General features: G+C 67.3%; 103 protein-coding genes, 3 tRNA genes, 3 pseudogenes and 1 riboswitch (1 of these 110 running past the window's edge). Of the genes and pseudogenes, 55 read left to right on the top strand and 54 right to left on the bottom strand.

Going from position 1 to position 114575, the window contains the following annotated elements:
- Positions 1-446, top strand: the 3' portion of a protein-coding gene (locus H623_RS19125) for a bifunctional 4-hydroxy-2-oxoglutarate aldolase/2-dehydro-3-deoxy-phosphogluconate aldolase (RefSeq protein ID WP_022900814.1). It extends 223 nt beyond the left edge of the window; 446 of the gene's 669 nt are visible here — the last part of the coding sequence; its start codon lies off the left edge, out of view; its stop codon occupies positions 444-446.
- Positions 447-519: 73 nt separating this feature from the next.
- A complete protein-coding gene (locus tag H623_RS19120) occupies positions 520-2133 on the top strand; it encodes a beta-N-acetylhexosaminidase (protein WP_022900813.1) in 1614 nt (537 codons plus the stop codon).
- 61 nt (positions 2134-2194) lie between these two features.
- Here the strand turns inward: H623_RS19120 and H623_RS0110055 are convergent, their stop codons facing one another.
- From H623_RS0110055 to H623_RS0110045, 3 genes are all read right to left on the bottom strand, one after another.
- Positions 2195-3022 carry an SDR family oxidoreductase gene (locus H623_RS0110055; RefSeq protein WP_022900812.1) on the bottom strand — a complete coding sequence of 276 codons (828 nt, stop codon included), beginning with the start codon at positions 3020-3022 and terminating at the stop codon, positions 2195-2197.
- A gap of 144 nt (positions 3023-3166) precedes the next feature.
- Positions 3167-3937, bottom strand: coding sequence for an enoyl-CoA hydratase/isomerase family protein (locus H623_RS0110050; RefSeq protein WP_026940196.1), 771 nt, complete (start codon positions 3935-3937; stop codon positions 3167-3169).
- A gap of 334 nt (positions 3938-4271) precedes the next feature.
- Positions 4272-5384: an ROK family transcriptional regulator gene (locus H623_RS0110045; RefSeq protein ID WP_022900810.1), complete on the bottom strand. Its 1113-nt coding sequence runs from the start codon at positions 5382-5384 to the stop codon at positions 4272-4274.
- A 167-nt stretch (positions 5385-5551) separates the two neighbouring features.
- On the opposite strand from H623_RS0110045, the gene nagZ reads away from it, so the two are divergent.
- The 3 genes from nagZ to nagB are packed head-to-tail and all read left to right on the top strand — an operon-like array spanning position 5552 to position 9030.
- Positions 5552-7222, top strand: a complete 1671-nt coding sequence (nagZ, locus tag H623_RS0110040) for a beta-N-acetylhexosaminidase (RefSeq protein ID WP_022900809.1) — start codon at positions 5552-5554, stop codon at positions 7220-7222.
- Positions 7219-8208: an ROK family protein gene (locus tag H623_RS19115; RefSeq protein ID WP_022900808.1), complete on the top strand. Its 990-nt coding sequence runs from the start codon at positions 7219-7221 to the stop codon at positions 8206-8208. Before nagZ ends, H623_RS19115 begins: the two co-directional genes overlap by 4 nt.
- A gap of 36 nt (positions 8209-8244) precedes the next feature.
- Positions 8245-9030 (top strand): glucosamine-6-phosphate deaminase, encoded by a 786-nt coding sequence (gene nagB, locus H623_RS0110030; protein ID WP_022900807.1) that lies wholly within the window; start codon positions 8245-8247, stop codon positions 9028-9030.
- Positions 9031-9225: 195 nt separating this feature from the next.
- Here nagB and H623_RS0110020 read toward each other — a convergent pair whose 3' ends face one another.
- From H623_RS0110020 to purU, 5 genes are all read right to left on the bottom strand, one after another.
- Complete coding sequence (locus tag H623_RS0110020; protein ID WP_022900806.1) at positions 9226-9822, bottom strand: hypothetical protein; 597 nt, start codon at positions 9820-9822, stop codon at positions 9226-9228.
- A gap of 63 nt (positions 9823-9885) precedes the next feature.
- Positions 9886-10749, bottom strand: coding sequence for a DUF3592 domain-containing protein (locus H623_RS0110015; protein ID WP_022900805.1), 864 nt, complete (start codon positions 10747-10749; stop codon positions 9886-9888).
- A 56-nt stretch (positions 10750-10805) separates the two neighbouring features.
- Positions 10806-11960, bottom strand: a complete 1155-nt coding sequence (nagA, locus tag H623_RS0110010; protein ID WP_022900804.1) for an N-acetylglucosamine-6-phosphate deacetylase — start codon at positions 11958-11960, stop codon at positions 10806-10808.
- Positions 11957-12319, bottom strand: coding sequence for a YrdB family protein (locus tag H623_RS0110005; RefSeq protein ID WP_022900803.1), 363 nt, complete (start codon positions 12317-12319; stop codon positions 11957-11959). The genes nagA and H623_RS0110005 overlap by 4 nt, the downstream gene beginning before the upstream one ends.
- A 193-nt stretch (positions 12320-12512) precedes the next feature.
- Positions 12513-13409, bottom strand: a complete 897-nt coding sequence (gene purU, locus H623_RS0110000; RefSeq protein WP_051143188.1) for a formyltetrahydrofolate deformylase — start codon at positions 13407-13409, stop codon at positions 12513-12515.
- A 128-nt stretch (positions 13410-13537) separates the two neighbouring features.
- Here purU and H623_RS19110 point away from each other — a divergent pair, with 128 nt between their 5' ends.
- A complete protein-coding gene (locus H623_RS19110; RefSeq protein ID WP_157560937.1) occupies positions 13538-14905 on the top strand; it encodes an MFS transporter in 1368 nt (455 codons plus the stop codon).
- A 69-nt stretch (positions 14906-14974) separates the two neighbouring features.
- Here H623_RS19110 and H623_RS21045 read toward each other — a convergent pair whose 3' ends face one another.
- The 6 genes from H623_RS21045 to H623_RS0109965 form a co-directional block, all read right to left on the bottom strand.
- The gene (locus H623_RS21045) at positions 14975-16930 is read right to left on the bottom strand and encodes a sigma-70 family RNA polymerase sigma factor (RefSeq protein WP_022900801.1); all 1956 of its coding nucleotides are present in this window, start codon (positions 16928-16930) and stop codon (positions 14975-14977) included.
- A gap of 411 nt (positions 16931-17341) precedes the next feature.
- Entirely contained in the window at positions 17342-18610 is a 1269-nt protein-coding gene (locus H623_RS19100; protein WP_022900800.1) for a low temperature requirement protein A, read from the bottom strand.
- Between the two features lie 74 nt (positions 18611-18684).
- Positions 18685-19470: a DeoR/GlpR family DNA-binding transcription regulator gene (locus H623_RS0109980; RefSeq protein ID WP_022900799.1), complete on the bottom strand. Its 786-nt coding sequence runs from the start codon at positions 19468-19470 to the stop codon at positions 18685-18687.
- On the bottom strand, positions 19467-20321 hold the full coding sequence (locus H623_RS0109975; RefSeq protein WP_022900798.1) for a class II fructose-bisphosphate aldolase: 855 nt from the start codon (positions 20319-20321) through the stop codon (positions 19467-19469). The genes H623_RS0109980 and H623_RS0109975 overlap by 4 nt, the downstream gene beginning before the upstream one ends.
- A complete protein-coding gene (locus H623_RS19095) occupies positions 20312-21403 on the bottom strand; it encodes an ROK family protein (protein WP_084485929.1) in 1092 nt (363 codons plus the stop codon). Before H623_RS19095 ends, H623_RS0109975 begins: the two co-directional genes overlap by 10 nt.
- 38 nt (positions 21404-21441) lie before the next feature.
- A complete protein-coding gene (locus tag H623_RS0109965) occupies positions 21442-22374 on the bottom strand; it encodes an SIS domain-containing protein (protein WP_022900796.1) in 933 nt (310 codons plus the stop codon).
- A gap of 297 nt (positions 22375-22671) precedes the next feature.
- Between H623_RS0109965 and H623_RS0109960 the strand changes: the two genes are divergently transcribed.
- The 4 genes from H623_RS0109960 to H623_RS0109945 all read left to right on the top strand — a co-directional run bounded on the left by H623_RS0109960 (position 22672) and on the right by H623_RS0109945 (position 28301).
- Entirely contained in the window at positions 22672-24201 is a 1530-nt protein-coding gene (locus H623_RS0109960; RefSeq protein ID WP_022900795.1) for a SulP family inorganic anion transporter, read from the top strand.
- A 143-nt stretch (positions 24202-24344) separates the two neighbouring features.
- A riboswitch (ZMP/ZTP riboswitch) is annotated at positions 24345-24497 on the top strand.
- Positions 24498-24543: 46 nt separating this feature from the next.
- Complete coding sequence (gene glyA, locus H623_RS0109955) at positions 24544-25890, top strand: serine hydroxymethyltransferase (RefSeq protein ID WP_022900794.1); 1347 nt, start codon at positions 24544-24546, stop codon at positions 25888-25890.
- 125 nt (positions 25891-26015) lie between these two features.
- Positions 26016-27710, top strand: a complete 1695-nt coding sequence (locus tag H623_RS21040) for an HNH endonuclease signature motif containing protein (RefSeq protein WP_022900793.1) — start codon at positions 26016-26018, stop codon at positions 27708-27710.
- Between the two features lie 33 nt (positions 27711-27743).
- On the top strand, positions 27744-28301 hold the full coding sequence (locus tag H623_RS0109945) for a YbaK/EbsC family protein (protein ID WP_245558973.1): 558 nt from the start codon (positions 27744-27746) through the stop codon (positions 28299-28301).
- 144 nt (positions 28302-28445) lie between these two features.
- Here H623_RS0109945 and H623_RS19085 read toward each other — a convergent pair whose 3' ends face one another.
- The 4 genes from H623_RS19085 to galT all read right to left on the bottom strand — a co-directional run bounded on the left by H623_RS19085 (position 28446) and on the right by galT (position 32698).
- On the bottom strand, positions 28446-29513 hold the full coding sequence (locus H623_RS19085) for an NAD(P)-dependent alcohol dehydrogenase (RefSeq protein ID WP_022900791.1): 1068 nt from the start codon (positions 29511-29513) through the stop codon (positions 28446-28448).
- A 108-nt stretch (positions 29514-29621) separates the two neighbouring features.
- Positions 29622-30161, bottom strand: coding sequence for a gamma carbonic anhydrase family protein (locus H623_RS0109935; protein WP_022900790.1), 540 nt, complete (start codon positions 30159-30161; stop codon positions 29622-29624).
- A 39-nt stretch (positions 30162-30200) separates the two neighbouring features.
- Complete coding sequence (galK, locus tag H623_RS0109930) at positions 30201-31361, bottom strand: galactokinase (protein WP_022900789.1); 1161 nt, start codon at positions 31359-31361, stop codon at positions 30201-30203.
- A 110-nt stretch (positions 31362-31471) separates the two neighbouring features.
- A complete protein-coding gene (gene galT / locus H623_RS0109925; RefSeq protein WP_022900788.1) occupies positions 31472-32698 on the bottom strand; it encodes a galactose-1-phosphate uridylyltransferase in 1227 nt (408 codons plus the stop codon).
- A gap of 58 nt (positions 32699-32756) precedes the next feature.
- Here galT and H623_RS0109920 point away from each other — a divergent pair, with 58 nt between their 5' ends.
- From H623_RS0109920 to H623_RS0109905, 4 genes are all read left to right on the top strand, one after another.
- Positions 32757-33587 (top strand): DeoR/GlpR family DNA-binding transcription regulator, encoded by an 831-nt coding sequence (locus H623_RS0109920; protein ID WP_022900787.1) that lies wholly within the window; start codon positions 32757-32759, stop codon positions 33585-33587.
- A 107-nt stretch (positions 33588-33694) separates the two neighbouring features.
- The gene (locus H623_RS19080) at positions 33695-34534 is read left to right on the top strand and encodes a CE1 family esterase (protein WP_022900786.1); all 840 of its coding nucleotides are present in this window, start codon (positions 33695-33697) and stop codon (positions 34532-34534) included.
- A gap of 93 nt (positions 34535-34627) precedes the next feature.
- Positions 34628-35575 carry an aldose 1-epimerase family protein gene (locus H623_RS0109910; protein ID WP_022900785.1) on the top strand — a complete coding sequence of 316 codons (948 nt, stop codon included), beginning with the start codon at positions 34628-34630 and terminating at the stop codon, positions 35573-35575.
- 7 nt (positions 35576-35582) lie between these two features.
- Positions 35583-36581, top strand: coding sequence for a zinc-binding alcohol dehydrogenase family protein (locus tag H623_RS0109905; RefSeq protein WP_022900784.1), 999 nt, complete (start codon positions 35583-35585; stop codon positions 36579-36581).
- A 22-nt stretch (positions 36582-36603) separates the two neighbouring features.
- Here the strand turns inward: H623_RS0109905 and H623_RS19075 are convergent, their stop codons facing one another.
- From H623_RS19075 to H623_RS0109890, 3 genes are all read right to left on the bottom strand, one after another.
- Positions 36604-38061, bottom strand: coding sequence for a GH1 family beta-glucosidase (locus tag H623_RS19075; RefSeq protein WP_022900783.1), 1458 nt, complete (start codon positions 38059-38061; stop codon positions 36604-36606).
- 246 nt (positions 38062-38307) lie between these two features.
- Positions 38308-39039 carry a CE1759 family FMN reductase gene (locus H623_RS19070; RefSeq protein ID WP_022900782.1) on the bottom strand — a complete coding sequence of 244 codons (732 nt, stop codon included), beginning with the start codon at positions 39037-39039 and terminating at the stop codon, positions 38308-38310.
- A gap of 1 nt (position 39040) precedes the next feature.
- Positions 39041-40234, bottom strand: coding sequence for an LLM class flavin-dependent oxidoreductase (locus H623_RS0109890; protein WP_022900781.1), 1194 nt, complete (start codon positions 40232-40234; stop codon positions 39041-39043).
- A 150-nt stretch (positions 40235-40384) separates the two neighbouring features.
- Between H623_RS0109890 and H623_RS21035 the strand changes: the two genes are divergently transcribed.
- The 3 genes from H623_RS21035 (at position 40385) to H623_RS0109875 (ending at position 41621) form a co-directional block, all read left to right on the top strand.
- On the top strand, positions 40385-40666 hold the full coding sequence (locus tag H623_RS21035) for a hypothetical protein (protein ID WP_022900780.1): 282 nt from the start codon (positions 40385-40387) through the stop codon (positions 40664-40666).
- A gap of 122 nt (positions 40667-40788) precedes the next feature.
- Positions 40789-40860 (top strand) — tRNA-Lys (locus H623_RS0109880).
- 122 nt (positions 40861-40982) lie between these two features.
- Positions 40983-41621 carry a hypothetical protein gene (locus tag H623_RS0109875; RefSeq protein ID WP_022900779.1) on the top strand — a complete coding sequence of 213 codons (639 nt, stop codon included), beginning with the start codon at positions 40983-40985 and terminating at the stop codon, positions 41619-41621.
- Positions 41622-41690: 69 nt separating this feature from the next.
- Here the strand turns inward: H623_RS0109875 and H623_RS0109870 are convergent, their stop codons facing one another.
- The 9 genes from H623_RS0109870 to H623_RS0109830 form a co-directional block, all read right to left on the bottom strand.
- Positions 41691-43619 (bottom strand): acyltransferase family protein, encoded by a 1929-nt coding sequence (locus tag H623_RS0109870; protein ID WP_022900778.1) that lies wholly within the window; start codon positions 43617-43619, stop codon positions 41691-41693.
- Positions 43620-43796: 177 nt separating this feature from the next.
- Positions 43797-44576, bottom strand: coding sequence for a phosphate ABC transporter ATP-binding protein PstB (gene pstB / locus H623_RS0109865; protein ID WP_022900777.1), 780 nt, complete (start codon positions 44574-44576; stop codon positions 43797-43799).
- A gap of 18 nt (positions 44577-44594) precedes the next feature.
- A complete protein-coding gene (gene pstA / locus H623_RS0109860; protein WP_022900776.1) occupies positions 44595-45707 on the bottom strand; it encodes a phosphate ABC transporter permease PstA in 1113 nt (370 codons plus the stop codon).
- Positions 45704-46654, bottom strand: coding sequence for a phosphate ABC transporter permease subunit PstC (pstC, locus tag H623_RS19065; RefSeq protein ID WP_022900775.1), 951 nt, complete (start codon positions 46652-46654; stop codon positions 45704-45706). Before pstC ends, pstA begins: the two co-directional genes overlap by 4 nt.
- Before the next feature lie 77 nt (positions 46655-46731).
- Positions 46732-47859, bottom strand: a complete 1128-nt coding sequence (locus tag H623_RS0109850; protein ID WP_022900774.1) for a phosphate ABC transporter substrate-binding protein PstS — start codon at positions 47857-47859, stop codon at positions 46732-46734.
- A 204-nt stretch (positions 47860-48063) separates the two neighbouring features.
- Positions 48064-49008, bottom strand: coding sequence for an NUDIX hydrolase (locus H623_RS0109845; protein ID WP_022900773.1), 945 nt, complete (start codon positions 49006-49008; stop codon positions 48064-48066).
- Positions 49005-51185 (bottom strand): RNA degradosome polyphosphate kinase, encoded by a 2181-nt coding sequence (locus tag H623_RS0109840; protein WP_022900772.1) that lies wholly within the window; start codon positions 51183-51185, stop codon positions 49005-49007. The genes H623_RS0109845 and H623_RS0109840 overlap by 4 nt, the downstream gene beginning before the upstream one ends.
- A 34-nt stretch (positions 51186-51219) precedes the next feature.
- Entirely contained in the window at positions 51220-52239 is a 1020-nt protein-coding gene (locus tag H623_RS0109835; protein ID WP_026940186.1) for a GNAT family N-acetyltransferase, read from the bottom strand.
- Positions 52240-52248: 9 nt separating this feature from the next.
- Positions 52249-52923 (bottom strand): winged helix-turn-helix transcriptional regulator, encoded by a 675-nt coding sequence (locus H623_RS0109830; protein ID WP_022900770.1) that lies wholly within the window; start codon positions 52921-52923, stop codon positions 52249-52251.
- A 127-nt stretch (positions 52924-53050) separates the two neighbouring features.
- Between H623_RS0109830 and H623_RS0109825 the strand changes: the two genes are divergently transcribed.
- The 4 genes and pseudogenes from H623_RS0109825 to H623_RS0109805 all read left to right on the top strand — a co-directional run bounded on the left by H623_RS0109825 (position 53051) and on the right by H623_RS0109805 (position 56150).
- A complete protein-coding gene (locus H623_RS0109825; RefSeq protein ID WP_169514912.1) occupies positions 53051-53377 on the top strand; it encodes a hypothetical protein in 327 nt (108 codons plus the stop codon).
- Positions 53378-53513: 136 nt separating this feature from the next.
- Positions 53514-54107 (top strand): annotated as a pseudogene (locus tag H623_RS19060) (nitrobindin family protein); the annotation flags it as partial.
- Positions 54108-54175: 68 nt separating this feature from the next.
- A complete protein-coding gene (gene ygfZ / locus H623_RS0109810; RefSeq protein WP_026940185.1) occupies positions 54176-55345 on the top strand; it encodes a CAF17-like 4Fe-4S cluster assembly/insertion protein YgfZ in 1170 nt (389 codons plus the stop codon).
- Between the two features lie 52 nt (positions 55346-55397).
- Entirely contained in the window at positions 55398-56150 is a 753-nt protein-coding gene (locus H623_RS0109805) for a phosphoglyceromutase (RefSeq protein WP_022900765.1), read from the top strand.
- 94 nt (positions 56151-56244) lie between these two features.
- Here H623_RS0109805 and H623_RS0109800 read toward each other — a convergent pair whose 3' ends face one another.
- Positions 56245-57429, bottom strand: coding sequence for an acyl-CoA dehydrogenase family protein (locus H623_RS0109800; protein WP_022900764.1), 1185 nt, complete (start codon positions 57427-57429; stop codon positions 56245-56247).
- A gap of 77 nt (positions 57430-57506) precedes the next feature.
- Complete coding sequence (gene phoU, locus H623_RS0109795) at positions 57507-58157, bottom strand: phosphate signaling complex protein PhoU (protein WP_022900763.1); 651 nt, start codon at positions 58155-58157, stop codon at positions 57507-57509.
- Positions 58158-58307: 150 nt separating this feature from the next.
- On the opposite strand from phoU, the gene H623_RS19055 reads away from it, so the two are divergent.
- Entirely contained in the window at positions 58308-59522 is a 1215-nt protein-coding gene (locus tag H623_RS19055) for a sensor histidine kinase (RefSeq protein ID WP_022900762.1), read from the top strand.
- The gene (locus H623_RS0109785) at positions 59519-60202 is read left to right on the top strand and encodes a response regulator transcription factor (protein ID WP_022900761.1); all 684 of its coding nucleotides are present in this window, start codon (positions 59519-59521) and stop codon (positions 60200-60202) included. The genes H623_RS19055 and H623_RS0109785 overlap by 4 nt, the downstream gene beginning before the upstream one ends.
- Positions 60203-60229: 27 nt before the next feature.
- Here the strand turns inward: H623_RS0109785 and H623_RS19050 are convergent, their stop codons facing one another.
- Positions 60230-60694 (bottom strand): hypothetical protein, encoded by a 465-nt coding sequence (locus H623_RS19050; protein WP_022900760.1) that lies wholly within the window; start codon positions 60692-60694, stop codon positions 60230-60232.
- 162 nt (positions 60695-60856) lie between these two features.
- On the opposite strand from H623_RS19050, the gene H623_RS0109775 reads away from it, so the two are divergent.
- Genes H623_RS0109775 through H623_RS0109755 form a run of 5 tightly spaced genes read left to right on the top strand, consistent with a single transcriptional unit; the run spans position 60857 to position 65863 of the window.
- Positions 60857-61339 carry a CarD family transcriptional regulator gene (locus H623_RS0109775; protein WP_022900759.1) on the top strand — a complete coding sequence of 161 codons (483 nt, stop codon included), beginning with the start codon at positions 60857-60859 and terminating at the stop codon, positions 61337-61339.
- 35 nt (positions 61340-61374) lie between these two features.
- On the top strand, positions 61375-62535 hold the full coding sequence (ispD, locus tag H623_RS0109770; RefSeq protein WP_022900758.1) for a 2-C-methyl-D-erythritol 4-phosphate cytidylyltransferase: 1161 nt from the start codon (positions 61375-61377) through the stop codon (positions 62533-62535).
- Positions 62536-62549: 14 nt separating this feature from the next.
- Positions 62550-63986 carry a cysteine--tRNA ligase gene (gene cysS, locus H623_RS0109765; protein WP_022900757.1) on the top strand — a complete coding sequence of 479 codons (1437 nt, stop codon included), beginning with the start codon at positions 62550-62552 and terminating at the stop codon, positions 63984-63986.
- Positions 63976-64974 (top strand): 23S rRNA (guanosine(2251)-2'-O)-methyltransferase RlmB, encoded by a 999-nt coding sequence (gene rlmB / locus H623_RS0109760; RefSeq protein WP_022900756.1) that lies wholly within the window; start codon positions 63976-63978, stop codon positions 64972-64974. Before cysS ends, rlmB begins: the two co-directional genes overlap by 11 nt.
- A gap of 19 nt (positions 64975-64993) precedes the next feature.
- On the top strand, positions 64994-65863 hold the full coding sequence (locus H623_RS0109755) for a hypothetical protein (RefSeq protein WP_022900755.1): 870 nt from the start codon (positions 64994-64996) through the stop codon (positions 65861-65863).
- Between the two features lie 19 nt (positions 65864-65882).
- On the opposite strand, the gene H623_RS0109750 is transcribed toward H623_RS0109755, so the two are convergent.
- Together H623_RS0109750 and H623_RS0109745 are read right to left on the bottom strand one after the other, a co-directional pair.
- Positions 65883-67175, bottom strand: a complete 1293-nt coding sequence (locus tag H623_RS0109750; RefSeq protein ID WP_022900754.1) for a DUF4032 domain-containing protein — start codon at positions 67173-67175, stop codon at positions 65883-65885.
- A gap of 104 nt (positions 67176-67279) precedes the next feature.
- Positions 67280-68374, bottom strand: a complete 1095-nt coding sequence (locus H623_RS0109745; protein ID WP_022900753.1) for an ABC transporter ATP-binding protein — start codon at positions 68372-68374, stop codon at positions 67280-67282.
- A gap of 300 nt (positions 68375-68674) precedes the next feature.
- On the opposite strand from H623_RS0109745, the gene H623_RS19045 reads away from it, so the two are divergent.
- Positions 68675-69622 carry a DsbA family protein gene (locus H623_RS19045; protein ID WP_022900752.1) on the top strand — a complete coding sequence of 316 codons (948 nt, stop codon included), beginning with the start codon at positions 68675-68677 and terminating at the stop codon, positions 69620-69622.
- Positions 69623-69688: 66 nt separating this feature from the next.
- A tRNA-Thr gene (locus H623_RS0109730) sits at positions 69689-69761 on the top strand.
- Positions 69762-69912: 151 nt separating this feature from the next.
- On the opposite strand, the gene H623_RS19040 is transcribed toward H623_RS0109730, so the two are convergent.
- On the bottom strand, positions 69913-70458 hold the full coding sequence (locus H623_RS19040; protein ID WP_022900751.1) for a nitroreductase family protein: 546 nt from the start codon (positions 70456-70458) through the stop codon (positions 69913-69915).
- Positions 70459-70875, bottom strand: a complete 417-nt coding sequence (gene msrB, locus H623_RS0109720) for a peptide-methionine (R)-S-oxide reductase MsrB (RefSeq protein ID WP_022900750.1) — start codon at positions 70873-70875, stop codon at positions 70459-70461.
- 203 nt (positions 70876-71078) lie between these two features.
- On the opposite strand from msrB, the gene H623_RS19035 reads away from it, so the two are divergent.
- From H623_RS19035 to groL, 4 genes are all read left to right on the top strand, one after another.
- Positions 71079-71333, top strand: coding sequence for a DUF3263 domain-containing protein (locus H623_RS19035; protein WP_022900749.1), 255 nt, complete (start codon positions 71079-71081; stop codon positions 71331-71333).
- Positions 71334-71396: 63 nt separating this feature from the next.
- The gene (locus tag H623_RS0109710; protein WP_022900748.1) at positions 71397-71957 is read left to right on the top strand and encodes a LytR C-terminal domain-containing protein; all 561 of its coding nucleotides are present in this window, start codon (positions 71397-71399) and stop codon (positions 71955-71957) included.
- A gap of 157 nt (positions 71958-72114) precedes the next feature.
- Positions 72115-72318, top strand: coding sequence for a cold-shock protein (locus H623_RS0109705; RefSeq protein ID WP_022900747.1), 204 nt, complete (start codon positions 72115-72117; stop codon positions 72316-72318).
- Positions 72319-72558: 240 nt separating this feature from the next.
- On the top strand, positions 72559-74181 hold the full coding sequence (groL, locus tag H623_RS0109700) for a chaperonin GroEL (protein ID WP_022900746.1): 1623 nt from the start codon (positions 72559-72561) through the stop codon (positions 74179-74181).
- 79 nt (positions 74182-74260) lie between these two features.
- On the opposite strand, the gene H623_RS0109695 is transcribed toward groL, so the two are convergent.
- The 4 genes from H623_RS0109695 to H623_RS0109680 form a co-directional block, all read right to left on the bottom strand.
- Positions 74261-74551, bottom strand: coding sequence for a WXG100 family type VII secretion target (locus tag H623_RS0109695; protein ID WP_022900745.1), 291 nt, complete (start codon positions 74549-74551; stop codon positions 74261-74263).
- Between the two features lie 199 nt (positions 74552-74750).
- Positions 74751-76223 carry an ATP-binding protein gene (locus tag H623_RS0109690; RefSeq protein WP_022900744.1) on the bottom strand — a complete coding sequence of 491 codons (1473 nt, stop codon included), beginning with the start codon at positions 76221-76223 and terminating at the stop codon, positions 74751-74753.
- A 167-nt stretch (positions 76224-76390) separates the two neighbouring features.
- Entirely contained in the window at positions 76391-78265 is a 1875-nt protein-coding gene (locus H623_RS22200) for a HAMP domain-containing sensor histidine kinase (protein ID WP_022900743.1), read from the bottom strand.
- A 38-nt stretch (positions 78266-78303) separates the two neighbouring features.
- Positions 78304-78996: a response regulator transcription factor gene (locus tag H623_RS0109680; protein WP_022900742.1), complete on the bottom strand. Its 693-nt coding sequence runs from the start codon at positions 78994-78996 to the stop codon at positions 78304-78306.
- A gap of 247 nt (positions 78997-79243) precedes the next feature.
- Here H623_RS0109680 and H623_RS0109675 point away from each other — a divergent pair, with 247 nt between their 5' ends.
- From H623_RS0109675 to H623_RS0109665, 3 genes are read left to right on the top strand one after another with little or no spacing between them, the layout of a single operon-like run.
- On the top strand, positions 79244-80479 hold the full coding sequence (locus tag H623_RS0109675; protein ID WP_022900741.1) for an NAD(P)/FAD-dependent oxidoreductase: 1236 nt from the start codon (positions 79244-79246) through the stop codon (positions 80477-80479).
- Positions 80476-81381 (top strand): dihydropteroate synthase, encoded by a 906-nt coding sequence (folP, locus tag H623_RS0109670; protein ID WP_022900740.1) that lies wholly within the window; start codon positions 80476-80478, stop codon positions 81379-81381. Before H623_RS0109675 ends, folP begins: the two co-directional genes overlap by 4 nt.
- Positions 81371-82165, top strand: a complete 795-nt coding sequence (locus H623_RS0109665; RefSeq protein WP_033371780.1) for a dihydrofolate reductase family protein — start codon at positions 81371-81373, stop codon at positions 82163-82165. Before folP ends, H623_RS0109665 begins: the two co-directional genes overlap by 11 nt.
- A gap of 20 nt (positions 82166-82185) precedes the next feature.
- Here H623_RS0109665 and H623_RS0109660 read toward each other — a convergent pair whose 3' ends face one another.
- Genes H623_RS0109660 through H623_RS19025 form a run of 3 tightly spaced genes read right to left on the bottom strand, consistent with a single transcriptional unit; the run spans position 82186 to position 85999 of the window.
- A complete protein-coding gene (locus H623_RS0109660) occupies positions 82186-83826 on the bottom strand; it encodes a DNA repair helicase XPB (RefSeq protein WP_022900738.1) in 1641 nt (546 codons plus the stop codon).
- A gap of 31 nt (positions 83827-83857) precedes the next feature.
- Complete coding sequence (locus tag H623_RS0109655; RefSeq protein WP_022900737.1) at positions 83858-85696, bottom strand: helicase-associated domain-containing protein; 1839 nt, start codon at positions 85694-85696, stop codon at positions 83858-83860.
- 36 nt (positions 85697-85732) lie between these two features.
- The gene (locus H623_RS19025; RefSeq protein ID WP_033371778.1) at positions 85733-85999 is read right to left on the bottom strand and encodes a hypothetical protein; all 267 of its coding nucleotides are present in this window, start codon (positions 85997-85999) and stop codon (positions 85733-85735) included.
- Positions 86000-86064: 65 nt separating this feature from the next.
- Between H623_RS19025 and H623_RS0109645 the strand changes: the two genes are divergently transcribed.
- Together H623_RS0109645 and H623_RS19020 are read left to right on the top strand one after the other, a co-directional pair.
- Entirely contained in the window at positions 86065-86445 is a 381-nt protein-coding gene (locus H623_RS0109645) for a cold-shock protein (RefSeq protein WP_022900735.1), read from the top strand.
- Positions 86438-86953 (top strand): DUF3027 domain-containing protein, encoded by a 516-nt coding sequence (locus H623_RS19020; RefSeq protein ID WP_022900734.1) that lies wholly within the window; start codon positions 86438-86440, stop codon positions 86951-86953. The genes H623_RS0109645 and H623_RS19020 overlap by 8 nt, the downstream gene beginning before the upstream one ends.
- Position 86954: 1 nt before the next feature.
- Here the strand turns inward: H623_RS19020 and H623_RS0109635 are convergent, their stop codons facing one another.
- Together H623_RS0109635 and serC are read right to left on the bottom strand one after the other, a co-directional pair.
- A complete protein-coding gene (locus H623_RS0109635) occupies positions 86955-87227 on the bottom strand; it encodes a DUF2530 domain-containing protein (protein WP_022900733.1) in 273 nt (90 codons plus the stop codon).
- Between the two features lie 17 nt (positions 87228-87244).
- Positions 87245-88354 (bottom strand): phosphoserine transaminase, encoded by a 1110-nt coding sequence (gene serC / locus H623_RS0109630; protein ID WP_022900732.1) that lies wholly within the window; start codon positions 88352-88354, stop codon positions 87245-87247.
- Positions 88355-88501: 147 nt separating this feature from the next.
- On the opposite strand from serC, the gene H623_RS0109625 reads away from it, so the two are divergent.
- The 3 genes from H623_RS0109625 to H623_RS0109615 all read left to right on the top strand — a co-directional run bounded on the left by H623_RS0109625 (position 88502) and on the right by H623_RS0109615 (position 91164).
- The gene (locus H623_RS0109625) at positions 88502-89194 is read left to right on the top strand and encodes an iron-dependent transcriptional repressor DtxR (protein WP_022900731.1); all 693 of its coding nucleotides are present in this window, start codon (positions 88502-88504) and stop codon (positions 89192-89194) included.
- Positions 89195-89571: 377 nt separating this feature from the next.
- Positions 89572-90339, top strand: a complete 768-nt coding sequence (locus H623_RS19015; protein ID WP_051143185.1) for a C40 family peptidase — start codon at positions 89572-89574, stop codon at positions 90337-90339.
- A gap of 327 nt (positions 90340-90666) precedes the next feature.
- A complete protein-coding gene (locus H623_RS0109615; RefSeq protein ID WP_022900729.1) occupies positions 90667-91164 on the top strand; it encodes an HNH endonuclease in 498 nt (165 codons plus the stop codon).
- Positions 91165-91167: 3 nt separating this feature from the next.
- On the opposite strand, the gene H623_RS19010 is transcribed toward H623_RS0109615, so the two are convergent.
- A complete protein-coding gene (locus tag H623_RS19010; protein ID WP_022900728.1) occupies positions 91168-91755 on the bottom strand; it encodes a PepSY domain-containing protein in 588 nt (195 codons plus the stop codon).
- 125 nt (positions 91756-91880) lie between these two features.
- On the opposite strand from H623_RS19010, the gene H623_RS0109605 reads away from it, so the two are divergent.
- Positions 91881-91955, top strand: a tRNA-Arg gene (locus tag H623_RS0109605).
- 76 nt (positions 91956-92031) lie between these two features.
- Here the strand turns inward: H623_RS0109605 and H623_RS0109600 are convergent.
- Positions 92032-92685 carry a tyrosine-type recombinase/integrase gene (locus H623_RS0109600; RefSeq protein ID WP_022900727.1) on the bottom strand — a complete coding sequence of 218 codons (654 nt, stop codon included), beginning with the start codon at positions 92683-92685 and terminating at the stop codon, positions 92032-92034.
- Between the two features lie 301 nt (positions 92686-92986).
- On the bottom strand, positions 92987-95338 hold the full coding sequence (locus H623_RS0109595) for a hypothetical protein (protein ID WP_157560936.1): 2352 nt from the start codon (positions 95336-95338) through the stop codon (positions 92987-92989).
- A 401-nt stretch (positions 95339-95739) separates the two neighbouring features.
- Between H623_RS0109595 and H623_RS0109590 the strand changes: the two genes are divergently transcribed.
- The gene (locus H623_RS0109590) at positions 95740-96798 is read left to right on the top strand and encodes a LacI family DNA-binding transcriptional regulator (protein WP_022900725.1); all 1059 of its coding nucleotides are present in this window, start codon (positions 95740-95742) and stop codon (positions 96796-96798) included.
- 245 nt (positions 96799-97043) lie between these two features.
- Here H623_RS0109590 and H623_RS0109585 read toward each other — a convergent pair whose 3' ends face one another.
- Positions 97044-98063, bottom strand: coding sequence for a LacI family DNA-binding transcriptional regulator (locus H623_RS0109585; RefSeq protein WP_022900724.1), 1020 nt, complete (start codon positions 98061-98063; stop codon positions 97044-97046).
- 198 nt (positions 98064-98261) lie between these two features.
- On the opposite strand from H623_RS0109585, the gene H623_RS0109580 reads away from it, so the two are divergent.
- From H623_RS0109580 to H623_RS0109570, 3 genes are all read left to right on the top strand, one after another.
- Positions 98262-98747 carry a hypothetical protein gene (locus tag H623_RS0109580; protein ID WP_022900723.1) on the top strand — a complete coding sequence of 162 codons (486 nt, stop codon included), beginning with the start codon at positions 98262-98264 and terminating at the stop codon, positions 98745-98747.
- Between the two features lie 46 nt (positions 98748-98793).
- The gene (locus tag H623_RS0109575) at positions 98794-101085 is read left to right on the top strand and encodes a hypothetical protein (protein WP_022900722.1); all 2292 of its coding nucleotides are present in this window, start codon (positions 98794-98796) and stop codon (positions 101083-101085) included.
- 365 nt (positions 101086-101450) lie between these two features.
- Entirely contained in the window at positions 101451-103607 is a 2157-nt protein-coding gene (locus H623_RS0109570) for a hypothetical protein (RefSeq protein ID WP_157560935.1), read from the top strand.
- A gap of 154 nt (positions 103608-103761) precedes the next feature.
- Here the strand turns inward: H623_RS0109570 and H623_RS19005 are convergent.
- Together H623_RS19005 and H623_RS0109560 are read right to left on the bottom strand one after the other, a co-directional pair.
- Positions 103762-103983 (bottom strand): annotated as a pseudogene (locus H623_RS19005) (transposase); the annotation flags it as partial.
- Positions 103984-104119: 136 nt separating this feature from the next.
- Positions 104120-104893, bottom strand: coding sequence for a substrate-binding domain-containing protein (locus H623_RS0109560; RefSeq protein ID WP_245558972.1), 774 nt, complete (start codon positions 104891-104893; stop codon positions 104120-104122).
- Between the two features lie 186 nt (positions 104894-105079).
- Here H623_RS0109560 and H623_RS0109555 point away from each other — a divergent pair, with 186 nt between their 5' ends.
- The 7 genes and pseudogenes from H623_RS0109555 to H623_RS21740 all read left to right on the top strand — a co-directional run bounded on the left by H623_RS0109555 (position 105080) and on the right by H623_RS21740 (position 112637).
- Positions 105080-106549 (top strand): ABC transporter substrate-binding protein, encoded by a 1470-nt coding sequence (locus H623_RS0109555; protein WP_157560934.1) that lies wholly within the window; start codon positions 105080-105082, stop codon positions 106547-106549.
- A gap of 665 nt (positions 106550-107214) precedes the next feature.
- Positions 107215-108840 carry a glycoside hydrolase family 43 protein gene (locus tag H623_RS19000; RefSeq protein ID WP_022900717.1) on the top strand — a complete coding sequence of 542 codons (1626 nt, stop codon included), beginning with the start codon at positions 107215-107217 and terminating at the stop codon, positions 108838-108840.
- Positions 108841-109066: 226 nt separating this feature from the next.
- Entirely contained in the window at positions 109067-110101 is a 1035-nt protein-coding gene (locus H623_RS0109540; RefSeq protein WP_022900715.1) for a Gfo/Idh/MocA family protein, read from the top strand.
- A 686-nt stretch (positions 110102-110787) separates the two neighbouring features.
- Complete coding sequence (locus H623_RS21745; protein WP_157560933.1) at positions 110788-111000, top strand: hypothetical protein; 213 nt, start codon at positions 110788-110790, stop codon at positions 110998-111000.
- Between the two features lie 80 nt (positions 111001-111080).
- Positions 111081-112032, top strand: a pseudogene (locus H623_RS20740) (IS481 family transposase); the annotation flags it as partial.
- 157 nt (positions 112033-112189) lie between these two features.
- The gene (locus H623_RS22270; RefSeq protein ID WP_022900712.1) at positions 112190-112315 is read left to right on the top strand and encodes a hypothetical protein; all 126 of its coding nucleotides are present in this window, start codon (positions 112190-112192) and stop codon (positions 112313-112315) included.
- A 142-nt stretch (positions 112316-112457) separates the two neighbouring features.
- Positions 112458-112637 (top strand): hypothetical protein, encoded by a 180-nt coding sequence (locus H623_RS21740; protein WP_157560932.1) that lies wholly within the window; start codon positions 112458-112460, stop codon positions 112635-112637.
- Between the two features lie 9 nt (positions 112638-112646).
- Here H623_RS21740 and H623_RS21735 read toward each other — a convergent pair whose 3' ends face one another.
- Both H623_RS21735 and H623_RS0109515 read right to left on the bottom strand, forming a co-directional pair.
- Positions 112647-113150, bottom strand: a complete 504-nt coding sequence (locus tag H623_RS21735; RefSeq protein WP_157560931.1) for a hypothetical protein — start codon at positions 113148-113150, stop codon at positions 112647-112649.
- A complete protein-coding gene (locus tag H623_RS0109515) occupies positions 113147-114163 on the bottom strand; it encodes an amidase domain-containing protein (RefSeq protein ID WP_022900710.1) in 1017 nt (338 codons plus the stop codon). Before H623_RS0109515 ends, H623_RS21735 begins: the two co-directional genes overlap by 4 nt.
- Positions 114164-114303: 140 nt before the next feature.
- Here H623_RS0109515 and H623_RS0109510 point away from each other — a divergent pair.
- Positions 114304-114575, top strand: a 272-nt coding sequence (locus tag H623_RS0109510; protein WP_026939923.1) for a transposase, incomplete at its 3' end; no start/stop codon positions are given.

Genomic DNA, 114575 nt, shown 5'->3' with positions numbered 1-114575 from the left:
CGCGAAGCGCGCTGGACGCCGGAGCGCAGTTCCTGGCCACGCCGGGACTGAGTCCGCAGGTCGCGGAGATCGCGCAGCAGGCATCCGTTCCGCTCATGATGGGCGCCTTCACGCCGAGTGAGATCATGCAGGCGCTCGCGCTGGGAGTGTGGGCCGTCAAGGTCTTCCCGGCTCAGACGGCGGGGCCGGAGCACTTCGAGCACCTGCTGGGGCCGATGCCGATGGCCCGGCTGATCGCCTCGGGCGGCATCGTCGCTGGAAACGCGCAGTCGTTTCTGGATGCCGGCGCTTACGCGGTCACGGCCGGATCGTCGGTCGTTCCCGCCGGAGCGCTCGCCGACGCCGATTGGGAACAGCTGCGTGCACGGGCGACCGAGTTCTCCTCCGCGTTGGGACGGCGCGTGGGCCGAGGCGACCCGGGCGCTGAGGAGTCCCACGCACACTGAGAATTCTCGAGAACACTGACGAATCTCATGCCCGGCTCGCGGCGATCGCCCAGAAACTGAGAAGCTTGGAGTCATGCTTCTTCCCCGACCGAGTCTCCTCACCCTCGGTGAGGGCGAGTTCGAACTCACCCGCATCACTCGCATCGCCGCTCCCGCCGAGCTCTCCGGCGCGGCCTCCTGGCTGCAGAGTGCGCTGCGCCCGGCGACCGGGTTCCCGCTCGACATCGCGCCGGACGGCGCGATCCGCCTGGAGTGGGACCCGCAGCTGAAGCCCGAGGGCTACACGCTCGAGGTGGATCTCGACGGGGTGCGCGTCGCAGGAGGCGGCCCCGCCGGCGTGTTCTACGGGTGCCAGGCGCTGGTCCAGCTGCTGCCTCCGCAGATCTACCGCAGAGGCCGTGTGCTCGACGTGCCATGGATCGTGCCCGTGGTGAGCATCCAGGATGCGCCGCGGTTCGCCTGGCGCGGAGTCATGCTCGACGTCGCGCGGCACTTCATGCCGAAGCACGACGTCATGCGCTTCATCGACCTGATGGCGATGCACCGGCTGAACACACTGCACCTGCATCTCACGGATGACCAGGGCTGGCGCATGCAGATCAACCGCTACCCGAAGCTCACCGAGGTCGGATCGTGGCGGCGCGAGAGCCAGCTGGGTGCGGCATCGTATTCCCGCGGTGACTCGCGGCCGCACGGCGGTTTCTACACGCAGGACGACCTGCGCGAGATCGTCTCGTACGCGATGGATCGCGCCATCAACGTCGTGCCCGAGATCGAGTCGCCCGGGCATACCCAGGCGGCGATCGCCTCGTATCCCGAGCTCGGTCTCGCGCGCGACGAGGGCGAGTCGCTCGGTGTGTGGACACGCTGGGGTGTCGACGACAACGTCATCAACCTCGAGGAATCCACTGTCGAGTTCTTCACCAACGTGCTGGACGAGGTGATGGAGGTTTTCCCGTCTCCGTTCATCGGTGTGGGCGGCGACGAGTGCCCGAAGAACGGCTGGCTGCTCGACGAGCGCACTCAGCAGCGCAAGGCCGAGCTGGGGCTGAACAGCGAGGACGAGCTGCAGGCCTGGTTCATCCGCCGTCTCGATGACCATCTCGCGCGGCGCGGGCGCCGGCTGTACGGCTGGGACGAGATTCTCGAGGGCGGTCTCGCCGGCACGGTGAGCGAGGGGGCGACGGTGGCGTCCTGGCGCGGAATGGAGGGCGCGGTCGCTGCCGCACGCGCCGGACACGACGTCGTGTCGTGTCCCGAGGGCCAGGTTTATCTCGACTACCGCCAATCGGACCGCTCCGATGAGCCGATCCCCGTCGGCACGGTGCTCACCATCGCCGACGTGTACCGCTTCGAGCCGGTTCCGGCGGAGCTCGAGCCCGAGGAGGCGGCGCACGTGCTGGGCGGCCAGGGCAACATCTGGACCGAGCACATGGACTCGCCGCGCACCGTCGACTACTTCGCGTTCCCCCGGCTGTGCGCGCTCGCCGAGGCGCTCTGGCTCGACGGAGAACGCGACTATGACGAGTTCGCCGACCGGCTCGACCAGCACCTGGTGCGACTGGATGCCTGGGGCGTCGAATACCGCCGCTCCAGCGGTCCGCGTCCCTGGCAGGAACGGCCGGGCGTGACGGGGCGTCCCGTCACGCCCCAGCAGCGCTCGTCGTTCTTCGATGCGCTGAACTGACGCGGCGCCCAGTCCGCCCCCGCACCTCGCCGAGCCGTCGTGTCTTCAGGAGCCCGCGCCGCTACAGGAAGATGTCGGGGAACAGGTCGGCCTCGTCCACGCCAGGGGAGTACTTCGCGAGGTCGGTGACGCCCGCGTCGGCGAGAACGTCCTCGACGATGAGGGAGCGCCCGGTCAGCTCGCGTGACGGTGCTATGAGGACCTGGTAGGCGGCATCCGCGTAGATCTCCGGCGTGCGGCTCTTGGCCAGCAGCGCCTCGCCGCCGAGGATGTTGCCCACCGCCGCCGTCTTGATCGTGGTGCGCGGCCAGAGCGTGTTCGCGGCGATGCCGTCACGCGCGAACTCCGCGGCGAGCCCGAGCGTGACCATGCTCATGCCGTACTTCGCCAGCGTGTAGCCGGTGTGGGCGCCGAGCCATCTCGGATCCAGGTTGATCGGCGGGCTGAGCGAGAGGATGTGCGGGTTGACGCCTTCGCGCAGGTGCGGCACGGCGGCGCGCGAGAGCATGAAGGTGCCGCGCACGTTGACGTCCTGCATGAGGTCGTAGCGCTTCGGCTCGAGGTCGAGCGTGCGCGAGAGGTTGATCACGCTGGCGTTGTTCACGACGATGTCGATCCCGCCGAACTCCTCGAGCGTGGATGCCACGGCCCGCGCGATGTCGTCGTCGTTGCGCACGTCGCCCACGACCGGGAGTGCGTGGCCGCCGGCGGCTCGGATCGCCTCGGCCGCGGTGTGGATCGTGCCGGGCAACCGCGGGTCGGGGGTGTCTGTCTTCGCGAGCAGTGCCACGTTCGCGCCGTCGCGTGCGGCCCGCACCGCGATGGCGAGTCCGATGCCGCGGCTCCCGCCAGACATCAGGATGGTGCGGCCCTTCAGCGTGTTCGTCATCGTGTTCTCCTCAGTTCAGGCGGCTCTTCGCGGTGAGACATGCCGTGACGGCCGAGACATGCCTCACCGAGGGCTGTCTCGTGCGGAATGGCATGTTTCACGGGTGTGGGTGGGTGCGGGTGCGGTGCGGGCACGGGAGGCGGGTCACGCGTGACGGGCGCGGGACGCGGCGAATGCCGCGACCCGGGTGCGTGCCTCGGGGGTCTCGAACGCGGCGCCGATGGTGCGTGCCTCGTCGTCGAGGCGTTCTGCGAACGTCGCGGCGCCGCTGCGCAGCAGACGCTTCGCCTGGCCGTACGCGCCTGTCGCGCCGTCGAGCCAGTGCCGGGCGACCGCCTCGGCGCGGTCGCCGAGCGCGTCGTCGGGCACCACCTCGGCGACGAGCCCCCACTCGAGCGCCTCGGCGGCGGTGAGCACCCGGTCGGTGAGTGTCAGTTGCAGTGCACGTCGTTGTCCGACGGCGGCCGGCAGCAGGGTGCTCACGCCGCAGTCCAGCGTGAGGCCGATGTCTGCGTACTTGGAGACGAAGAACGCCGCCTCACCGGCGACCACGTAGTCGGCGACGAGCATGAAGCCGACGCCGCCGCCGGCGGTCGCGCCCTGCACGGCGGCGATCATGGGCTTGGGAGTCTCGACGAAGAGTCGGTGGCCCTCGTGGATGACGTCGGCCAGCTCCGTCACGATCGCGCCGGTGCCGCCCAGCGCCGCCATCGCCGCCACGTCGCCGCCGGCGCAGAACGCACCGCCCGCCGCGTCGAAGAGCACTGCGCGCACGTCGTCGCGCTCGGCGACCTCGCGGGCCACGTCCCGCCAGCGGTGCGCGGCGTCGCCGTCGATCGCGTTCAGCCGTTCCGGCCGGTTCAGGGTGATGTGTGCGAGGCCGTCGGAGACCTCGAAGAGGATGCTGTCGCTCACGGCATGCAACCTACCCCGCGTCGTGCCGGCGGTCACGCGCGATGGATGCCGAGCACACTCCATGCCGGGGATGTCGGGGGTGCCGTTGTAGGCATCCGCACCGTCGCTCTCCGAACGCGCCCGTGGAGCGGACGGAACGTCGAAGGGCCGGGCGACTGTGAGGATCGCCGCCCTGGGGACGACGCGGGGACGAACGAGCCGCCGTGCAGTGGGCCAGGCGCCCACGACGTACCGCCGTGCGGAGGATCGGCGCGACACGCCGGCCAGCCGCCTGCTACGACGGCGTGTCGCGTCGATTCCCCGCACGGCGGCGGTCACGACGAGGGCGGGCTCGTCACGACACTCCCAGCTCGGCGGAGAGCACGAACACGGCGCTGCCGCGCAGCACCAGGTCGTGGTCATCGCCGGCCGCCGACATGGTGAGCCCCTCGCCGGTGCCGGCGAGCGTCAGCGAGCGCACTGTGGCGGCTGCCGAATCCAAGAACGGGCCCTCGACGAGGTCGGCGGGACCGCAGAGCACGACGGCTTCGAGCCCGAGGGCGGCGACAACGGGGGCGACGGCGTAACCGAGCGCGCGGCCCGCGTCGGCCAGCACGCTCGCGCGCCGCTGTGCGCCCGCTCGGCGAAGGCGCTCGCGGAGGTGCGGGACGGCGACGACCTGCTCGAGGCATCCGCGACGCCCGCAGACGCACGGCTCGCCGTCGGGATCGACGACCAGGTGCCCGATCTCGCCGGCGGTGAAGGCGCCGCCGGTGACGAGCGCGTTCCCGATGATGAGACCGGCGCCAGCGCCGTGCTCGATCTCGATGACCATGAAATCGGGGCCCGCGTCGTGGTAGGAGTGCAGGGCGAGCGCCGCCGCGTTCGCGTCGTTGCCGACGTGCACCGGCAGATCGAACTCGGCGCCGAACGTCTGCGGCAGATCGATGCCCGCCCAGTCGAGGTTCGGGGCGGAGATCACGATGCCCTCCCCGTCGACGACCCCGGGGGTTCCGATCCCGATGCCGAGCACGCGCACCGTCGACCGCTTCACGAGATCCCGCGCGAGGCCGAGCGCCGTGCTCAGGGCGTCGTCGCCGGTGGCGCCGTGCACGGGCGCATCGAGGCGGTGCACCACGGTGCCGTCGATGGCGACGAGGGCACCGACGAAGCGTTCGTCGCCCGACAGATCCAGGCTCACGACGTGGTACGCGTTCACGTTCAGCCCGATCAGCTGCGCAGGCTTGCCGACGTGGGCGCCCTCGCGCGGTCCGAGCTCGTCGATGAGTCCTTCCGACGAGAGCTCGTTCACCAGGTCGGAGACCGTGACGCGGGTGAGGCCGGACTCGCGGGCGAGGTCGGCGCGGCTCATGGCGCCGTCGTGCAGGAGCGTCTGGAGCAACAGGGCGCGGTTGTGCCGACGGTTGTGCTCGGGGAGCGCCTTGGATGTCACGCGCAGCAGCGTCACGTTACGTTCCCTTCCCCTCGCCGGCCGTCGACGGCACTCGTACGACAGTTTGTTAGTGGTCCTGACTCAAGGCTTGCAAGTGAACCCGACCGAAGGCCCGATTGTCAAGGATGCGACGCCGTATTTCGGCTTGCATTCACCGCGTTCGTAAGCTTGACTAACAAACCATGACCGCTTTCGACGCGCGCCGCCGCGCCATCGCCGCCACGCTTCTGCCGGGCTTCGTCGGCACCGAGCTCCCCGGTCATCTGCGCGCTCGCCTGGCCGACGGCCTCGGAGGCGTCTGCGTTTTCGGGCCGAACATCGCTTCGGCCGAGCAATTGCGCCGACTGAACGACGACATCCTCGCGACGGCACCGCTCGCGATCATCGCCATCGACGAGGAGGGCGGCGACGTGACGCGGCTGAACTACGCCGACGGCTCGCCGTATCCGGGCAATGCTGTGCTCGGCCGCCTCGACGACGAACGGCTCACGCGGGAGATCGGCCGTGACGTCGGCGCGGCGTTGCGCCGCGTCTCGTGCACGCTCGACTTCGCACCCGATGCCGATGTGAACTCGAACCCCGACAATCCGGTGATCGGCGTGCGCAGCTTCGGGGCCGATGCTGCGCTCGTGGCGAGGCATTCTGCGGCCTGGACCGCCGGCATCCAGTCGGCAGGAGTCGCCGCCTGCGCGAAGCACTTTCCGGGCCACGGCGACACCGCGCTCGACTCGCACCTGGCACTGCCCGTGATCGACAGGTCGCTTGCCGAGTTGCGCGAGCGCGAGCTCGTGCCCTTCCGCGCTGCGATCGCCGCGGGGACGCTGAGCATCATGACGTCGCACATCGTGCTGCCACAGGTGGATGCGCACAATCCCGCGACGTTCTCCTCCCGCATCCTGCAGGGGCTGCTTCGCGAGGAGCTCGGCTTCGACGGTGTCATCGTCTCCGACGCCCTGGACATGAAGGGCGCGAGCGGCGCGACGGGCATCCCGGAGGCGGCGGTGCGCGCCCTGGCCGCCGGCTGCGACCTGCTCTGCATCGGCACCGAGACGACGGACGAGCTGATCGGCGAGATCATCGCCGCCGTCGAGCAGGCGATCGATGCCGGCCGCCTGTCGGAGGAACGTGTGCGGGATGCCGCGGGCCGGGTGAGGGCGCTCGCTCGCCGTCTCGTCGACCTCCGCACGAGCATCCCGGAGCCCGGTGCCGCAGGCGCGGAACCCACACCTGTGGAAACCGCGTTCGCCGAGCCCACGCCTTCCGAAGCGGCGTCCGCCGAGCCCGCGCCAGCCGAACGCGGGACGCAACCGGATGCCGTCATCCCGCTCGAGCGCGTCCGGAGCGCCTTCGACGTGAACCGTGCGGCGCTCGAGGCGTTCACGGCCGCGCAGTCCGCTGCCGATCGCGGGGCCGGTGCCGCCCGCTTCGCCATCGTGCGGATCGTCACCGAGGCGAACGTCGCCGTCGGCGTCGCGCCGTGGGGGCCGTTCGCGCAGGCCGCGGCGCACCCGGAGTCGGCCGAATCGCGGGCGTGGGCGAGACATCCGCAGTTCGTGGTATCGGAAAACGAGGCGCAAGGCGGACGACTCGCAGCACGCATCGATGCGCTCGTGACTGCTCTGCCCGCCGAAGCTCCGGTCGTCGTGATCGGCAAGGCGATGCACCGGTATCCGTTCGCGCGCGAGACCGTGGACACGCTGCGCCGCCGCGGCGTCGCGCTTGCCGTCGACATGGGCTGGCCGTCGGATGATCGGGCCTACGCGGACGTGGCGACCTTCGGCGCCTCCCGTGCGGTCGGCCGCGCGCTGATGGGGTTGCTGGAACCACGGTCGGAGCCGGAGCGGAAGCAATGAGGATCGGGCTCGATATCGGCGGCACCAAGATCGACGCCGTGCTGCTGCGCGATGACCTCACGATCGCCTCGCGCGTGCGCGTGCCCACCGGGAAGGGGCCGCGCGCAGTCGTGGCGTCGGCCGAGCGTGCCGTGCACGACGTGGTGGCGAGCACCGGCGGGAGCGTGGCCTCCGTCGTGGCATCGATCGGTGCAGGCATTCCGGGCATGGTGGACGCCGAGCGCGGCCGCGTGCGGCACGCGGTCAACCTGGACGTGACCGACCTGGCGCTCGCCGACGAGCTGAGTGCGCGCGTCGGAGTTCCGGTGCACGTCGAGAACGACGTCAAGGCCGCCTCGCTCGGCGCCTACCACCTGCTCTCGCTCACCGGCAGTGCCGCGCTGCTCAACCTCGGGACGGGCGTGGCCGCCGGCATCGTGCTGGACGGCCGGCTGTGGCGCGGTCCCGGTGGCGGCGCGGGCGAGGTGGGGCACATCCCGATCGAGCCGGGCGGCGCGATCTGCGGCTGCGGGCAGCGCGGGTGCATCGAGACGCTGGCGTCCGGCTCCGCGGTGGCGAGGCTCTGGCCGTCGCACGCGGAGCACCCGGCCGTCGAGCTGTTCGACGCGGCGGATGCCGGCGACGAGCGGGCGCGTACGGTGCGTCGCACGGTCGCGCAGGCCGTGGCATCCGGGATTCGAGTGTTGGCGTTGACCGTCGACGTCGAGACCGTCGTGCTCGCCGGCGGGCTGAGCCACCTCGGTGACCGGCTGCGGAGATCTGTGACGGAGGTGCTGGAGGACTGGGGAGACGAGTCGGCGTTCCTGGCGTCGCTGTCGCTGCCGTCACGGGTGCGGATGCTCCCGCCCGAGCTGGCCGCAGCGGCCGTCGGTGCCGCGCTCGTCGGCATCCCGGATGCCACGGAGGGCAGGCAGGTTCGTGCCGCGCCGGTCGGCGATGACGCGACGCGAGCGAGCGTCGGCGCCCCGGTAGATGCCCCGCGCTGACTCCGACAGAATGAAGAAGACCGAGGCCGAGGAGGCATGTACGTGGAAGTCGTGATCAAGCAGAGCGCCGACGAGGTCGGTGAGCTCGCTGCGGACCTGATCCAGCGTGTCGTGGAGTCGAAGCCGCGTGCCGTGATCGGTCTGGCGACCGGGTCGTCTCCGTTGGCGATCTACGCCGGTCTCGCCCGGCGCGTGGCGGACGGCGCTCTCGACTTCACCGACGTGCGTGGCTTCGCGCTCGACGAGTACGTCGGCATTCCCGAGGACCACCCGCAGAGCTACGCCTCGGTGATCCGGCACGAGGTCGTCGAGCCGTTGCACATGGATCCGACGCTGGTGCGCGTACCCGACGGCCGTGCCGTCGACATCGAGGTGGCGTGCCGAGACTACGACCAGGCGATCGCGGATGCCGGCGGCATCGACATCCAGATCCTCGGCATCGGCGCGAACGGCCACATCGGGTTCAACGAGCCCACCTCGTCGTTCCGCTCCCGCACACGCATCAAGACGCTCGCGCGCAAGACGCGCGCCGACAACGCGCGATTCTTCGACAGCGCCGACGAGGTGCCGACGCACTGTGTGACGCAGGGACTCGGCACCATCATGGACGCCCGCCGGTTGGTGCTCGTCGCTCAGGGCGAGGGCAAGGCGGATGCCGTCGCCGCAGCCGTCGAGGGACCCGTCACGAGCATGTGCCCAGCCTCCATCCTGCAGTTCCACGAGCATGCGACGGTGATCATCGACGAGGCGGCCGCGAGCAAGCTGCGTCTGGCCGACTACTACACGTATACGTATGAGAACAAGCCGACCTGGCAACTGTGAGCCAGCGGCTCGCAGTTGCCAGGTCGGCTTTCAGGCGGTGTTCGTCGGCGCGCCGCTAGCCGCGGCGCGGGGCTGGCAGCTGTGAGCCTGCGGCTCGCGGTGGCGAGGTCGGCTTTCAGGCGGTGTTTGTCGGTGCGCCGTTAGCCGCGGCGCGGGGCTGGCAGCTGTGAGCCTGCGGCTGAGCGCTTCGTGCGCCTACAGGGGGCGCGACGCGGAAGGGATCGCGAGGTCGGGCCTGCGTGCCTGCAGGTAGTCGATCAGCCTGCCGTAGCCGAACATGAGCTTTCTGGCGAGGAAGAGCCGCTTCGCTGTCGACCTGACCGCGATGCCCGCGGAGTTGTTCGACCCGATCGGTTCGAGTTCGGCGATGTCGTTCAGCGCGACTTCCCTCGGCGCGTGCAGCGGCCGGAACACCCAGATGCTGTCGAGGGTGACCTCGAGTCGCGTGCGCACCATGGTGTGGGCCTGCCAGACCAGCCCGCCGCCGAGGATCAGCAGCACGGCCGCGGTGATCGCCGCGCCCACTTCAGTGTCTCCACCGCTGTTCGTCACGGCGACGAGGAGAGGGAAGCATCCGATCACGATCAGCGGGATGCCCACGCTGCGCAGCACGACGCGTTGCCAGCGCCGACTGCACACGACGAACAGAACGCCGTCGCGTGTCGGGACCTGGGAGCTCGTCGCAGGACCGTTGCGCACTCGACTCACCACGACAGCGCTCAGCAGTGACAGGAAGAGTCCGATGACCACGATGATCAGCGCGGAGACGAGGGCGGAGATCAGCGGGCTCACCGGGGAATGATACCGGTGTCCAGGTCAGTGCCAAAGGTCGGCCCGGCGTGCTGTCGGCGACGGCTACCCGAGAAAGAGCGCTTCGAGCACCGTGTTCAGCAGTCCGCCGAGAGCGAAGCAGACGCCGAGGAAAATCGCCCACACGACCAGCCACAGCACGAACCCCAGACAACCGGACATGCGGCCCTGCCGTCTCTTCGCCCGACCGCTGGAGGTTCCGGTGCCGAGCCATGGCAGTAGATGTACGAGGCGCGTCAGCAGGTAGAACGCTCCCGCAGCGGCCACGAGCGTGATCATGCGGCTCGTATCGGGATTGAACGACGTCAGCGCCGCAGTCGGTCCGTTCCGCCTCGGGTCCGTCGGATCGTAAGTCACAGACATCCGACCGCCGACTCGAACGCTGTTGTACACGCTGTTCGGAACATCCGATTCGGTCACCGTGATCCTCGCCCCGTCTCGGGTCGAGAAGGTGTAGCCGAGGTCGGCGGGGGAGCATCCGCCGCGTCCCACGCAGGAACTGGGGCGCATCGAGGTGACGGTCGCCGCGACGCGAGTGCCGTGCTGCTGAAGCTCACGCTTGGTGCTGACGTCGATGATCGAGGCGACCACCGACCACACGATCGCCACCGCAATCACTACGGCGATGGAGGCGAGGATGACGACGGCCAGCCTGCTTCGTCGCCGTCGGCGTGTGGCAGGCAGAGCTGGAACGACGTCGTTTCTGCCGGCGACATCCGGCATCGGGGCCGACAGCGCATTCGCACCGGGATGCTCCGCGACCACTCGCTCGCGCACATCGTCGGCGCTCATGCCGAGCAGTTTGGCGACGCGGGCGACCGCGGTGTCCAGAGGCAGTTGCGGCGCACGTGCGCGCGCCTCGTCGACGAGGCGAACCGCCTGGTCGTGGAACGCGTCATCGGTCGGCATGACATCTCCCGATGGCAGCGCGGGGCGAGGTGGACGGGCCGTGGTCGAGGCCCGGCTCAGCTTAGCTGTTCGCCGGCGGCCCACACGCGCTGCACGTCCCAGCCGTGGCCGAGCAGCACGGCGTCGGCAAGGTAGCCCGGTGCCAGGCGTCCGAGCTCGTGGTCGCGGCCCAGCACGCGTGCCGGCGTGAGCGTGAGCGCCTCGATGGCCGCCGCGGGCTCGACGCGGGCGGATTCCACCGCGATCTTGAGCGCGGCATCCTGCGTGAGCGTCGATCCGGCGATGCTGGTCGTGCCCGAGAGCAGTGCCTTGCCGTCGGTGACGGTGACGTTGAGCGAGCCGAGCCGGTAGTCGCCGTCGGCGGCACCCGCCGCCGCCATCGAGTCGGTGATGAGCGCGATGCGGCCAGGGGCCTGCACGAACGCGAGGTGGGCGACATCCGGATGCACGTGGAATCCGTCGAGGATGAGTTCGAGCGTCACCCGCTCGTCATCCATTGCCGCCACGACCGGTCCCGGCTTGCGGTGATGGATGCCCGGCATCGCGTTGAACGCGTGCGTCAGCACCCGCGCACCCCGGTCGAACGCGGTCTTCGCCTGCTCCTCGGTGGCCTGGGTGTGCCCGACGGCGACGATGACGCCGGCCTCGACGAGCACATCCATGGCCTCGAGTGCTCCCGGAAGCTCGGGCGCGATGGTGATCTGGCGCAGCGTGCCGCGGGCGGCGGCGATCAGCTGCTCGACCATCGCCGGGTCGTCGGGGGCGCGCAAGAAGTCGGGATTGTGGGCGCCGCGGCGCTCCGCGTTGAGGAACGGGCCCTCCAGGTGCGAGCCGAGCACCAGCGGGTCGTCCTCCATCAGGTCGGCGATGTCCTCCAGGCTCTCGCGCAGCTCCGCGAGCGGGTTGGCGACGAGGCTCAGGATGGACCTCGTCGTGCCGTGCCGGCGGTGGGTGACGAGCGCCTCCGACATGTCGTCCGGGTCGCCCTCGTAGGCGAATCCGCCGGCGCCATGCGAGTGCAGGTCGATGAACCCGGGCGTCAGCCACGCGCCGCCGGCGTCGGTGACCTCCGCGCCCTCGGCGTACGCGTGCCAGCCGGCTCCGCTGCCGGTGGCGGCGATGCGGTCGCCGGCGGTGGCGAGCCAGAAGTCGTCGACCTGGCCACCGGCATCCAACTTGCGTGCCGAATGGATGACGTGCGCGGCGCTCATGCCAGTTCCTTCCGTCCGCTGATGATGCCGCTCGCCAGTGCGACGACGGCGAAGACGACGGCCACGATCGGCTGCCCCAGGTCCCACCATGCGAACGCGGCGGCCGTCATCACGATGATCTCGACGATCGCCTTGCCGAAGGTGTCGATGCGGATGACCGCCCTCGGAGAGCGGAAGAGGGCCCAGAGCACGATCGCGAACAGCGGGGCGCCGATGCCGACGACGATGTTCCACGGCAGCGGCCAGGCGATGAACCCCCAGACCGCCAGGGAGACGAAGGCGAACAGCTCGATCAGAAAGCGCAGCACGTCCCACACGTCGATCGGGGCGCGGGTGTGCTCGGAACTCGGGGTGGACATCCTGTTTATGTTATCGGCGATTGAGGGGAGAGCCGTGGGAGCGTGCTCGCACGGCCGACCCGATTGAGCCTGTGAGTGGCGCAGCCACGATATCGGCGATTGAGGGGAGAGCCGTGGGAGCGTGCTCGCACGGCCGACCCGATTGAGCCTGTGAGTGGCGCAGCCGCGATATCGGCCGATAGTGCTGCTGGCCTCAGCGGAAGATGATGGTGCGGGCGCCGTCGAGCAGCACGCGGTTCTCCGCGAACCACTTGACCGCCTGCGTGAGCGTGCGGCTCTCTTCGTCCTGACCGATCGCCATCAGTTGCGACGCCGACTGGCTGTGGTCGACGCGCACCACGTTCTGCTCGATGATCGGGCCTTCGTCGAGGTCGCTGGTCACGAAGTGCGCCGTGGCGCCGATGAGCTTGACGCCGCGAGCGTGCGCCTGCTTGTAGGGGTTGGCACCCTTGAACCCGGGCAGGAACGAGTGGTGGATGTTGATGCAGCGCCCGCTCAGCGCCTCGCAGAACTGCGGAGAGAGAATCTGCATGTAACGCGCGAGCACGACCAGCTCGATGTCGTAGTGGTCGACCGCCTCGAGAACGCGGGCCTCGAAGGCCGCCTTGCTCTCGGCATCCGTCACCGCGAGCGAGTCGAACGGCACGCCGTAGAAGCCGGCGAGGTCGCGCAGTGCACCGTGGTTCGAGAGCACGAGCGGGATGTCAACGGGCAGCTGTCCCGCGCGCTGCCGGAACAGCAGGTCGTTCAGACAGTGCGCCGCCTTCGAGACGAGCACCAGGGTGCGCAACGGCCGGCCCACTGTGTCGAGCGTGTAGGCCATGTCGTAGCGCTGCGTCACCGGGAGGAGCGCAGACTCGAACTCGGCCCGGTCGGCCGGCGACTGGATCTGCAGACGCATGAAGAAGCGGCCCGTGTCGGCGCTGGAGAACTGCTGGCTCTCGGTGATGTTGCCGCGGGCCTGCACGACGGCTCCGGTGATGTCGTGCACGATTCCCGGGCGGTCGGCGCAGACGAGCGTCAGCACCCGGTGCTGAAGCGCGGGATCGTCGACGCCGGACGTCGTCACGGCGGGTGTTTCCGGAACCATTCCCCCAGGGTAGGGCACCCGCGGGGACGGCCAGACCGAGGTCGCCGCCGAGACGCGCAACAACCGCGATCGAATCGATTAGATTGAGGTCTCGCACACACGACTTTGCGCCGCACGGGGCGGGCGGCGTGCGCAGAACCGAGGGAGTGGTGAGCATGTCGCGCGAGTCGAATGCGCGCCGCAGCGCTTCGGTCGCCGCACCCGCAGGCGTCGGCATCGAGCAGGGCGCCGGCCGTTTCCCCTGGGTCGGGATGCTCGCGCTCGCCGCCGCCGCGTTCCTCGCGGTCACGAGTGAGACGCTGCCCACGGGCCTCTTGCCGGAGCTGGCCGGCGGTCTGCACGTGACGACTCCGCAGGCGGGGCTGCTGGTGTCGGTGTATGCCTTCACCGTGGTGATCGCGACGACGCCGTTGACGGCGCTGACCCGGCGCATCCCACGCCGCCCGCTCGTCGTCGCCGTGATCATCGTGATCGGTGCGAGCTCGCTGCTGCTGGCCATCGCCCCGAACTACGGGCTGGCAGTGCTCGCCCGCGTCATCGGCGGCATGGCGCACGGCGTGTTCTGGGCGGTGACGGGCGCCTATGCGGGCCACATCGTGCCCGCGCATCAGCTGGCGCGCGCCGTGGCGATCACGTCGGGCGGGGTCTCGCTCGCGTTCATCCTGGGCGCGCCGATCGCGACGGTGCTCGGTCATGCGTTCGGCTGGCGTGCCGCATTCGCCGTGGTCGGATGCCTGTTGCTCCTCGGTGCCGTCGTCGTCGGTCTGATGCTGCCGAAGCTTCGGACCTCGGCGCTGCACGGCGCCGCGGACCTTGCTCCGGCGACGGGCGGGATGGCCACGGTGACGGGCGGGGTCGCGACGATCACCCTCGGCGACCAGCACCGGCCGAAGCGGCGAAGTCGAGCGCACGATGCGAGCGTGCGGCCGGTCATGCTGGTCTGCGTGCTCACGGTGCTGATCACGCTCGGCAGCTTCACGCTGAACGCCTACATCGCACCCTTCGTCTCCGACGCGATGGGTCTCGGCGAGGGCGCGGTGGGCCCGATGCTGTTCGTCGGCGGTGCGATGGGCGCGATCAGCGTGCTCCTCGTCGGCACGGTGCTCGGCCGCCGGCAGAACGCCGCGGCGCTGACCGGTCTGCTTCTCACCACGGTCGGCGTCCTGCTGCTCGGCGTCTTCGTGGGGGTGCCGCCGTTGGCGATCGCGGCGTACGTGCTCTGGACGCTCGCGTTCGGATGCCTGCCCCCGCTCCTCCAGACGCAGTTGCTGCACGTCTCGTCGGTACGGTTCCGCGAGACCGCGAGTGCGCTGTACACGACGGCGTTCAACGTGGGCATCGGCGGCGGCGCGATGGTGGGCAGCGTGATCTACGCGGTGTGGGGCATCCTCGCGGTTCCCTGGGCGGCGGTGGCGATCCTCATCGTCGCGATCGTCATGTTCGTGCTCACGTTGCGCACGAGGGCGCAGGCGGCGAGGGCGGGCGGCGCCGCTTGAGGGCGCCGGTTCGAGGCATCGGTTCCAGGTGCCGGGCTCGAGCCATCAGAATGTGGAGTCGCGCGAGCGCTACTCGCCCACGGTGACCGTGGACTCCGTGACAGGTCCCGCCCGTCCCGCGTCGTCGATGTACTGCACGCCGACGGAGTAGGTGTTCCCGTAGACGAACAGACTCAGAACCGAGGTGCTTCCACGGCCGTCGGCATCCAGTGAGACCGTCCGCCAGGCCGCTCCGCCCACCAGCACCTGCACCGTCGAGTTCGGCGCTCCCGTGACGTTCAGGGTGGTAGAGACCAGGTCGACGACGGTCACCGTGAACTGCGGTGAGCCGAGCGTGAAGCTCGCGGATGCCGGCGCCGAGACGAGTCCGTCGGCATCCGTCTGCGTCGCGGTCACCGTGCCCTCGCCGGCACCCAACCCCGAGAACGCGGTGTCGATGCTCCACGAGCCGCTCGTGTCGGCCGTGACCGTCGCGGTCGTGGTGCCGCCGACGGCGTCGGCAGCGCCGGTGACGGAGACGGCCACCGTGGCGTGGGGTTCCGCGGTGCCGGAGACGATCGGGAAATAGAGCCCACCACCGGTGTCGGCCGTGACGGTGGGTGCGGCCGGCGGGGTCGCCGGCGGATCTGGGGATCCGTCGCCGCCACCGGAGTCGGGCGGCGTGTCGGGTGGCGTACCCGGCGAGGTGTCGGGCGGAGTGCTCGGAGGCGTGGCCGGCGGGGTGCTCGGCTCGGTGTGGGATGCCGGGACCGGAGCTCCCGCGTCGGTGGACACGTTGCTCTGGGTGTGCACAGGCGCCTCGACGGTCGGCGAGCCGGGTGCGGACGAACCGGTGTCGGACGAATCGGGATCGCCCGACCTCGACGATCCGGATGCGGGCCCGCCGGATCCGTGTGATCCGGAACCACCCGTGCCGGAACCGTCCGAAGCCGACCCGTTGAGCGAGCGCGACGCCGCGTCCGTCTCGTGCCCCGGCGAGTTGACGACGAGCACTCCGGCGACCGCGGCACCCGCCACGACGACCGCGGCCGCGATGCCCATGACGACGCCGGTGGCGCCGCTGAAGATGCCCGAGCCGCCGGCCGCGGAGGCCGCCGCGGCGCCGGCGCCTCCACTGCTTCCGGCAGCGGACGTCGCCGCACCCCCGGACGTTCCGGCCGCCGATGTTCCGCCCGCCAACCCCGCGGCGCCGGCACCGGTGGCCGCCACCGTGGCTCCCGCGACGCCGACCTTCGCGGCGGCGAGGTAGGCGGTGGCGCCGCCCGTCCCGATCGCGAGGGGCAGCAGAACGAGCACCAGCCGGTTGCCGGCCTCGCGGGCCTCGGCGGCCGCCATGCGACACTTCGCGCAGGTCTTCAGGTGAGCGTCGACGCGCGAACGGTCCCGCTTGCCGAGGCGTCCGCGGGCGAGCGCGGGAAGCCGCTCGACGGTCCACCGGCACTCGGGCTCGAGGCTCGTGGAGCTGAGGTGCGCCTGGATCCACGCTTGCCGCAGGCCCTCGCGGGCGCGGTAGCAGAGCGCGGCGGCGGCGGACGCGCGCACGCCGAGCAGCGGCGCCAGCTCCGCCGGCTGCATGCCCTCCACCTCGCTGTACCAGAGCGCCTCCTGCCAGCGCTCGGGCAGTGCGCGGAACGCCTGCGCGGTCAGCGAGCGGTCCAGCGCGGCGAGGGGGTCGTCTTCCGCGAACGCGATGGTGTCGAGCTCTTCGGGATCCAGCGGCACGGCGTGCTTTCCCGAACGTCCCCAGGATGCCGCGATGTTGCGCACGGTGGTGAAGAGGTAGGGCCGGAATGCGCCGGTCGGCCCCTTGCCTGCCTGCAGCGCCTGCAGGATGCGCGTGTACGCCTCGGAGACCAGGTCGTCGGGTTCGAAGGCGGTGGTCACGGAGCGGGCGACGGAGGCGGCCGCGGACGCGTGTCGACGGAACAGCGTGGCGTAGGCATCCGCGTCGCCCTTGCGCGTCATCCGCACGAGCTCGGCGTCGCCGGTGCGCTCGAGCCTGCGTGGCGGCAGGAGGGTCGTCATGTCGAGATGCCTGTTCCGGCCCCGTCGAGGCGGCGGCCTGGGTGGAGCGGGTGGTATACGGCTTCCATGATTGTGCGCATGCCCCGGCGCCATGTGCAATTCCTGAATCTCGCACCACCCGCGTCATGATTCGGCGTCCGCCACGTCTTCTTCAGTGAAACGGACCAACGCCGCGTCACTTCATTCGGCCTCGACGCGGCGGGCCTGGCTGAGGCCCGAAGCTGCCAGGACCGCGCGGGTCCGGTGGGGGCACCAACCGCGCGGTGGGGGAAGGGGCGGTGCGACAGGGGGAGTCGCACCGCCCCGCTTTTCGTCAGGCCAGTGCCGCCGACGGGCCAGTGCCGCCGACAGGCAGTGCCGCCGTCTGGCAGTGCCGCCGTCTGGCAGTGCCGCCGTCTGGCAGTGCTGTCGTCAGGCGCCGTCGCGGCCGAGGTCGATCGATTCTTCGTCGTCGTCGACCGAGCGATAGTCCCGCACCTCGCTGAGCACGATCGCGAGCAGCACCGCGTTCACGATCCAGCTCAGCGTGAGCGGATCGAGCACCGGAGAAAGTGCGATCATCGCGGCGAACACAGCCGCCCCGACCAGATGGGCCCGCAGCCAGGGAGCTCCGGTGGCCCGGCTGAAGAAGGCGTTGCCGAGCACGTAGAGCGAGGCGGATCCGCAGAGCATCCCGACGACCCACGGGCTGTGGCCCCCGGTGGGATCGCGCAGAATCAGCCCGTCGGCGACAGCCGTGCCGACGATGCCGAAGACGAGCACGATGGGAATGTAGGTGTACGCGGTCTGGGCGATCATGCCGCGCTCCGACGCACGCGAGATGTACTCGCTGCCCCCGCGCTGATTGTGCCGGAAGTAGAGCTGGAACATCAGCACCGTGCCGACGAACGCGGCGAGGAACGCCGCGACCTCGATCCACTGGATGCCCGTCTCGGCGAACGTGGATCCGGTCACCACCATCGACTCGCCGAGCGCGATGATGAAGAACGAGCTCACGCGCTCCGACATGTGCTCGCCGGTGATGTCCCAGGTGTCCAGCCGCGAACCTCCGAGGAACGGAACCCAGAACATGGCCCGCGGGCCGAGCCAGTCGATCAGCAGGGCGGCCAGCCACACCCAGAGCCGGGTGTCAGGAGACAGGACAGCGCCGCCGATCCAGAGGGCACCCGAGACGGCGTGCCAGATCGAGATGCGCGCGAAGTTCACCGCGTGCCCGGGGCGCGAGCGCAGGAACGCGCCCGCCGTGAAGAGGCTGTGCACCAGGTTGAATGCCACGAGGGCGAGAGCGAAGGGGAGCGCCTGGCCTCCGAAGGCATCCGGGATCGTCACGGCCAGCAGCATGCCGAGCGCCATCAGCACGAAGAGCATCCCGCCGACCGGAGCGCTCGTCGGGTTCAGCCAGTTCAACGCCCACGTGGTGTCGACCCATGCCATCCAGACCACCATCGTGAGCATGACGGTGTGCACCAGCGAGGTGCCGGTCTGCTCATGGATGAGCATGTGCGAGAGCTGCGTGACCGCGAACACGAACACGAGATCGAAGAACAGCTCCACGAACGTGACCCGGTGGGCGAGCTCGCCGGTCGACGGTCGGAGCAGACCCGCGCGGCTCGCCGACGCACCGTTGTCCGACGCAGCGTTTCCCGAGACCCCGTTCCCCGAAACCCCGTTCCCCGGCATCGCCTCCCCCTCTCGGGCGTGACAGGGTGCCGTCGGCGGTCTCGCTCCTCGGATGCCTGTGCTCGCGTCACGCTTCAGGCGACGATAACGCGAACTCCGGAATCCTCGAACGCGGCCAGCTGCTTGGTCGTGATGCCGTCGTCGGTGATGATCGTGTCGAACGCTCCGGGTCGGCCGACGGACGCGAACGCGCGCCGGCCGATCTTGCTGGAGTCCGTCACGAGCACGGAGCGTTCCGACCGTCGGGCCATCAGCGCGTTGATGGCGGCCTCGTGCTCGTCGTGCACGGTCGCGCCGAACACCGGGTCGACGCCGTTCACGCCGATGAAGGCGAAGTCGAGCGTGATCTGGGCGAGCACGGCATCCGTGTAGGGGCCAACGAGCTCGTACGAGCGCGGGTGCACCACCCCGCCGGTCATGACCACCTTGATCTGCGGGCGCATCACGAGCTGCGCCGCGATGTTGATCGCGTTCGTCACGACGGTGAGGGTCGGGCTCGACGAGGGCTCGGCCACGTCCGGCCGTTCGGCCAGAGCGGTGGCGACGGCGGTGCTGGTGGTGCCGCCGCACAACCCGACGACGGCGCCGCGCGGCACGAGGGCGCTCGCCGCGTGCGCGATCGCCTGCTTCTGCGCGGCGTTCTGCTCCCGCTTGTAGCGCAGCGGCAGGTCGTAGGCGACGGACTGTCCCGTCGCGCCGCCGCGCGTGCGGCTGAGGAGCTGCTGCGACGCGAGGGCGTCCAGGTCGCGGCGGGCCGTGGCGGGGGAGACCCCGAGGCGCTGCACGATGTCGTCCACCTCGATCTGCCCGGTCTCGGCCAGCAGATCGAGCACGGCGCGCAGCCGCTCCGCCCTCTTCATCGCGATCCTCCCTCGAATGCGCCCGCGAACAGTCGAAGAAGCCGTTCCGCCTCGGTGCTCAGTGCCTCGCGGCCCGCCCGCACGTACTTGCGCGAGTCCACGACTTCGGGGTTCTCCGCCAGGTACTCGCGCACGGCACGGGTGAAGAAGCCGTTCAAATGGGTCGAGACGTTGATCTTCGTCATGCCGGCTTCGATCGCCGCCACGATGACATCGTCGGGCACGCCGGACGAGCCGTGCAACACCAGCGGGACGTCGAGCGCCGCGTGCAAGCGTGCGATCAGGTCGAGATCGAGGGACGCCTCGCGTGCGGTCATCGCGTGCGAGGAACCGACCGCGACGGCCAGCGCGTCGACACCCGTCTCTGTCACGAACGTTCGTGCCTCGTCCGGATCCGTCCGCACGCCGGGAGCGTGCGCCCCGTCCTTGCCGCCGATCTCGCCCAGTTCCGCTTCCACCAGCACGCGGCGAGCGTGTGCGTACTGGACGACGCGGCGCGTGGCATCCACGTTGGCGCGGTAATCGAGCTTCGACGCGTCGAACATGACCGAACCGAACCCGAGGTCGATCGCCTCGCGTGCGAGGTCCTCGTCTTCGGCGTGGTCGAGGTGCACCGCCACCGCAGCGTCAGATGCGCGGGCGAGCGACAGGCATGCGAGCCCGATCGGCTCCAGGCCTCCGTGGTAGGCGACGCAGTTCTGCGAGATCTGCAGGACCACCGGCAGACGGGATCGTTCCGCCGCCGTGACGAGCGCCTCTGCGGTCTCCAGGTGGATCACGTTGAACGCGCCGAGCCCGGTGCCGCGCGCGGCCGCCGCATCGAGGATCTCCGAGGTCGGGGTCAGAGCCACGCCGCGCCTTCCTTCGTAGTGCTGAAGGCGATGGGGGCCAAGGCATCGCGAGCAGCGAGGGCCGCCCCGTAGAGCCCGGCGTTCGCGCCAATGCTCGCTTTGATGAGCTGCGGCCGTCGGTGGAACGTGAGGATGCCGTCGAGCCGTTCACGCAGCGGTTGCAGCAACTCCTCGCCCGCCTCCGACAGTCCGCCGCCGATCACTATGGCGTCGGGTGCGAGCAGGGCGACGGAGTGCGAGAAGCCGAGTGCGAGGGCGTCCAGCGCGCCATCCCACGTGGCCGCGGCGTTGCAGTCCCCGGCATGCAGACGATCGAGCACGTCGCGCGCACCGCTGACCGGGTTGCCGCTGCGCGCGGTGTAGCGGCGCGCGATCGCGGCGGCGGAGGCGACGGCCTCGAGGCATCCTCGTCCGCCGCAGGCGCAGGCCGGTCCCTCGGCCACTCGGTCGTGGCCGATCTCTCCGGCCAGGCCCTTGCCGGCGTACGGTCGCCCGTCGATGAAGACGGCCGCGGCGATGCCGGTGCCGATCGTCACCACCATCACGTCGTCGAAGCCGCGTGCGGCACCGAGGCGATGCTCCGCCTCGCCGGCGCCGCGCACGTCGTGTCCGAAGCCGACCGGCAGGCCGAGGGCGCTCTCGGCTCGCTCGCGGAACGGGAAGTCGTGCCAGCCGAGGTTCTCGGCGAACACGCCGATGCCCGCGTCGTCATCGACGTTGCCGGGCACGAGCAGGCCGGCGGCGGTCGGCTGCACGTGCGGATGCCTGCGGCCGAGCTCCTGCGCCAGTCGCGCGGTCTCGGCCACCACCCGCTCACCGGTGTCTTCGTCGGCGAGCGGAGTCGGTGCTCGGAGCACCTCGATCAGGTGGCCGTCTGCGTCGAACAGGCCCGCCTTCATGTCGGTGCCACCCACGTCGAAGGCGAGCACGGCAGCGCCTCCTCCGAGCCGGGCAGCGCCTTCTGGGAGCGGGGAAGCGCCTTCTGGGAGCCGGGCGGCGCCTTCTGGGAGCAGGGACGTCGCGTCGTCGCCCGCGCCTCGTGACGCGTCGTTCGTCAGCGGTGTGTGGAGCGGATCGTCCATGATCGCCTCCCTGTGCGTGGCTGCGAGCAACGGTGTGCTCATCGGTGTTCGACGGGTGGTGCGCCCAGGATCACCGACCGGGTCAGATTACGGGGCTGGTCGGGGTCGAGGCCCTTGCGGCGCGCCCGCTCGAGCGCAACACGGTGCAGGCGCACGAGGTCGGCCATCGGGTCGATGTCGCGGTGCTCGAACCGGGCGCCCGTGGCCTCGGTGTCGGCGGCGATGCCGTCGGGGAGCGGGCCGAAGGCCCAGGTCACCCGGCCCGGCGCGGCGATGGCGATCGGTCCGTGACGGTATTCCTTGGCCGGGTACGACTCGGTCCAGGACTGCGACGACTCGCGCATCTTCAGCGCAGCCTCCTGGGCGATGCCGACACCGAATCCGGTGCCGAGGAACGTGTACTGCTCGGCATCGATCAGTTCGTCGTCGAGATCGTCGCCGAGAATGGCGCGGGCCTGGGCGATCACCGGGGAGAGGTCTTCGCCGAGGGAGGAGCGCAGCAGCGCGAGAGCGCTGGTGGCGAAGCGGGTCTGCACGACAGAGCGCTCGTCGGCGAACGGCAGCGCGACCACGTCGTCGACCAGGTCGACGAGTGGCGTGTTCGGATCACCGATGACGCCGATCGTGCGCACGTTCGTGCGGTGGCCGCGCACGGCATCCAAAAACTCGAGCACCTCGGTCGTCGTGCCGGAGCGCGTGATGGCGACGATCGCGTCGTAGTCGCGGTCGATCTGCGCCTCGGATGCCGCGAACGCGTCGGTCTCGCCGTGTCCGCTCCGCTCGCGCAGCGTCGCGTACGACTGAGCCATGAACCACGAGGTGCCGCAGCCGACCACGGCGACCCGGGAACCGTGCGCGGGAAGCAGCTCGCGTTCACTCACGAGGGAGGCGGCTCGCTCCCACACGTCGGGCTGTGAGGTGAGCTCCACCTCGAGGTCGGCGCCGGGTGCACGGGTGTTCTCAAAGGTCATAGCGCAATGATCGATCATGAGCGCAACCTCTGTCAAACGTGCAATTCCAATCTTGTCGGAGGGAGGGCGCGTCGCATGCTGGGAGCGAGGATTCGGCGCACTTTCGAGGGATTCGTTAGAGTTCTCCTCGGCCGCCGCCCGAGTCGGATCGTGTCGGACAGTGCCAGGCGGCGTCGGACCGCGGTGACCGGTGATGCGCCGTTCACTCAGTGGGCTCAATTCGTCTCGCCCGTGCGATGAAGCACCTTTCGATTTCGATGACGGGGCTGCGCCGCTCGCCCCAGGAAAGAGGGTGCGATGGCAGCCGATCTGAAGAAGCTGATTCTCGCTGCGACAGTCGGCGTGGGCGACGCCGACGGCGACCTGCGCGTGCTGGATGCCGTGCGTCGGCCGAGACTGCTGGTGCGGGAGCTGCTCGCCGGGCTCATCGTCGGGCTGGCGCTCATTCCGGAGGCGATCTCGTTCTCCATCGTGGCCGGCGTCGATCCGAGCGTCGGCCTCTTCTCCTCCGTGGTGATGGCGATCGTGATCTCGATCACGGGCGGCCGCAAGGCGATGATCTCGGCCGCCACCGGCTCGGTCGCGCTCGTCGTCGCACCGGTCTCGAGGGAGCACGGCCTCGACTACCTCGTCGCGACGGTGATGCTGGCCGGCGTCATCCAGATGGTGCTCGGTGCGCTCGGGTTCGCCAAGCTGATGCGGTTCATCCCGCGCAGCGTCATGGTCGGATTCGTGAACTCGCTGGCCATCTTGATCTTCGTCGCGCAGCTCCCGCATCTCATCAGCGTGCCCTGGCTGGTCTATCCGCTCGTGCTTCTCGGCATCGCGATCATCGTGTTCTTCCCACGGGTCACGAAGGTGGTGCCGGCGCCGCTCGTCGCGGTCATCGTGGTCACCGCGATCACCATGATCTTCTCCTCCGGCGTCCCCACCGTCGGTGACGCCGGTGCCGTGCCCACGTCTCTGCCGCATCTGTTCTTCCCGCACGTGCCGTTCACGTTCGAGACGCTGACCATCATCGGGCCGTTCGCGCTCGCCGCAGCGCTCGTCGGGCTGATCGAGTCGCTCATGACGGCCAAGCTCGTCGACGACATCACCGAGACCGGCTCGAACAAGACGAAGGAATCGATCGGGCAGGGCATCGCGCAGCTCGCGACCGGGTTCGTCGGCGGCATGGGCGGAAGCGGCATGATCGGCCAGACCATGATCAACGTGCGCGAGTCGGGCGCACGCACGCGCCTCTCCACGTTCAGCGCCGGCGCCTTCCTGCTGATCCTCATGCTCGCCTTCCACGGGCTCGTCAGCGACATCCCGATGGCGGCGCTGGTGGCGGTCATGGTCATGGTGTGCGTCGGCACGTTCGACTGGCACAGCATCCGGCCGTCCACGCTGAAGCGGATGCCGCTCGGCGAGACCACGGTCATGGTCGTCACCGTCATCGTCGTGGTGGCGACGAACAACCTGTCGATCGGCGTCGTGGTCGGTGTGCTCGTCGCCCTTCTCGTGCTGACCAAGCGCGTGGCGAGCTTCGCCACCGTCTCCCGCCGAGTCGTCGGCGACACGGCGCACTACACCGTGGACGGTGAGCTGTTCTTCGCCACCAGCAACGAGCTGACGCACCGGTTCGACTACCGTGGCGATCCGCCCGACGTGATCATCGACATGTCGAAGTCGCACGTGTGGGATGCCTCGACCGTCGCCGCTCTCGACGCCGTCACCACCCGCTACCGCAGGCACGACAAGACCGTCACGATCGAGGGCATGAACGAGGCCAGTGCTGTGCTCCACGAACGCTTGACCGGCCACGTGGGCGGCGGCGAAGGCTGACGCATCCGGTGCGCCGTCCGGTGGCGTCGGGGCAGGGCTCGGGGCAGGAGCTCGGGGCGTGTGCTCGGGGCCGGGCTCCGGGCATCGCGCTCTGCCAGCGCCCCGCGACTCTCGCCGGATCGTCACTCCGGCGCTGGTAGGATCGCGGATGTCGCAACTGGCGTATCGGCGTCTTGGCGGGCATCCGTGCAGCACGGAGAACCGTGAAGTCCGTCGCGGATGGTCCACCATCGGGGAGCGACGGACAGCTTTTCGAGATTCGAGGGCGGATTCGGCCGCGCGCCTGGGCCGACGCGAACCATTGGCGTGCACACGTCCGCCCCAGAATGCGAGGAGCCTGGCATGACCGTTTCCCCCACTTTCACTGCGCCGCAGAACTCGTTCACGGCTCCGTTGGCCGAGGTCGACCCCGAGATCGCGGAGGTCCTGAACCTCGAGCTGGGGCGGCAGCGCGACTATCTCGAGATGATCGCGAGCGAGAACTTCGTTCCGCGTGCGGTTCTCGAGTCCCAGGGTTCCGTACTGACGAACAAGTACGCCGAGGGCTACCCGGGACGTCGTTACTACGGCGGATGCGAGTTCGTCGACATCGCGGAGTCTCTCGCGATCGAGCGTGCCAAGTCGCTGTTCGGTGCGCAGTACGCGAACGTGCAGCCGCACTCCGGGGCATCCGCGAACGCTGCCGTGCTGAGCGCGATCGCGCAGCCCGGCGACACCATTCTGGGTCTCGAGCTGGCACACGGCGGTCACCTCACGCACGGCATGAAGCTCAACTTCTCGGGCAAGCTCTACAACGTCGTCTCCTACGGGCTCGACCCGCAGACGTTCCGTGTCGACATGGACGTCGTGCGTCAGAAGGCGCTCGAGCACAAGCCGAAGGTGATCATCGCCGGCTGGTCGGCGTATCCGCGGCACCTCGACTTCGCGGCGTTCCGTGCGATCGCGGATGAGGTCGGCGCCACGCTGTGGGTCGACATGGCGCACTTCGCCGGGCTGGTCGCCGCGGGGTTGCACCCGTCGCCGGTGCCGTACGCGCACGTCACGAGCTCCACGGTGCACAAGACCATCGGCGGTCCGCGCTCCGGATTCATCCTGAGCAACGATGCCGACATTGCGAAGAAGCTCAACTCCAACGTCTTCCCCGGCCAGCAGGGCGGCCCGCTCATGCACGTGATCGCGGCGAAGGCGACGGCGTTCAAGCTGGCGGCGACCGACGAGTTCCGTGACCGCCAGGAGCGCACCATTCGCGGTGCGCAGCTCCTCGCGGAGCGACTCACGGCGTCCGATGCCAAGGAAGTCGGTGTCGACGTGCTCACCGGAGGCACCGATGTGCACCTCGTGCTGGTCGATCTGCGCACCTCGCAGTTCACCGGCAAGGAGGCGGAGGACCGTCTGCACGAGGTCGGCATCACGGTGAACAAGAATGCGGTGCCGTTCGATCCGCGTCCGCCGATGGTCACCTCCGGTCTGCGCATCGGTACGCCGGCTCTCGCGACGCGGGGGTTCGGCGATGACGAGTTCTCCGAGGTCGCGGACGTGATCGCGCTCGCGCTGCGTGAGGATGCGGACATCTCCGCTCTGCGGCAGCGCGTCCGTGCGTTGACGGATGCCTTCCCGCTCTACCCGGGGCTCGGACCGTCGGGATTCCCCACGGAGAATGTTGAGCTGTCCTCCAGCGTCCAGGGCTGACACCTGCTTCATTGAACGCGACTCACCCGCTATCCACGAGAGAGATCACTCGTAGTAGTGCACAGATTCGTATCTGCTGCTGCCCGCTACTAGATCCACTAGAACATATGTTCTAAACTCGACATATGGAATTCAGCTCCGTGACGACGGGGGCCGGCACACCTGCAACATGCGCCGGTGTCGACACGGGCGCGCTCCGGATTCTCGTAGACGAGCCCGATGAGCAGTGGCTCAGGCAATTGGAGTTTTACGACGCGGTCACGCCGGCTGACTTCGATGCATGCGACGCGGCTCTCGAAGACGGCCTTCCCGACGGATGGCTCGACGACGATCTCGAGTCCCTCCTGCTGACCAATGGGTGCGAACCCGGCATCGAGTCTGACGCGGTCACTGAGCCTGCTTCGACACCGTTGCCCGCTGCACCGGCTGTCCACGTCGGCGTGCACCCTCTCGACTTCGTCTGTGACGAACTCGATGCGTTGACCACTGCGTTCGTGGAGGTCGAGCGCGAGCGCGCCCGGCTCGAAGCGCGGCGAGCACGCATCCTGGCCGCTGGCGCGGCGTGGGCGGCACGTCACGCGAACGACGTGGTCGCCTCGTCGGAGTCGCCTGCACGGCGGCGCGAACTGGCGCATCGCTCGATGATCGCGGAGTTCGCCACCGCGACGCGGATGTCTGAGCGCACGCTGTCCACGCAGGTCGACCGCGCCATGGCGCTCGTGACACACACCCGGGTGATCTCCGCGCTCGGGGCGGGCGAGATCTCTGCCGGACACGCAGCCGTCATCGTCGACGAGATCGATTCGCTCGTCGAAACCGAAGGCGAGAAGCCCGATCCGGCGCTCGTCGACGACTTCGAGCTCCGCCTGCTCGAACGCGCTGCCACGAAGGCGCCGGGCGAAGTCCGTCGGACGGGGCGGCGCTGGCGAGAGAACACACTGCCCGAGTCCATCGCGGTGCGGCACGAGCGCGCACGCGAGCGGCGCGAGTTCTGGATCGAACCACTCAAGGACGCCATGTCCTGCCTCCATCTCTTGCTTCCGAGCGATGCCGCCGCGCGCATCCACGCGGGTTTCACATCGGAGGCGATCCACGCGCGGTCACGCGATGACGAAGCGCGAACGATGGACCAACTGCGCGCCGACCTCGTCGTCGAGCGGTTGCTGGCACCCGGCCTGACGAAGTCCGGCGCTTTCGGCGTCGCTGGATCAGGCGCTGCCAGTGAAGCAGGAGCCATCGCGGTGGCCGATGCCGTCGATACCGACGACGGCCGCAACGCCGAGTGGCCCGCCATCCTCCCGTCGCTTCGAGTTCTCGTGACGGTGCCCGTGTTCACACTCGCCGGCATCTCCGACGAACCGGCGATGCTCGACGGTTATGGCCCGATCCCGCCGGAGATGGCGCGCCGCTTGGTCGCACACGCACCCAGCCTCACTCGCATCCTGACGCACCCGGTTTCCGGTGCGGTTCTCGACGTCGACCGCACCGTGTACAAGGTTCCGACCTCGTTGAGAACGTGGCTGATGATCCGGGACGGAACATGTCGCTTCCCCGGTTGCACTCGGCGGGCGATATCGGCGGATACTGACCACACGATCGCCTGGGAAGACGGTGGTTCCACGAGCGTCGACAATCTCGGGCACCTCTGTCGAAAACACCACGGGCTGAAACACGCTGCCGGCTGGAGTGTCATGCAGTCGGTGACGAGAGACGAGCGTGGCTACGCGCAGACTGTGATGCACTGGACCAGCCCTACGGGCCGGCGGTATTCGACTCATGATGACGAGCCCCAGCAGTGGAGCGACCATGAGGCCATCTGACGGCGCGACGGCGCCCGTGGCTACTCTGGACCGATGAGCACGGAGTCGACGGGTACGGAATCGACAAGCATGGAGTCGACGGGTACGGAACCGATAAGCACGGAACCGACGATCTCGGCTCCCTCCCACTCCGCGGTCCAGGCCGTCGAGCGCGAGCTGCGCTCCCACGGCATCACGGGTGAAGTGCTCTGGCTCGATGAGGCGACGCCGACCGCCGCTTCCGCGGCAGAGGCGATCGGCACCGTGGTCGGCGCCATCGCGAACTCGCTCGTCTTCACGCTCGATGGCGAGCCCGTACTGGTCATGACGTCAGGAGGGCACCGCGTCGACACCGCGTACCTCGGAGCTGAACTCGGTGGCACCCTCAAACGTGCTTCGGCCGAAACGGTCCGCCAGTCGACCGGTCAGGTCATCGGGGGAGTGGCGCCGACCGGTCACCCGGCACCGCTGCGCACGTGGGTCGACATCGCGCTGAAGGCATACCCGCAGATATGGGCTGCGGCGGGACATCCGCACACGGTCTTCCCGCTGACGTACGGCGAGCTCGTCGAGCTCACCGGCGGCATGGAGATCGAGGTGGAGCGACAGTAGCTGCGGCAAGGCAGAGACGCCAGTGCGCGTCATACTGTGCGCGTCATACTGTGCGCGTCATGCCGCGGGGGTCGCGCGCCTCGCCAGCGCGACGCAGCAGGTGTCACCTCGCCAGCGCGGCCCGGCACTGTCACTCCACGGGCGTCATCGCGCCAGCGCCTCGACATCCTGCGGGTAGATGATCGACTTCACCGCCGACGGATCGCTCGCTCCGATCGCGAGCGCCGCCGCCGTCTCGGCGAGCGGGAAGCTGTGCGTGTGCACCCCCGTCAGGTCGATCCGACCCGACGAGATCAACGCGATGCCGAGCGGCCAGGTGTTCTGATACCGGCTCACCATCGAGATCGTGATCTCGTTCCAATTCAGCGTGTGCAACGGGAGGTCGGCGTTCTGCTTCGAGATGCCGATCACTGCAGCGCGACCGGCGGGCCCGAGCCGCCCCAGCCCGTCGGCGAGCGCGCCGGGGGCTCCTGAGCACTCGAGCAGCACATCGTAGGTCGCTGCGGAGCGCGCGGGGGAGTCGGTCTTCGCGGAATCTGTCTCCGCGGAATCGGCCGAACCACTGACCTCGACGCGGAAGCCGTGACGGCTCGCCACCTCGAGACGCTCTCGCACCACATCCGTGATCGTCACCGTGCGCGCACCCAGCGCTCTCGCTGACTCCGCCGCCAGAAGCCCCACCGGCCCTGCCCCGGTCACGAGCACATCGTCGCCCGGCCGCAGTCCCGCCCGCTGGCACCCCCACAGCCCGACCGAGAGAGGCTCCACGATCGCTCCCTCCTCGAACGTCATCGAGTCGGGCATGGGGAACAGCATGCGCGCATCGAGCGCCATCCGCTGCACCAGCGCACCGTCGACCGGCGGTGTCGCGAGAAAGCGCAAGTTCGGGCACAGGTGGTATCGGCCCGCCCGGCACTGCGCACACGACCAATCCGGCATGCTCGGTTCGATCGCGACACGGTCTCCCGGCACCACGTTCGTCAGACCGGACCCCACCGACAGCACCTCGCCCGACACTTCGTGCCCGAGGATGAGATCGCCCTGCACGACGTACGGTCCGATACGCCCGTAGCGGTAGAAGGATACGTCCGAACCGCAGACTCCGACGGCCCGGATCGCGACGACCGCCTGCCCCGGCCCCGCCTCAGGCTCCGGCCGCTCCTGCAGCTCGATCGTCTCCGGTGCCGTCATCACGGCAGCGAGATTGGTCATGGGTTGTCCTTCCGGTCATCTCAGCAGGCGCCGCCTGTTGCGTGCAGCCCAGCACCTACAGCCCAGCATGTGCAGTCCAGTACGTACAGTCCAGAGCGAGCCGACGAGTCAGACTCGCGCGGCACGCCGGTGCAGCTCGAGGTGCTCGAGGTACACCTCGGCATTGTGTCGGATGCCCGCCACCTCATCGTCGCTCAACTCACGCCGCACCTTCGCCGGCACACCGGCCACGAGCGACCGCGGCGGCACGATCGTGCCGGCGGTCACCAGGGCGCCGGCGGCCACCAGCGAGCCGGTTCCGATGACAGCGCCGTTCATGACTGTCGCGTGCATGCCGATCAGCACGTCGTCCTCGATGGTGCAGCCGTGCAGCACGGCGTTGTGCCCGACCGAGACCCCGGAACCGAGCGTGAGCGGAAAGTCCGTGTCGACGTGGCAGGAACAGTTGTCTTGAATGTTCGAGCGCTCCCCGATCACGATCGGCTCGTTGTCCGCCCGCAGAACGGCGTTGTACCAGACACTCGCGTGGTCGTGCAGGGTGACCGCACCGACCAGCTGCGCGCCGGGTGCCACCCAGCCGAGCGGCGCCACCTCGGGTGCCGGGCGGTCGGGAAGAGCGATGAGTCGAGCATCCTCGTTGGCGGTCATGGCCTCAAGGGTATGCCCGCCTGAGCGCGCGGATCCGGCCTACTCGTCCCGGGAGGCTCCCGCCGACGGCACCACCGCGAACAGGTCAGGCTGAGCGTAGCCGTGCTCGGCGAAGGCCGCGTCCAAGGATGCCTCCACGTGCGACACCAACTCGTGCGGCACGAGCGCGATGGCCGAGCCGCCGAAGCCGCCCCCGGTCATCCGGGCGCCGATCGCCCCGTAGTTCTGCGAGATCTCTACCGCGAGGTCGAGCTGGGGGACCGAGACCTCGAAATCGTCGCGTAGGGAGCGATGCGAGGCATCCATCAGGTCTCCGATCGCCCGCGGACCCTCCTCGCGCAGAATGCGCACGGTGTCGAGCACCCGCTGGTTCTCGGTGACCACGTGGCGCACACGACGGAACGTCTCGCCGTCGAGCACGTCGCGGGCGCGCGGCAGATCGGCGACGGAGACCTCGCGCAGAGAGCTCACACCGAGCGCCTTCGCACCGGCCTCACAGGATGCCCTCCGCGCGGCGTATCCGCCCGTCGCGTGCTCGTGGTGCACCTTCGTGTCCATCACGAGCACCTCGAGACCGGCCTCGTCGAACCCGAGCGGGATCACGTCGGTCTCCAGGCTGCGGCAATCGATGAAGATGCCGCTGTCGGCTCGGCCGAGCAGTGACGCGGACTGGTCGAGAATGCCGGTCGGCGCTCCGACCACCTCGTTCTCGGCGATGTGCCCCGCCTTCACGAGCGTCTTGCGGTCGAGATCGAGCCGCCACACGTCGTTCAGCGCCACCGCCACGGCGGACTCGATCGCCGCAGACGACGACAGCCCGGCGCCCACCGGCACATCGGAGTCGAGGTAGAGATCGAAGCCGGGGACGGCGCCGAGATCGGCGCCGAGCTGCCCCAGTGCCCACGCCACGCCCAGTGGGTAGTTCTGCCAGCCCGGAGCGGCACCAGGGCCGAGATCCGCGATCGACGTCTCGACGACCTGATCGGTGAACGACGACGTGAGCCGCACGACGTCGTCATCGCGCAGTGCCAGCGCCGCGACGGTGCGGCGGTCGATGGCGAACGGAAAGACGAACCCGTCGTTGTAGTCCGTGTGCTCGCCGATCAGATTCACGCGCCCGGGCGCGGACCACACCCCCTGCGGTGCTCGCGAGAAGGTCTCGCTGAAACGAGCACGTGTCGTGCTGACGATCTCGGACATGGCGGGTACTCCTGTGGTGATCGGGGCGACCGGTGTGATCAGGTGCGACTTGGCCGGTGAGAGGGGGAAAGGGAGCAGACGGAAAGAAGAGAAGGAACCGGAGAAGGCGCCTAGACCGGGTTCTCGACCTTGGCCCGCTCGATCGCGGCGCGCAGGTTCTTCGCCTGGGTCTCGGGCGGCACGTCGCCGATCCATGCTCCCATGGCGGCCTCGCTGCCCGCGAGATACTTGAGCTTGTCGGCGCCGCGGCGCGGCGAGGTCAGCTGAAGGTGCAAGCGCACGTCATCACGGTGCACGTGCACCGGCGCCTGGTGCCAGGCCGCGATGTACGGGGTCGGAGTCTCGTAGAGCGCGTCGACGCCCCGCAGAAGCTGCAGGTAGAGAACCGAGAGCTCGTCTCGCTCCTCATCGTTCGTCTCGGCGAAGTCGGCGACCTGGCGATGGGGAACGAGGTGCACCTCGATCGGCCAGCGCGCGGCGAATGGAACGAAAGCGCTCCAGTGCTCGCCGGCCAGGAGCATCCGATCACCGGCGCGCTCGAAGTCGAGGACGTCGTCGAACAGGTTCGGCCCGTACTGCTCGACCGAGGCGATCAGGCGCTGCGTGCGCGGCGTGACGTAGGGATACGCGTAGATCTGCCCGTGCGGATGCCCGAGCGTCACGCCGATCGCCTGCCCCCGGTTCTCGAAGGGGAAGACTTGCTGGATGCCGTCGATCGCCGACAGCGCCGCCGTACGGTCCGCCCACGCCTCGATCACGGTGCGGGCGCGGGAAGCGTTCACGCTGCCGAACGCTCCCGTGGTCTTCGAGCTGAAGCAGACGACCTCGCAGCGTCCGATGGATGTGCGCGTACGACCGATGCCCAGCTCGGAGAGATCGTCGAGCCCGTGCGGCGCGTTCTCGTCAGCGGTCAGCGGGCCGAACGACGGTGAGCGGTTCTCGAACACGGCGACGTCGTAGTCACTCGGGATCTCCGACGGGTTCCCGGGCGACTGGGGCGCGAGCGGATCGAGCTCGGCCGGCGGCAGCACCACGCGGTTCTGTCGCGCGGCGGCGATCGAGACCCATTCTCCGGTCAGCGGATCCTGCCGCATGCTCGCCGTCACCGGCCGCGCGTCGAGCGGGCGCAGATCCGGGGCGCGGTCGGGCGGGAGCGTCGAGTCGGCATCGTCGAAGTAGAAGAGCTCACGGCCGTCGGCGAGACGGTACTCGCGTCTGGTGATGAGCGGTTTGGCGGTGAGCGGGTTGGTCCCAGGCCCTCGGGTGCCGGGTTGCTCGACGCCGGGTTGCTCAGTGCCAGATTGTTCGGTGCCAGGCTGTGTGGTGTTAAGCCCCATGCCGTCCAGGATACCTTACGCATTGACAACGAAACACAAGCAACCGTAAGTTGAGCGTGTGTCCGGCTCACCCGATTCCGGCGTTCCCGACTCCGGGGCGCCCGCGACCATCCGGCGTCGGCGCATGCTCAGCCTGATCGGCGAGCGCGGCTTCGTGCGCGTCGGAGAACTCAGCGAGACGTTCGGCGTCTCCGACGTCACCGTGCGCAGCGACCTCGACGTTCTCGAGGGGACCCAGGGCATCCGTCGCGTGCACGGTGGAGCGATGCCGCGCGTGACGGGGCCGCTGCACGAGCTCTCGTTCGAGGAGGCGCTGGAAAGCCTCGCCGAAGAGAAGCGCGCCATCGCCAGGCGGGCGGCCGCGCTCGTGGAGCCCGGCATGAGCGTCATCGTCGACGTGGGAAGCACATGCATGGCGCTGGCCCGCGAGCTCGTACGGCGCGAAGACCTCTACGACGTCACCGTCATCACGAACGGTCTCACCATCGCGCTGGAGCTGGAGAACGCTGTGCCGCGCCTGCAGGTCATCGTGACAGGCGGCACGCTGCGCCCTCTTCAGCACTCGCTCGTCGCCCCACTCGCCACCGTGATGTTCGAGCACGTGCACGCTGACCTCGCGTTCATCGGCTGCAACGGTGTGGATGCCGTCGGCGGTGTCACCAACATCAATCTGCCCGAGGCGGAGCTCAAGCGCGACATGGTGCGCGCGTCGGCGCGAGCGGTGGTGCTCGCCGACGGTTCCAAAGCCGGCGCGGTGCACCTCGGCCGCATCGGAACGCTGAGCGACTTCGAGAGCGTCTACCTCGGCGCCTCGGCCGACGCCGCGAGCCTGTCGGCACTGCGCGGGACCGGCGCCACCGTGCTCGCGGTGGAGGCCGACAGCGCCTAGCTCGGGCTCGCGCGCGCACGGCCTTCGTTCGACGGAACCGCTTGACACGGCGCTTCTCGGTGCCGGAATCTGGGGTCCATGCTCACGTCTGTGAACGCAGTTCGGTGATGCGCGCAAAGCTGCGAGCAGCGGCATCCGCGCTGATGATCCTGATGCTCTGCGGCCTCCTCGCAGGATGCTCGGGCCACTCCGCCGCCCCCGCCCCGCCACCGCTGAAGGCCGGCGTCCATGCCATCACCATGAAGGGTGACCGGCTGGTGACGGTGCACGTGCCGGCTCATCGCGCAGGGCCTGCGCCCCTGGTACTGGTACTCCACGAGTTCCCCGGAAACGGAGCGATGGCGATGGGTTACGGCTTCGACCCGCTGGTGGATACCGAGGGTTTCGTGGCCGTCTATCCCGACGGCCTCGGCGGATCGTGGAATGCGGGTGGCTGCTGCGGTGAGGCGTCGGACAACGACACGAATGACGTCGCATTCCTCACCTCGGTCGTGAAGCAGGTCGAGGCGCGTACGAAGATCGACCCGAAGCGCGTCTACGTCACAGGATTCTCCAACGGCGCGATGATGTCGTACCGGCTCGGCTGCCAGACGGACCTGTTCGCTGCGATCGCGCCGATCGCGGGTGACGTGGAGAGCGACTGCAAGCATCCTGCCCCGGCCTCGGTACTGCATGTTCACGGACTGGCCGACAGCGCCGTGGCCTTCGACTCCGCGTCGGACGCGCCATGGCGCAAGTCCGACGACTGCGGGCCGCCGAAAGTGACGCCGCTGAAAGGGACACAGAGCGGGACTGTCCACCGCTCAGTCGCGGAATGCGCCCACGGTCGCAGCGTCGAGGTCGTCACCATCGACGGCATGGATCACGAGATTCCCTGGGCCGCGTCCCAAGGGTTCGGGGCCGCGCAGGAGATCTGGGCGTTCTTCGCGGCGCATCCACGCCACTGATGGCACCGCCCTCTTCCTGATGCCGTGTTTCACCGGCGCCTGTTCCTCGAGGGCGCCTGTTCCTCACCGGCGTCGTGCTCCTACGCTGGAGACATGCGTGCACCCACCGGCGACCAGTTCGAGCTCAGTTGCGACACCCCCGACGGCAAGGCTCGGGTGGTCATCACCCAGGTCGGCGCCGGGATCCGCACCTATTCCGTGGACGGCATCGACCTCACGGAACCGTACGACGAGCAGTCGACGACCCCGTCGGGCTGCGGCCTCGTGCTGGTGCCCTGGCCGAACCGCGTGAAGGATGCCACGTGGTGGCTCCGCGACGAGTCCGGCTCGGTGACCGAGCAGCATCTCGCCGTCACCGAACCGGCGACCGGGAACGCCATCCACGGACTGCTGCGCTACTCGCCCTATCTCCCGGTGCTGCGCACGCGCGACTCGATCACGCTCGGGGCCACGATCTATCCGCAGCTCGGATATCCGTTCCTGCTCGACACCACCGTGCGCTACAGCGTGAGCGCCGACGGACTGGCCGTGGAGCACGCCATCACGAACGCGGGAGAGCGCGACGCGCCCGTGGCCGTGGGCACGCACCCCTATCTCAAGATCGGCGACGTACCCACCTCCGAGCTCGTGCTGCGGGTGAACGCGACGACGCATTTCGAGGTCGACGATCACAAGAACGTCGTGGGCGAGCATCCGGTCGAGGGCACCGAATACGATCTGCGAGGCGGCCGCAAGGTCGCCGACCTCACGCTCGACGATGGATTCGGCGGCGTGCCGCACACCGACGGCCGCGCCGAGCACTCGGTGACGGCCCCGGACGGGCGGTCGGTCACGCTCTGGGCCGACGAGTCGTTCGGCTACGTGCAGGCATTCACGCACCGCTCGTTCGCCCCGCTGTATCCGGGCGAGGTCGCCGTCGCCGTCGAGCCCATGACCGCGCCGGCGAACGCGCTCAACTCCGGACAGGGCCTGTCCTGGCTCTCCCCGGGCGAGACGCTGCGGGCGAGCTGGGGCATCACGCCGCAGCTGGTGAAGGGCTGAGCCGAAGATGCACGCGATCGCCCTGACCGACGGGCTGCCGATCCTGGATGCCCGCAGCCTCGTCGACGTCGACCTGCCACAACCGCAGCCCGGACCGCACGACGTGCTCGTCGAGGTGCGCGCGGCATCCGTCAACCCGGTGGACGTGAAGCAGCGAGCGGCGAGCCCGACGCTTCGATCGCCACGCGTGCTCGGCTTCGACGGCGCCGGCGTCGTGCGCGCCGTGGGTGATGGTGTCACGCTCTTCGCCCCGGGCGACGAGGTGTGGTGGGCCGGCCAGCTCGACCGTCAGGGCTCGGATGCCGACCTGCAGCTCGTCGACGAGCGGATCATCGGCGCCAAGCCCCTCTCGCTCGGTTTCGCCCAGGCCGCCGCGCTGCCGCTGACGACGATCACCGCGTGGGAGTCGCTCTTCGACAAGCTCGCGCTCACCGACGTGAGCCACGGCGCGCTCCTCGTCATGGGAGCGACCGGCGGCGTCGGCTCGATCCTGCTCCAGCTGGTGCGCGAACTGCTGCCCGGCGTACGCACGGTGGCGACGGCATCCAGCGACGACAAGCGAGAATGGGTGCGTTCGCTGGGCGCGGCCGCTACCGCCAACCATCACGGCGATCTCGTCGGCGATGTGCTGTCCGCGGAGCCCGAGGGCGTCGACTGGATCTTCTCCGCCCACAGTGCCGGCCGGGCGGCCGACTTCGCCCGCGTGCTCAAGCCGTTCGGGGCCGTCGTCTCGATCGACTCCGCCCGCGAGCTCGACCTCGACGCGCTCAAGCCGAAGAGCCTCTCCTGGCACTGGGAGTACATGTTCACCCGGCCGGTGCAGCGCACGCCCGACATGGTGAAGCAGCATGAGCTCCTGGATGCCGTCGCGGGCCTCGTCGATTCCGGTCGCGTCACCAGCACGGTGCAGACCGTGCTGCACGGTTGGGACGCTGCGACGTTCCGTGAGGCGCACTGGCTCGTCGAGACCGGTCGCACCGTCGGCAAGGTGGTCGTCGAGCGCTGAGACGGCGAGCGAGTCGGGAGCGCTACTTCGGAGCGACGGCGTTCTTCTCGATCACGTCGGCATACCAGCCGAAGCTCTTCTTCGGGGTGCGTTTCAACGTGTCGAAGTTCACGTTCACGAGACCGAAGCGCTCCGTGTAGCCCTCGGCCCACTCGAAGTTGTCGATCAGCGCCCACACGTAGTGACCCTGAAGCGGCACACCCGCCTCGATGGCCCGTGCCGCCTGCTGGAAGTGCGAGCGCAGGTAGTCGATGCGGGCGGTGTCCTTGAGCCCGTTCTGCATCAGGTCGTCGGGGACGCCGTTCTCGGTGATGAGGATCGGCACCTTCTTGTAGTCCTTCTTCAGTCGCATGAGCAGTTCGTAGAGCCCCGGCGCCCAGATCTGCTCCCAGTCGGCGGTGGAGGTCTTGTGGATCTTCACCATGGTGCCGTTGAGATCCACGCCGGCGACGCCGTAGTAGTTCACCCCGAGCATCCCGATGGGAGAGGCGATGATCTTCAGGTCGCCGTCCTTCACGAGCGCGGCGAACCGGTCAGGATCGGCCGGCAGCTGCCCGTTGGCGGTTCCGATGGCGTTCGTCGGATACACGCCCTTCAGCACCGGGTCGAGGAAGAGGGTGTTCTGCACGGCGTCGACGTTCTTCGTCTGCTCCTTCGCCGCCGCATCCGTCGGCTTCACCGGAGTGAGGTTCAGCACCGGCCCGATACGGCCCTTCACCCCGTGCGCGGTGAACGCCTGCACCGTAAGCCCGTGCGCGAGAAGCTGATGGTGAACGGCCGCGGCAGCCGCGTTCGGGTCCATGATTCCCGGCGCGTGGCTGCCGTACCAGTAGCCGTTGTAGGCGAGCGTCTTCGGCTCGTTCAGCGTGAGCCACTCGGCGTCGATGTCGCCGAACGCGCCGAACACGATATCGGCGTAGTCGGCGAAGCGATTCGCAGTGTCGCGGCTCGGCCAGCCGCCGGCATCCTGTAGGGGCTGCGGCAGATCCCAGTGGAACAGCGTGATCGCCGGGCGGATGCCTCGCTCGCCGAGTCCGTCGAGAAGCCGCTTGTAGAAGTCGAGGCCCTTCTGGTTCACCGCTCCGGATCCTGTGGGCTGGATGCGCGGCCACGAGAGGGAGAAGCGGTACGCCCCGACGCCGAGCCGCTTCAGCAGGTCGAGGTCGTGACTCCACAGGTGGTAGTGATCGGCCGCGACGTCTCCGGTCGACCCGTCCGCGATGTGACCCTCGCCCGCGTGGCTGAATGTGTCCCAGATGGACGGGCCCTTGCCGTCCGCGTTCCACGCGCCCTCGATCTGGTAGGCGCTGGTCGCGGCTCCCCAGACGTAGCCCTTCGGGAACTTCATGGGTGCCGCCGGCGGCGCCCACCCGGTGTGCGTGGCGGTCGCCTGCGTGGGGGTGCAGCCGGCGAGTGCGCCGACGCCGAAGCCGCTAGCGGCCAGGGCACCGGCTGCGCCCAGGAGCTGGCGACGCGTCACGCCGGGTCGCCGCTCAGCGTGATCGGGAGAGCCAGCGCCGTCTGAGGAGCCAGCGCCGTCGGAGGAGCCAGCACCGACGGAGGAGCCAGCGCCGTCGGAAGAGTTCGGGGGAGCCTGGAGATGCATCACGAGTCGCCTTCGCCTCGGGCTCCGCGAGGATGCGCCCGTGGCGCAGCGCACACCCTTGAGAGCGCTCTCTACTGGGATGCGCCCAGCATAGCGAGCAGAGAGCCGGGAGCGCAGCCCCTAATCCTCGTCGATGCCCTCGATGGTCGAGCCCGTCGGCTTGAGCGACCCACCGGTTGCCAGCCGCATCAGGTCGGTGTCGAGATCGATCGTCAGCTCGGAGCCGCCCGCGCTGCCGTACTCGTGCTGGTACCGCCGCCAGCTCTCCCCGCGCACGTCGCGCTCGAAGCCGCTCTCCATGAGCAGCAGCAGCTCGAAAGCCGCGCGATCGATGCGCGAGCCGAGCGACTTGTCCTGCCAGTCCTCGGTCGAGGCGAACACCGAGGTCGGAACACTCAGGGCGCGCAGGTACGCGAACAGCGACCGCATCTGCTCGTCCACGACGAGAGCGTGCCTGGCCGTGCCTGCGGTGGCGGCCAGGGCGATCGGCTTCGCGATCAGCAGGTCGTTGTCGAGCACCTGGAAGAACGAGTCGAACAGGCCGCTCGGCCCCGCCTTGTACACCGGAGTCGAGGCGATCACACCGTCTGCCTCGCGCAGGGCGTCGACCGCCGCGGTGAACTTGGGGCCGAGCAGACCGGATGCCAGTGCCCCCGACAGCTCGGGCAGCAGCTCTCGCAGATCGATCGTCCGCACCTGCACGCGGTGGCCGCGCCGGGTGGCAAGGTCGCTGACGGCCTGCGCGACGCGGTCGGCCAGCAGCTTCGTCGACGAGGGATCGCTGATGCCGGCGTTCACGACGGCGAGGCGGAACGTGCGCGATGCCGCGGAGTTCGATTCGGTGTCTGCCATCTCAGCCCAACTCCTCACCGAACGGCGAGCGCGCGACGGCCTCGCTGTCCTGATACGGGGAGCCGCCCGTCACGTTGTCGCCGCGGTTGGCGTTCGGACGGGGCTGGCGAGGTTGCGCATCTCCGTACTTGGCCTTCACGAGACCGGCGTGGGTGGGGGCATCCGGAACCTCGGGGTCCCGCAACGAGGCGAACTCGCGACGCAGCACGGGCACCACCTCGCTGCCGAGCAGGTCGATCTGGTCGAGGACGGCGTCGAGGGGGAGTCCGGCATGGTCGACGAGGAACAGCTGGCGCTGATAGTCCCCCACGTAGTCGCGGAAGCCGAGCGTCTTGTCGATGACCTCCTGCGGACTTCCGACCGTGAGCGGCGTCATCTCGGTGAACTGCTCCATGGTGGGGCCGTTCCCGTACACGGGCGCTTCGTTGAAGTACGGCCGGAACTCCTCGTGCGCGTCCTGCGAGTTCTTCGCGATGTACGTCTGACCGCCGAGCCCGACGATCGCCTGCTTCGCCGTGCCGTGGCCGTGGTGCTCGAAGCGCTGGCGGTAGAACTCCACCATGCGCTGGGTGTGCTCCTTCGGCCAGAAGATGTGGTTGGCGAAGAAGCCGTCGCCGTAGTAGGCGGCCTGCTCCGCGATCTCGGGCGTGCGGATCGAGCCGTGCCACACGAACGGCGGCACGTCGTCGAGCGGGCGCGGCGTCGAGGTGAAGCCCTGCAGCGGGGTGCGGAAGTGGCCCTCCCAGTCCACGACGTCCTCGCGCCAGAGGCGGTGCAGCAGGTTGTAGTGCTCGAGGGCGAGCGGGAGGCCCTGGCGGATGTCCTGGCCGAACCATGGATACACCGGCGCCGTGTTCCCGCGTCCGAGCATGAGGTCCATGCGCCCCTTCGAGAGGTGCTGGAGCATCGCGTACTCCTCGGCGATGCGCACCGGGTCGTTCGTGGTGATCAGCGTGGTCGAGGTGGTGACGATCAGACGCGTCGTCAGCGCGGCGATGTGCGCGAGCAGGGTGGTCGGCGACGACGAGAAGAACGGAGGGTTGTGATGCTCGCCGATGGCGAAGACATCCAAGCCGGCTTCCTCGGCCTTCACCGCCATCCGGACGACGGCGTCGATGCGCTCGGCCTCGCTCGGCGTGGTGCCGGTGACCGGGTCGCGCGTGATGTCGCTGACCGAGAAGATGCCGAACTGCATGGGAACTACCCTCCCGCCGTGAACCGGTCGGCGTCTCCGATCGGTTGGTGTATGCGTTTGCATAGGTATCGAACGCAGGGTGCAGCACAATCATTCCCCCATCGCGCGAGAACGCCAGTTGTCGCCCATTCGCTTGTAGGTGACAATCGCGTGGCAGTTTCGGCAACGCACATCACACTTCGCGATCTCAGCCAGGACGACGGCCTGTCCGAAACCCAGTGCCACGAGTCTCATCACGGCGTCGCGCTTCTCAACGCCTGGACGATGATCGAAGTCGAGGACGCGAAGATCCGAGGCTCCGCAATCGACGCACGGATGTTCACGCAGGTATGTTGCGAGCACTGCATGGAGCTTGCGGATCTGTTCCCTTTTGCGGGCGCCGATCACTTCGACATGTTTCGCCTGATTCATCGCGTAGTAGTGTCGCGCTGAGGCCCGATTGCAGCCGCGACAGACCGACTGCAAGCCGTCAGAGCTCGCCGTGCGTCTGTTGAATTCCGACAGTGGCTTAGACTCAAGACACGTTCCGCACACCTTGTGCGGCTCTGCACCAGGCCCCCGTAGCTCAGAGGCAGAGCAACCGGCTTTTAACCGGTGGGTCGAGATATCGTAATTCTCCGGGGGCACCGCTTCGTCGTCCATGACATCCTTCAGATCTGTCCCCGGCATGATCACGGTAGTCGCAGCCTCCGACCTTCCGACAGGGACCGGATAGCGCTCCCGCGTCCGATACGCGATCCTGGATTCGATGACCGACGACCGCCGCCCCTTCCACAAGCCGACGAAGTTCCCCGCCGCCAAGTTCGACAACCTGCACGGTGCCGACGATCCCGCCCAGGCCAGCCGGGTCGCTCACGAGACCGCGGCGGCCCTGCTCGAACGGGTGCGTCGCAACCCCGACCCGGAGATCGTCTCGCGCCTGGTCGGCTACACCGATGAGAACGGCATCGACGCCATCGCCGAGCTGTGGTCGCACGCGGCCGCGCACAGCCTGCCTGGCGCTCTCTGGCGCATCTACCTGCTGCGGCTGGCCATCCGCGAGGATCCCCACGCCACGAGCCTGCAGTACCAGCGTGGAGCGGAGGTGCTGGCATCCATCGATCCCGTCGTCGCCGGCGCCGAGACACCGACCGGCCCGGCCGAGATCATCGAGCTGGCGGACCGCATCCTGCGCGGCGTCTTCGAGGGCGACTTCGCCGTGGCGCTGGAGCGCGCCGCAGCGTTCTGCCGCGTCAGCGCCGCAGGATGCACCAGCCTCGCCGACGACGCCGACCCCACGGAGCCGGAGCGCGCCACAGCGCTCACCCGCCGCGCGCTGCGCTTCTCGGAGTTCGCGTCCGAGTTGGCAGCCTCGGCGGGCCTGTGGCGTAGCGAGTCGCTGGATTGAGCAGCGCGCCGCTGGACTGAGCACGCTGGACTGCGCGCACGCCGGCGGATGCCTGCCCGAGGTGCCGCCTCAGTCGAGCCGGTCCAGCGCCTTCGCCACGCACGACGCGTAGAGGATGCCGCCCTGCCCGCCGGGATGGATGTGGTCGGGCCCCAGCAGATCCAGGCGCTGCGCGATGGCGTCGTGCCAGTCGGCCAGTGCCGTCGTCGCCGGGTGCGCTGCGACGAATGCTGCCAGGTCGCCGTCCACCTCGCCCTGCCACGGACGATCGGCATAGATGTTGACGAACACGACGTCGCGGTCGGGGCCGACCGCCGCCAGCACCCGATCGAGCGTCCCGGTGCCGAGGTAGCCGTTCGTGCCGAGCCCGATCAGCACGGTGTGCCTCAGCGTGCCCGCCTGCGCCTTCTGCGTGATCAGCGCCGGGGCATCCCGCGGCGAACGGGAGACGACAGCGTCGATGTCGATACCGGGGAACGCCTGCACGAGCGCGGGCGCGGATGCGAGCATGACCGAATCGCCGATCGCCGTGATGCCGCTGCCGTCCCGAGGCGCGGGTGCGACGATCGGGTCGTTCGACGAGGTCGGCGCCGGCGTGGGGGCGGCGCTCGCCGTGGCGCTCGGGGTCGCGGTCGTGCCCGGCGACGCCGGGGGAGTCGGTTTCAGCTGCCGCGCCCGCTCGATCGCGCGCTGCCCGGCCTCGATCTGCTGCTGCGCCGCCGTGCCCTTCGTGCCCTCGACGGCCGCCGCCGACGTGCCGACCACCCCGAGCACGACGAGAACGGACGCCCCGCACGCGGCCGCCAGCAGCACCGGACGTTCCCGGGACGCGCGCGTGAACGGACGCAGCAGCATCCGGAACCCGTTGTGGCGCACCGGGGTCTCGATGAAGCGGTACGACAGCCACGTGGCAACCGCGCTGATCGCCAGCGCGGTCAGAGGCACGAACCAGGGCGAGACGGCCCCTGCGACCCCGCCTGCGGTGCCGACCGCGGCCGCGACGAGCACGAAGACGGGCCAGTGCCAGAGGTAGAGGCCGTACGAGCGCACGCCGATCGCGCGCAACGGGCGCATGTCGAGTGTTCTGCCGAGAAGGGAGCCCGGGCGCGTGACCGACCAGATCAGTGCGGCGGCCAGAACCGAGACGAGCATCAGGCCGCCGTCGTAGTTGAGCGGACTCGAGTCGGGCACGAACACCGCGTACCCGGCGAGGGCGACCAGCGACACGATGCCGATCGTCGGCGCCCAACGCCGGGTCAGGCGCTGTCCTGTCGTCTCCTGCCCGTAGAGATCCCAGCGGTCCGCTCGGTCGAGCGCAAGAGCCAGCGCCGCGCCGAGCGCGAGGCCGAAGAAGTGGGTGTCCGTGCCGTAGTAGACACGGCTCGGATCGCCTCCCGGCGTGTACAGGAGCGCCATGGCGGCCACCGAGAGGCCGGCGAGCACGAGCGGCACGATGGCACGGCCGCGGCGGGGCATCCGGGTGAGGAGGGCGAGAACGAGGAGCGGCCAAACGAGGTAGAACTGCTCCTCGACGGCGAGCGACCAGAGATTGCGGAACAGCTGCGGGGCATCCGCCGTGAAGTAGCTCTGGTCGAGCGCCACGTAGACCCAGTTGCTGCTGAACGTGAACGCGCCGGCGATCTGCGAGCCGATGCCCGCGAGCACATCACCGCCGACGAGCAGAGCCGCGGTCGAACAGACGAGCACGAGCACGACGAGAGCGGGCAGCAGACGCCGGGCACGGCGCATCCAGAATGTGCGCAGCTGCTCGCGGCGGCCGATCGAGCCGATCAGGAGCGAGGTGATGAGGAAACCGCTGATGACGAAGAAGACGTCGACGCCGATGAAGCCGCCCGGCATGCCGGCCGGCGTGTAGTGGTACGCAATCACCGCGATCACGGCGAGCGCGCGCATCCCGTCGAGTCCGGCAAGGTGCCGCCGCGCGCCGACGGGCGCGGGCGCCGGACCGAGATCGGTGAAGCGGGTGTGCGGAGACATGGCCGTGCGAGTCTAACCAGACCCTGATGCACCCCGGCTGAGCCCTGCCGAAGGGCGACAGCCAGGCCGCGGAACGCCTCTCGGCGCGAGGCCGCTCGAAGCGGCGAATGATGGAGCCCGGGGTTACCGCGGCCCGGCCGCCGACAAGTGTAGTCGATGGGACGCGGCCCGAGGGCGTCAGCCGAATCGGCCGGAGACGTAGTCTTCGGTGGCCTGCACCGAGGGCTTCGTGAAGATGGTGGCGGTGTCGTCGTACTCGATCAGCCTGCCGGGTTTGCCGGATCCGGCGATGTTGAAGAACGCGGTCTTGTCCGAAACCCGCGTCGCCTGCTGCATGTTGTGCGTGACGATCACGATCGTGTAGTCCTGCTTGAGCTCTTCGATGAGGTCCTCGATCGCGAGAGTGGAGATCGGGTCGAGCGCCGAGCACGGCTCGTCCATGAGCAGAACATCGGGGGAGACGGCGATGGCACGGGCGATACAGAGCCGCTGCTGCTGTCCGCCGGAGAGTCCGGAGCCCGGCAGTTGCAGGCGATCCTTCACTTCGTTCCAGAGATTGGCGCCGCGCAGCGAGCGTTCGACGAGCGAGTCCTGATCGCTCTTCGGCATGCGGCGGCTGTTGAGCTTCACGCCGGCCAGCACGTTGTCGCGAATCGACATCGTGGGGAAAGGGTTCGCGCGCTGGAACACCATGCCCACCTGACGGCGCACCAGCACCGGGTCGACGCCCGGCGCATAAAGGTTGTCGCCGTCGATCAGCACCTCGCCACGCACCCGCGCGCCGGGGATGACCTCGTGCATGCGGTTGAGGGTGCGCAGGAAGGTGGACTTGCCGCATCCGCTCGGGCCGATGAAGGCCGTCACCGTGCGCGGCTCGATGGTCATGCTCACGCCCTCGACGGCGAGGAAGTCGCTGTAGTAGACGTCGAGGTCTCTGACGTTGATGCGCTTGGACACGCGTTCTCCTGTTCCGGGCTATCGGAGTCCCCGAGGCGCGAACGCCTTGGCGATAATGCGGGCGACGAGGTTGAGGATGACGACGAGCAGCACGAGCAGCAGTGCGGCACCCCAGGCGGACTGGTACGAGGCGGCGATGTCCTGCGACGGGAACTTGTAGTCGGCGTACGCCTTCACGGCCAGGGTCTCCATGGGGCCGCTGAACGGGTTCGCATTGAAGTTGCTGGTGAAGCTCGCCGCGATGAAGATCGGTGCAGTCTCGCCGATCACGCGCGAGATGGCGAGCATGACACCCGTGATGATCCCGGCGATCGCCGTCGGCAGCACGACGCGCACGATGGTGGCGAACTTCGTGACGCCGAGCGCGAAGGATGCCTCGCGCAGCTCGCTGCTGACGAGCTTGAGCATCTCCTCGGTGGAGCGGACCACGATGGGGATCATCAGCACCGACAGGGCGACCGACGCGGAGAACCCACTGAACGCCTTCGGCCCGACGAGCAGGGTGAACAGCGAGAACGCGAACAGGCCGGCGACGATCGACGGGATGCCCGTCATCACGTCGACGAGAAACGTCACGGTGCGCGCCATCCACTGCTGCGGCTGCGCGTACTCCACGAGATAGATGGCCGCCAGAATCCCGATCGGCACGGAGATGAGCGTTGCGACGCCGGTGATGATCAACGTGCCGACGACGGCCTGCCACGCGCCCTGCACGATCGTCACCTTCAGCGTCGACGGATCGAAGACGCTGCCTCCCGTCTTCGTGACGAAGTCCCACGTGAGCGAGGGAGCCCCGCCGATGATCACCGTCACGAGCGTGGAGACGAGCGGGATCACGGCGAGCAGGAACGCGATGGTCACCAGGCCGCGAACGACTCGGTCCGTCGCCTTGCGCCGGTTCTCGACGACGGTGGAGAGGATGCCGAGGCTCACCAGATACAGCACGGCGCTCAGCACCAGCCAGCCCACGATGCTGAAGCCGGTCATGGCGAGCACCGCAGCACTGACCGCGAGGGCACCGGCGAGTGTGTACAGCTCGACGAAGCGCGGCAGCTGTGCCGAGGTGAGCGCGTTGGGCACCGGGCCGCGCGGGGCGCGGGTCTCGGTGTCGGCCACCGTGGTCGCTGTCATCGGCTGCCCGCCTTTCTGAGGCGGCGGCTGCCGCCGGTGCGCGAGATGATCCAGCGCGCGATGAAGTTCACGCCGAACGAGATGACGAAGAGCGCCAAGCCCGTCGCGATCAACGCGTCGCGTTGCAGCGGATTGGACTCGGGAAAGTTGAGGGCCGCGTTCGCGGCGATGGTCTGGGAGTTGCCCGTGTCGGTCAGGATCCGCACCGAGAACAGCAGCGCCGGCGAGATGATCATCGCGATCGCCATCGTCTCGCCCAGCGCCCGGCCGAGACCGAGCAGAGTGGCGCTGAGGATGCCGCTGCGAGCGTAAGGGAAGACGGCGAGCTTGACCATCTCCCATCGCGTGGAACCGAGCGCGAGCGCGGCCTCCTCGTGCAGCTTCGGGGTCTGGAGGAAGATCTCGCGTGAGATCGAGGTGATGATCGGCAGGATCATCACGGCCAGCACCAGACCGCCGGCCAGCATGGTCGATCCGGTCTGCGAGACCTGGCCGCTGAACAAGGGGATCCAGCCCAGGTAGTGGTTCAGCCAGTCCTGGAAAGGGATGATGAACGGCCGGATCACGAAGATACCCCAGAGCCCGAAGACCACGGAGGGCACGGCGGCGAGCAGGTCGACGAGGTAGCCGAGCACTCCGGCGAGCCGACGGGGAGCGTAGTGCGAGATGAACAGGGCGATGCCGATGGCGACCGGCGCACCCAGCACCAGCGCGATGAGCGAGGAGAACAGGGTGCCCCAGACGAGTGGGCCGACGTAGCTCCAGAACGACGTGTAGCCGTGCGTGGTTCCGCCGGCCAGGTCCGGGTTCGCCGACCAGTTCGCGACGATCGCCGGCCCCGCCTTGATGATGAGGAAGAGCGCGACGCCGGCCAGGATCACCATGATCAGCCCGGCGGAGCCGGTGCTGAGAACGCGGAAGATCCGGTCGGAGGGGCGCACGGACACGGCGCTCCCGGCTCGCCGCCGAGGGGAGCCGGGAGCGCCGGCAGATCCGGCTTTCGTCCGATCCGCGAATTCCGTCACTACTTCACCGATGCGAGGGTCTCAGCAGCCTTGGCGAGGTACGAGTGGGGCAGCGGCGCCGCATCCGCGTTCTTCGCGCCGATCTCCTGGCCGGTCTTGCTCACGACGAAACCGAGATATGCTGCCGTGATCTTGCCCTGGTCGGCGTCCTTGAACGACCTGCAGAGCACGTCGTACGACAGCAACGGGATCGGGTACGCCGTGGCATCCGTGATCTTCGTGGTGTCGATGTCGACGGTCAGATCGCCCTCGCCCTGAGGTGCGATGGTGCCGGACTGCGCGAGCGACTCGGTGGCCGCCGCCTCGCTGTACTCGACGAACGTGCCGGTCTCTCCGACCTCGATGGCGGCAGCGGTGGCGTCCCCGATCGAGCTCTGGTCGGCGTAGCCGATCGTGCCGTTTCCGGCCTCGACGGTGTTCACGACGCCCGACCCGCCCTGCTGACCGCTGCCGACGTTGTTCGGCCACGCGGTGCCGGCATCCCACGTCCACACCGCCGGCGCCTGCTGGTGCAGGTAGGTGGTGAAGTTGTTGGTGGTTCCGGATCCATCGGAGCGGTGCACGACCGAGATCGGAGTCGACGGGAGCGTCACGCCCTTGTTGAGTGCGGTGATCGCCGGGTCGTTCCACTGCGTGATCGTGCCGGCGAAGATCGACGCGATCGTTTTCGCGTCGAGGTTCAACTTCTTCACGCCGTCGAGCTTGAAGATGATCGAGACGCCGGAGAGATAGACCGGGATGTTGACACCGCCGTCCGAGCCGCAGGTCGTCTGGGCCTTGGTGAACTGGTCGGCGCTGAGGGCCGCGTCGGTGCCCGCGAAGTCGTAGCTGCCGTTCAGCCAGTTCGTCACCCCGCCGCCGGAACCCTGCGACTTGTCGTAGTTGATCTTCACGTTTCCGGCCTGTGCCGTGAACGCGGTGGTCCAGGCCTGCTGCACGTTCGCCTGAGCGCTGGAACCGCCGGCGGTGATCGTGCCGGACAGCGAGCTGTAGTCGGCGGCCGCATCGGCACTCGTGCCGGCATTCGGTGTCCCTGAGCTCCTCGCACCGTCTCCGGAGCATGCCGCCAGTGCGAGCACGGACGCGAGCGCGACGGCGCTCACTGCGGCTGCGTTGGTGAACTTCACTGTGTTCCCTTCGGAATGGCTGTCTGCCGGAGTGTCTCGTGCCGCGATCCCGCAGAAGGGCAGCGCGTCGGGTGACATTCGGCAGGGGCCGTAACCCGGCCCGCCAGTGAAGCTACGAGGCGAGCGTGACCAGCGTCCCCCGGGCCGGTGAACGGAAAGTGAACGGGATGCGACGGGTTGCGCCACAGGATCCGCCCGGTTGCCTCAGATGCGCGGGCTGTGCGTCTCGATCGCGATGATCCCCGAGGCGGGATTCGTCGACGAGAGGTGCACCACCGAGTACTCGCCGACCTCGAGGGCGGCCGCGTCCCTGATGTAGCTGCCCATGGCCGTGCCGGTCGCGAGTGCGATCTCGCGCAGCATGTCGGGCAGAACGGGGCCGTGGCTGCACAGCACCGCGGTCTTCCGCACGCGCACCCGCTTGCCGATCGCCTCGCGGATGCCCGTGGTCGCCGTTCCGGTCTCCCACTGTTCCTGAGAGAGCGCGTCGGCGCGCTTCGGCGTGATCCCGTACGCTGCCGCGAGCGGAGCGACGGTGGCGACGCAGCGCACGGCGGGAGAAGTGACGATGCGTTTCGGATGCCACGCGGCGATCGTGGGAACGTTGCTCGCGGCCTGGCGCACGCCGGTCTTCGTGAGCGGTCGGCGGGCATCCTTGCCGTCCCAGCCCGACCGGGACATCGCCTTGGCGTGCCGGAGCACGATCAGGGCGAAGGTCCGCGTGACGCCCTCGCGGAACAGCGCCGCCCACTGGTCGATGATCTCGACGTCGCGCTCGTAACTGAGATATTTGCGCGCGCGCTTGAGAGGCACCCACTCGATGGCGGCGATCTCGTCGTTCGGCACGAACGTGGAGGCGTGCATGGCCTTCTCGGTGACCTCGGCGGCCCAGTAGTGCACGAACTTCTCGCGTCCGCTCGAGATGACGTAGTTCGTGACGCCGAGTGGCACGCCGAGCGTCACCTTCAGCCCGGTCTCTTCGAGCACCTCGCGCTGCGCCGCCTGCGGAATGGTTTCGCCCGGGTCGACCTTGCCCTTCGGCAGCGTGACGTCGCCGTACTTCGCGCGGTGCACGACCAGGATGTTCGGCACGTCGTCGATCAGGCGCCAGCAGACCGCGCCTCCCGCATAGATGACCGTGTCGGTCACCGGCGGCTCCCCGCGCGCGACCGATGCGAGATCACCTGCATGAGCCTATTCTGCAGGTCGTCGAGTGGCTTTCCATCCTCGTCGAGACTGTGCCGCACCCAGTCGCCCTGCGAGTCGAGCCACCACGATGACGTGCGGTCGTCCATCGCCCGGTCGAAGAGGTCGTCGAGCTCGGCAATGTGCGCCGGGTCGGTCAGGCGTACGAGGGCCTCCACGCGCCGGTCGAGGTTGCGGTGCATCATGTCGGCGCTGCCGATGTAGACCTGCGGGTCCCCGTCGTTCAGGAACGAGAAGATGCGCGAGTGCTCGAGGTAACGGCCGAGAATGGAACGCACCCTGATGTTCGCGCTGTAGTCCTCCTGCCCGGCCTTCAGCCCGCAGATACCTCGAACCCACAGGTCGATCGGCACTCCGGCCCGGCTCGCACGATAGAGCGCGTCGATGATGGCCTCGTCGACGATGGAGTTCACCTTGATGCGGATGCCGCTCGCCCGGCCGGCCTCCGCGTTCGCGCGTTCGTTCTCGATCGCCTTGAGCAGGCCCTTGCGCAGGTGCAACGGCGCCACCAGCAGCCGCTTGAACTTCTTCTCGATGGCGTAGCCGGAGAGCTCGTTGAACAGGCGGGTGAGGTCTTTGCCCACCTGGTCGTCGCACGTGAACAGGCCGAGGTCCTCGTAGATGCGCGACGTCTTCGGGTTGTAGTTGCCGGTGCCGATGTGGCTGTAGTTGCGCAGCGTTCCGCCCTCTTCGCGGATGACGAGCGCGAGCTTGCAGTGGGTCTTGAGACCGACCAGGCCGTAGACGACGTGCACGCCGGCCTTCTCGAGCTTGCGCGCCCACTCGATGTTGGCCTGCTCGTCGAACCGTGCCTTGATCTCCACCAGCGCGAGCACCTGCTTGCCGCGCTCCGCCGCGTCGATCAGCGCCTCGACGATCGGGCTGTCGCCGCTCGTGCGATACAGCGTCTGCTTGATCGCGAGCACGTGGGGATCGCGGGCGGCCTGCTCCAGGAAGGCCTGCACGCTCGTGGCGAAGGATTCGTACGGGTGGTGGACGAGAATGGGGCCGCGCGCGATGGAGGCGAAGACATCCGGCTTGGCGTTCGGCTCGCGAGGCATCAGCTGCACGGGCGTGGTGGGCACGTGGTTCGGGTAGCGTAGGTCGGGACGATCGATCTTGTACAGCTCGAACATGCCGCCGAGGTCGAGCGGAGAGGGGAGCCGGTAGACCTCCTGCTCGGTGATGTCGAGTTCGCGCACGAGGAGGCCGAGCGTGATCTCGTCCATGTCCTCCGACACCTCGAGCCGGATCGGCGGCCCGAACCGTCGACGGAGCAGCTCGCGCTCGAGCGCCTGGAGCAGGTTCTCGGTCTCGTCCTCGTCGATCTCGACGTCTTCGTTGCGCGTGACGCGGAACACGTGGTGCTCGATGACATCCATGCCGGGAAAGAGGTCGCCGAGATGGTTGGCGATCAGGTCTTCGAGCAGGATGTAGCGCAGCCGGGCCGGGTTCTCGCGCTGATCGATGCGCACGAAGCGGGGCAGCATCTGCGGCACCTTGAGGCGGGCGAACTGCTCCTTGCCCGAGCGCGGGTCGCGCACGCGCACCGCGAGGTTGAGCGACAGACCGGAGATATAGGGGAACGGATGCGCCGGGTCGACGGCCAACGGCGTCAACACGGGGAAGATGCGCTGCTGGAACGCGGTGCGCAGGTGGTCGTGGTCGGCGGCATCCAGGCTGTCCCACGTGACGATCGAGATGCCGGCGGCGTCGAGCGCGGGCGCCACGAGGCCGTGATACGCGGCGGCGTGGCGCACCTGCAACTCGTGCGCCTTGTCACTGATGTCGGCCAGCACGTCCGCCGGGCCGCGGCCGACGTTGGTCGGTACCGCCAGGCCGGTGAGGATGCGTCGCTTGAGACCGGCCACCCGCACCATGAAGAACTCGTCGAGGTTCGTCGCGAAGATGGCCAGGAAATTGGCGCGCTCCAACGCCGGCACGAGCGGGTCCTCGGCGAGCTCGAGCACGCGCTGGTTGAACGCCAGCCAACTCAGTTCGCGGTCCAGGTAGCGGTCGGCCGGCAGCGTCGGATCGAACTCCGGATTCCAGGGCTGCTCGAAGTCATCGTCGAATTCCGGGCTCAGCCCGGTGCCGATCACCGTGTTCTCGCCGTCCATCCACTCATCATGGCACCCGGAAGAGTACGTGCGGTCACAGGCTTCGCGCGGTCACCGCCGAGCGCCGGTACTGCACGTCGATCGCGTCGTCGACGAACCCGACGCTGCGGTAGAGCGCGAGGGCCGGTGCGTTGTCGCCCTCCACATACAGGGCGGCGCGCGTGCGCCCGCGTTCGGCCATGCGATGCAGACCCGCCGTCAAGAGACGCCGTCCGAGGCCGCGGCGGGAGGCGTCCGGATCGACGCCGAGCACGTAGACCTCGCCCTCGTCGCTTCCGGGCTCGAGCTTCATCCAGTGGTAGCCGAGCAGGCCGTCGCTCGTGCGCGCCACCAAGAAATCGCCTGGGTCGAACCACGGCTCCGCCTCCCGCTCGGCGAGGTCGGCCGCGCTCACCCGTCCCTGCTCGGGGTGCGAGGCGAACGCCCGGGCGTTCAGGGCGAGCCAGTCGGCGGCATCGTTCTCGGGATCGAACGCAGTGATGCGGATGCCTGTGCCGCCGTACTTGTTGCCGCCGTTCTCGTTGCCGCCGTTCTCGTTCCCGTAGTTCTCGTTCCCGCCGTTCTCGACTCCGCCGTTCTCGTCCCCGTCGTGTTCGGTCTCGCCGTTGGCCGGTGCCGCCTGCCGGAACCGATCCAACCGGGGTAGCTGCAGCCGCAGCAGCGTGCGCACCCGTTCGAAGCCGAAGCGGGACGCGAGCGCGGCCGCCGCGGGATGATCGCCGTGCGACCAGGCCGACACGTCCGGCTCGAGTCCTGGCAGGAGCCGCTCGAGCACGGCGGTCGCCACGCCCTGGCGTCGCGCCGACGGCACCACGACTAGGTCCAGCTCGCCGCCGCCGGCGACCGCCGCCGCCGCGGGCGCTCCGTCGATCCTCGCCAGCCAGGGGCTGCGGCGGCCGGACTCCAGGTCGAACCTCGCCTGCTCGTTGAGCGGGTCGGTCCCGTCGGCGTCCCGCGCTGCGTCGGCCACGGCGAGCACCTCGCCGACCGCATCGGGAAGGACCGGAGTGAGGCTCAGGCGGCCGGGCATGCGCCGCTCACTGCTACTGCTCACTGCTTCCGATCACTCTTCCCCGTCTTCGTCCTCGAGCACATTGAAGCGGTAACCCACGTTGCGCACCGTGCCGATCAGCGACTCCGATTCGCCGAGCTTCGCCCGCAGCCGTCGCACGTGCACGTCCACGGTGCGCGTGCCTCCGAAGTAGTCGTAGCCCCACACCTCGCTGAGCAGCTGCTCCCTCGTGAAGACCCGAGCCGGGTTCGTCGCGAAGAACTTCAGCAGCTCGAACTCCTTGAACGTGAGGTCCAACGCTCGTCCGTGCACCTTCGCCGAGTAGCTCGCCTCGTCGATGGTCACTCCTGACGCCTGGATCTTCGTCTGGCCGGAATCGTGCGAGGTGCGATCGAGCACGAGTCGCAGGCGGGCATCCGTCTCCGCCGGTCCCGCGCCGGCCAGGATGACGTCGGCGACGCCCCACTCGCCGTTCACCGCGGCGAGGCCGCCTTCGGTGAGCGCCAGGATGACGGGGGTCGCGTCGCCGGCGGACGTCAGCAGCCGACAGAGCGAGCGGGCGCCGGCCAGATCGTGACGGGCATCCACGACCACGACGTCGCAGGCCGGAGCGTGGGCGAGGGCCGAGGCATCCGAGGGGATCTGGTGCACCTGGTGCGCCAGCAGGCTCAGGGCGGGCAGCACTTCAGCCGAGGGCGTGGGCGTGAGCACCAGAATGTGAGCCACGCGACCTCCCGCCCGCTTCGCAGAGTACCTAGATCCTACTGTGGCGCGGATTTCGGTCGCGTTCGCCTTTCCCCGGGTTCGCCGGTGCTCGTTGGAACTGACGGCCGCGCCGGGAGAGAATGGCCGGGTGACCTCCGAGACACCGACTCCGCCTCCCGTGGACCCGCCTTCCGCGAGTCCGCAGGCATTGACGGCGGCCATGCGGTGGACGTCGATCGTCTCCGTGTGGGTCGTGACGATCGTCGCCGCCGTGCTCATCGGGGTGTTCGCGAACGATGCGGGATATCTGGGCTGGCTCGGCATCGCGATGGCCGGCAGCCTTCTGGTGGCGATGGGTGTGCAGCTGGCCACCCAGGTCAAGCGCGGTTTCGTCATCCGGTTCGGCTCGAGCGTGGCGGGCTCGTTCGTGATCCTCGTGGTCGCCACCGGGATCCTGGCGCTGCTGCACGCGTGATCGCGCGAGCGCGCCACTAGACTGGGCCCATGCTTGTCACCCTCGAGCTCGTCTTCGTCGGGCTTCTGTCGCTGGCCGTCCTCGCGATCGCCGGCGTCTCCGTGCTGGTCGTCTACAACCTCTTCCGGGGCCAGCGCTGATCACGATTCCGCACGGGCTCCCCGCGGAACTCGTACCGCTCTCCTGGCTCATCGGGTCGTGGGAGGGCACCGGCGTGCTCGACTACACGATCGGTGAGGAGCACGTGCAGCGCGAGTTCGGGCAGCGCGTCACGTTCGAGCACGGCGGACTTCCCGCTCTGGCCTACAGCTCGACGACCTGGCTGCTCGACGCCGAGCAGACGCCACTGGCCACCGAGCTCGGTTACTGGCGGCTCAGCCGCACCCTGCTGCCCGAAGACGCGGGGCCCGGTCTGCTCCCGGGCGCCGATGTGCGCCCGTTCGGCACGGCGCAGTCGGTGGAGACGCTGCGGAGCGCGAACGACGCCTTCGAGATCGAAGTGCAGATCCTGCATCCCGACGGCATCAGCGAGCTCTACCTCGGTCAGGTGAAGGGTCCGCGCATCGACCTGGCGACGGACGCCGTGCTGCGCACCTCGGGTGCCAAGGACTATTCAGCGGCCACCCGGCTCTACGGCCTCGTCGAGTCGCATCTGCTCTGGGCGTGGGACATCGCCGCATTGGGACAGGATCTGCGTACTCATGCGTCGGCACGTCTCGCCCGAGTCGACCTGCAGGGTGACCCTGACGTCGACCTCGACGTCGTCTCCGGCGCCGAGTCCGAAGGAGAATGACGATCATGAGCAATGCCCTGCCTCCGACGCCGTTCCTCTCCTTGCCCGGAGCCATCGCGGTCGATGCCTCGACCGACGCCGCCGATCAGGACGTGGCGGCCCACTACGGCAGTCCGCTGACGGAGCAGCGTGCGCTCGAATCGGGTCGCGCGATCGTCGACCTCTCCACGCGCGGAGTCATCTCGGTGACGGGCACGGATCGCCTCACCTGGCTCGATTCCATGTCGACCCAGACGCTGCGTTCGATGGGACGGGGCGACGTCGCCGAGGCGCTGCTCCTCGACCCCGCAGGGCACGTCGAGCACGCGCTGCACGTCGTCGACGACGGCGAGACCGCCTGGCTGCTCGTCGAGCGCACCGACGCCGGGCCGCTTCTCGACTTCCTGCAGAAGATGCGGTTCATGCTGCGCGTCGAGCCCGCGGACCGCACCGCCGAGTTCGCCACGATCGGTTCCTTCGGGCTTCCGGATGCCGTCGCCTCCCTCGCCGCGACGACGAACGGTGTCCCGCTGGTCTGGCGAGACGGGTGGGCCGGGGTCGTCACCGGCGGACACCAGTACGCCAGACCGGATCACGAGCATCCCGGCGCGCACTACGACTGGGTCGAGACGCTCGTGCCGCGGGCATCGTTGGACGCGCTGACCCGCCGCGTCGCCTCGGGTGAGATCGCCGCCGCGGGCACCCTCGCGGCCGAGGCGCTCCGGGTGGCCGCGTGGCGCCCGCGGCTCGCCGCAGAGACGGACGACCGCACGGTGCCGCACGAGCTCGACTGGCTGCGCACCGCCGTACACCTGAACAAGGGCTGCTACCGCGGACAGGAGACCGTGGCCAAGGTGCACAACCTCGGCCACCCGCCGCGCCGGATCGTGTTCCTGCACCTCGACGGCTCGCAGAACGTGCTGGTCGCTGCGGGCGACGAGGTGCTGGCTGGAGACACCGTGGTCGGGCGCGTCACGACGGCAGCCGTGCACCACGAGCTCGGACCTGTCGCGCTCGCCGTCGTCAAGCGCACCACCGATCCCGTCGCCGACCTGCTCGTGCGCTCCGGCGACGCGCTCGTCGCCGCCGCCCAGGAGACGATAGTGCCGCCCGACGCCGGAGCCGAGGCGAACGTGCCACGCATCCCGAGACTCGGCGCCGTCACACGAGAGCCACGCAACTCCACGGCGCACTGAGAGCGGCCCACTGGGGAACGGCGAGCCTCGCCGCGATCGGTAGGCTGGAGGCATGCCTGCCCCCTACACCCTTATTTTGCTGCGCCACGGCGAGAGCGAGTGGAACCAGAAGAACCTCTTCACCGGCTGGGTCGACGTGCGACTCAGCGAGAAGGGGCGAACGGAGGCGGCGCGCGCGGGCGAGCTGCTGGCATCCCAGGGCCTGCTGCCCGACGTGCTGCACACCTCGGTGCTCTCGCGCGCCATTCAGACTGCGAACCTGGCGCTCGAGAAGGCCGACCGTCTCTGGATTCCGGTGCGCCGCTCGTGGCGGCTCAACGAGCGCCATTACGGAGCGCTGCAGGGCCTGGACAAGGCGGAGACCAAAGAGAAGTACGGCGAGGAGCAGTTCATGCTCTGGCGTCGCTCGTTCGATGTGCCGCCGCCCGCACTCGCAGATGACGCCGAGTGGTCGCAGGTGGGCGACCCGCGCTACGCCGGTCTCACCGACTCCGAGATGCCTCGCACCGAGTGCCTCAAAGACGTCATCGCCCGCATGCTGCCGTACTGGCGCTCGGACATCGTGCCCGACCTGGCCGCCGGCAGCACCGTGCTGGCCACGGCGCACGGCAACTCGCTGCGCGCACTCGTGAAGCACCTGGAGGGCATCAGCGACGACGACATCGCGGGCCTGAACATTCCGACCGGCATTCCGCTCGTCTACCGCCTCGACGAGGACTTCATGCCGGTCGGCGCCGGCGAGTACCTGGACCCGGAGGCGGCGGCGGCCGGAGCCGCTGCGGTGGCGGCGCAGGGCGCCAAGTAGCCCGTGACTCGTTCCGCTCCCCGAGCGGATCCTGCTCCCTGAGTGAGCCGAGTGAGCCGAGTGAGCCGAGCGAGCGGAGCGAGTCGAGGGGCGCTCAGCGCGCGAGTGCCGAGACCCCGGTGAGGTCGCGTCCGATCAGCAGCGCCTGGATGCTCTCGGTCCCCTCGTACGTGTGGATCGCCTCGATGTCCGCCAGGTGCGTGATCACGCGGTTCTCCACCAGGATGCCGTTGCCTCCCAGCAGGTCTCGTGCGGTGGACGCCACCTTCCGTGCGGTCCGCGTGCAGTGGTACTTCGTGAGCGACGCCTGCGTCGGCGTGAGCCGGCCCGCGGCATCCAGTTCGGCGACCCGGCGGCAATAGAGCTGCATCGAGGTCAGCTGCGCGAGCATCTCGGCCAGTCGCTCCTGCACGAGCTGGAACGACGCGATCGGCTTGCCGAACTGGATGCGCTGCGTCGCGTAGCTCAGTGCGGCCTCGAACGCGGCGGTCGCGTGCCCGAGCGCCGACCAGGCGACAGCGGCACGCGTCGCGTGCAGAACCGTCGACGTGTCGCGGAACGAGTTCGCACCGGGCAGCACCGCGTCGTGCGGGACCTCGACGTCCCTCAGCCTGATGCGCGCCTGGAAGATGGCACGCAGCGACGCCTTCCCGGTCATCGTCTCAGCGTCGTAGCCCGGCGCGTCCTGCGGCACCAGGAATCCGCGCACCTTGCCCTCGTCGTCGCGCGCCCAGACCACCGTGACGTCGCCGACCGAGCCGTTGCCGATCCACTTCTTCTCGCCGTTGATCACCCAGCCGTTCGGCGTGCGCCGCGCGGTCGTCTCCAGCGAGGTCGAGTCCGATCCGTGGTCGGGCTCGGTCAGCGCGAACGCGCCGAGCTTCTGTGCACGGGCCAGCGGCACCAGCCACTTCGCCTTCTGCTCCTCGCTGCCATGCAGCGCGATGCTGCGCAGCACGAGGCCGCCCTGCACCGCGACGACGGTGCCCATCGACCCGTCTCCGCGCGAGATCTCCATGTTCACCAGACCGGCCGCCAGCGGTGACATCGGCGTGAGCCCCTCGCCGGCGACACCGTCGGTGAGCAGGTCGAGCTCGCCGAGGCGGCTCACGAGGTGCAGCGGATAGTCGGCGCGGTCCCAGGCCTCAACGAGCTCGTCCTGGGACTCGAGGGAGAACTGGCGTGCGCGCTCCCAGAACGCGCGGTCCTCGGCGGCGATGTCGGCGAACACCTCGTAGTAGTCGGTGTCCAGCGGGGTCGTGACGTCGTAGTCGGGCATGGAGCAATTCTGCTGGATGCCGGCTGTGCTTTCTGCCGGAGGCTTTCCGCGGGAGGCGTCCGCGGGAGGCGTCCGGGCTACTGGTCCTGCACCCAGTCTCCGGTGACCAGGTACTGCACCTTCTTGGCGATCGACACCGCGTGGTCGGCGAAGCGCTCGTGGTAGCGGGACGCGAGCGTGGCATCCACCGTGTCGACGGCCTCGCCCTTCCACGTCTCGCCGAGCACCTTCTCGAACACGCTGATGTGCAGCTCGTCGATCTCGTCGTCCTGGTTGCGGATCTCGTCGGCCATCCGCGGATCCTGCGTGCGCAGCAGATCGACGAGGCGCTCCGCGATGTCCACGTCGAGCCTGCCCATCTCGGCGAACGTTCCGCGCAGGCTCTTCGGCACCACCTTGTCGGGAAAGCGGTAGCGAGCCAGCTGGGCGATGTGCTCCGCCATGTCGCCCATGCGCTCCAACGACGCGCTGATGCGCAGCGCGCTCACGACGATGCGCAGGTCGCGGGCGACCGGGTTCTGCCTGGCCAGAATCTGGATGGACAGCTCGTCGAGCACCACCGTCAGCGCGTCGATCTTCGCGTCGTTCTGGATCACGATCTCGGCGAGCGACACGTCGGAGTCGCCGAACGCCGCAGTCGCGTTGCGGATCGAGGTCACCACGAGTTCGGCGATCTCGACGAGGCGGTCCTGCACCTCGCGCAGCTCATGCTGGAACACATCACGCATTCATCGGGTCCCGTCGTCGAAGGTCGTGCACGGCCATGGTCATCGTGCCAGGTTAACGCGGGGTGTCGTGCGCAGGAACGTTCGGCGACGAGGCGGCGGCGGGCATCCGTTCCGTGCGGAACGCACACGGCGCACAGGTAGCCTGACGGCATGGACTCCACCTGGTTGGTGCTGCTGTCTCTGGCACTCGGCCTCGTGGTCGGGGCAGGGTTCGTCGGTCTGCTCTTCGCGGCCGCCTCCCGCAGCCGCCGTGCCGCGGAGATCGTCGACCCGACCGTCCCCGACGGGGTCGACCAGGTGCTCGAGACGCTCACCACGGCCGGTGTCGTCGTCGATCCGAGCAACAATGTCGTGCGAGCCTCGGCCGGTGCCTACACGCTCGGGCTCGTCTGGAACGCCGTGCTCAGCCAGGCACAGCTCGTCGAGCTGGTGGACGAGGTGCGCCGCACCGGCGAGCCCCTCGAGCGCGAACTCGAGCTGGCGCGCAGCACGCTCGGGGATGCCACGGTGCAGCTGAGCGTGCGCGTCGCCCGTCTGGGCTCGCGCTACGTTCTGCTGCTGGCCGACGATCGCACCGAGGCCGTGCGCCTCGAGGAGGTGCGTCGCGACTTCGTGGCGAACATCAGCCATGAACTGAAGACTCCGATCGGCGCCATCAGCGTGCTCGCCGACGCTCTGCAGAGCGCGCCGGACGACGAGGACCAGGTTCGCCATTTCGCATCGCGGCTGACCGCCGAGGCCGGCCGTCTGGCCCGGCTCACCCAGGACATCATCGATCTCTCACGCTTGCAGGCCGCCGACATCGTGCCGCATGCCGAGCGCGTGGACATTGGCCACGTAGTGAGTTCCGCGGTCGATCAGAACCGGGTCGTCGCCCGTTCCCGCGGCATCGAGTTGGCCACGGGAGGGCACGTGGATGCCGTCGTGCACGGCGACGAGAAGCTGCTCACCACCGCGGTCCACAACCTGGTCGCCAATGCCGTGCAGTATTCACCCGACCGCTCCCGGGTCGGCATCGGTGTTCGCCGCCATGACGGGATCGTGGAGATCACCGTCACCGACCAGGGCGCAGGCATCCCCGCGGAAGATCTCGACCGTGTCTTCGAGCGCTTCTACCGGGTCGACCAGGCACGGTCGCGTGCCACCGGCGGCACTGGTCTCGGCCTGGCGATCGTGAAGCACGCCGTGCAGAACCACGGGGGAGAGGTGCGTGTCTGGTCGCTGCCCGGAAAGGGGTCGACGTTCACGATCCTGCTCCCCGAAGCCGAACAGCTCCCCGAAGCCGAACAGCTCACCGACGTCGCGCCGCTGCCCGACGCCGCAGCCGTGCCGGCGCCCGCCCGACAAGGAGAACCGACGACATGACCCGCATCCTGCTCGTGGAAGACGAGGAGGCCCTGAGCGAGCCGCTCGCCTTCCTGCTGAGACGCGAGGGCTACGAGGTGACAGTGGCCGGCGATGGTCCCGCCGCGCTCGCCGCCTTCGACAACGAGGGAGCCGACCTGGTGCTGCTCGACCTCATGCTGCCGGGGATGCCGGGTACCGAGGTCTGCCGCCAGTTGCGAACGCGATCGCAGGTGGCGATCATCATGCTGACCGCGAAGGACTCCGAGGTCGACATCGTGGTGGGCCTGGAACTGGGGGCGGACGACTACGTGACCAAGCCGTACTCGACCAGGGAGCTGCTCGCGCGCATCCGGGCCGTCCTGCGCCGGAGGAGCGAGGACGCCCCGCTCGACGACGGCGTGCTCGAGGCTGGCATCGTGCGCATGGACGTCGACCGCCACACGCTGACCGTCTCCGGGATCGAGACACCCATGCCGCTGCGGGAATTCGAGTTGCTGGAGCTGCTCATGCGCAACGCGGGACGTGTCCTCACGCGGGGGCAGATCATCGACCGGGTGTGGGGGAGCGACTACTTCGGCGACACGAAGACGCTCGACGTGCACGTCAAGCGCATCCGCTCTCGCATCGAGCAGGACCCGTCGGATCCGCGAATGCTGGTGACCGTGCGCGGGCTCGGCTACCGCTTCGAAGCGAGCTGAGCGAGACGGGCGAAGCGTGCCGAACGGCTACTTGCCCGGCGCGTAACCCTCGAAGCCGGGGAACGTGGACTTCAGCACCGGCACCTGAAGCTGCGTTCCCGTGGCACCCGAGTAGGTGAAGTACACGTTGGTCAGCGAGCCGGGCTTCGCACCCAGAGGAGCGAACTGCACGCGCTTGCCCTCGTCGGAGCCGAGCTTCTTCACGCCGAGAGCGGGGATGCCGACCGACTTGGTCGTGGAGCCGTGCACGATCGAGACGTAGTGCGCCTTGTCGTCGTTGTTCACGAGCGTGACGACGAGATTGCCGACGGAACCCTTGCTGTTGGAGATGATGACCGCGTTCCGCACGTCGATGTGGCCCACCGAGCCACCGACACCGTTGCTGGTCTCCTGCATGTGCAGGGTGTCCTGCGGGGTCAGCAGCGTGCATCCCGACATGCCAAGGGCCAACCCCAGCGCGAGAGCCATGGATGCCGCGACACGCGTCTTCACTTCATGTCCTCCAAGTAGCGTGCGGGTAGGCCGATCGGCCGGTGCTGAACACCCCGCAGTGCCCTTCGAGCCTAGCGCATGCACGGGGCTCCGCCCGGCGGCGGCAGAGGATAGCAGACAGGTGCTGTGGTAAACTAGACGCTGCTGAAGGGACTTCCATCTATGCTTTTCGAGGTCGGCGAGACTGTCGTTTACCCCCATCACGGTGCCGCAACAATCACCGAGGTGAAGAAGAGAGTCATCAAGGGCGAAGAGAAGGTCTATCTCAAGCTCAACGTCACTCAGGGCGATCTCACCATCGAGGTCCCAGCCGAGAATGTCGACCTGGTCGGTGTGCGCGACGTGATCGGCAAAGAGGGCCTGGACCGCGTCTTCGAGGTGCTTCGTGCGGAGTTCACCGAGGAGCCCACGAACTGGTCGCGCCGTTACAAGGCGAACCTCGAGAAGCTGGCGTCGGGCGACGTGATCAAGGTCTCCGAGGTCGTTCGCGACCTGTGGCGTCGTGACCAGGATCGCGGCCTTTCGGCCGGTGAGAAGCGCATGCTGGCCAAAGCGCGCCAGATCCTCATCTCCGAGCTCGCTCTCGCCGAGAAGACCGACGAGGAGCAGGCATCCGTCGTGCTCGACGAGGTTCTCGCCTCGTAGTTCCGCGTGACAGCGCGGGCACTACGCTCGTCTGCATGAGCGCATCGTCTCCCCGCGTGGCGGTCGTCGTCGTCGCGGCCGGTTCCGGCATGCGTCTGGGTGCTGGCCTGCCGAAGGCCTTCGTGTCGCTGGCCGGAGCCACTCTGCTCGAGCACGCGGTCCATGCCGTGGCCGGAATGCACGAGGCGGCGATGGTGGTCGCCGTCGTGCCCGGGGATCGTGTCGAGCAGACGAGGGCGCTGATCGGGGGCCTGGTACCCGCATCGTCCGTGGTGCCGGGCGGAGAGTCGCGTCAGGCCTCCGTGGCCGCCGGCCTCGGGGTGCTCCCGCCCTGCGTCGAGGTCGTGCTGGTGCACGATGCGGCACGCGCGTTCACGCCCAGCGCTCAGTTCGACGCCGTGCTCGCCGCGGTCGACGCGACGGGCGAGGGCGTGGTCCCCGGACTCCCGGTCAGCGACACCGTCAAGCGTGCGGATGCCGCGGGTTTCGTCACCGGCACCGTCGACCGTTCCGAGCTGGTCGCCGTGCAGACGCCGCAGGGGTTCCCCGCACGGGTGCTGGAGGCCGCCTACCGTGCGGCGACCCGCGAGGCGACAGACGACGCGTCCCTGGTCGCGGCCATCGGGCATCCCGTGCGGGTCGTCGACGGTGACGCACTCGCCTTCAAGGTCACGACCCCGGCCGATCTGCGGAGGGCGGAACAGCTCCTGGGCTCACCCACCGTTCTTCCGCGCATCGGGCTCGGCACCGACACCCACGCATTCGGCGGCGAAGGCGACCTCTGGCTGGCCGGCCTGCCCTGGCCGGGTGAAACGCCGCTGGCAGGGCACAGCGATGGAGACGCCGTCGCCCACGCCATGGTGGACGCACTGCTGTCCGCCGCCGGCCTCGGCGACATCGGCTCGCGATTCGGCACGGCCGATCCGCGCTTCGCCGGCGCGCACGGCGAGGTCTTTCTCACGGCCACACGCGACCTGCTCGCGGATGCGGGCTGGGCGATCGGCAACGTGAGCGTGCAACTGGTCGGCACGAGGCCACGGTTCTCTGCTCGTCGCGAGGAAGCGCAGACGGTCTTGTCGGGCATCCTGGGCGCGCCCGTCTCGGTGACCGCCACCACGACCGACGGGCTCGGCTTCACGGGCCGCGGCGAGGGTGTGACGGCGATCGCGACGGCGATGGTCGTCCAGCGACCCTGACCTAGGCTAGGGGGGTGGGAATCCGACTGTACGACACGCACGCCGCGCGCCTGCGCGACTTCGTTCCGCTCATCGACGGCCGGGTCGGCATCTACGTCTGCGGTCCCACCGTGCAATCGTCGCCGCACATCGGGCATCTTCGCTCCGCCCTGGTGTACGACCAGATCCGCCGCTGGTTCAACTATCGCGGGTTCGACGTCACGCTGGTGCGCAACGTCACCGACATCGACGACAAGGTCTTGCTGAACGCGGCGGCGGCGCAGGCGACGGGCAGCACGGAACAGTGGTGGGCGCTCGCCTACCGCTACGAGCGCGAGTTCACCGACTCGTATGCCGCACTCGGCATACAGCCTCCGACGTATGAGCCTCGGGCGACCGCGAACATCCCGCAGATGCAGGAGTTGATCGCGCGGTTGATCGACGCCGGGCACGCCTACGCGACCGACGACGGATCCGGCGACGTGTACTTCGACGTGCGCAGCTGGCCGTCCTACGGCGAGTTGACCAAGCAGAGCATCGACGCGATGGAGGCGGCGGCGGATGCGGACCCGCGAGCCAAGCGGGACCCGCGCGACTTCGCACTCTGGAAGGGACGCAAGGCGGACGAGCCGGAGTCGGCATCCTGGGCGAGCCCGTGGGGTGACGGGCGGCCGGGCTGGCACATCGAGTGCTCCGCGATGTCGTCGCGCTATCTCGGCACGGCATTCGACATCCACGGCGGCGGCCTCGACCTCCGGTTCCCGCACCACGAGAACGAGCTCGCGCAGTCGAGCGCGGCGGGCGACGCGTTCGCCGGGTACTGGGTGCACAACGGTCTGGTCAACGTCTCGGGGCAGAAGATGTCGAAGTCTCTCGGCAACTCGGTGTACGCCGCCGATCTGCTCGGCGCGGCTCGCCCGCTGGTGGTGCGCTACTACCTCGGTTCCGCCCACTACCGCTCCACCATCGACTTCACCGAGAGCTCGCTCGCCGAGGCCGAGGCCGCGCTCGAACGCATCTCGGGATTCCTCGAACGCGTCGACCGGCGACTGGCCGGCACGCGGTTCGCCTCGAGCGGCGCGGAAACGATTCCAGCGGAATTCGCGGAGGCGATGGACGACGACTTCGGCGTCCCGCAGGCGCTCGCTGTTCTGCACGACACCGTGCGCGCCGGCAACCAGGCTCTTGACAACGAAGACCTCTCGTCGGCCGCGACCGCACGCGGGCAGGTCGAGGCGATGACGGAGGTGCTCGGAATCAACCCGCTCGCGCCGCAGTGGCAGGTACGAACGGATGCCTCCGCCCGGGCCGCGCTCGACGCCTTGCTGGGCAGACTGCTCGCGGATCGTCAGGCCGCACGGGAATCGCGCGATTTCGCGGTTGCCGACCGCATCCGCACCGAGCTCGCCTCCGCGGGCATCACGATCGAGGACACCCCGACGGGTGCGCATTGGAGTATCGATGGCGAATAAGCCGCGCGCGGGAGCCGTGCGCAAGCAGAAGAAGGGCCCCACCAAGGGCACCGGCGGTCACGGCCGCAAGTCGCTGGAGGGCAAGGGGCCGACGCCGAAGGCCGAGGACCGGCCGTACCACGCGGCGGCCAAACGCAAGGAGCTCGCGGAGCGTTCGGCCGCCAAGGCGGCGAATCGCGGGCAGCGGTCGAACACCGCGGGCGGATCCGCGTCGCGGCGCGCGACGCCCGACGACTCGGAGATCGTGACCGGACGCAACTCGGTGCTCGAGGCGTTGCGGGCGCGCATCCCGGCGACGACCCTCTACGTCGCCAGCCGCATCGAGGTCGACGACCGTGTGCGCGAGATCCTCAGCACCGCGACGAAGCGAAGCATTCCGGTCCTCGAGGTCATGCGACCCGAGCTGGACCGCCTGGCCGGCCGCGACGTCGTGCACCAGGGCGTCGCGCTGAAGGTGCCGCCGTACGAGTACGCGCACGCGAACGACGTGCTCGACACCGTGCAGAAGCGAGGCCAGACCGCGCTGTTCGTGGCACTCGACGGCGTGACCGATCCCCGCAATCTGGGTGCGATCATCCGCTCCACTGCCGCGTTCGGTGGTCAGACGGTCATCGTGCCGCAGCGCCGGTCCGTCGGAGTCACCGCCTCTGCCTGGAAGACCTCCGCGGGCGCCGCAGCGCGCGTGCCGGTGGCGATGGCGGCGAATCTCACGCAGACGCTCAAGGGACTCAAGAAGCGCGGCCTGTTCGTGCTCGGCCTTGACGGCGGCGGCGACGTGTCGCTGCACTCGCTCGACCTGGCGCGCGAAGGCGTCGTCGTCGTCGTCGGCAGCGAAGGAAAGGGCCTCTCGCGGCTCGTGCGCGAGACCTGCGACGCCATCGTCTCGATCCCGATCAGCGCCGCGACGGAGTCCCTGAACGCGGGGATCGCGGCGAGTGTGACGCTGTACGAGATCGCCAAGCGGCGGGCCGAGGGCGACTCCCGCTGATCGGCGGCTGCGATCTCTGATGGACGAACGGCAGCGGCTTCTGGAGCGCGTCTTCTCCCGGGAAGGCGCGCAGGAGGAGCCGCGCGATCGTCGAGATCCCCTCACGGGCCGCACCGTGCGCATGAGCGACAGTGAGTGGGCGCTGAGGGAGTACGACCGCGTTCACGCCGCTGACGCGGGTTCCGACGAGCCGGAGGATCTGGACGATCCGGGTACTCGTCGCGAACCGGCCCTCTCCGACGAGTCAGCCCTCTCCGACGAGTCCGCCGACGATCCGTTCGACCCGGATGTTCGTCTCAGCCGGGTGCACAGGCGTTCCTCTCGTCGGCGTCTGGCTCGTGCCGGAGCCCTCGTCGGCGCATTCGCGCTGGGCGTCGCGGTGACGCTCGCCGTCACGAACGCGGGCCTGTTCGGCGCTGATGCACCCGGGACCTCGCCCGTCGGCGCGCCGTCGAGCTTGTCCGCGGACGATCCGGACGCGGGTGCGCAAGCTCTGCCGTCCGGAAAGCCGTCCGCCGGCTGGCATCCGCTGATCGAGCCGGAGATCGAGGGGTACTTCGCCTCCGACCCACGCGTGGACGATCTGGCGCCCGCGATCACCGACGGGTTCGAGCCGACATCGTTCCACCTCATCGCCGGCAGCGTGATGATGCAGCAGAGCGCGTCGATCTACGCCGCGCAGCGGCTCGACGGACAGTACTGCCTCGTCGCCGTGGCGTCGAACGCCCGTGTCGCGGAGACGTGCGCGACAGCGGCCGGCATCGCGCGGCACGGCCTGTCCCTGACGAAGGACGCGGTGCGCGACCTCGACGGCCGACCCGTGACCGTCACCGTGACCTGGGGACAGGACGGCACCATCAGCTGGGAGGCGATGCCGTCGGCGGGCTGATCGCCGGCCTTCTCGCGTCTCAGACCTTCGAGGTCCAGTCGTCGCCGTCGTCTTCGTCGTCCGCCACCGGAACCGGCACCGTGATCGCCTCGGTCATCGGCGCGATCACCGTGGCCTCGTCGCGGCGGTGTCGGAGCACATCGTTGATGTACGAGGTCAGGGATTCGGCGAGGGGAACGTCCCGGCCCTCCTCCTGGGACATGAACCACCGGTGGTCCAACAGCTGGTGGAACACCTCGGCCGGCTCGAGCTTGCCGCGCAGGTCGGCGGGGATCGCCCGCACGACGGGTTCGAAGACACGCATCAGCCACTCGTGGGCGATCGCCTCCTCGTCCAGGCCGGGCTTGGCGGTCGTGGCCGCGTACGAGTCCAGATCGTTCAGCAGGCGGCGCGCCTGGTTCTCGCCGGTGTCGAGGCCCGTGAGGCGCAACAGGCGTCGCTGATGGTGGCCGGCATCCACGACCTTCGGCTGGATGCGCACGCTCGCGCCGTCCTCCCGGGTGCGGATGGCGAGTTCCTCGATGTCGAAGCCGAGCTCGTTGAGCCGACGGACACGTTCGGCGATGCGCCACCGTTCGGACGCGGAGAATGATTCGCTGCCGGTGAGCTCCTTCCAGAGCTTGCGATAGGCATCCACGATGCCGCCGGAGATCTGCACGGGATCGACCTCTTCTGCGAGCCGCCCGCCGGCCTGGATGTCCATCAGCTCGCCCGCGATGTTCACTCGCGCGATCTCCAGGTCGTTCTCGCGCTGGCCGTTGCTGAGCCCGCCCTCGTAGAGCTGGCCGGTCTCGGCATCCACGAGATACGCGGCGAAGGCGCCGGCGTCGCGTCGGAAGAGCGTGTTCGACAGCGAGACATCGCCCCAGAAGAAGCCCACCATGTGCAGGCGCACCAGCAGCACGGCGAGCGCGTCGACGAGGCGCGTGGCCGTGTCGGGGCGCAGCGTCTGCGAGTAGATCGCCCGGTAGGGGAGCGAGAACTTGAGGTGACGCGTGACCAGCACCGCCTTCAACGGCTTGCCGTCGTCGTCGGTGCGCCCCTCGATGACCGCCACGGGGTCCACACACGGCACGTCCAGGCGTTGCAGTGTGCGAAGCATGTCGTATTCGCGCCGCGCCATCTCGCTCGTGGTCTCCTTGATGGCGATCACGTAGCCGGAGAGATTGGCGAACCGCACGAGGTGACGCGAGATGCCCTTGGGCAGCAGGGCGATGTGTTCGTTGGACCACGAGTCCAGCGGAAGGTTCCACGGCAGGTCCAGCAGAGCGGGATCGACCGTGGCGGCGGTGATGTTGACGGAGCCGGCCATGAATACTCAGCCTATTCCGCACCGCGCTGGGCGCGGCGCATACGGATCGCCCCGGCCCGAATGACTCGGGCCGGGGCGATCGCGATGGTGGAGTGTCGCGAAGATCAGTCGACGACGGCGCCGCCGAGGCGCTCGCCGCTCTCCGCGTCGAAGAGGTGCACGTGACCCGGCTTCGGCGTGATGTAGACCGTCTCGCCGGCGTTCGGGTGTGCGCGGCCGTCGACGCGACCGACGAGGTCGATGCGCTTGTCATCGAGCTGCGAGTGGCCGTAGAGGTAACCGTCGGCACCGAGCTCTTCGACCAGGTCGACGGTCACGGTGAGGCCATTGCCGGCGCTGTTGGAGACGACCACGTCTTCGGGACGAACGCCGATGGTGACCTGCTTGCCGGCCTTGGCCAGCACGTCGCGGTCCACCGGGACGATGGCCGAACCGAACTGGATGCCACCCTCGGCGACGTCGGCCGAGAACAGGTTCATGGCCGGGCTGCCGATGAAGCCGGCGACGAACACGTTGTTCGGCTCTGCGTACAGCTCGCGCGGGGTGCCGACCTGCTGCAGCACACCGTCCTTCAGCACGGCGATGCGGTCGCCCATCGTCAGGGCCTCCGTCTGGTCGTGCGTGACGTAGACCGTGGTGACGCCGAGGCGGCGGGTCAGCGAGGCGATCTGCGTACGGGTCTGCACACGGAGCTTCGCGTCGAGGTTCGACAGCGGCTCGTCCATGAGGAACACCTGGGGGCTGCGGACGATGGCGCGGCCCATCGCGACACGCTGCCGCTGGCCGCCCGAGAGGGCCTTCGGCTTGCGGTTCAGGTACGGCTCGAGGTCGAGCAGCTTCGCAGCCTCGAGCACGCGGCTGGCGCGCTCTTCCTTCTTCACACCGGCGATCTTGAGCGCGAAGCCCATGTTCTCGGCCACCGTCATGTGCGGGTACAGAGCGTAGTTCTGGAAGACCATGGCGATGTCGCGGTCTTTCGGCGGAACGTCCGTGACGTTGCGGTCACCGATGAAGATGTTGCCCTCGTTGACCTCTTCGAGGCCGGCGAGCATGCGGAGCGATGTCGACTTACCGCATCCGGAGGGGCCGACGAGCACGAGGAACTCGCCGTCGGCGATGTCGAGGTTCAGCTTGTCGACGGCAGGACGCGTGCCACCGGGGTAGATGCGCGTCGCCTCGTCGAAAGTGACTGTTGCCATGTTCTATGTCTCCTTCACCGGCAGGTACGTGCCGGACGATCCGTTGTGATGGATGTTGTATGGCCATCGGTCGTCGATGACCTGCACGTGATGCTACGGCATGGCCCGCGTCGGAGCGAATCGAGCGCCGCGCACAGAGGCACGTCGCGCAGTCGGCGCCCGGTCGCTGTACGCCATGCCTCCAGCCTCCGTCTGGGCATTTCCCAGAGTGCCGCTCTACGATCGTCGGTGCGTTCACCTGCCGTCGACGGGGCATTTCCCGAACGCACCCGCACTCGTTCCACACCCGAAGTGAGATCAATGACCCAGGGCGATCCTGCGCAGCGCAACAACAACTCGGAGCGCCGAGCAGCGGCACGCGACAAGGCGCGGGCGCTGCGCGAGGCGCATCGCAAGCAGGAGCGCCGGCGCAAGGCAGTCGTGCGCTCGACCGTGATCGCGCTCGTCGTGGCGGCGGCCGCCGTGGTCGCTGTCGTGATCGTCTCCTCCATCCACACGACCTCGCGCGGGCCGGCGAACATGGCGAGCGACGGCATCCTGATCGGCACGGGCCTCAAGGCGAAGCGCACACCCGCCGCCGACGCGAATGCGAAGCCGGTGTCGAACAAGACGGATGCCTCGTCGGGCAAGGTCAGCATCGTCACCTACGTCGACTATCTGTGCCCGTACTGCGGAACGTTCGAGCGCACGAACGCAGCGCAGATCGGCAAGCTCGTCAAGAGCGGAGCCGCGACGGTCGAGATCCATCCGATCCCGCTGCTCGCCAGCCACTCTGCCGGCACGAAGTATTCGCTGCGCGCCGACAACGCGGCCGCCTGCCTTGCGAACTACGCCCCCGACTCGTTCTGGACCTTCAACCGCGAGCTGTTCGAGAACCAGCCGGAGGAGAACACCGCCGGACTGACGAACCAGCAGCTCAAGAGCCTGGTCAAAAAGGCGCTGACCACGAAGGCAGGAACGGGCAGCTACGACTCCGTGTCCAAGTGCATCGATGAGGGCAGATACGACACCTGGGCGCAGAACGCCCTCGACCGAACGCTGACCGGGCCGATCCCGAACTCGAGCGTGAAGCAGCTCAAGGGAACGCCGCTCGTGCTCGTCAACGGCAAGCAGTACCAGGGCGCGCTCGACGACGCGGACGAGTTCCGTGCCTTCATCGTGAAGGCTCAGGCCGACACCTACTCGACGCCCACGCCCACGCCGGTTCCGACGGGCAGCCCGACGCCGACAGCCACGAAAGCGGGCTGAGTCCTCACTTCATGGCGAAAGCGCTGCGGACCTTTGCGTAATATGGGCCGGGGCGCACGCGTCCACGCCGACTTGGCGCAATCGGTAGCGCAACGCTCTTGTAAAGCGTAGGTTGCGGGTTCGAGTCCCGCAGTCGGCTCAGAAAAAGTCCCGGTCAGAGCGCCTTTCTTGCTCGCGTTTTCGTCATTCCGGCAGTGCTTGGGGCGGCCGCGGGCACGATGACTCCGTCGACGAGTGCAATCGGCACGACATCAGGTCCCTTCGCCCAACGCCTAGCACCGATCGAGCGCTCACGACTGCTCGGCAAGCACGCTCACGTGCGCCGCGACATCCACAGCCCTGGCCGGCTTCTCGGGTTTGCCCCGATCGAGCATGCCGCCGACGTAGAGCCAGCCGAGCAGTCGCTCGTTCTCGGTGAGGCCGTGCAACTCTGCCACCTGCTCGGACCTCGTGTAGTGGCCGGTACGCCACATCACGCCCCAGCCCGCCTCGTCGAGCAGCAGGCTGAGCATGTGCGCCACTCCTGCGGCCACGGCGTCCTGCTCCCAGTGCGGGACCTTCTGACTGGGGCGACGCGAAGCGACCACGGCGATCAGCAGCGGAGCACGCAGCGGTTTCGTGGATGCCTCGCTCGCGCCCTCCGCGTCGGCGATCGCCCTTCCGAGCCGGTCGCGCGCCGACCCCCGCAGCTCGATCAGCCGCCAGGGGCGCAACGCGCTGTGATCGGCGACGCGGGCCGCGGCCTGCACCAGCGCGAGGATCTCGGCGTGGGAAGGCGCGGCATCCGTCACCTTCGAGCGCGAACGCCGCGCGGAAAGCGCGTCGCGCGCGCTCACTTACGCGTCTTCTGCGGTGTCGGCCGGGGCGAAGCCGAGCGAGAGAGAGTTCATGCAGTAGCGGTCTCCGGTCGGCGTGCCGAAGCCGTCGGGGAACACGTGGCCGAGGTGCGACCCGCAGTTCGCGCAGCGCACCTCCGTGCGCTCCATGCCGAGCGAGGTGTCCTCGAGCAACTGCACAGCCTCGGGGCGCACGGACTCGTAGAAGCTCGGCCAGCCGCACCCGGAATCGAATTTCGTGCCGCTCTTGAACAGCTCGGCGCCGCACGCGGCACACGTGTAGACACCAGCCCGGCCCTCGTCGAGCAGCTCGCCGCTCCACGGGCGCTCGGTCGCGGCTTCGCGAAGCACTGCATACTGCTCTTCGGAGAGCTCGCCGCGCCATTGTTCGTTCGACTTCGAGACCGCGTACGTCATTTCTGGGTTCCTTCCTGCGTGGCGAGCAGCGCTCGCCGGTGCCTATCGGCACATTCAGGTTAACGACTCGGACGCGCGGACTGTTCCGCCTACGACGGCGCCGCAGCCGATACGCAGCTGCCCTTCTTTCCCTCGCCGACGGCACGCCGCGGCGGCCGTGGGCTCTTCGGCGCCTAGGATGTCCGTCGTCGGCGGGAGGCGTGATGGGCGAGGCGCTCAGCGAACGCGATCGGGCCGTCCTCGATTTCGAGCGGCGCCAGTGGAAGCACGCAGGCGACAAAGAGCAGGCGATCCGCGATCAGTTCGGTCTTTCCTCGGCCAGGTACTATCAGGTCCTCGGCCGGGTCATCGAGTCGCCGGCCGCACTCGTGCACGACCCGATGCTGGTGCGTCGACTGCAACGCGTGCGCGCTGCCAGACTCGCCGCGAGGGCGGATCGACTCCGCCCGCCGCAGTGAGCCCGACGCACCACCCCACCGCGGTCACGCCGCCCGAAGACGAGGACTCACGAAGAACCGCCCATGGCTCAGAAATTCCCCGCAGACCGCTTCGACCGGCTCCCCGACGACATCGAGCGCATCGGTGCGCACCGTGCGCCCCGTCCCCGGGGCTACGGCTGGATCTGGGTCGCGTGGTGCGCGGGCATCGCCGTCGTGATCGTCGGGATCGGCGCTCTCGGCATCTTCGCGATCAACGGCACGCTGAACGTGGGCTTCCCGTTCGGGACGAAGACCGCGACCGCGACCGCGACCCCCACCTCCACGCCGACGCCGACGGTCACGCCTGCCGTGAACCCCGCTCTCAACCTCATGGTGCTGAATGGCACGACGACCGAGGGACTCGCCACCGAGGTCACCACGACGTTGACGAACGCGGGCTGGAAGAACGTGACACCCGCCAACGCGAGCTCGACGGACATCACGGCCACCACCGTCTATTACTCGGACGCGAAGAACGAGGGCGCGGCACTGGCGGTGTCGCAGGAGCTCGGGAATGCTCCGACTCGCGTCACGCAGGACTTCGTGGCGTCGGGCGCCGATATCACGGTCGTGCTGGGCTCCGATTACCACCCGGCGGAGTGAACGCGCCGGCATCGCGAGCTCTCGATCACATCGCGAACGTAACCGTTTGTCTCAATCTGGAAACACCTCTCGTCCCCATCCCAGGCGACCGCTACGATCGGGGTTCAACGCGCGCGAAAACGCGCGACGTTGCTTCAAGCGCAATTGGGAGTACTAAATGGCGAACGGAACCGTCAAGTGGTTCAACGCTGAGAAGGGCTACGGCTTCATCACCGTCGACGGTGGGGGACAGGACGTTTTCGTTCATTACTCCGCAATCGACATGAACGGCTACAAGGTCCTCGAAGAGGGTCAGCAGGTGACCTTCGAGGTCGGCACTGGATCGAAGGGACCGCAGGCAGAGTCGGTCCGACCGGCCTGAGCACGAATCGAAAGGGGCGTCGCTTCGGCGGCGCCCCTTTTGCGCGCCGGGAAGCAACCGCCCCCGGGACGGGCCGTCTCGCGCAGCGGCCGGGCACGACTTCTCTCAGAGCGCACCGCCATGCATCCACTCGTCTTGCACTCCCCGTGGTCGAGTGCCAGAATCGTCCTTAGCACTCACTTCGTCTGAGTGCTAACCGTTGAATCTTTCGCGTAACGTCCGGGAGGGACGAGAAACAACATGGCAAAGATCATTGCTTTTGACGAGGAGGCTCGTCGCGGCCTCGAGCGTGGCTTGAACACGCTTGCCGACGCGGTCAAGGTCACCCTCGGACCGCGCGGTCGCAACGTCGTGCTCGAGAAGAAGTGGGGCGCCCCGACCATCACGAACGACGGTGTGTCGATCGCGAAGGAGATCGAGCTCGAGGAGCCGTACGAGAAGATCGGCGCAGAGCTCGTCAAGGAGGTCGCGAAGAAGACCGACGACGTGGCCGGTGACGGAACCACCACTGCGACCGTGCTCGCTCAGGCGCTCGTGCGCGAGGGTCTGCGCAACGTCGCGGCCGGGTCCGACCCGATCAGCCTCAAGCGCGGCATCGAGAAGGCCGTCGCCGCGGTGACCGAGCAGCTGCTCGCCGCCGCCCAGGATGTCGACACCAAGGAGCAGATCGCCGCGACGGCATCCATCTCCGCGGCCGACCCCGAGATCGGTGCGATCATCGCCGAGGCGATCGACAAGGTCGGCAAGGAAGGCGTCGTCACGGTCGAGGAGTCGAACACGTTCGGCACCGAGCTCGAGCTGACCGAGGGCATGCGCTTCGACAAGGGCTTCCTGTCGCAGTACTTCGTCACCGACCCCGACCGCCAGGAAGCGGTCTTCGAAGACCCGTACATCCTCATCGCGAACCAGAAGATCTCGAACATCAAGGACCTTCTGCCCATCGTCGACAAGGTGATCCAGGCAGGCAAGCAGCTCCTGATCATCGCCGAAGACGTGGACGGCGAGGCTCTGGCCACGCTGATCGTCAACAAGATCCGCGGCATCTTCAAGTCCGTCGCCGTCAAGGCGCCGGGCTTCGGCGACCGTCGCAAGGCTCAGCTGCAGGACATCGCGATCCTCACCGGCGGCCAGGTCATCAGCGAGGAGGTCGGTCTCAAGCTCGAGAACGTCACCCTCGACCTGCTCGGCCAGGCTCGCAAGGTCGTCATCACCAAGGACGAGACCACCATCGTCGAGGGCGCGGGCGACCCGGAGCAGATCGCCGGTCGTGTGCAGCAGATCCGCAACGAGATCGAGAACACCGACAGCGACTACGACCGCGAGAAGCTCCAGGAGCGTCTCGCCAAGCTCGCCGGCGGCGTGGCCGTCATCAAGGCGGGCGCGGCCACCGAGGTCGAGCTCAAGGAGCGCAAGCACCGCATCGAAGACGCCGTGCGCAACGCCAAGGCCGCCGTGGAAGAGGGTGTCGTCGCCGGCGGTGGCGTCGCCCTGATCCAGGCCGGCAAGCAGGCGTTCGCGACCCTCGAGCTGAGCGGCGACGAGGCGACCGGCGCGAACATCGTCAAGGTCGCCATCGAGGCGCCCCTCAAGCAGATCGCTCTCAACGCGGGCCTCGAGCCGGGCGTCGTCGCGGCGAAGGTCTCCGAGCTTCCGGCCGGTCACGGCCTGAACGCGGCCAGCGGCGAGTACGGCGACCTGCTCGAGCAGGGCATCATCGACCCGGCCAAGGTGACGCGCTCCGCTCTGCAGAACGCGGCATCCATCGCGGGCCTGTTCCTCACCACCGAGGCGGTCGTCGCCGACAAGCCGGAGAAGGCTGCTCCGGTTCCCGGCGGCGAGGCCGGCGGCGGAATGGACTTCTAGAGTCCGCATCACGCACCACACGGAAGGGCGCCCCTCGGGGCGCCCTTCTTGCGTTCCGGCGCGCAGGCCGTTCTCAGACCTAGACGGCGAACAGCTTCGCGTTGGTCAGCTCGACCTCGGCGTAGTGCTGGCCCGCCTGCCCGAGCGCCTGGTTGATGGCGTCGAGCGACTCCTCGACCTGCTGCTGGGTGGCGCGCCACTGAGTCACGACGCCCTGGAACGACTCGGCGGCGTGGCCGCTCCACGTTCCCTGCAGTCCCGTGAGCTGGCCGAGCAGGCCGGCGACCTCGCTCTGGATGCGGCTCATCGAGCCGCGCACTGCGGCAGTGGCCGCGAGCATCTGGTCGCTGTCGACGCGGTATGTGGTCATGGTGGTTCCTCCTCGTTGCGTGCGGTGGCACGAGGCTACGGAACACTCCGGCGCGAACGGCTGCACTCGAGTCGATCCGGGGATGCCCGGGCCTTCAACGCGTCGGGGGACGCAGAGATCGCCGGACGCACAAATCGCCGGATGCAGAGATGGCCGGACGCAGATGGCGAGACGCGCAGATCACGGCGGATGCGACGGCTCACGCCAGCAGCAGCGCCACGAGCGGTGCGGGCACTGCCCACACGCCGCCGTCGGTGTCGAGCACGGACTTCGTGGCGAGGATGCCCCGGCCGTACTTGCCGTCGATCACGCGCGCTTCGCCTCGCCAGCCGGCATCCACCCACTTGGCCTCGATCGGCACCGTGAGCGAGTGCGTTCCCGCGACCGGAACGCGCACCGGAGCGAAGTCGACCTCGTTGTTGGACTCCGTGCGCGCGTAGCCAATGGCGTCGTCCGAGAGCCACCGTCCCTCGTCGAGTGCCTCGATGGCGCGAGCCAGTGTGACGCCCAGCGCGGCCTCTGTGAGTCGCGTGTAGTCGGGCACGGGCAGACCGGGGGAGATGATCGAGGGGATCCACGACAACAGGGGATCGGTGAGGTAGAGCTTGTAGTGCGCGCCCACCACGCGTTCTCCGCGGTCCCGAACCTGATTGCAGCGGAGCGCCGCGTGGGTGCTGATGAGCCGTTCGACGCGGGCGGTGAACGTCGGGCGATTCGCGTACCCGAGGTCGCTCGCCGACTGCGTGAGGTTGATCGGTGCGCTCATGCGGTCGCCGACACCGCGCAACAGCGTGGTCGTGGTGTTGATGGGGGCGTCCGGATCGACATCGCGGCGTAGCCACGCGTGAAGGTCACGCGCATAGCCGTCGGAGACGGCGCCGGCCCGGGTGTGCTCGAACACCGCCCGTGGAAACCCGCCGCACGTGAGGTAGTCCTGCCAGGCCAGATCGAGGTCGTCGACGACGAACTGCAGCGCGTCGAGGGCGGCGCGGGCATCCTCGCCCTGCAGGCGCGCGGGATTCACGATCGCCGGCGTCGGCAGCTCGGGATAGGCGGCGGTCAGGAAGTCGCGGAACGACATCGGCAGCAGCTGACGGATGCGATGGGTGCCGCTGGCGCCCGCCCGTCCCGCGAGCAGGTTGCCCTGAATGTCTTCCGACTGCGCCCAGCGGCTGCCCGTGACCACGACGGAGTCGTCGCCGAACGCGGTGGTGTCGCGCGCGAGCTTGAGTGCGCTGGTCCAGCCGCTCACCATGCTGATCTCGTCGAACAGCCACACCCGGGGGCGCGTCGCCGGCTGGTCGAGCGACCGGGTGAGCATGCGGGCCAGCGTGAGCGTACGCGTGACGTCGCGGCCGCGCATCGTGTCACACGGCACGTAGATGATCTGCCGCGGGTCGAGGCCGGGCAGCGTGCAGAGGTCGGCCGCGGCATCCAGGAGCGCCACGGACTTGCCGATGCGACGCGGCCCGGTCAGCACGACGAGGCGACCGTCAGGCTCGGCGCTCGCGATGTCGGCGAGGATGCCGCTGCGATAGCCGAGTTCGTACCGGGTGCGTTCACGCAAGGTGCGGTTGCCGGCCACCCACGACGTGGGATCCGCGCCGCGGGCCGCGGCCGTCCACCACGGATTGCTCTCCGTCAGAAGCCGTCGCAGCTCGTCGTCGCGCATCCGGCCACGCTAACCGCCGAAAGCCTGCGCGAGGCCGCGAACCGCCGGCGAGACGGTAAACGGCGTTGCCGAAAGGGGAGAGGTACACGCGTACGAGCCTTGCCATAGCCGGAGGGGTGCGGCAGCATCATCCTTGCCGGAGCGGGAGGGCTCGCTACTCCCGCCGCTCAGCCGGCGTCCTGTTCATCGACCGCGGGTTCATCGGGCTGCGGCGCGTGCGGGGACCGCACGAGCGGAAGCGAGACACGGAACGTCGCGCCGCCTCCCGGTGTCTCCACCACGTCCACGGTGCCGCGGTGGGCATCCACGATGGAGGCCACGATCGCCAGCCCGAGCCCGCTGCCGCCGGTCTCGCGCGTTCGCGAGGTGTCGGCGCGCCAGAACCGCTGGAAGATCTTCTCCCTGATCTGCGGCGGGATGCCCTCGCCATGGTCGATCACGGAGAGCACGGCGGCCTCGCGGTCCGGCTCGACCGCGACACCGATCTCGATCGGGCTGCCCTGCGGCGTGTAGCGCACCGCGTTCGCGATGAGGTTCGCCAGAACCTGCCGCAGCTTGTTCTCCTCCGCCATCACCAGGGCGCGCACCGTCGGCGGCTCCGGGATCTCGGAGAGCTCGAGGGGTGCGGTCTCCAGGTCGGGGTCGCTCCGGCGCTGTCGACGCCGCAGCCTCGCCAACGCGGACCCGGCGAAACCGATGGGACCTGTCGCGCTCTGGTTCTTCGCTGAATTCGGGTTCTTCGCCGGGTTCGGGCTCTTCGCCGTTCCCTGACCTCTGGCCGCAGACGGAACGCGTCCGTTGCGGGCGGCGACCTGGCGCGTACCGGTGGACGCCTGCTCCTCGTCGGAGTGCGCCTGAGAGCCCTGGCCCTGAGCGCCCTGGCCCTGGGAGCCCTGGCCCTCCTCGCCCGCGGTCGAGAGCCCAGGCGGCGGCGGAGGCAGCGGCGGAAGTGCGAGCGTCACCGAGACGGTGCGGTCGGGGTTGCCCGCGTTCGCATCCAGCGCGGCATCGTGCGCCAGCGGCACGAGGTCGACGACCGCGAGATTGAGCGGTTTGGTCTCGTCGAGCCTGGCCAGCTCCAGCAGGTCTTCGACCAGGAGGCCCATGCGCACGGCCTCCTTCTCGATGCGCTCCATGGCTTGCGCGATCTCGTCCGGCGACTGCAGGGCGCCCATCCGATACAGCTCGGCGTAACCGCGCACCGACACGAGTGGTGTGCGGAGCTCGTGGCTGGCATCCCCGACGAAGCGCCGCATCTGCTCGATGGTGCGAGCTCGGTCTTTGAATGCGCGGTCGATGCGGTTCAGCATGGTGTTCAGCGAACGGTTCAGCCGGCCCACTTCGGTGTTCGGGGTGGCGCCGCCGAGGCGCTGGCTGAAGTCGCCGTCGGCGATCTCGGCGGCCGTGCGCTCGACCTCGCGCAACGGACGGAACGTGGTCGTGACGAGCGCGCGGGTGAGGAATGCCCCGATGATCACGACGATGACGCCGAAGCTGAAGAAGATGGAGAGGTAGCTGGTCAGGGTGTTGTCCAGCGGAGCCGTCGAGATGGCGATGATCGCCGTGCCGTAGGTGGGAGTGGTGCCCGTCAGCTGCACGACCGCGCAGACGCTGCGGAACGACCCGGTGCCGTCGCGGCTCGGCAGCCAGCCCGGGCCCTGGTTGGCGCACGCGGCGCCTTCCTCGAGGGAGAGCGTGCTCGGCACCGCCGGCTTCTTCTCATCGGAGACGGAGCTCCAGTTCTCCGCCATCGGAACGCCGTCGGCGCCGTACAGCACCACGTAGTAGCTCGCTGTGGTGCCCTGGCCGAGTACGGGTCCAGTACTCGTGTCCGCCTGACCGGGAAGGATGGCGTTGATGCTGTCCGGCTGCGCCGCAATGGACTCGAGTTGCTGGTCGAAGAGCGAGATGAGCACCGGTTTGAACAACAGCATCGTTCCGAGTCCGGCGACGAGCAGCCCGAACGTGAGCACGAGCACGGTGACACCCGTGATCTTCGTGCGCAGCGAGATCGAGTTCCAGCGATCGAACACGGTGCTCACGAAAGGAGAGCCTATGCGGGGCGGCTGGGAGGCTTCGTCTACGACTTGGCGGCCTTGAGCATGTAACCGAAGCCGCGCTTGGTCTGGATCAGCGGCTCGCTGGAGTGGGCATCCACCTTGCGGCGCAGGTACGAGATGTAGCTCTCGACGATGCCGGCATCACCGTTGAAGTCGTATTCCCAGACGTGGTCGAGGATCTGCGCCTTCGACAGCACGCGGTTCGGGTTGAGCATGAGATAGCGCAGCAACTTGAACTCCGTGGGGCTCAGCTCGATCTGTGTGTCACCGACGAATACCTCATGCGTGTCCTGGTCCATGGTCAGTTCGCCGGCGCGGATGATCGCATCGTCGTCGGCCTGCATCGTGCGTCGCAGAATGGCCTTGATGCGAGCGACGATCTCGTCGAGGCTGAACGGCTTGGTGACGTAGTCGTCGCCGCCGACCGTGAGCCCGGTGATCTTGTCCTCCGTGTCGTCTTTGGCAGTCAGAAAGAGGATGGGAGCGGTGTAACCGGCCCCGCGAAGACGCTTGGTCACGCCGAATCCGTTCATGTCCGGAAGCATGACGTCGAGGATGATCAGATCGGGCTCCTCCTCGAGCACGGCGCTGATCGCCTGGGCGCCGTTGCCGACCGCTCGCACAGCGAAACCGGCGAAGCGCAGGCTGGTGGTGAGGAGGTCGCGGATGTTGGGCTCGTCGTCGACGATCAGAATGCGAGGTCCGGGGCTCATGCGCCCAGTCTCTGCGCGTTGGCTGAGCCTGACCTGTGAGTCTGTCGTGGGAGATCCTGTGAGCTGTGCGTGCGCGAACCGTTAGACCCGCTCGGGTCTTTACGGCGCCCGCCGAGGGCAAGCCGAAGGCAAAAGGTACCCCGAAAGTGGCCGGTGCTGAAGAATCGAAGACGACGGCGCTATGACCCCGGATGGGTCACGCTGGACGGCACACCGCCGGCGTCGTTGCGGAGAGGAAGAGTCAAGGATGTCTGAACGCGAATTCGTCATCGTGGGCGGCGGGCTCGCCGCGGGTACGGCTGCCAGCACACTCCGTGAGGAGGGATTCGAGGGCCACCTCACGCTGATCGCCGCCGAAGCGCACAAGCCGTACATCCGGCCGCCGCTCTCGAAGGCCTATCTCGCGTCGTACGACGATTCCGAACTCTGGGTGCAGCCGGAGGACTGGTGGCACGACCACGATGTCGACGTGCGCTCGGGGCAGCACGCGCGCGAGCTGGACCTGGCGGATCGCGCGCTCGTGCTCGAAGGTGGCGCCCGGGTACCGTTCGAGAAGCTCCTGATCGCCACCGGCGCGACCCCGCGCACGCTCGAGATTCCCGGGGCGGACGCGGATGGCATCCACTATCTGCGGAGCATCGAGGACTCGCGCGCCATCCACGAGGCGACGGCGGCCGGCGACAAACGCGTCGTCGTGGTCGGATCGGGGTGGATCGGCATGGAGGTGGCGGCGACCGTACGCGGGTTCGGCAACGAGGTGACCGTCGTCTCGCACGCGCAGGTGCCGCTGTCGAGTGCTCTCGGCGACGAGCTCGGCGAGGTCTTCGCGAGCCTGCACCTCGACCACGGCGTGCGACTCGTCCGTGGCGTGGGAGTGAGCGGCTTGCGGGTGCAAGGCGGACGGGTCACCGGTGTCGAGTACGACGGCGGTGTGGTCGATGCCGACGTGGTGGTGATCGGCATCGGCGCGGTGCCGCTCACGTCTCTGGCCGAGGACGCCGGGCTCGACGCGAGCACCGGCATCCTGGTCGACGCCGGCATGCGCACGGGCGCCGACGGCGTCTTCGCGGTCGGCGACGCCGCGAATCCGTTCCATCCCGTTCTCGGTCAGCGGCTGCGCAGCGAGCACTGGGCGAACGCGATCGGCACGGGACGCACGGCCGCGCTGAACATGATCGACCGCGGCGTGGATTACGACGACATTCCGTACTTCTACACGGACCAGTTCGATCTGGGCATGGAATTCTCCGGCTACGCCCCGCTGATGAAAGACGCGCACGTGGTGTACCGCGGCGATCTGGCAGGCCGTGAGTTCGTCTCGTTCTGGGTGGCGCCGAACGGCGCCGTCGTGGCGGGTATGAACGTCAATGTGTGGGACGTGAACGACCAGGTGCAGGCGCTGATCCGCTCAGGCCGGCCCGTCGACGAGGCGCGGTTGGCGGATCCGGATGTTCCGCTCGGCGACCTGGCGGCCGACGCGTGAGCGCCTGCCTTCCGCCCCTGCGGCATCCGGTGCGCACCATCGGCGCGCGCACCTTCGACTTCTCCCGGCAGATCGCCATCATGGCCGTGGTGAACCGCACGCCGGACTCGTTCTACGACCGAGGAGCGACCTTCGCGCTCGATCAGGCCGTGCAGGCCTGTCTGGCGGCTGCGGCGCGGGGAGCCGACTGGATCGACATCGGCGGCGTGCCGTTCAAACCGGGGCCCCCGCTGCCGGTGGAAGAGGAGATCGCACGCGTCGTTCCGGTCGTGGAGGCGTTGCGCCGGGAGTCCGACGTGGTCATCTCGGTGGACACGTTCGACGCGGAGGTGGCCAGGCACGCGATCGCGGCCGGAGCCGACGTGATCAACGACACCACGGGCATCCACGATCCCGGCATGGCCGGGGCGGTGGCCGACAGCGACGCCACGCTCGTGATCACGCACAGCCTCGCGGCCCCGCGCACGGTCTACCCGAGGCCGCAGTACGACGACGTGGTCGACGAGGTCGTGTCCTTTCTGCGCGACCGTGCCGCGTTCGCCGTCTCGCTCGGCGTGCCTGAGGAGCGGCTCATCGTCGACCCCGGACACGACCTCAACAAGAACACGCTGCACAGCCTCGAGGTGACCCGCCGCTTCGATGAGATCGCCGCGATCGGCCTGCCCGCGCTCGCCGCGGTGTCGAACAAGGACTTCATCGGCGAGACGCTCGACGCGGAGCGCTCCGAGAGGCTCGAAGGGTCTCTGGCAGCTGCGGTCTTCTGCATCACGCAGGGCGCGCGCATCGTGCGCATGCACAACGTGCGGGAGTCCGTCGCGGCCGTGCACATGACGGAGGCGATCCTCGGTTTTCGGCAGCCCGCATACCTGAAGCACAACATGGGGGACTTCAATGAAGAGTGACGAGGTGGGGCTTCGCCGGCTTCTTCCGGCGGATGACCGGGCGACGGCCGACCTGGACGACGACGCGCTCGCAGCCTGCTACGAGAACGCAGGGGCATCGTGGCTGCGCGTCAACTTCGTGTCGAGTCTCGACGGCGGCGCCACGCGTGACGGGCGGTCGGGAGGCCTGTCGGATGCCGCGGACCGTCGCGTGTTCGACGTGCTGCGCCGGCTGTGCGACGTGGTGCTCGTGGGCGCTGGCACGATCCGCGCCGAGGGCTACGCCGGCATGAGCGTCGATGCGGTCTCCGCGCAGTGGCGCACGGCGCACGGCCTGGCCGCCCAGCCGCGGCTGGCGATCGTCTCCAACCGGCTGGCGCTCGACGCGGACGACGCGGTGTTCGCCGACGCCGTGACCCGGCCCCTGCTGATCACCTCGCGCAAGGCGGCCGCGGACGACGGAGTGCGTTTCGCACGCGTCGCCGACATTGTCGAGTGCGGCGCGGAGTCCGTGGACACGGGCGCGATCGCGGGGGCGCTGGCGGCGATCGGACTGCCGCGCGTGCACTGCGAGGGCGGGCCGACACTGTTCGCAGCGCTCGCGGCCGTCGACGCGGTCGACGAGCTCTGCCTCACACTGTCTCCGCTGCTCGTCGGCGGGCATGGACCGCGCATCACCGGCGGAGCCGCGGATCTGACGACGCGCATGCGACTCGACACGGTCCTCTCCGGTGAGGACACGCTCCTACTGCGCTATCTCGCCGAGCGAGGCGCGGACCGAGACGGCGCGGGCCGAAACGGCTGAGACACGGTGCAGGGGGCCGGCTAGGCGGCGAGATCCTTCGCGTCCACGATCGTGTAGCTGTAGCCCTGCTCGGCGAGGAAGCGCTGCCGGTTCTGCGCGAAGTCCTGATCCACGGTGTCGCGGGCGACGAGCGTGTAGAAGTTGGCCGAGAGACCGGATTCCTTCGGACGCAGCAGGCGGCCGAGGCGTTGCGCCTCCTCCTGCCGGGAGCCGTAGGAACCGCTCACCTGCACGGCGACCGTCGCCTCGGGGAGATCCACGGAGAAGTTCGCCACCTTGCTCACCACCAGCACCGGCGTCGTCCCGTCGCGGAACTCCTGGTAGAGGCGTTCGCGTTCGTCCACGGGAGTGGAGCCGGTGAGCGATGGCGCGTTCAGGGCATCGGCCAGTTCGTCGATCTGGTCGAGATACTGGCCGATGACCAGGATGCGCTCGCCCGCGTGCCGCTTCACCAGCGAGCGGACCACGTCGAGCTTCGCCGGCGCCGTGGCCGCGAGCCGGTATCGCTCGTCGTCGGGGGCCGCGGCGTACGAGAGCCGCTCGGAACCGGGCAGGTCGATGCGCACCTCGTAGCACGCGGCGGGGGAGATGAAGCCCTGCGACTCGATCTCTTTCCACGGCGCATCGAACCTCTTCGGGCCGATCAGCGAGAACACGTCGCCCTCTCGGCCGTCTTCGCGCACGAGCGTGGCGGTCAGCCCCAGCCGTCTGCGCGCCTGCAGCTCCGCCGTGAGCTTGAAGACCGGTGCCGGCAGCAGGTGCACCTCGTCGTAGACGATGAGGCCCCAATCGAGCGCGTCGAGCAGGCTGAGGTGCGCGTACTGCCCCTTCCGCTTGGCGGTGAGGATCTGGTACGTCGCGATCGTGACCGGCTTGATCTCCTTGACCTGGCCCGAGTATTCGCCGATCTCCTCGGCCGTGAGGCTCGTGCGCCGCAGCAGCTCATCGCGCCATTGCCGGGCCGAGACCGTGTTCGTGACCAGGATGAGCGTCGTCGTCTTCGCGATCGCCATCGCGCCAGCCCCCACCAGCGTCTTGCCCGCGCCGCACGGCAGCACCACCACGCCCGAGCCCCCCTGGAAGAAGTTGTCGACGGCCTTCGCCTGATAGTCGCGCAGATGCCAGTCGCTCTCGTCGAGCGCGATCTCGTGTGGAGTCCCCGGGCTGTAGCCCGCGAGGTCCTCGGCCGGCCAGCCGAGCTTCACGAGCTCCTGCTTGAGGTGCCCCCTGGCCCAGGCCGCGACGACGTAGGCACCGTCGTCGCGGTGCTCGAGCAGCAGAGGCGCCACCTTCTTGGCGCCCGAGACCTCGCGCAGCACGGCCTCGTCGCTGCTGCGCAGCACGAGCACGCCGTCATCGTCGCGCTCGATGACCAGTCGGCCGTACCGGGCCACGGTCTCTTCGATGTCGACGGAGACCGTCTGCGGGATCGGGAACTTCGAGTACCGCTCGAGGGTGGCAAGCATGTCGGATGCCCGGTGGCCGGCCGCGCGGGCGTTCCACAGTCCGAGTCGCGTGATGCGGTACGTGTGGATGTGCTCGGGAGCGCGCTCGAGCTCGGCGAAGGTCGCCAGGTCGTGTCGGGCATCCTCGGCATCGGGGTGCGCCACCTCGAGCAGCACGGTGCGGTCGCTCTGCACGATGAGGGGGCCGTCGGACATAACAGACGAGTCTAGGCCGGGCGCCGCGATGTCACTGCGTGCGGACTGCCCTGATGCTCGACACCGGCAGCGTGCGCTCGATGTCGCTGGCGCGATCGCGGCCGCGGAGGCGTCCGCCGCCGAGCCCGGTCGGTTCCAGCGTGTAGTCGTGCTCACGGCCGTCGGGCAGCGCAACCGTCACGGTGACCACGGTGCGGGACCGCACGGCCGACTCCAGCTGCCGGTGGAGCCAGGCCGCAGCGCCGTCCCCGTCTGTGGTGGCGGCAGTGCGGAGCCGGGCGACCAGATCTGCGGCGTCGTCCGTGTCGTCGTGCGGTTCGGGATGCCCGAGCCTGCGTCGCACGCGCAGCTGACGGCCCTCCGCGTCCTCCGCCACGACCGCGTAGTGGGCGTCGACGAGCGCCCAGTAGACCACGTCGATCGGGAACCGGCTGCTCAGCGTCCCGTCCGTCTCGTTGCGCAGCGCCAGCGCGGAGAGCGTCTGGTCGACGCCGATGGTGCGCAACAGCTGGTCATCGGTGGAATGCACGACGCTGCCGCTCGCCGCGCTGCGCACGCGCACACGTCCGTACCGGGCCGCGGCCTCGTCGATGAGATAGGCCACCGGCTGCGGGAGCCCGGTGAGCGAGATCGCGCCGATGAACTCGCGCAGCGACCGGGCCGTCTCGCCGGCGGCGATGGCGCGGTGCAGAGACGACGGCGAGACACGGAAACTGGCGGCCAGCCCCGTGCCCTCCACGTCGGCGAGGGTCCGCAGGCGCGCGTCGAGCGACGGCACGAGCGGCCCGGGCGCCACGATCGAGAGATCGTTCTGCACGTACACGCGGTCGACCTCGGAAGGGAACGCGGCGCGCACGACGTCGGCGGCGGCATCCGGGCCCCGCGTCAGCAACGTGACGCCCGCGGTGCTGGGCGCGGTGCGCGCCGTGATGCCGAGGAACTCGGCGTGGTCCTCGACCTCGTCGACGCGCCGGTCGAGCGTCGCGTCGGCCGCCGGGTAGCGCCAGCGGGCATAGCCGCGCAGCGCGTCGCCCCACGCCGCGTGGGCGCGCTCGACCATGAGCGGGCGGATGTCCTCGGGCACCGACTCGAGCCAGGTCGCGGCGAGCCGTGCCCATCGCCCTGGCGTCGACAGGGACGCCCAGGCCTCGGCGTCCGTGGTCGGCAGCCACACGGAGCCCTCGCGCGCGACCAGCCCGGTGCCACGCGCGAACCAGTGCACGGTCGCGACCTGCAGCGGCTCGATGCCGAGCGCCGTGGCGAGCCGGCGTGTGTCCGGAAGCGCGAGGCCGCCCTTCTGCAGCTCGCGGGCCGGCTCCCGTTCCAGCTCGTACACGAACTCGGCGACGGCTCCGGCGGCGACGAATGCGCGTTCGGCCGCGAGGCGGTCCACGAACCGGCGCTCCACATCGGGCACGCTCGCCAGCGCGGCCGGCTTGCCGGATGCCGCCAGTCGCGCTCCGCTGAGCCCGTCGCCCTCCAGCCACGCCTCGAAGCGCGACGCGATTCCGGGGTAGAGCGCGACCTGAGGCGAGGTGCGCTCGGCGAGGAACGCGGCCACGAGCGCATCGAGACGGGCGTCGGCGTCGGAGGCCGAGGCATCCGCGTCGCCCCACGCTGCCAGGTGTTTCGCCACCTGGTCGGCATCGGCTGTGCCTCCGGCGTCGATCACGGCGGCCAGGGTCGCCAGCGTGGGCCGGTCGAGAGGGGAGAGCGCGCGCTGCACCGAGTACGGCTCCAGCAGGGCGTCGGCGAGGTCGAAGAAGTCCTCGGCACGGGAGCGGCCGAGAGCGCGCGAGTCGATGAGATCGTGCAGCTCGGCGTCGGTGAGCGAACCGAGCCGTTCGGCCAGAGTGAGCGTGCTTGTCATGTCGGCTCTGGCCCTGTCACGCTCGTGGCCGGCGCCCTACCGGGCGTCCTTCCGGTTTTGACGGCTGCGGCCGACGATGCTCACGACGAGAAGAACGATGATGAGCACGAACGCGAGCGGCAGGGCGGCCAGAGGCAGAAGCTCGACCGTCGGCCAGATGCCCTCGCCGGAGCCCTGGGCCGGCCCAGCGCCGAGCCAGGTGCCGATCATCAGCACGAAGAAGCAGGCCAGCGAGAGGATCACCAGCCCCGCCGCGATGAAGGCCAGCGCCCGTTGAAGGCGGGATACGGGCTGCGGGGTCATCTCGGTCACGGAATCAAGGATAATTGACGTTGCACACGGCTCACCCCCTGCGAAAGAGGTCTCGCATGCCGACCGGCAAGGTCAAGTTCTACGACGAGGAGAAAGGCTTCGGCTTCATCGCCCAAGACGGCGGTGGCGAAGTGTTCCTCCACGCGTCGGCCCTGCCCACCGGTGCCGTCGTGAAGGCGGGCACCCGGCTGGAGTTCGGGGTCGCCGAGGGCAAGCGCGGCGCGCAAGCGCTTTCGGTCCGCGTTCTCGAGCGCTCGCCGTCTCTGACGAAGATGAACCGCAAGTCGGCCGACGACATGGCGGTGATCATCGAAGACCTCGTCAAGCTGCTCGACGGGATCGGTGCCGGGCTCAAGCGCGGCCGTTACCCCGATGCCGCTCACGGTCGCAAGATCGCGGCCGTGCTGCGCAAGGTGGCGGACGATCTGGATGTCTGACACCCCCGACAAGCGCCTGCTCGAGGCGCACGACGTGGCCAAAGCCGCTCTCCTGGAGATCACGCCCTCCTCGAGCGTCGGGCGGATCGCCGGCCATGTCGTGGAGGGGGAGCACGTGCTCTCCCTGCTGTTCGAGTGCCGCCTGCTCGGTTACCCGGGCTGGCACTGGACGGTCACCCTGGCGCGCGTGGACGAGGAGTCCGAGCCTGTCGTGCTCGAGGCCGAGCTGCTGCCGGGCGATGAGGCTCTGCTGGCGCCGGACTGGGTTCCGTGGTCGGAGCGGCTCGCTGAATACCAGGCCGCGCAGGAGGTGGCGCGGGCGGCGGGGGAGTCCCAAGGCGAGGCATCCCACGACACTGCGGCCGAAGGCGAGCCGGACGGGGACGGGATCGACGAGGACGAGACCGACGAGGACGACGACCTCGACGGCGTGGATATCGATGGCGTGGATGTCGATGGTGGAGACCTCGACGGCGTCGATTTCGAGCCGCACGACGAAGAAGAGTGAGTCAGCGCCGCGACGCTCGTTCGGATGGGGTCCTGGCGGACCGCGTTCTCCTCAACTGGGTGTAGACGAGCCCCAACAGTCCGGTCCCGACGCCGACGAGCGCCATCGCGATCACCCAGCTGGCGCCGTGCGCGGCGAGCGGCTGCGCGAACACGGCGGCCAGCACGGCGGCGACGATCCACAGCACGGTGCCGACCAGGAACGCCGCCCGATCGTCGGTCTTCATCGGCGGCGGATCGGGGAGCCGCTCGCTGTCCTTCAGCCACACGCGCATGAGAGGGCCGGTCCCGTTCAGCCGAGGTGCTCGACCACGTACTCGATGCAGCGGATCAGCGCACGCACATCGTCCGGCTCGACAGCGGCGAACGTGGCGACGCGCAGCTGGTTGCGGCCGAGCTTGCGGTACGGCTCGACATCGACGACGCCGTTCTCGCGTAGGGTGGCGGCGACGCGCGAGGCATCCACCTCGTCGAAGTCGATGGTCACGACGACCTGCGAGCGGTGCTCGGGGTCGGTGACGAACGGCTGCGCGTAGTCGACCCGCTCCGCCCACTCGTAGAGCGCGCCCGAGGACTCGCGCGTGCGCGCGGCCGCCCAGGGGAGGCCACCGTTCGCGTTGATCCAGCGGATCTGCGTCTCGAGCATGACGAGCGTCGCCAGGGCCGGCGTGTTCAGCGTCTGGTTCAGGCGGGAGTTCGTGACGGCCTGCTTGAGGCTGAGGAAGTCGGGGATGTACCGACCGGACGCCGCGATCTTCTCCACGCGCTCGAGCGCGGCGGGAGAGAACAGCGCGAGCCACAGGCCGCCGTCCGAGGCGAAGTTCTTCTGAGGCGCGAAGTAGTAGACGTCGGACTCGGCGATGTCGACATCGATTCCGCCTGCACCGCTCGTGGCGTCGATGACGGTCAGAGCGCCGTCGTCCGCCTGCACGCGGCGCACCGGGGCCATCACGCCCGTCGACGTCTCGTTGTGCGGCCAGGCGTAGACATCCACGCCCTCGACCGGCTCCGGAGTGCTGCGCGAGCCGACCGGGGCCTCGACGATGTGCGGCGCCGTCAGCCACGGCGCCGAGGCGGCCTTGGCGAACTTCTGGCTGAACTCGCCGTAGACCAGGTTCTCGGCGCGGTTCTCGATGAGCCCGAACGCGGCGGCGTCCCAGAAGGCCGTGGAGCCGCCGTTTCCGAGGATCACCTCGTAGCCGTCGGGGAGGCGGAACAGTGCCTCGAGACCCTCGCGTACCCGACCCACGAGCGAGCGCACCGGCGCCTGGCGATGGGATGTCCCGAGCAGCGTCGCTTGCGCCGCGACCAGCGCATCCACCTGAGCGGCGCGAACCCGGGAGGGGCCGGCACCGAAGCGGCCGTCGGCGGGCAGGAGGGACTCGGGGATCGCGATGGGCATGGCGTCGATTCTAGCCGCGCCGTGGCATCCGCCCGCGCCGCACGAGCGGGGATCGTCAGGCCCCGCGGGTAGGCTGGAAGGAGTGCCTCGATCCGCGCCACCGCGCGCCTGAGGGCGCACGAGAACTGCCACATGCAAGGGGAAGCGATGACCGATCTCGTCGATACCACCGAGATGTACCTGCGCACGATCCTGGACCTCGAAGAGGAGAACATCGTGCCGCTGCGCGCGCGCATCTCGGAGCGTCTCGGTCACTCGGGGCCGACGGTGTCCCAGACGGTCGCGCGCATGGAGCGCGACGGGCTCGTCGTCGTCTCGGACGATCGTCACCTCGTGCTCACGCCGGAGGGGCGCCGCCGGGCCGTGCACGTGATGCGCAAGCACCGCCTCGCCGAACGACTGCTCTCCGACGTGATCGGCCTGGAGTGGGAGTACGTGCACGAGGAGGCGTGCCGGTGGGAGCACGTGATGAGCGAGCAGGTCGAGCACAAGATCCTCGACATTCTGGGCCACCCGACCGAGACGCCCTACGGAACGCCGATCCCGACCATCGAAGACGAGGGCGTCGACCTGCACCGCGTCTTCCTCGACGGCGTGCGCAGCACGGTGGATGTCACCGCCGCCTCCCACGAACCCGTCACCGGCACCATCCGCCGGCTCGGCGAGCCGGTGCAGTTCGAGCCGGAGCTTCTGGCGCAACTGCGTCAAGCCGGTGTCTTCCCCGGTTCCTCCGGCACGTTCTCGAGGACGGGCTCCTCGGTTCTGATCCGGATCGACGGCTACCCGGAGGGGATCGACCTGCCGGCCGACGTGGCGGGCCACATCTTCGTCGACGCGTGAGCTGCGGCGTGAAACGCGCCGAAAACGATGTGACAAAACCATAACGGTCCCGTATCGTCGTACGAGTCCACAGACCAGAAGCCGGTCGACGGACCCGGCTCAAGACGCTCCCCTAGCCCGTCTCTTGAGCATGTGAAGCCGAACTCGCAAGAGATTTGGGGCGGGGTGGCTACCTAGTGCCGTCCGGAGCGCCGGAGGTTCACACCTTGGCAACATTAGGTACGAGCGGCCTCCCCGAGGACCCTGACCCGAGTACTTCTGACCCGAGTGCTTCACACCCGAGTACCTCATCACTCTCCGCGAGCGACTCCTCGAACGAGGCATTCGTATCGCGCCGCAGTCTCCGCTCATCTCAGAACGTCAGTGCTCATCGCACCATGCACCGCGACGCTGTCGCCTCGGCTCCCCGCACCGCGTCGGCCGCGAAACCCGCATCGACCAAGCGCAAGCGCCGGCTGCGCCCGCTGGTGAACCTGGCGGTGATGGCGATCGCCGGCGGCATCGTCGCGACGATCGCGATCCCCGCATACGCGTTCAATCCCACGGAATCGAACCAGGCATCCTTCGGTCACAGCTCGGTGATCGACGACCTGAAGAAGACGAACGCCCAGTCCGTACGCGTGTCGAAGGCCATCGATGAGCCGGTGACCACGAAGGACACCTTCAGCGCCACGACCGAGCAGGAGCTCGCCGACAAGAAGGCAGCCGCGGAGCGCGCCGTCGCTGCCGCACAGATGCAGACGTACGCGGCGTCGTACACCGGTCCGAGCGCAGCGGACTACCTGGCCAACCCGCCTTATCCGAACTTCAGCCTCGCCCAGGTGTATTCCGTCGCGCAGCAGTACATCGGCGTCCCGTACGTGTACGGCGGCGACACTCCGGCCGGCTTCGACTGCTCCGGTTACGTGATGTTCGTCTATGCGCAGTTCGGCATCTCGCTGCCGCACTCGGCGACGGCCATCGGAAACATGGGGACGCGCATCTCCATCGCCGACGCCGTCCCGGGAGACGTGATCGCCATGGGCAGCCACGTCGGCTTCTACGCCGGCAACGGCAACATCCTCGATGCACCGGATGTCGGGCGCAGCATCAGCGTGCGTCCCCTGTGGACGGACGACTACTGGGTCGTCAGGTTCGGTATCTGAGCGGCGAATCGGGGCGAACGCCGGGAGAACGCCGGCCCGCACAGCCCAGCGATCGGCGTGCCACAACGACGTGGTACGCCGATCCTGCGTTACTCTGATGCCCTGACACCGTTCGTTCGTATCATCGACCCGGAAGGACCCACCAGTGGGAACCCTGCGGCACCACAGCCACCACTGCTTCCACCACCACTGTGCGTGGAAGCACTAGGCGTCGTCATCCTGACGGCGCCTTTTTTGTTGTCTGCGACTGCCGCGGCGGCTTGCGAGCCGTGACGCGAGACGAACGCGAGAACCGGGAAGCCATTCCGGTGAATCGAGAGGACGTCGATGCGCACACTGGTGCTGAATGCAGGATACGAACCGCTGGCCGTCGTCAGCTTCAAGCGGGCGCTCGCGCTCGTGATGAGCGCGAAGGCGACGATCGTGGAGGTCGATGTCGAGCATCCGGTCTGGGGCGTCGACGTCGTCTACGACAGACCTTCCGTCATCCTGCTCACGCGCTACGTGCGCCTGCCGCACGGGCGTGCGGTTCCGGTCTCGCGTCGCGGCGTGCTGCGCCGGGACGGGCATCGTTGCGCGTACTGCGGCAAGTCGGCGGCGACCATCGACCATGTGCTGCCCAAGTCGCGCGGGGGAGCTGACTCCTGGGACAATCTCGTGGCCTGCTGCCTGCGGTGCAACAACGTGAAGGGCGATCGCACCGCTGCCGAGATGGGCTGGTCGCTCGCGTTCACCCCGCGCATGCCGCACGACCCCGCCTGGATGGTGCGCGGAGTCGAGCACGCGCTGCCGGCGTGGCAGGGGTACCTCGCGCCGGCGGCGTGAGCGTCAGTCGCCGGTGACGTTCGTCACGACGTGGCCGCTGGCCGCATCGATGCGCACCTCGTGCTTGACGCCCTGCGCGTCGCGCACGTCGGCCTCCCACACGGTGACGCCGGCGTGGTCGTCGAGGCTGAGTTCCGTGATCGTGCCCGGAGAGGCGGCGACGATCTTCGACACGGCCCCCGCGAGATCGAGCTTGGCGTCCGCGAGGTGCTTCATGTTCTCGGTGCGATCCTCCGCATCGGTGCCGTGCTCGGTCGGACCCGAGATCACGGAGGAGCCGTCCGGTGCGACGTGCACTTCGCGTTCCGTTCCGTCGGCGGCGACGATCAGCACCTCCCACGACGTCGCATCCTGATCGACGGATGCCACGGTGCCGCTCCCCACGGCATCGCGCGCCGTGCGTGCGGCCGCCATCAATGTCTCGTTGCTCCTCGCCGTCGAACCGGACGCGGTTGCCGCCGGCGTCGACGGGTCGACCGGTGACGTGCCGTGGTCGGGGGCGCCGGTGCACGCGGAGAGCGCGATCGCCGCAGCGAAGAGGATCGCGAGTGCCGGCATCCTCGTGGTCTTGTGTTCTGTCGGCTTGATCATCGAAGAACCATAGGCACGATTCCCGGGGACGGTCGGCGGGCTGGCGCACGGCCGTCGGTACCCGGTAGGGTTGGCGCTCCGATGCGCGTGCTCGCGCATCGGAGACCGGTAAGATTGAACGGCCAGCCTCTGTAGCTCAATGGAAGAGCAGTTCCGTCCTAAGGAAACGGTTGGGGGTTCGAGTCCCTCCAGGGGCACCAAGTGTTTTGTGCATCTGATCAGGAATTTAGTGTTCCACACGGACCCGGGTTTCGGCACCATGTGCCAAACCATGTGCTAAGCACTGCGAAAAAGCGCAGTCAAGCGATCCGTTGCGTCCCGCTGCATCGTGTCCGTCACGTGGCTGTATATCTCCATCGTGATCGTGATGGTGCTGTGACCAAGGCGTTCCTGGACCACGCGGGGATGCACACCGGCCTCGAGGAGTGCGGTGGCATGGCTGTGGCGAAGCCCGTGAAGCGGTAGTGACGGCAATTCTGCGTTGGGGTGTGCCCTCTGATATGCCTTCACCCGTACGCTCCAACGGTTGGTTACGCGATTTGGATTGATCAGGAGTCCGGCAGCATCGCCGAACAGATAGGCGCTGGGCCGCGCAAGGTCAAGCGAGATCGCCCCGCGCGTGGCGCGCCAGGTCCTAAGGGCGCCGAGAAAGTCGTCGTCGACGTCAACGACCCGTGCTTTGCTGTTCTTCGGCAGTTTCGTCGTTCCGATCTCGATGCTGTCTGCCGCGCGCCGGATTGCAATCCTTTGGCGATCCACGTCGACGTCTGACCAGCGGAGGGCGAGTGCCTCGCTTCGTCGCATCCCGGTCATCGCAAGAGTGAGCCAAAGTGTGTAGTCCCGGTCGCGATATTCGTCTCGATCCCAATCCAGAAAACTCTTCACCTGCGCGAGCGACCAGGTGACCAGCTCTTCGGCTTGTGCGCGCACTTGCTTCCCTGTCGGCGGTCTAACGAGTCTCGTTCGGCGCGCAGGGTTGGTTGGGATGAGGTGGTCATCGACGGCCGCATCGAGGATTGAACCAAGAACGACGTGAGCCTTTCGAATCGTGTTGGCGGAGATGGGGCTTCCATCGTGGCCGCCGTGCGTAGCGAGGTCTTTGTATAGACGTCGGATTCTGCTCGGCGTGACGGCGGTGAGTTTGGTCTCGCTCAACGCTGGGTCCAGATAAAGACGGACTAGCCGGCGGTAGCACTGGGATGAAGGTCCCGGCTCACGCCGGGACCTTCATCTAGACCACTGGCTTCGAGCTCGCCGCTGTCACCCTATTCACCTGCTGGCGAATCTCGGTGATGTCGGTTGTGCCGAAAGTGTCACGCAGCGCGTCGAGACCGTACAAGGCCTGGGCATTGATCAGGCCATTGCAAGTATCGTTGTCGTCACCCTTCTTCTTGTTCACTGCCCCGGAGAACGCTGTCTCCTCGGGCGCGCTCAGCCAGTAGGAGGTCAGATAACCCTCGCACTGAATACCGGGCGCAGCGTAACCGAGCATGTTACCTGGGATGGAGAGTCCGTATTGCATGCCTGTCAGCACTAGCTCGACGATATCGACAAGATCGGGCTCATGGGCGGCGTGCGCGACTTCGAGCATGTCGCCGACAAACTCGAGGAACTCGTCATCGACGTAGCCGCCGCCGGGAATAACGTCGCAGACGGCCCATCCCGTGCTCCGGAATCCGCCGACTTCCAACAGGGTGTCCTTCGGGAATGGAACATCCCAGAGAAACAGCCAGGAACTGAGGACTTTCGCCGCCTTTACCGCGGCATTGAGGTGACGCCGATCGCTACCCAGCTTGAAAGCCATTATGAGCGACCGCATCGCGAACATGACCGCGACCGCGTCGATCTTCACCGACTTTATGTGCGACGTGTCGTTGAGGCCACCGCAGTACAAGATCTCGGGCACATAGGTCTCCGAGATGTAGTCGGCGGCTCGAAGTGCGGCATATTTGTACTGATTGTTACCCGTGATTCGGTACAGGGCGCTGAGCACCTCAATCGGGAAAATCGTGCCCGACCGTTGCTCGATCGATGACCTACCGAACCATTCGACTGGATCCGTAAGCCCTTTGCCTTGCGGTGAGTAGGCTCGGAACCAAGCTCCGTCCTGACCCTGCGTATTAAGAAGGAACTCACCAAACCTCTCGCCTGCGGCGAGCCATGCACTCTGGTCGACGCCATAGCGAGACTCTGCTTCGTAGGCGAGCAGAAGCGGGTAGGTAGATTCGCACATCGTTCGCATGTAATTGCCCGGCACCGTCCGCAGCTTTCGGGCGATGGGCATCAGGGCCTCGGTGATCTGGCTCCCGAGGTATGCGCGCGCCGCTAAGTCATCCTCCGAGTACTGAAATGGCAGGAGGATCCCGGTGAACCACCGGACGAATTCCATGCTCTTCATGTCGTAAATACCCTCGGAGAAGCCGTTCTCTGCCTGCATCTCGTTCACGAAGAAGTCGAGGACCTTACGTGCACGGTCGGTCCATAACGGAACGTCCTCGCGGTGTCCACGACGGATCGCGTTGAGAGCGTGAAGCGCCTGCGCGCCCGTAAAGCCGTATTCGAGGAGCGAACCCTGAGTTTCGCCCTTTCGGGGTGAGAAGTGGGTCATATAACCGGCAGGCCGTTTGGGGTCTACCTCCGGGTCCGACTCCCGAAAGTAGAGTTGGGTCAAGAGGAAGCGGTGCCGCTCGAGTTCCTCCATGGGCAGTGGGAGTTCAGCAGGGTGGGCGTCGAGGCGCTTGATCTGTCTCTGCGTGACACCCCAAATTGCTTCCGTGATGTCGTCTGCAACGAATGCGCGGAGTTCGTAGTCGACCGTAGTGGCCCGATTCTTCTCAACAGGCAGGAAGCCGGCCCACCCGCGGCCGCTTGTCTCCAGACTGAAGGTAACTTCCTCCCCGAATGGGTAGCCTGCCCGCAGCCGCAACGGCTCGCCTTCGCGAGAGTCGATGCCCAGCGAGCCGATGTCGGAATCGTTGATGACCACGCCGCTCCGGAGCTCGCCCTCGGATATCCCCGAATCGTAGCGAGGAACAGTGGTTCGGGCCAAGGAAAGCCCTAAACGCTCCTGCGGCAGGTAGGCGAGAACGGCCAAGTGCCCGTTGCGATCGTCGCGGTATTCCTGGACGTAGCCGCCAAGGTAGTCCTCCTTTCCATCGAGGTCCGTGTCGTTGCGGTTATAGAGCGCGCCGGTTACGTAGAACTGCCAGTCTGGCTGTGGCGCGTCGACGGTGCCCTCGACCACGAATTCTGCGCGGACGCCGGCAGCCGTACCCGCCTCTTCGACCGAAAACCGCCGGTTTATCAAGGCGCTGTCCCCTTCCGCGGACGGCGACCACGTGTCCACGACGGCGACGCGCGTTCCGTCCGCGAGAACCGTGTCCAAGCGGCCGACGACCGCTGCTCCGTCCCGCTCGACGGAATCGTAGCCGTGGACGCTCGCGACGCCGTCGTCGGTGATGAGGCGGACGGGGCCGGCGGTGTCGAACACCTGGCGGCCGGCGATGGTAAGGCTCAGCCCCCTACCGTTCGCCGCGGCGAAGGGAGTCATTGCTGGCCTGGAGGCGGTTTCTAGATTGGTCATGGATTTCCTTCTTCATTGTTAATCTGGCGGAAGAGAGAGTGTCAGTCGGCCGGCGCATGGCGAGTTTTTAAGCGCCAGGCGCTAGAGGTAAACGAAGCTGAAGCTTCTATCGCCGAAGTATTCGTTTGGGCAACTTCCCGCAGGCGTTGCGGTCAGCCGAGAGGTCGTCGCAGCTCGTCTCCCCCTGAAGACGGTTTGGTACAGCGGATTGGGGCTGTCATGACCTGTTGTCCATCCTTCGCCCGAAAGGTGTTTCGTCGTGTGCTCGCCGCAGTTCCATGTCCATCCAATGCCAGTGCATTCGCCATCGAATCGTCGCCGTCCTGCCGGCGTTGGGGTCTCCCCGCGATGCTGTCCGGGCGGCGCTTTCAGAGAATCACTTAATCGCTTAAGATGCAACCATGGTCTCCAAATCATCTGGATCCTCGACGCCAGGTCGGCCGCGAATCGAGGACGTTGCCCGTGCGGCGGGGGTATCCACGGCCTCGGTCTCGTACGCGCTCAACGGCCGGGGTGGCGTTTCGGATAAGACGCGTCAGCATATTGTCGAGGTGGCGAAGCGCCTCGGCTGGTCTCCACACGAGGCCGCCAGACGCCTCTCCTCCACGCGCTCCGAGACGATCGGCCTCGTCATTAGCCGCGCCGCAGAGGTGGTGGCGACGGAGCCGTTCTTCGGGTCATTCACTGCCGGCGTCAGTGAGGCACTTTCAGGCCTCGGCTATTCGCTTTGCTTTCAGGTAGTCCCTGACGTTGCCTCGGAGATGCTGACTCTCGAAAAATGGTCTGCACGGAAAACCGTTGACGGGGTCTTGCTCCTGGACCCGCGTACGAATGACCCAAGGATCCGTCTTGTTGAAGAGCTCGGCCTGCCGACTGTGATCGCGGGTGGGCCGGTCGAGAGTACATCGGTCACCTCTGTGTGGACGGATGACTATACGGGCATGCGTGCGGCCGTTGCGCAACTCATGCGTCTCGGCCACCGTCGCTTCGCGCGGATCATCGAGTCGGATACCCTTCTGCACAGCCGTGTCCGGACCAAGGCAATGGTTGACGCACTCGCAGATGCAGGATTGCCAGATCCCGTCCTCCTTGACCTGGACAATTCACGAGAGTCGATCGCGGCACTCACGAAGGCCGTCCTCGACCTGCCGGATCGTCCTACCGCCGTGATGTGCGACGACGATCTCGTTGGCATTTCCGTTCTCGCGGCGGTAAATGAGCGGGGCCTTGGGGTTCCCGACGACGTCTCGGTCATGGTCTGGGACGATTCGTTGCTCTGCCAGATGATGACTCCCAGCCTTTCTGCGATGCGGCGCGATGTGCTCAGTTACGGATCGCAATCCGCTCGTGCACTGGTGGATCTTGTCCAGGGAGCCAGACCGCGTGCCTTGCTCCATAGCGTCCCAACGTTCGTCAGAAGGGCCAGTATCGGAACGACCTCGGTAGGGCCGGCGTCTTGACCGCACGGATTCCGTGCTCAAGGCCTCGGGGCAATGCCCCGTGTCTTCAATTCATCGGAGAGGCTGCCGTACAGTGACACCGCGGTGGTGGTCCGGCGCCGGACTGGGTACCGATTCAATGACAGGCGCCGTACGCCGGCTGCAGTATCCCTTGGGCTTGCGGAGTCGGTCGAGGACGTGCCACAAACATAGAGACCGCTTGCGGTTGCTCGAATGGGTGTCGGGGACTCTCTCGTCAGTGCGAACTACTTCAGTTTTGGCCCGAGGCTGCGGCGTTCGATGAGAACGGGATCTTCCAAGTGCGGCACTGGACGCCTTCCGTCGTCGATTAGGTTGAGAAGCATGTCGGCGACGGATTGCCCGAGGTCATAGACGCTGTATCGAAGTGCTGCGAGCTGCGGGCTGGTCGCCTCGCACAGGATCGAGTCGTCCCAGGCGATTAGGGACAACTCGTCCGGAACGGTGACGCCCATTTCCAGTGCGGTGTGCAGCCCAGCAACGGCCATGACGTCATTGTCGTAGAGGATTGCGGTGGGTCGGCGGTTCGAATCGAGCAGGTGTCGTGTCTGAGCCCGCCCGCTCGCGGTCGATGCATCACCTTCGAGCAGGACGGGGGTAGGCAGATTGTTGAGTGCGCAAGCTCTGACGAAGGCGCTTGTGCGTACGGCGGTGTGCGCCATTGTATGCATGTCTTCGATCCGTGCCAGACGCCGATGGCCTAGTGCGACGAGGCGGCCAACCAAGTTGTAGGTGATGGTTGCGTCGTCAATGCCGAAGCTCGGATATCCTTTCGCATAGTTGGCGTTTCCGAGCACCACGAAGGGAACACCCATCTCGGTGATCGCCTGCGGGCGTGGGTCGTTGATGCGCAGGTCGAGCAAGACGATTCCGTCGACGCGGCGCTCAGTGCACCAGCGCGCGTAGGTAGACAATTCCATGTTCTCGGAATCCGCAAACTGAAGCAGCAGTGCCGTTGATTCTGCAGTGAACCGTGAGCCGAGTCCTGCCATGAAGTTCGAATAGAACGGCTCCTGGCCGATGTTCGCCGCTGAGCGACGGATTACCAGCCCCACACTCCCGGCCCTTGAGCCGCCGAGCGCTCGAGCCGCCGCGTTCGGGTACCAACCGACCTGGCCGGCGATGGCGATGACCTTCTCGCGGGTTGCGTCGGACACGCCCGGGCGTCCGTTCAGTGCGAACGAGACTGCGGCCGGCGATACATCCGCCATCCGAGCGATGTCCGCCATGGTCGTGCGGCCTGCCATCGTGTGCTCCTTCCGGTCGACTTCCTGTGATCCAGCACCTCTGCGTGCATTTCTCAATATTATGCGCTTGAGCAACGGTGCAGTTCTAAGTGGAGAGTTGCAACTAATGCGTGTTAGTTTTACGGTGATGAAGGTCAGCCGGAAGCAACAATTCAACGAAAGATGAGGCGGATACGCCGTCTTCAGGGGACCCATGACATGAAGTCACACAGCAGCACGGTCGCGGCGTTCCGCTGCCGGGGCTTCCTTGCGCTTGCGAAGGCGGGCAAGTTTGGGCTGGGACTCGATGTCTCCACGCTGACAGGGCGCGTCACCGGAAATCCCGACGGAGTCGTAGGGACTCCGCTGAAGTCGCCCTCGGGTGGAACGGGAACCCTGGGGTTCATCAACAGCATCACGATGTGGACCAAGGGCACGATGGGGGCCGTTCCGCCGCTGAAGTCGATCACTGAGACCAAAGAGTTCCAGTCGAACCCGAACAACAAGAAGATCGCCGACATCTGGCAGCCGATCGCGAAGACGTGGGCGGCACCCGGGAAGTCCATGACAGCCACGGTCACGACGGTCGACGGAACACCCGCGATGAGCAATTTCGCGCAGTCCGTGTTCGGCGGGAACGTCGACGCCAAGTCAGCGCTGACCGCTCTTCAGGCTGAACTCAAGACCAACGCGGCACGCCTCTGATCCGGCTGCTGACATCCGACGAGCACCACGACAAGTAAGGAACCACGTGTCCACGACACTTCGACCCCAGCTGAGCTTCGACGACGGCGGTGTGCGACTCAGCACCGACACCAGCGGCATGCGACTGCCTCGGCCCATCCTCGTCGAGCCGCTCGGCGGAGAGATTCAAACCTTCGCATACGAGAGCGTCTCAAGCAGCGGTGACGCTGTTCTTGCCTCGGCCCGGATAGCGACGTCTGACGGATCTGTCCTGCGGGTCGATGACGTCTACACGTCGGCCGAGGGTGCCGTGCGGGTGGAGCGCATCGTGGTTGTCGAGGAAGTGGGCGAGGCCGCGGGATTGCGTGTGGGGATCGATGTCTTCTCAGACCTCGAGACAGCCGACGAGTCTCAGTGGCAGTACTTCATCGCCGGCCAGCTCTACAACCGAAACGACAACGACCTGGACGGCCGGGAAGACTACCTCGGCACGTACGTTCAGGACGTCCGAGACGACAAGAACGGCACGCTCGCGGTCCTCGCTCGGCACGAGCCGAGCGGGTTCACCACGTCCCTCGCCCGCCTGAATAGACCGACGTTCGACACGTCGGTCAGCGACATAGATCTCAGCGACCGGTTCTTCGTGCAGGAGACCGACATCGGCTCCCTCGGTGTCGCACCGAGCAATGGCGGGCAGGTTCGGCTCCGAGCCAGCTTCCCGTTCTTCGAGGAGAACAGCTTCAGTCTCGACACGGACGCCTCCGCATGGGCTGCCTTCGCCCCGAACAGGTTGGGTGTGCTCGCTGAACTGACCTATGAACTGCGATTGACTGCCACGCCTGACCTGACGGAGGCGATCTGGGACCTCTACCAGCATCAGTATCAGATGCTGGGAACGGCACGTCCGGCCCCTGACGTCACGTTCGAGGAGTCTCTGGAGCATCGTCAAATGCTTACGCAGTTGTACTACCGGGACTGGGCAGAGACCGAGGATGCCAGAAAACCCGCCGGCTACCTCGTGCACTTCTCCCCGCGCACCGGAGAAACGCAAGGTTCGCTGATCGAGTTCGGATTCTCCGGCGACCAGAGTCTTCTCGCATACGCTCAAACGGTATGGGGACAGGAAAAGAACGTCCCTCTCTACGTTGATCGAGCCGCGTCCGTTATCGACTTCTTCGTCGAGCACTTCCAGCACGAAAACGGCTACTCCGAAGGAATCTACGACCCGCTCAACGGGACGTTCACGCAATGGTTCACGGGCATCCTGATGCCCTTCCAATATGCGTCCGACAGCGATGACATCAGACGGCACGTGGGACGCCAGATCGCCGGCGCCCTGGCGCCCATCGCGGAAGAACTGCGCACCGTCGACGGCAACTACCTGCGAACCATGTGCGAGTCGATCTACCCGATCCTGCTCACCTACAAACGCAACCCACAGGGCCACGGAAACTGGCTGAAAGCCGGCCGACGCTTCGGCGACTTCCTGTTGCGGACCCAGGCACACGACGGATCCTGGTTCCGCGCCTACTCTCCCGACGGCGACGGCCTCATGTCACCGGCAGCCTGGTTCGGCGGCTCCTATCTTGAACAGAAGACCGGCACCATCTTCCCGATCCCAGTGCTCACAACACTGTTCGATCTCACCGGCGACGACCGGTACCTGAGCGCTGCTCGCGCCGCGGCGGACTTCATCATCAGCACCTACGTCGACCCGGTCATGTACGCCGGCGGCCTGAACGACACCACGCACATCAAATCGGTCAAAACAGACTCCGTGGGACTCATGTTCGTCGTGCGATCCCTCTGGAAGGCGTACGTAGCAACCGGCGAGCAGCGTTTCCTCGACGGCGCGGCCAAAGCGGGCAAGATCCTCTCCTCGTGGGTGTTCCTGTGGGACGTCCCGTTCCCGGAGGGAACGCTCTTGGCTCAAGGCGGCTTCAAATCAACCGGCTGGGCTGTCTGCGACTCGATCGCCGGCGGCGGCTACCTCGACAACGAATTCCTCGAATTCACCGGCGACCTCGCCAACGTCGCCGTCGCCGCAGGCGAGCCCGGACTCCTCGACGTCTCCGAACTCGTCCAATACGGCATGCAATACGCCCTGTCGACCCCGACCAACGACCACGGTTACATCGCACCAGGCATCCAGTGCGAAGGCGTCATGACGTCGTACTGGCTGAGCGCGCCCGACACCACCTCGTTCTCCGGCGCTGTCGCCAAACACAAGGGCGACGACAACGACACATGCAACGCGCTCACCAACGGGCAAGCCGCCTACGGCATCTACGACCTCCGCGAATCGTTCGGCACCCTCGACTACGACGAAATCAGGGCCAAAGCCTTCGGCGACGCGTGAACGTACAAGACGGCCTGAGACATCGCTCGCCGTGATTCGGTGCACTGCTCCGTTCCACCTCGGGCATGTCCGTCAGCATCATGCGAGCTAGGCGTTCGACGATGTCTTTCCGCGGCCGGTCAAGTTGTATCGAGGCACTGCACACCTGAATACGTCACGCAGAGCGCTTAGGCCAAAAACGCAAGAATTCTACTCTGGAATCCACGCAAAAGGAGTTAACGATGTCCCTTGAACTAGTCCCGTCACCGTCAACAACGGGAGTCGGCCTCTGCGTTCGCCGTGCAGGCGTGAATGTGCTCAGTCTGGCCGTTCCGGTCCGGATCCGGTCGACAGACCAGGAAGTCATGTCAGGCGGATACGACTCCGTGGACGAACGAGAGGGGACGTTCGCCTGCCAATTCGATCGTGAGTTGGGCGACGGGACACGGGTGCGCGTCGAGGACCAATGGTCGCGCTCGGACGCTCAGGATGGCTTTGTTGTGGACCGGACCATCAGGGTCGACGAGAGCGGAGGAGTAGCAGGGGTCCGCACTGAACTTCTCGTGGACTCAGCACTACCGGCCGCGCACGCGGAGTGGCAGTTCTTCATTCCCGGGGCGCTGTACAACCGGAACGACACTAACCTGGACGGCAAGGAGGACTACCTCGGCTCGTACGTCCAGGAATATCGAGACGACCGCAATGGTCAGCTCGCCGTACTCGCCTACCTCCCAAGCGCGCGGCTCGGTTTCTCTCTAGCCAGGACCCTCTCCCCGAAGTTTGACTATCCTCTGTCGGACGACGAGTTGATTTCGGGGAGGATTGTCAGCGAGTCCGACATCGGCTCTCTCGGCCTAATCAGCGAAGCAGAGACACCCCTTCGCCTGCGCGCTGGCTATCCATTCGGCGAGGAGCGAACCTTCGGTCTTGACACGACAGGGCGTGGATGGGAAGGGTTCCTGCCCGCAGTCTCCGGTGTCCAGGCGGCCGTGCAATACGAGTTAAGAGTCTTCGAGGCGCCGGACCTCACTGAGGCGATTTGGAGCGTCGGCGAACGACAGCGGTTTCGCCTGAAGACCGCGCCGACGCCTCTGCCGATGCCGCTGGAACAGCTCGCTCATCACCGGTTCGCACTAACCCAGCAATACTTCCGGGCGTGGAGCGAGGACGAGGACCCGCGCCGGCCAGCGGGGTATCTCACGCACTTCTCGCCTCGCAACGGCCAGACGCTGGGCTCGCTGCTGGAATTCGGGTTCACCGGGGCGCAGTCGATGCACGCTCTCGCGTCCATTCGACGGGGTCACCGGGAGGGAGTGCCGCTGTGGATCACCCGCGGACGTCAGGTTAATGATTTCTTCGTGCGTGAATGCCAGTCTGAGAACGGCTTCGCGGAGGGCCTGTACGACACGCGCAGCCAGAGATTCGTCCAATGGTTCACAGGCATTCTTATGCCATTCCAATACTCGAATGACGAGAATGAAGTGCGTGCCTATCTGGGCAGCCAGATCACAGATGCGCTCATCCCGATCGCCGCCGAGCTCCGCGACGTGTCAGGCAACTACACCAGAACCATGTGTGAAGCGATGTACTCCATATTGCTCGCATACGAGGAGGAGTCACGTCACGGCATCGTGCAGGCCGAGTGGCTTGCAGCCGGAGAGCGTCTTGGTGACTTCCTGCTACGAACGCAGGAGAGTGACGGATCCTGGTACCGGGGGTACAGTCCGTCCGGCGAGCCGTTGACTAGGCCCGAGGAGTGGTTTGGGCGTGGCCATGTCGAGCAGCGTTCCGGAACGATCTTCCCGGTCCCCGTGCTTGCCGCGTTGCACCGTCTGACCGGTAAGAAAGAGTACAAAGATGCCGCACTGCGCGCCGCCGATTTCGTGGCCGACACCTATGTGGCGGACGTGCTGTACTGCGGCGGTCTCAACGACACGACGCAGGTGAAGTCCGTAAAGATCGATTCGACAGGTGTGCTGTTCGCCATGCGATCGCTGATCACGGCGTTTAGGGTTGGTGGGGAGCAGCGCCACCTGGAAGCTGCTGTCCGTGCAGCGAAAGTGGTGAGCTCGTGGCTTTTCCTCTGGGATGTTCCGTTCCCTGCTGAGTCCCTACTTGAGGAATCCGACTTCAAAACCACCGGATGGGCGATCTGTGACGCCATACCTGCAGGCTCCTATATCGAAGATGTGCTGCTTGAGTTCGTGGGCGACCTCTTGGATGTGGCGACGGCAGCGGCAATCCCGGAGTTCGTCGACATCTGCGAACTCGTGCTGAACGGAATGCAGCAGGGGCTCTCCATCCCGGGCAAGATGCTCGGGTACGCGGCACCAGGAATCCAGTGCGAAGGGTTTATGACCTCATACTGGCTAAGCGCGCCCGAGACCGCTCTTTTCTCTGGCGCGGTCGGCAAGCGCAAGGGCGATGACAACGATACCTGTAACGGGTTTGTCAACGCGGCCGCGCTATGCGGCCTGGACACGGTCCGGGAGGTTTACGGCATGCTCGACTTCGCCTCCATCCGTGCAGGCATCGCGAGCTGACCACGGAGCAATTCAGAGGCAGGTATCCGCTCCAGGGAATGAGCCTCTGGCGGATGTCTTGATGGGCGCCCGGCGGCCATCAGATTTCCGACAACGCGACAGCTTGCGAACTTGCGGCGACACGGCCCCCCGGGTTCTAGTCCGAGGTGCAACGTCAGGTTGTGGTGGTGGGTCCCCAGGCTAACTCGTGGAAGATCTCGGCGGGTGTCGCCCAGCCGAGGATCTTGCGGGGCCGGTCGTTGATCTCGGCGATTAACTCGTCGAGCTCGTCTTGGGTGAGGTTGTCGAAGCTGGTGCCTTCGGGGAGGTAGTGGCGGAGCCGCCCGTTGAAGTGCTCGTTCGAACCGCGCAGGTACCCAGCGTAGGTCGCAGCGAAACAATTTCGTTCAGCGGAGTAGCGATTGGCGCAACTTTCGAAGGGTAGGCGCAGCAACATATAACCCCTCCAGCGGGAGGGAGGCTCGATGGAGTGCGTCAATCGGGCGACGGTTGAGAAGTAGGACGACCCTGGCTCAGTGCCGAGGTCGGGCTGTGGAGCTGCGAGTAACGAGACTGGTGTGGACCTGCACGTGTTTACTCTCGACAATTCCACCACCCGCGGCCGACAACACCATCGAGACAGCTATCCGCCCCATGTCGAGAAGAGGTTGGCGGACGGTCGTCAACTGCGGAGTCGACCATTGTGCTTGCGGTGTGTCGTCAAACCCAACGACCGATATGTCGCCGGGAACTGACTTGCTAAGCGATCGGATCCCTTCCATGGCGCCCAGCGCAATCTCATCATTCGCGGCAACCACAGCGGTAGGTGGTTCTCGGAGGGCGAGGAGCTCGAGAATATTTTTCAGCCCGCTCTCATATGAGAACGATCCGCTCAGCTCCAACTCGGTAGCAAGCGGGAGGCCGGCGTGAAGGATCGCCGCGCGGTAGCCATCCCGTCGATCGCGTGATGCCGCCGTGTTGTCAAAGCCACCGAGCCAGCCTATGCGCTGATGGCCCAGCTCTATGAGATGCTCTGTAGCCATCCGGCCTCCGAGCCAGTTGGTTGCACTCACCGTCATCATTTCCCGGCTCGTCGGCTGGTGTGGATCGATACCAACAACCGGAACCCTCAGCCTCGCCATCGCGGAATCGTCAACAAATGTGGCGGCCACGGTCACGACGACCACGCCCACGCAGTCGTGAGGAAGGTCACCGGCAACACCCTCGACGCCGGAACGAATTAGGACTTCGAGTCCCATCGACCGCGCCCCATCGATGATCCCGTCAAGGACGGTGGCCGAATACATCGTGGTAACGCCATCCAAGACCGCAAGTATCGAACGCGTTGGGGAGTCTTCGTCCGGCCAAGAACCGGATCGAGGTCGGTACCCGAGATGGCGAGCAGCTTCCAACACGCGATTCCTAGTACCGGTCCCTACGTCAGGCCTGCCGTTTAGCACTTTTGAGGCCGTCCCCATGGCGACGCCGGCTTCATGCGCCACGTCTCTCAACGTCACTTTCACAGAATCTCCTTCAAGCAGAACCGGTCGCTGAACAACATGCTTGACTTACCAACTTCGATAGTCCATCCTGAAACCAGCATAGAAGTTCACGAAACAATTTCGGAACCAGCCTATACCCAGGGAGACATCGTGACACTGTCGTCGCACAAGGCCGGCATGACCCGTCGTAGCTTCGTCGGACTCGCCGCAGCAACATCGATTTCCGTCCTGCTTAGCTCGTGCTCAACGTCGGGTGAAGGTGCCAGTGCGCAGAAGATCAAGTTCTGGGACATGCCCATGGGCAACGAGCGCTTCAACGCTCTTGATAAGCAGATCGTTTCCGAGTACAAGCCCGCGGCAGGTCTCGCCGATGTGACGTATCAGGTCATCCAGTGGAACAACTTCCCCGCAGTGTTCGCCTCGGCAGTCGCGTCAGGGACCGGGCCAGCGGTCAGTTCCGGCGGAGGAACCACCGTGTTCGAATATGTCAGCAAAGGCAAGATTGCGTACGCCGACCACCTAATTGAAAGCTGGAAGAAGAATGGGATCTACGACGACATCCTCCCCGGGCTTCTTGACCAGTTGAAGACGAAGGATGGGCACCAGGCTGCGGTTCCACAGAACTTGAGCGCCATCGTGATGTACTACAGTCCGTCGCTTCTAGAAAAGGCGAACGTGGCGCCGCCGAAGGACTGGCAAACATACCTGGAAGCTGCCGCGGCTCTCAAGAAGATTGGCGTGTACGGGCTGGGGACAGGTGCGGGAGCCGGCAACTTCCAAGGCGGGCAGACGATTGTATCGTGGATGATCATGAACGGCGGCGGCCTTTTCAATGAAGATCAGCAGCCAGATTGTGTCACCGACAGGAATATCGAGGCGGTTGACTTCCTCATTGAGATGGTTCGGAAGGGATATTCCGATCCGGGGGCACCCACGTACACGACGACGAATGTGTCGGCGCAATGGAAGGCACAAAAATTTGGACTCGGTTTCGATGTTCCTACACTTCCAGATAATGTAGGCGCTGGCTGGGACGGGGTCATCGGATCCCCAATGGTTGGCCCCCACGGCGACAAGGGAACTCTCTGCTTTATCAACAACATCATGCTTTGGAATGACTCGCCAAGCCAAAAGAGTGGGGAGGCATTCTTGACCTATTACTTCCAGAACATGGCACCCCTTTGGACAAAAGGTACGATGACCGCGCTTCCCCCTCTCAAGTCAATTATCAATACGAAGGAGTTTCAAGCGGATAAGAACCTCATGGCTGTTGTGAACGAATGGCAACCGGTGATGAAGACTTGGGCTGCGCCGGGGAAAGCGATGGGCGCGAATACACCACTTGTGGACGGAACATCGCCGATGGCGGATTTTGCTCAGAACGTGTTGGGTGGAAAGGTGACGGCGAAAGAGGCGCTGGTAACCCTGCAGTCCGCGCTCATGTCGAGTGTCAAAAGCTGAGCGGACCTCCGACTGAATCGTCGCCCGCGACGGATACGGTGCCATGATCAAGTCGCGTCCTGTGGCTCCTGGAACGCCGACCAGCGGATTATCAGACGTGTCGGAGTCGGCGGACATGGACCACTCGGATAGTTGTCGACCACATGGGAAAACACGGCCGGACGGTACAGTGTTTACGGTCCTCGGCACTGTGGTACATCGACTCAAGAGCGCGGTGAGGCCCGTGTGCATGAAACATTCGATGAGGTTGTCGATGAGTTCCAGTTCACTCTTCGGCCAGAGTCATCCATTCTATGTTTGAGGTGGGGAGATTATCACTCGGGGGCGCATGGACCGCACCTAGCGTATGAGGGTGTCGCGACGCATGCTGATCGGGTTGCATATCGGGCTCATCGCAATGCAGCGTGTATTCGTGGTCTGAATCCTCCGGTTTCGAGGAGTGGCATCAACGCTCTCGCCGTACTTGCTTTCATCTTTTCCCGTAAACAATGTTCTTTGCCGCCGATATTAGTCAATTCTGGTTCGGGTAAGGTGGTCTCTAGTGGAGTGTTCACGATCGGGTGGGGTCGTCTTCTGGAGCCTGTCGTCGTCGCGGTCATACCCGTGATAGCTATCTTGCTGCGGCAGTGCTTTGTCGAACGGCTCAAGGTTGGGGTGGCTCGGGGATGACAGGTTCCATATCGCCTCGCACTTTCACCAATCCGGTTATTCCTGGATTTCATCCAGACCCAAGCATCTGTCGAGTCGGTGACCAATTCTATTTGGTCGTGAGTTCCTTCGAGTACTTTCCGGGGATTCCGATCTTCACCAGTACCGACCTTGTTTCGTGGACGCCGCTGGGGCATGTCTTGGACCGCCCGAGTCAGCTCGATCTTTCGTCCGCGCCGCCATCCGGAGGAATCTACGCGCCGACGATCCGCCATCACAATGGGCACTTCTTCGTGACAGCGACGAACGTCTCGGGCGGCGGACACTTCATCGTCCACGCAGAAGATCCAGCGGGCCCATGGTCGGAACCGGTCTGGGTAGATCAAAACGGTATTGATCCGTCGCTCTTCTTCGACCGCGGGCACGTCTACTTCACGTCGAACATCGAGCCGCGACCGGAGGGACCGCATATCGAGAACCCAGACTTTGTGCGGGGGATCCAACAGTCCCTGGTCGACCCGTTCACCGGCCGTCTCCTGGCTGCGCCGCAATTCATCTGGGGCGGGACCGGAGGACGATACCCCGAGGCTCCGCACATGTATCGCCGCGGCGAGTATTACTACCTAGTGCTTGCCGAGGGAGGCACGGAGTATGGACACATGGTGACGATCGGTCGGTCTAGTTCGCCCTGGGGTCCCTTCGAGGCTTCGCCGTGGGGACCGCTCGTCAGCCATCGCAGCGTGGCGAGCCCCCTACAGGCCGTCGGTCACGCCGACCTCTTCACCTTACCGAACGGCGAATGGTGGCTTGTAGCGCTCGGGATTCGGCCGGTCGGCCAATGGCCGCGACATCTGCTCGGTCGCGAGACAGTGCTTGCACCTGTTCGCTGGCGGGACGACGACTGGCCGGAAGCCGGAGACCAGGGTGAGATAAAGGTCGAGCAGCCGCGGCCTGCGCTCGCGGCTGAACCCAGAGTCGAACACAACGCGCGGGATGACTTCGACCTGCAGACGCTCGCACCCAAGTGGCAGTTTGTGCGGCGCCCGCTTGAGGTCGACGAGGTTTGTGGCGCACGGCCTGGATGGCTCACCCTCGTGGCCACAAAATCCGCTCTCGATGGCCTCTATCCGTGCTTCATTGGGCGCCGCCAGCAGCACTACTCCTTCGTGGCGCGGACCCGTATCGAGTACCGCCCAGAGCAGCAAGATGAGGAAGCCGGCATCGCTGTACGGATGAACGAAACCCACTTCTTCGCCCTGGCGATCCGGCGGCACGCCGAAGGTGTCGAGGCTACGCTGCGTCAGCGTGTTGGCGCTCTCGAGGTTTGCGCCGACGTGGCGGTTCTCCAAGGCAGCGATTTCGTATTGAGGGTAGTAGGCGACGACGATCACTACAGGTTCAGTATCGAGGGCTGCGACGGACTGGTACACACAGCAGCGAGCGTTGACGCGCGTTTCCTCACGACGGAATTCGCCGGCGGTTTCACTGGGGTCTTTGTGGGCCCCTACGCGGCGTCTCCGGCCGGCCGGTCGAGCCCAGCGTACGTGGACTGGTTCGATTACCTGCCGGAGCCGGATGGAAAGGCGAATGAATCTTCAGCCCGAACGATAGAGAAGACGACAGCATTCGTCGGAAGGAATTGATGTCTCCCGCTCTTCGGCCGGAGTTGGCGCGCGTCACCAGTCGACTCAAAGTGATCCATGGTCGTCGTGAACAGTTGATTGATTCTGGCGCCGCGGTGGACGCCGACAATCGCAAAGGCTCCATGACCGCTCACGCGTGGTACGGCCTCGCCGCACCGGAGGAGTCGAACCGATGCTTGGAGATTGTACTGATCAGAGAGCGTATCTGCATCGGGGCGGTCGCGTGATGGACGATGAGGTGCCGTTGAGATGGGGCGTGCTTGGCGTCGGGTACATTGCACCGCAGTTCGCGCGAGGTGTGTCCCTGTCGCGCAGCGGCACTCTGGCAGGCGTAGCCAGCCGAAATGCAGGGCGTGCCGCGGAGCTCGCGAGGGCGCACGGCGCGCCAAAGCACTTCGGCTCCTACCTGGAACTCCTCGACGACGATGAGATTGACGCGGTGTACATCGCGCTCCCGAATCATCTTCATGTCGAATGGACGGAGCGGAGCGCGCTCGCCGGAAAACATGTTCTATGCGAGAAGCCAATCGCGTTGAACGCAGCGGAGGCAGCGCATGCCGCTGCCGTCGCGCGTGAAAGCGGGGTGACCCTCATGGAGGGCTTCATGTACCGGGCACATCCGCAGATCACTGAAATGACGAGGCTGCTCTCCAAGGGTGAGATCGGCAACGTGCGAGTGATGGAATGCTCCTTCGGAGGCAACATGCGAGGTGGGGACAAGAACTACCGGATGCAGCGGGAAGCCGGTGGAGGTGCGTTAATGGATCTCGGCTGCTATGGCGTTTCTCTGTCGCGCCTAGTCGCCGGCATTGGTTCAGGCGCTAGCTTCGCGGACCCGATCAACGTGACGGGGATCGCCAGGATTGGCCAGACAAGCGGCGTGGACGAATGGGGAGTGGGGCTACTCGAGTTCGAGTCCGGCTTGATCTCTACAGTGACGTGCGGCAACCAGGTTGACATCGCGTCCGTCGCTCGCCTCTGGGGTACCGAGGGGAGCATCACGCTTCGCAATCCATGGCAGCCTGAGATCGACGGGCGTGCTCCTGAACTCGTTATCGAACACCGCGGAGCGATGGAATCGCGGATACTACCAGCTGATCGACCAATATACGCACTGGAAGTGGATGCGTTCGCCGAGTACGTCCGGACGGGGGTGACGCGCGCGCCAGTGATGGATCTTGAGGACTCGCTCGGGAACATGCGAGTGCTCGACGACTGGCGCCGCGCGATCGGGCTTCGTTTCCCCACTGAGGGAACGTGAGATAGCGGTGGTATCCGGGCTACGGCACTAACGCGTACGTGAGCTCGGGTCGGAGTTCATGTGCCAAATTATGTGCTAACGACCACGTCGACACGTGTCGGTGAACGTCGTTTGATGTCGCCGGCATGCCGCCTGGCCAGTGATTTACTGCGGCTTTTGTAGGTTCGCGTTGGTCGATGCTGCTGGTGCGGAATAAGTTAAGGTCAAACACCGCGACACGTTCGAACTCGTCGCCGGCGCCCTCACCGGCACTCTTCGTGATCCCGATGAGCTCATCCTGGGGCGCTACATCGACGGTGAGCTGCACATCGTCGGACGCACCACTCCCATCCGGCGCGATCAAGTCCCCAGCCTCATCGCACAGTTGCGTGCGCCAGCTGGTGAGCACCCGTGGCCGGCCGTGATTCGCTCCACCGCGTACGACCGGTTCAACACCAAGAAAGACACCCCGCTCACGCTCATCGAGCCGATCACCGTGGAGGTCTCCGCCGACGTCGCCCTAGCAGGACAATCACTGCGCCACCCCGCGAGATACGTGCGTACCAGGCCTGAATCGGACCCCAGCTCGATCCGTTAGCAGGGTTCCGGAAGGGTCGCAGTGGAACTGTTCCGCCGGTTGCTGCGGAGCCTCGCGACGCACCGGCCGCGGACGGGGGAGTGACAGGCCGCCGAACTAGAATTGAGGAATGGCACGACGGCACCCCCAGGCACAGTGGGCGATCGCCGCCGCCTCTGCGGGCGCCTTCGTCGCCGCGGCGGCCATCGGTGACACGACCGTCGCGCCTTGGGCCAAGGCCTCGCTGGTCGTTATCGGCGCATCGCTCGCTGCTTTTGCCAGCGTCGCAGGCCTTCCAAAAAAAAATCTCCGCCGCGGCGCCGCCAAATCCGATTGCTTCTAGAGATCCGCTCTGCCCTTAACCGCGCGGTGCGGAGACGCGGCTGACCGTCCTGCGCACGGTCTGTTGCCGGCCATCGTGGTGAGCGCTGCCGCACCCGCCTGATCGCGCACGTGGCCACCGAGATGGGGATCTCTCGGGCGACGGCATCGAAGTGGGTCAACCGATACAAGCAGTTCGGAGAGCTCGGCCTCTTCGACCGCTCGTCAACTCCCGTTCGACAGCCCACCGCCACACCCGGGTCTCTCGTTGAGCAAGTCGAGTCGATGCGGAGTAAGCACAAGTGGTCCGTATCCCGCATCGCCTTCGAGGTGCAACAAGCAGGAACATCGGTAAGCCGCCGCACCATCACCCGGATACTCGCGCAGCTCGGCTTGAACCGGCGGAGGGTTCATCGACCCGACGGGGGAGAGCAACCGCGAGGTCAAGAAGATCGTTGCCAAGCACCCGGGCCACATGGTCCACCTCGATGTGAAGAGGGCCGGCCGCATTCCCGATGGCGGCGGCTGGCGCGCTCATGGAAGGGACAGCGCTAAGGCCAGAGCCGTCGCGCGAACGAAGGAGCGAGGCACGCGCACAGGATACGTCTACCTGCACTCCGCGATCGACGGGCACACCCGCCTGGCTACACCGAGGCGCTGGAGAACGAGCAGGCAGCGACTGCGATCGCGTTCCTCGGCCGAGCGCGCGAGCGATTCGCCAAGCACGGAATCACGAAGATCGAACGGATCATCACCGACAATGGCGACTGCTACCGCGCCCAGGCATTCACGGGATGCCCTCGACGGCGCAGAGCACCGCCGCACGAGGCCGTACACGCCCAAGCACAACGGCAAAGTCGAGCGCTACAACCGCATTCTCGCCGAGGAGTTCCTCTACGCCCGCGCCGGGCACTCCGAGGCAGAACGATCAGCCGCACTTGACGTCTGGAACCAGCATTACAACTACCACCGACCCCGCGGCGCGCACGACGCAAAGCCACCTGCATCCGCGACGCCGCGACGCGTCAACAAGGTCCTGGCCTCATACATCTAGTCGACGGAAACTGGGCGGATTCAACTGGTCGTCGCAACACCTTGATGGGGAGGTGTGTGGTGATGCGTCGTCAGCAGGCTGCGGTCCGAATGCGCGACTCAGCCGGGCACATCGCCACCGGCGCGACGACCGTTCAGCCCAGCTCGCACAGAACGCCGTGGTCATCGTCAACCAGGCCGATGAGAAGGCCGCCGCCACCGAGGCGGAGAACATCGCCCAGGCCTACCAAGGCATCGCACGCGACTGGACGACCGCGCTCACCAGCTTGCGTGTCGCTGGCTGACCATCGGACGGCCCCGGACCCGCCCGAACCAATGACGGGAGCTCACAGATGCCAGCACTGACCTTCACCGTCACGATCCGCGACGGATACATCGATGACCTCTCGATGCGATGGACTACCTCGCGCAAGGACACTCGGCGAAGTGCCGGCCGCCGTTCACGAGGCGTACCAGCTGCTCAGCGACGGGTTCTGGAACACCGTCACTGAGGTACACCTCCGGCCCAACAGCCGCGACCTGAACGCCGAGCCGCCCGTCCCAGTCGAGGAGCGCGAGGACCCGGACGAGCATCGCAGACGCAGCGGGCAGGCTCGCCGGCATTGAGGTTCGGAGTCAGTTATTTGATGGTGTCGGCGTAGGACTCGGCGTGGTGTCGAGCGGCCATGCTTGTATTTCCCAGTGCCTTCCGCCGGTGGGCGATGAACCTGCCACCCACATCAGCGCGAGGCCGCAGCTGGTGTGGGCCGTTGAGTTTCGCTTCCGACCGGCCAGATGCCCGGTCATGATGTGGTAGGGATCGGGCGAGTTCAAGAGGTGAAGTTGTCTAGTGCCGGGAACGATGTCCCCGCACAGGCCGACGGCCTTCTGGAGCATTTCGGTGGGCTCGTGTGGGAGAAGTTGCCGCAGCGCCGGTAGCTCAGATCGTGACGGCTCGGCGAGTGCGGCCAGAACCTTGTCGTAAAGCGGGCGAAACGAGCCCGGGTCCGCGTCGTTGGTTGATGAAGGATCGGGCTGGCCCAGGCCCATGCTGCATGCGCTCAGCAGGACGCCGAGCGCAAGCAGAGGCGCCGCATACCCTAGTAGGCGGCGCCCCTGCCGATGAGAGCTTTTGGTCACGAGGTAATTGTCGTCTTTGGGTGAGCGTCCGCGACGAAAAGACTCGGGTTCGTGCTCACGTAGTAGGAGTAAGACACGTCCTTCTGGTCGGGCGTGTGCTGGCAGAAGTAGGTCCCGGACGAGTCAACCTTGGTGCACACAGATACGTGATCGTAAGGATCCGCCTGGGTTGTATCGCCGTCCCAGATCCAGAAGGCGATGTCGCCGCCCTGCCAGACTGGCGCAGCAAGGTCGAAGAAGAACCGCGAGTTCCAATCACAGGCGAACTCCAGGAGGTCGTTGCAGTTACTCCACGAGTAGGTGGGGTGGCCTTGGTCGGTGAGGGCGTCGTTCCACCAGTTCAAATCGCTGCTGTAGTCGGTGGTGTTGTATGCCATGGGCCATCCACCGTTGAACAGACACTGCGATCCGAAATCGCAGCAGTCGTCGCTGGCCGAGTGGAAGAACGTGTTAGTGCCGTTCCACCATTGGTAGGCGTACGAGACAATCGCGCCCGTATCGACATACCAACTCCCCGCAGCGGCAGACGGTTGCGCTGACAGCTGCTTACTTCCGACCAGCGAATCAGGGATCAGTTTCTTGTCGCGTGGGACCCCGTGACGAATCTTTGAGTCGATCATCTGCTTCACCGAAGGGTCCGTCCACTGCTGTAGGGTCTCGGCCGACGGCGGGAGCGTCGCCACCATCGAGTCGGCCGGGAACCAGCTCAGATCGTTGACCAGCCAGGTTGAACCGGACTTCACAAGTTCGGCGTGATGCCGGATGCTGTACGCGTAGTCCGGGCGAGCCAGCCCGTTGACCGACTGCCTGGTGATCGTCGTCGTCTCTACGACGTCAGCAGTCGCCGAAGACCCGCGAACAGACACGTTCTCCAAGCTGACAGCAGAAGATGCGCTCGCGAAGACCTCGCCGTACTGAGCCAATAACTGCATCTGCGCCGCCAGAGCTGACGCCTCCCCAGACAGGGTGGAGACTCGTGCTTGGGTGGCGAACTCGCTCAGATTCCGGTTCATCTTCGCGGCTGCCCCGGTCCCTCCGTTCAGGCACAACCCGACGCGCTGCTGAACGTCGGCCAGGACGGCGGGAGTGTCCGATAAACGGTGTATCTGGTCTGGCCTGACTGAGAGGTAAGGCGATGACGGATGTCGTCGAGATGATTGATCCCGTGACGGGCGAGATCATCGATCAGCAGCAGATCGCCGAGCAGTTGCTCGCGGAAGCGAAGAAGAAGGGCGTGAGCCTGGTCGGACCGGACGGCCTGCTGGCCGGGTTGACGAAACGGGTGCTGGAGACCGCGCTCGAGGCGGAGATGACCGAACACCTCGGCTATGACAAGCATCAGCCCCGCACGAGGGAGAACGCCCGCAACGGGTCCCGGTCGAAGACGGTGCTCACCGAGGTCGGGGCCGTGCAGATCGATGTCCC

The organism is Humibacter albus DSM 18994, assembly GCF_000421825.1.
Lineage (GTDB): Bacteria > Actinomycetota > Actinomycetes > Actinomycetales > Microbacteriaceae > Humibacter > Humibacter albus.
The sequence above is the reverse complement of the archived record's forward strand: the minus strand, read 5'-3'. Positions and strand labels throughout refer to the sequence as shown.

Bases quoted from the DNA above. Each gene is read 5' to 3' on its own strand.
- groL (WP_022900746.1), top strand. From the start codon at position 72,559: ATGGCAAAGATCATTGCTTTTGACGAGGAGGCTCGTCGCGGCCTCGAG.
- H623_RS0109870 (WP_022900778.1), bottom strand. From the start codon at position 43,619: ATGTCTCCGCACACCCGCTTCACCGATCTCGGTCCGGCGCCCGCGCCC.
- H623_RS0109875 (WP_022900779.1), top strand. From the start codon at position 40,983: ATGACCGACGACCGCCGCCCCTTCCACAAGCCGACGAAGTTCCCCGCC.
- H623_RS0110005 (WP_022900803.1), bottom strand. From the start codon at position 12,319: ATGTCCACCCCGAGTTCCGAGCACACCCGCGCCCCGATCGACGTGTGG.
- H623_RS19020 (WP_022900734.1), top strand. From the start codon at position 86,438: ATGTCTGACACCCCCGACAAGCGCCTGCTCGAGGCGCACGACGTGGCC.
- H623_RS0110015 (WP_022900805.1), bottom strand. From the start codon at position 10,749: ATGCCGACCGATGACGCGTTCCACGACCAGGCGGTTCGCCTCGTCGAC.
- galT (WP_022900788.1), bottom strand. From the start codon at position 32,698: ATGGGGCTTAACACCACACAGCCTGGCACCGAACAATCTGGCACTGAG.
- H623_RS0109590 (WP_022900725.1), top strand. From the start codon at position 95,740: ATGGTCTCCAAATCATCTGGATCCTCGACGCCAGGTCGGCCGCGAATC.
- H623_RS19010 (WP_022900728.1), bottom strand. From the start codon at position 91,755: ATGATCAAGCCGACAGAACACAAGACCACGAGGATGCCGGCACTCGCG.
- glyA (WP_022900794.1), top strand. From the start codon at position 24,544: ATGACCGTTTCCCCCACTTTCACTGCGCCGCAGAACTCGTTCACGGCT.
- H623_RS0109805 (WP_022900765.1), top strand. From the start codon at position 55,398: ATGCCTGCCCCCTACACCCTTATTTTGCTGCGCCACGGCGAGAGCGAG.
- msrB (WP_022900750.1), bottom strand. From the start codon at position 70,875: ATGACGTACGCGGTCTCGAAGTCGAACGAACAATGGCGCGGCGAGCTC.
- H623_RS0109675 (WP_022900741.1), top strand. From the start codon at position 79,244: ATGTCTGAACGCGAATTCGTCATCGTGGGCGGCGGGCTCGCCGCGGGT.
- H623_RS21745 (WP_157560933.1), top strand. From the start codon at position 110,788: ATGGCACGACGGCACCCCCAGGCACAGTGGGCGATCGCCGCCGCCTCT.
- H623_RS0109800 (WP_022900764.1), bottom strand. From the start codon at position 57,429: ATGCCCGACTACGACGTCACGACCCCGCTGGACACCGACTACTACGAG.
- H623_RS0109660 (WP_022900738.1), bottom strand. From the start codon at position 83,826: ATGTCCGACGGCCCCCTCATCGTGCAGAGCGACCGCACCGTGCTGCTC.
- H623_RS0109965 (WP_022900796.1), bottom strand. From the start codon at position 22,374: ATGACCTTTGAGAACACCCGTGCACCCGGCGCCGACCTCGAGGTGGAG.
- H623_RS0109680 (WP_022900742.1), bottom strand. From the start codon at position 78,996: ATGAGCCCCGGACCTCGCATTCTGATCGTCGACGACGAGCCCAACATC.
- nagA (WP_022900804.1), bottom strand. From the start codon at position 11,960: ATGAGCGCCGCGCACGTCATCCATTCGGCACGCAAGTTGGATGCCGGT.
- H623_RS19080 (WP_022900786.1), top strand. From the start codon at position 33,695: ATGCGCGCAAAGCTGCGAGCAGCGGCATCCGCGCTGATGATCCTGATG.
- galK (WP_022900789.1), bottom strand. From the start codon at position 31,361: ATGTCCGAGATCGTCAGCACGACACGTGCTCGTTTCAGCGAGACCTTC.
- H623_RS19095 (WP_084485929.1), bottom strand. From the start codon at position 21,403: ATGGACGATCCGCTCCACACACCGCTGACGAACGACGCGTCACGAGGC.
- purU (WP_051143188.1), bottom strand. From the start codon at position 13,409: ATGGTTCCGGAAACACCCGCCGTGACGACGTCCGGCGTCGACGATCCC.
- H623_RS0109755 (WP_022900755.1), top strand. From the start codon at position 64,994: ATGGACGAACGGCAGCGGCTTCTGGAGCGCGTCTTCTCCCGGGAAGGC.
- pstA (WP_022900776.1), bottom strand. From the start codon at position 45,707: ATGACAGCGACCACGGTGGCCGACACCGAGACCCGCGCCCCGCGCGGC.
- ispD (WP_022900758.1), top strand. From the start codon at position 61,375: ATGAGCGCATCGTCTCCCCGCGTGGCGGTCGTCGTCGTCGCGGCCGGT.
- H623_RS0109560 (WP_245558972.1), bottom strand. From the start codon at position 104,893: ATGTATTCGGCCACCGTCCTTGACGGGATCATCGATGGGGCGCGGTCG.
- H623_RS19115 (WP_022900808.1), top strand. From the start codon at position 7,219: ATGAGGATCGGGCTCGATATCGGCGGCACCAAGATCGACGCCGTGCTG.
- H623_RS19100 (WP_022900800.1), bottom strand. From the start codon at position 18,610: ATGCCGGGGAACGGGGTTTCGGGGAACGGGGTCTCGGGAAACGCTGCG.
- H623_RS19000 (WP_022900717.1), top strand. From the start codon at position 107,215: ATGACAGGTTCCATATCGCCTCGCACTTTCACCAATCCGGTTATTCCT.
- H623_RS0109695 (WP_022900745.1), bottom strand. From the start codon at position 74,551: ATGACCACATACCGCGTCGACAGCGACCAGATGCTCGCGGCCACTGCC.
- H623_RS0109705 (WP_022900747.1), top strand. From the start codon at position 72,115: ATGGCGAACGGAACCGTCAAGTGGTTCAACGCTGAGAAGGGCTACGGC.
- H623_RS0109775 (WP_022900759.1), top strand. From the start codon at position 60,857: ATGCTTTTCGAGGTCGGCGAGACTGTCGTTTACCCCCATCACGGTGCC.
- H623_RS0109785 (WP_022900761.1), top strand. From the start codon at position 59,519: ATGACCCGCATCCTGCTCGTGGAAGACGAGGAGGCCCTGAGCGAGCCG.
- H623_RS19015 (WP_051143185.1), top strand. From the start codon at position 89,572: ATGCACCGCGACGCTGTCGCCTCGGCTCCCCGCACCGCGTCGGCCGCG.
- H623_RS0109840 (WP_022900772.1), bottom strand. From the start codon at position 51,185: ATGGACGGCGAGAACACGGTGATCGGCACCGGGCTGAGCCCGGAATTC.
- H623_RS0109935 (WP_022900790.1), bottom strand. From the start codon at position 30,161: ATGACCGCCAACGAGGATGCTCGACTCATCGCTCTTCCCGACCGCCCG.
- H623_RS19025 (WP_033371778.1), bottom strand. From the start codon at position 85,999: ATGACCCCGCAGCCCGTATCCCGCCTTCAACGGGCGCTGGCCTTCATC.
- H623_RS19045 (WP_022900752.1), top strand. From the start codon at position 68,675: ATGACCCAGGGCGATCCTGCGCAGCGCAACAACAACTCGGAGCGCCGA.
- H623_RS21045 (WP_022900801.1), bottom strand. From the start codon at position 16,930: ATGACGACCCTCCTGCCGCCACGCAGGCTCGAGCGCACCGGCGACGCC.
- H623_RS0109615 (WP_022900729.1), top strand. From the start codon at position 90,667: ATGCGCACACTGGTGCTGAATGCAGGATACGAACCGCTGGCCGTCGTC.
- nagB (WP_022900807.1), top strand. From the start codon at position 8,245: ATGTACGTGGAAGTCGTGATCAAGCAGAGCGCCGACGAGGTCGGTGAG.
- serC (WP_022900732.1), bottom strand. From the start codon at position 88,354: ATGCCCATCGCGATCCCCGAGTCCCTCCTGCCCGCCGACGGCCGCTTC.
- H623_RS19120 (WP_022900813.1), top strand. From the start codon at position 520: ATGCTTCTTCCCCGACCGAGTCTCCTCACCCTCGGTGAGGGCGAGTTC.
- H623_RS0109585 (WP_022900724.1), bottom strand. From the start codon at position 98,063: ATGGCAGGCCGCACGACCATGGCGGACATCGCTCGGATGGCGGATGTA.
- H623_RS0109945 (WP_245558973.1), top strand. From the start codon at position 27,744: ATGAGCACGGAGTCGACGGGTACGGAATCGACAAGCATGGAGTCGACG.
- H623_RS0109515 (WP_022900710.1), bottom strand. From the start codon at position 114,163: ATGAACCGGAATCTGAGCGAGTTCGCCACCCAAGCACGAGTCTCCACC.
- H623_RS19035 (WP_022900749.1), top strand. From the start codon at position 71,079: ATGGGCGAGGCGCTCAGCGAACGCGATCGGGCCGTCCTCGATTTCGAG.
- H623_RS0109750 (WP_022900754.1), bottom strand. From the start codon at position 67,175: ATGGCCGGCTCCGTCAACATCACCGCCGCCACGGTCGATCCCGCTCTG.
- H623_RS19070 (WP_022900782.1), bottom strand. From the start codon at position 39,039: ATGGCAGACACCGAATCGAACTCCGCGGCATCGCGCACGTTCCGCCTC.
- H623_RS0109580 (WP_022900723.1), top strand. From the start codon at position 98,262: ATGAAGTCACACAGCAGCACGGTCGCGGCGTTCCGCTGCCGGGGCTTC.
- ygfZ (WP_026940185.1), top strand. From the start codon at position 54,176: ATGAGCAATGCCCTGCCTCCGACGCCGTTCCTCTCCTTGCCCGGAGCC.
- phoU (WP_022900763.1), bottom strand. From the start codon at position 58,157: ATGCGTGATGTGTTCCAGCATGAGCTGCGCGAGGTGCAGGACCGCCTC.
- H623_RS0109555 (WP_157560934.1), top strand. From the start codon at position 105,080: ATGCGCCACGTCTCTCAACGTCACTTTCACAGAATCTCCTTCAAGCAG.
- H623_RS0109980 (WP_022900799.1), bottom strand. From the start codon at position 19,470: ATGAAGAGGGCGGAGCGGCTGCGCGCCGTGCTCGATCTGCTGGCCGAG.
- H623_RS0109540 (WP_022900715.1), top strand. From the start codon at position 109,067: ATGGACGATGAGGTGCCGTTGAGATGGGGCGTGCTTGGCGTCGGGTAC.
- H623_RS0109595 (WP_157560936.1), bottom strand. From the start codon at position 95,338: ATGACCAATCTAGAAACCGCCTCCAGGCCAGCAATGACTCCCTTCGCC.
- H623_RS0109890 (WP_022900781.1), bottom strand. From the start codon at position 40,234: ATGCAGTTCGGCATCTTCTCGGTCAGCGACATCACGCGCGACCCGGTC.
- H623_RS0110055 (WP_022900812.1), bottom strand. From the start codon at position 3,022: ATGACGAACACGCTGAAGGGCCGCACCATCCTGATGTCTGGCGGGAGC.
- nagZ (WP_022900809.1), top strand. From the start codon at position 5,552: ATGACCGCTTTCGACGCGCGCCGCCGCGCCATCGCCGCCACGCTTCTG.
- H623_RS0109690 (WP_022900744.1), bottom strand. From the start codon at position 76,223: ATGCGCGACGACGAGCTGCGACGGCTTCTGACGGAGAGCAATCCGTGG.
- H623_RS0109665 (WP_033371780.1), top strand. From the start codon at position 81,371: ATGAAGAGTGACGAGGTGGGGCTTCGCCGGCTTCTTCCGGCGGATGAC.
- H623_RS19055 (WP_022900762.1), top strand. From the start codon at position 58,308: ATGGACTCCACCTGGTTGGTGCTGCTGTCTCTGGCACTCGGCCTCGTG.
- H623_RS0109960 (WP_022900795.1), top strand. From the start codon at position 22,672: ATGGCAGCCGATCTGAAGAAGCTGATTCTCGCTGCGACAGTCGGCGTG.
- H623_RS0109905 (WP_022900784.1), top strand. From the start codon at position 35,583: ATGCACGCGATCGCCCTGACCGACGGGCTGCCGATCCTGGATGCCCGC.
- H623_RS0109655 (WP_022900737.1), bottom strand. From the start codon at position 85,696: ATGACAAGCACGCTCACTCTGGCCGAACGGCTCGGTTCGCTCACCGAC.
- H623_RS19085 (WP_022900791.1), bottom strand. From the start codon at position 29,513: ATGACCAATCTCGCTGCCGTGATGACGGCACCGGAGACGATCGAGCTG.
- H623_RS21040 (WP_022900793.1), top strand. From the start codon at position 26,016: ATGGAATTCAGCTCCGTGACGACGGGGGCCGGCACACCTGCAACATGC.
- H623_RS0109645 (WP_022900735.1), top strand. From the start codon at position 86,065: ATGCCGACCGGCAAGGTCAAGTTCTACGACGAGGAGAAAGGCTTCGGC.
- H623_RS0109710 (WP_022900748.1), top strand. From the start codon at position 71,397: ATGGCTCAGAAATTCCCCGCAGACCGCTTCGACCGGCTCCCCGACGAC.
- H623_RS0109635 (WP_022900733.1), bottom strand. From the start codon at position 87,227: ATGCGCGTGTGGCTGAAGGACAGCGAGCGGCTCCCCGATCCGCCGCCG.
- H623_RS0109910 (WP_022900785.1), top strand. From the start codon at position 34,628: ATGCGTGCACCCACCGGCGACCAGTTCGAGCTCAGTTGCGACACCCCC.
- H623_RS0109745 (WP_022900753.1), bottom strand. From the start codon at position 68,374: ATGGCAACAGTCACTTTCGACGAGGCGACGCGCATCTACCCCGGTGGC.
- rlmB (WP_022900756.1), top strand. From the start codon at position 63,976: ATGGCGAATAAGCCGCGCGCGGGAGCCGTGCGCAAGCAGAAGAAGGGC.
- H623_RS0109625 (WP_022900731.1), top strand. From the start codon at position 88,502: ATGACCGATCTCGTCGATACCACCGAGATGTACCTGCGCACGATCCTG.